Raw genomic sequence first — 111,872 nt, forward strand, 5'->3', positions numbered from 1 at the left:
CCCTATCTCTGTGCCGGCGATGTGGCGATTATCGATCCCAGCGACCGCGAGCCTGCACCGGGCGAACTATTCGTCATCGACTGGCAGAGTGGAGCTTCCGCCATCGTGGAGACGTGGAGCCAGAACATGAAAGTCGGTTGCGGACTGGCGGGCTAGATGATCGACACGGTTTGCTGGAAGGTCGCCCGGGCGAACCGCGCTCGATCGGCGGATGACGTGCTGCGCCGCCTGCGAGCCGGTCAGCCCGTGGGTTGGGTCGACGGCCCCTATCCAACCGAGGGGCCGCACGCAGGCGCGCTCAACCGCAAGCTGCGTGGAAAGATCGTCGGCATCCTTCAAGCCGCCGACGCCGAACCGCTACGCCAGATCGGGAAGGCGGCATGATGGCAAGCCGTCCCATATCCCCCGAGCAGATGCTAGCCGCGATCCCCAGCCTGCCGCGCCCGATGCTCGCCCGCCTTGTCGACCAGATGATTGACCGCCTGGACGAAATGGACGGCGATGCCGACGACGAGGATAACGGCGACGCCGAGCACATAGACGAGCGCGAGCCAGACGAGGAGTGTGGACTAGTCGCCGGCTTACCCATTCCATCAGCACTTGACCGGCAAACTGCTGACTCGATCCCCGCGGGCTGGCGCTTGTCGATCAGCACACGAACGGCATTGCTGGAGATTATGCGGGGCTGACAGGCGCAGCTTGCGGTTCGTCTGCGACCATTCCTTGACCGTCAGGGCGCGATTCAAATCATGCATGGAGTTGGCTCCGTAAAAAGAGCCGACTCCAATACGCATATTTGACTCGTCGTCATCAAGCGAATTGCTCGGGTAAAAGCAACGCGCGCGCGCGAGCGCGGCTTAGATCGCCGAACTTTCTTAGGTCATCGCCGACTGTGCCGGACGACTGTTCTCCGCCGGCTTAGCGCGGCCAGCCTTCGACCGACGTTCGGATGTACGGGAGCGGTGGCACCGGATCGGGCAAGCGCAACTTATTCGCGCCGCGATAGGTGTGGACGGTCGCCTCTTCAAACATCTGATGAGCAACATCGGCGAGGTAGATGGCCCAAGCGAGAAGGGCCGGCAGATCGATCGCGAAGGCGAGGCGATCGTTTCGGAGGTTTAGCACCGCCAGCCCCTTCGCCGTCACCGACAGGTAGCCATGCACCAGCGCGTGCCGATCGGGCTCCAGATCAGGCATGGCAGACTCGACCCGCTGTAATTGAACGTCGGCCCGGCTGCCGTCGACAGGGATAAGCTTGCGCAGGGCCTTCAGCTTGCCTGAGGTCGTCGCGCTATAGACCTTGTCAGACCGCATCTCTTTCCCGGCTTCTAACGCCTTGTGGAACCATAGCTTTGCCAGCACCGTCTCCGCCGCGCCCCAGGCGACGACGATCCTGCCTATCGTCTGGTACATCTCGGCCACACGCGGCCCATCGGCTAGGGATAGGTGATAAAAACGGGCATACGGATCATCGCCATTCACAGCATTCACCGCAGCGGCCGTCCATTGCGCTTAAGCGGGACCACGCCCCCGCCGGCACCGAGCAGTTTGTCGCGCTCAATCACGGCCTTCTCGCCATACACGGATCGTAGGTAAGCATCAGGTAGCCTACAGGTGCCAACCTCGATTAACCCCTCGCAAGCCTTCATAAACTCGCGGTGCCGACGATCTTGAATGCTCTTGCTCAAACCTTGCTCGACAGACTCCCAGTAGCGCTGCTGACGATAGACAATTTCATTCGAGGCATTGCTCATCATGCACTGGCGAATGATTCGCTCGGTCTTCGTCAGCTTGGGCTTTGCGGTCATGAAGGGAGAATGCTGTGCGGCTTGCTTTAGCGCAAGGCGGTTACGGTTTACGCTAGCGAAGAGAGCCGTAGGCTAATGGCATCAGTCGGCTCTTTCAAAGGGACTGACCCATTTGCATTTGACGAGGATCGTTTGAATCACGGTAGGCGTTTGTCGCACCTGCGACGTATGCACTAATCCCCCGATCCGGGGAAAATGAACCGACGAAAAGCGTCGGAACCAGCCGGCTCAGACTTTTTCGGAAAACGCCAATAAATGCCACGGAGGGTTTCCGCCCGTTCTGGCGCTAGGATGGTCCAGCTTTGGGCCATAGTCGCGACATGGCTCAAATTTGCGCCATGGTGGCGCGAACTGACTGCCGACGAATTTCGTACGCAGTCGGCCGGGGACGCTTCACCCTCCGCCTTCGGACGAATAGCGTACGAAGGGCGTTCAAATTCCGGACACCCTTGGTTTGCCGCACAGCGCAGCGAACCGACACTCTAACTTAAACTTAGGGTATCCGTATGACACGGACACCAGCGGCTCGATCTTACCAAGGATCAGCGGGGCCATACCCGGCGCACCAAAGCGGGGGAGCGGGAAACGCGCGCCCTCCGCGAACCACGTCCAGTCCTGTAAACCCCCTCTATTTTACTGAGCGTCCGCTACTCGCTTGCTACTTCAGCAAACCTCGCACCCCGACAAATCCCGACTTTCCGATGGTTCGACGCTCCGTAAATCGCCCGTATTTTATTGGCACCTGCACGGTGTTCCGCCGGTGTATCAGCACCACGGCCGGCTTGGTTTCCCGCAGGTTATAAAAACCGGACGCCGCCAAGGGTGCGTATCGGGCGCCCCCCTTTTTTACCGTGCCGCAGAACAACGGGCGCCCCGCCGCATATACATCACGCGCGCGCAGGCGTGTTACGCTCCGTAAATTACGGCCCTCCCGCAGCGGCAGGGATTGCCATCATGGCAATACCCCTCAGTCCGGCCACCGCTCCTGCGCGATCCGCGCTGCCCGCTCCATCAGCGCCGGGTCTAGCTCGATCGCCGCCACCAGCACTTTGAACGCCTTGGACGGCTTGGCCCGCGCCTGCTCCTGATCCTTCACCATGCCGAACGTCAGACCGAAGCGTGCGGCGAAGGCAGGTTGCTCGATCCGCAGCCGGCGAAAGCGAAGCCGGAACAGGTCACGGGCGACCCCCTGTTTCCCAAAGTCAGAATCGAACACCATCAGAACCTCCCCCAGCTTGCTGCCGCCAGACCTATTGTCGCTATTGTCCCTATTGTCAGGGCCTCCGTAGGTCCGTCCCAATCCCCCGATATATATAAATAAATACCCTTTTTTAGGGTATGTCGCGAGGGCCGAGGCAGGGAGAGATTGAGCGCGCGACCCCGTGACAATAGCGACAATAGGGACAATAGCCCTGTCATCGCCCCACCTCCCACAGCATCACCGGCGCAGCGAACGGGGTATTAGGACGGCCCCAGCGTTCGAGGTAATAGACCGCATCGTCAGCGGTGAATGCGCGGTGATCGTCCATCAGCACGACGGTGCGCCCGGCCAGCCACACGGCGAGTGAAAGCCACTCGTCGCTACCGTTGCGCCCGATCCCGAAGAGATCCGCCTCCGACCAGCCCAACGCGAGCGCCGTTGCGACCCAACCGTCTGATGCCAGGCGCTGCGCATCCTGCACCACGCATCGCCATTCCGCAGGATCGGCACGACGCGGCGGGGTTCGAGCTGCCAAGGATCGCAGCCCCGCCGCCAGTGCGGACGGAATCGCACCGGTAGGGGCGAAAGGCGGCGGCACGGGTTCCGCCAGCGCCGCCGCTGCCATCTCACGCCAGCTAGCCATTCAGCCCTCCATGAACGGCGGGGTTGACGAGATAGTCCTTTTTCTGCCGCCCCGGCGCATCGCCCTGCCGGCTTGGCGCCTCCCGCAGCCACCCCGCATCCATCAGCGCCTCAAGCGCCGCATCCACGTCTTGGCTCGTCTTCAGCGTCGGGAGCTTGCTGTTGCGCTGCACGTCGTTGCGCGCGTTGATCCGCTCCAGCTTGCCTTTGAGGATGAACCGGGCGAGCGCCGCCGCGTCCTTTTCGACCGGCGGCAAGGCGGCATCACCGAAGACCCGCCGGGCGTGTGGCTTCAGGAAGTCGTCAATCAGCCGCAGCGCGTTGACGATCGATCGCACCGACACGCTTTGCGGCTCGCGTCCGGCGCCGTCAGCCCAGCCGAGAAATTCCAGAACGATTGACAGCCGCAGCGCCAGACCGCGGGCTTTGCCGGCCCACGAGGCATAGAGCCCAGCACTCTCCCGAACGTCGGCATCGTTTTCGTCAATCCACGCCGTGAAAATCTCCACCGCTTCTGGATCAAGCGGGATGATAACTTGCTCAGACAGCGGCCGGTGCAACTGGTGCAGCCGGCGGTAGATGCTATCAAGCCGCCCCATATCCGCCACACTGCGAGGACGGGTGAACGGGATCGCCTCCGGCCACACCCACAGAAAGCGAGCAATCAGGCCATCGTCGGACGTCCCAAGCAGCGAGTCCCGCAGCTTCTCGGGCTGGATGCCCCCAAGAACGCTGACGCCGTTGAACGGCACCTGTAACGGCTTGGTGTTGCTCTTGCGATCGACGGTGAAGGAACGTCCGCCATAGGCTTCAAGCCAGAACGACCGACCACCAGAATTGTACCGCTCGAACCCCTCAAGCCATCCTGCCAGCTCGTCGCGGAGATTGAGGACGCCGTTGACGTTCGCAGCCAGAACCGCGGCCATTTCTTCGGGCGTAATGTCCATCGTTACGAGGCGCTTGCGCTCGGGCGTATCGGGTGTCTCTGCGGCGTCGGGCATGTCAGGCGTGGCGACACAATCCCGCGTCGCCTGCTTCACCTTTTCCTCCCACTGCTTGCGCTCGGCCTTCGCTCGCTCAGCGACTGCGGCGAAGCTCATCAGCGTCGCCTTGTGCTGCTCGGCTAGCTCATCCTCCATCGCGCGGAGTGGGAACCTCGCGGCATCGATGCCCGGCGACTTGTTAGACGATGGATCGCCCACCACCGCAGCCCAAAGGATGCAGGGTTGTTCGAACTGCTCCCACGCCCGCACCCACCGCTTACCACCGATCAGCGACGCGGCGACGGCAAACATACTGGTCGCGACGTATTCGACCGGCGCACCAGCACCCGCCGCCAGATCGGCAACGAGCGGCCACAGATCGCCCAGCACGTCGTTCGGGAACGGGACGGCTGGCGCGAGGTTCGCCTTGGTAACGGACATATCCGGCTTGCCCCACGCGGGCGGGCTATCAGCCCCCCCGTTCAGCGGAACCGGCGCGAATGGGCGGGCGTCAGCGGCCAGCGCTGCAAAAGAACGAGCGTTCATGCCGCCACCCCCATAAGGCTTTCGTTCCAGTCCTTGGCGCCGTCGTCAGGATAGATAATCCGGGCGGTTCGACCCGACGCGACGACAGCGGTTGCGGCGTTCTCGGCATGCCGCCGGCCTTCCGCATCTGCATCGCCGCCGATCACGACGCTCTCCACCAGCGGCGGGAGTTGCATGCCTGCAAGGTTGCCCTCGCCAGCCCCGGCCCAGGCACTCGGCGCGCCCATTTCCATCAGCGACAGCGCATCCTCTACGCTGCCACTCAGGACCATATCGCGCGCCAGTGCGGGGCCGAGGTGGATCGCGCCGCAACGCAGGTTGCCCAGCGAGAACTTGACCTTGCCGTCCGCCGCTGCGGCCTTGCGCCCATCGTCACGCAGGAACGTGCGCTGGATCCCCGCAGGCTCCCCATCAGCGCCCGACACGAGCGCCACCATGGCGGGCAACAGGACGCGCCCGTTCGCTTCGGCCACCCCGCTTTCCTTGGGCGGCTTGAGGCGCGCAAACCGCAGCGACGACGGCAGATCGATCGTGATCCCGCGCCGCCGTAGATATGCCTCCGCTGGCGTCCCATCGATCGCGATAGCCGACCGCCACAGGTCTAGCGCATAGGCGTTGTCCCGTTCGGCCTTGGCCGTGACCTTGGGCGCCTCGACCACGGGCAGGCTGCCGCCGCACAGATGCTCGGCTGCTTTCCGCATCGACAGCGAATAGTAGCGCTGCACGAAGTCGAGAACGTCGCCGGTGGCCGCGCAGCCGAAGCAATGCCACCGCTTGCCGTCTGCAAATACGTAGAACGAGGGCGTCCGATCTTTGTGGAAGGGGCAGCAGCCGACCAGCTCGCCTTGCTTGGGGCGTAGGTGCATGACCGCACCCGCAACCGTTCCGACCGGATGCGCTTGCCGGATCGCCTGCACATCTAGGAGGGCCATCAAAACTCTCCCTCGTCAGAGCGCAGCCGCGCCGTAACGCCGTCACGATCGGCCAGGGCATCGGGGCAAATCTGCACGTCGCACCCGCCGTTGTACTCGTCGCGGTTCAGCGCGAACGCGGTGGTGATGGCGTCAACGCCGTTCGCGAAGGGGCCGGAAAAGTTTCCCCAGCTATTCCCCGACGCGCTTTCGTGCCCGACTTGGAAGCCGGTCGCTTTGGTGCCCATCACGCAGACGGTGCCGTTGTACGGACGCGCCGGCGGGGCCGGACGCAGCGGAGTGATAGACGCGCTCATCGTCCATCTCCCCGGTCGTAAGGCTCGCGAAAATCGCTGCTCCGTGGCGAGGTGTCCCGTGGCGCATCGCGGGTATGGTCGAAGCGGCGCGGCTGCATGCCGTGGGCATGGATGGCGAGAATCTGGCCGGTCCGCTTGGCGGTATCGACTGCGATGCGAGCAGCGTCGGCATACGGGCGCGCAGTGGCGATGCGATCATGGAAGCATACCCTCCCGTCCCGCAGCGCCCGGCGCACGACGCACCACCGCGGCCCTTCGACCTGTCGCAACACGACGATTATCGCGGGCGCGCTCATGACGCACCTCCCTTCGCCGCTCGATCCATCAAACAAGCTGCGGCATCGGTGGCTTCGCGTTCCCGGCGGGCCATCTCGACCATCATGCCGCCGATCCCGACCAGCAGGGAGGCATGCTTAAGAGAAATGCGCCCGCGCAGATCAGCCATAGCCTGAGCGAGTTGCTGGGCGTACGTGAGCCAGAGGCCCGACGTCTCCCATTCCGGCGGCAAGCTGACCTCATCGGTCATGAGCATCAGAAACTCGCCAGCTTCAGGCGTGACATAGCCGTTCATGCCTGCCCCTCCTGTCGGTCGAGGTGGCAGACACGCCAGACGATAGCGTTGCGGCCCGACACGTTCGGCCGACGCACGCCAGTATCGCGGATGACGCGCCGATCCTTCAGGGCAGTAAATCTCGGTTGCAGCGAATACCGTGGATATTCCGCCACAGCGCACGTCTCATCGACGGTAAGCCCCGCCGGGTACTGCGCGAGGACGTTCAAGACTACTCGTTCCAGACGAGCTGTCTCAGGCAGGATGGCCGCATAGGCGGCACTGCTGGTAGGCTGGTGACAATGGGTCATGCTTCGCCTCCATCGGCGAGAGGGGGGAAGCCAGCGCGGTTGAGCAGAGTGCCCAGCCAGTCGGCTTGCTTGTCGGTAAGCGGCGTCGGATCGACCACGAGTTGACCGAGGAAAGACCCGGCCTTGCGCGTGAAGGTGCCGCCGCTGTTCAGCAGGGCCAGCGCCGCAGCGCGGGGCGACAAGAAGGGATCAGCCATTGCCGCCTCCCGTCGTGTCGATCAGCGCCCACCCCTTGTAGAGCTTCAGCCCACGGGCATAGCCGCGCGCCTCCGGGTAGCTGTCATAGCCCTTGCTGTAGGGCGCCGCCTCGTCGTCAGGGGTGACGGTTACGCCAAAGCCCTTGGCCGTCGCGGCGATGGTTATGGTGCGTTCCACGGGAGCCGTCATGCGACACCCCCGAACAGCGCGTTACCGCCGTCAGCGCCCCAGATCAGGGGGGCGAGCATTGCCGCCTGCGCACCCGTCACGCCATAGCGTGCAAGGCATTGCAGTTGGAGCGGCGGAATAGTATCTGTGCAGTCGCTGAGGTGTTGTAGTTTCTGGAGGGGCTGGACCGCCACAGTCCGGCCCTTCCGCTTATTAGGCGTCCGCGCCCGCGCCGAGGTTGCCAGCATGGATCACGCGGCCTCGCCACGAGCGAAGGCTTGGCATTCCGCATAGTCATAATGACGGCGCCCACCGATCAACCAAGATCGCGGGCCAATGCCCATCACCGCCCAATTTGCCAGCGTCTTCGGCGTCTTGTTCAGCACGATGCTTGCGCCTTTGCGGTCAATCGCACCGTCTGGCCGAACCACGACCTTGAGCTTTGACACCCGGCAAATTTCGGGTTCGACTGCCTGCGTCTGCATATCAACCTCCGTGTATCGTCTATCAGACGAAACCCGAATTAGCCCGAAGGAACCCTATTGCCAAGGGGTTTTGTCGCGCCTATCAAACACGGGAACAATCGGGAAGGTTACACGATGCCGACTATTCGAAAGCCGAAGGCGGGTGGGCGTCCCACCGATGGTGCCGAGGCGAAGCGCCACGTCGTGAGTTGCAGGGTGACGCCGGACGTAATGGCGAAGCTGGACGCGGCAATTGCCGAGAACGGGCGTTCCCTCGCTCAAGAGGTCGAGGCGCGCTTGAGCGGATTTTTCAAATTGGAAGAGCTGTTCGGTGAGCCCCGCCGCCTGATCTTCATGACTTACCTCGCCGATCGCATCCGGCAGGCAGAGGAAAAGTGGGGAAGAGACTTCCAACGCGACCCAGCGACATGGGCTGTGGCTGCCGCCGCCGTGAATGACGTGATGCAATCGGCCTACCCCGGTGGCGCGTCGAAGTCGCACACGCTTCGGCTGATGCTCGCAGAAGCTGAGAAAGCCGAGGCGGAGGAAGCGAGCCGCGGCGATGGCGCTTAAATTCGCCCGCCTCACCCGGCCTGCTATCCGCGCCCTCGCGATCGGCGAGAAGCTGGCAGAACACGGCATCACCGCCGAGCGGCAGAGCAACGGCGACGTTCGCTACACCGTCAACATCATGGTCGATGGCCAGCGCATCCATCGCGTTGTCGGGCGGGAGAGCGAAGGCGTTACCCGCGAGCAGGCTGAGCGCGCCATTGAGACGTTCAGGACCAAGGCGAGGGAAGGTCGGCTAGACCTCCCAACCGGACGCAAGAACCACCGCAGCTTTGCCGAGGCGGCGACCGAATACCTCCAGCGCATGGAGGAGACCGGCGGCAAGAACATGAAGGCCAAGCGCTATCATGTGGCCGAGGTTCTAAAGCCCTACTTCGGCACGCACCGTGCCGACCGGGTTTCGTCCTTCCTCGTGCAGCACTTCGTCCGCGATCGGCTGGCGTCAGGACTGAAACAGGCCACCGTCAACCGCGAGCTTGCGACCCTCTCACATATGTTTCGCCGCATGGCGAAGTGGGGGTGGATCAAAGCCGAGACTGTCCCGGAGATCGAGAAGGGCGACGAGCCGCGCAAGCTGATCGTTGTGCTGTCTGACGAGAACGCCGCCAAGCTGATGAAAGCGGCGGTCGCGGATCAGGATGGCCTGTTATGGCTGTTCGTCGCGTTCGGCCTCAACACCGCCATGCGGCACAGCGAGATACTGCGCGTGCGATTCGACCAGATCGACTTTGACAGCCGGCGCATCTTCATCCCCCAGGCCAAGGCGGGCGAACGCGAACAGCCCATCACGCCAGCACTGGCCGAAATGCTAAAGAAGCAACGCGCCATGGTCAGCGACTCGGACGGCTATATCTTCCCCAGCAAGCGGGCGAAGGCGAAGCACCCCCACAGACTCAGCATGGCCGACCAGTTCCAACGGGCTGTCGTGCGCGCGGGCTTATTGCCGAAGAAGGTAACGCCACACGTCATGCGGCATACGGCCATCACGCGTCTGGTGAGGGCAGGGGTCGACTTGCCCACCATTCAGCGCATCAGCGGGCATAAGACGCTCGCGATGGTGCTGCGCTATGTGCACATCCACGGGCAGCACATTGATGACGCGATTGCCGCGATCGACAGCGCATTTTCTGACGCGATTACACCGGAATTACACACGGGGCCTTTGGACGGGGTGGCAAGCCCCGCCAAGATTGTAGGTATTTCCGCTGCTAAACGAAGGGCTTAGCAGGGATGGTGCGGACGGCGGGACTCGAACCCGCACTCCATAGGAAGCCGATTTTAAGTCGGCTGCGTCTACCGGTTTCGCCACGTCCGCACACAGAGGCACGACAAGCGCACGTGGGTGCGGGCGTCAAGTCACGACCGACATTTCATCGCCGTGCGGAGCGACGATAGCCCGCCGGACGATGATGTCATGCCGAGCGTCACACGTTGAGACGGGCGCGCATTTCCTTGCCGGGCTTGAAATAGGGGACGCGCTTGGCGTCGACATCGACGGTTTCGCCGGTGCGCGGATTGCGACCGACGCGGGCATCGCGGGCGCGGGTCGAAAAGGCGCCGAAGCCGCGCAGTTCGACGCGGCCGTTCGCGGCAAGCCGCAGCGTGATCTCATCGAAGAAAGTGCTCACGATCGCCTCGACGTCGTGGCTCGTCAGCTCAGGGTTGAGATCGCAGAGTTTTTGAACGAGTTCAGATCGGATCACGGTACGGGCTCCCCCCGGCGCCAGGTTGCGGAGATTGATGAAGATCAATGCCCACGACGTATAGGGCCGCAACGAAGCCGATCCAATGAAAAATATGTCAGGTCAGGACATTTCTGCCCCGACCTGACACATGGGTAAGCGTTGCTTACTTCTTTTCGGCGTCCGAGCGGGCCTTCAGCGCCTCGCCCAGAATGTTGCCGAGCGTCGCGCCCGAATCGGACGAGCCGTACTGAGCAACCGCCTGCTTCTCTTCGGCGATCTGCATCGCCTTGATCGAGAAGGTGGGCTTCTTCGAACGATCGAAGCCGGTGACCATCGCGTCGAACTTCTGGCCGACCTGGAAACGCTCCGGACGCTGTTCGTCACGGTCGCGGCCGAGATCGGTGCGCTTGATGAAGCCGGTCGCGCCATCGTCGCCCTGCTGCACTTCGAGGCCCGCATCGCGGACTTCGAGGACGGTGACGGTGACGATCGCGTTCTTGTTCAGACGGTCGCCCGCTGCCGCGATGCCGCCGGCCGCCGGGCCGCCGCGCTCGAGCTGCTTCATGCCGAGGCTGATGCGCTCCTTCTCGGCGTCGATGTCCAGAACGATCGCCTGAACGGTCTCGCCCTTGCGGTGCAGGTTGAGGGCATCCTCACCCGACACGCCCCAGGCGATGTCCGACATGTGGACCATGCCGTCGACGTCGTTGTCCAGGCCGATGAACAGGCCGAACTCGGTGGCGTTCTTGACTTCGCCCTCGACGGTCGAACCGATCGGATGGGCGGCGGCGAACGCTTCCCACGGATTGTTCTGCGCCTGCTTGAGGCCGAGGCTGATGCGACGCTTGTCCTCGTCGACCTCGAGCACCACGACATCGACTTCCTGCGAGGTCGAGACGATCTTGCCCGGATGGACGTTCTTCTTGGTCCAGGACATTTCCGAAACGTGGACCAGGCCTTCGATGCCCGGCTCCAGCTCGACGAACGCACCATATTCGGTGATGTTCGTGACGCGGCCCGACAGCTTGGCGCCGACCGGATACTTCGCGCTCGCGCCATCCCACGGATCGGACTCGAGCTGCTTCATGCCGAGGCTGATGCGCTGCGTGTCCTTGTTGATGCGGATGATCTGCACCTTCACGGTGTCGCCGATCGCGATCATCTCCGACGGATGATTGACGCGCTTGTAGCTGAGGTCGGTGACGTGCAGCAGGCCGTCGATGCCGCCCAGGTCGACGAACGCACCGTAATCGGTGATGTTCTTGACGACGCCGTCGATGATCTGGCCTTCCGCCAGGCTCTGGATCAGGCCCGAACGCTGCTCGGCGCGGGTTTCTTCCAAAACGGCGCGACGCGACACGACGATGTTGCCGCGCTTGCGGTCCATCTTCAGGATCTGGAACGGCTGGGGGATGTCCATCAGCGGCGTGACGTCACGCACCGGACGGATATCGACCTGCGAACCCGGCAGGAACGCGACGGCGCCCGACAGGTCGACGGTGAAGCCGCCCTTGACGCGGCCGAAGATCACGCCCTCGACGCGGGCGGTCTTGCTGAACTCCAGCTCCAGCTTGTCCCAGGCGGCTTCGCGGCGCGCGCGGTCGCGGCTGAGCATCGCTTCGCCATGCATGTTCTCGACGCGGTCGACATAGACTTCGACTTCGTCACCGACCTTCAGATCGGCCTTCTGGCCCGGTGCGGCGAATTCGCGCAGCGGCACGCGGCCTTCCGACTTCAGACCGACGTCGATGACGGCCATGTCGTTTTCGATCGCGGTGACGGTGCCGTGAACGACACGGCCCTCGAAGCTGTCGGCACCGCCGAACATGTCATCGAGCATCGCGGCGAAATCGTCGCGGGTGGGTTGGGGCTGGGTAGCCATAGGGTTAGAGTGTCCTCGAGTTATTCTGTTTCCGGCCAAGCGGTTGGGTCCGCTGGTCTTGGCTGAAAACGCCGCGGCGACCCCATGCCGGTCGCGGCATCCATCGGGCGGGCGCTAAGCGGAGGAATGCGATGCGCTGAATGCGAAAAGGGCGCGGTCCGCCAAGCGGGCGCGCCGTCCCCCGCCGAACACCTGCTCGCCGGACCGGCGCGCCATAGGGGAAATGCGGGCTTTTGGCAAGGCGCAGCGGGGGCGGGGCGGGCGGGGTGGCCGCGAATCGCCGTTCGGGGGCGCGAGGGCCCGCGGAAGTGGACGAAGTGGATGGTACGTAATCGTCGGAAACCAGGGGTCCGCAGCGCCCGGCCGGGAGCGGCGGGGCGAGGGGCGGGCGGGTCATGGGGAGGGTGTAGCAGAAACGGGGGGTGTGGGACAGGTGGCAACACAGAAGGGACTGACTGGAATGGGTCCTAATTGTATTTGAGCGCCCGCTCCTCGCAGAGCTTGACGAAGCGATCTGCGGAGTCTTTCAACGACCGCTCGATACCAAGAGAAATGTTGCGTCGGTAAGCCGATTCCGAAAAATGGTGGATCGTGACGGAATAGGTCGACCGGTTGCACTGTGAGTAGCCAGGATCGTTGCGCGGCGTGGTGACGATAGACCAGCGTGCAACCATCGATGCTATTCCCGGACGGCCGTGGGCAATGGCATCGGTGATGCTGAAGAACCATCCCGGCCGCTTGTTGAAAACCATGCCTGCATTCATGAATTCTCGTTCAGAGCTTCGCAATGAGAAGCGTCCACCGGACCATATGTCGGCGTGGAAGGCACAATCCGATCGATCCGATCGATGCCACCAAAGGTCGTCGAAGTTGTTGACCAAGACACGGTGGGCATGATGACGTTTGCAGGGGACGAGCCTCTCCGTCCGCAACTCCCATTGGTTCTCTGCTGAGGGGAAATTCAATTGATCCTCCACCCGATACGATTGGCGAACGGTGCAATTCGACGGTCGTGCGATGCGGCATTCGACTTGATGGTAGCGAATATGCGTTTTCACGGCATTAATCGCCGTCGATGCCGCGGATCGCTGGTCTAGCCCCGGCCAGCGCGATCGCATTTGCCGCTTCTTCCGCGATCATCAGCGCCGCAGCGGCGCAGTCGCGGATGTCGGACTATCGCCGCCAATTTGCGCCTGTGTAACTGTCCCGTCGCAAACGGTCCATAATGGACCCAGCGGGCCAATAAGGTCGTCTGGGGAACATCATGACATCCAAATTCATCCGCGTCGCCGGGGTCGGTGGCGCGTGCCTGATGCTCGTCGCACCGCAACTGGTGCTGGCGCAAACGGCCGGAACGATCGCTGCCGAGGACAAGGCGGGCGAGGACATCATCGTGTCGGGCAAGAAGCTGCTGACCGCGGGGATCGAGATCGTCGATGCGCCCAAGGCGCGCGCGATCGTGACGCGGGACTATATCGAACATACCGTTCCGGGGCAGTCGATCTTCAATGCGATCAACATGGTGCCGGGCGTCAATTACGTCGCGGGCGATCCCTATGGCGGCAACGGCGGCAGTATCCGTATCCGCGGGTTCGATGCGTCGCGCATCGCCTTCAGCTTCGACGGTCTGCCGCTGAACGATGCCGGCAATTACGCCATCTATTCGAGCCAGCAGATCGATCCCGAACTGGTGCAGACGGTCAACGTCAGCTTCGGGTCGACTGACGTCGATACGCCCACCGCCAGCGCTTCCGGCGGCACGGTCAACTATCGCACGATCATGCCGACCGAACAGGTGAGCGCGACCGCGGTCTATTCGCACGGCCGCGGCAACATGAACCGCGTGTTCGGCCTCATCAACACCGGCGACCTCAACGCCAGCGGTACGCGGGCCTGGGTGTCGGCAAGCCACCAGAGCTACGCCCTCTTTCCCTATTCGATCGTGCGCAAGAGCCAGTACAATGCGCGCCTCTATCAGCCGCTGGGGTCGGGCAAGGACTTCCTGTCGCTGGCCGGCTTCTTCTACCAGCATCGCAACATGGGCTTTGGCGGGCCGTCGGTTGCCACGGTCAACACGATCCTGGGCGGCGTGCTGCCGATCGCCACCGCGACCACCGCGACGCCGGTGCGCGTCGACCTGACCCGCGCGCAATATGACCGCGTGCTGGGCGCGGCGACGACGTTCACCAACACGGCAGACTGCACGCTCGCCTCCGCGACGCCCGGCAAGGGCACGGTGCAGGACGACCGGTCGCTGTGCACCAACACGCGTCAGGTCGGGATCAACCCGGTCGACACCGGCAATGCCCGCTTCAACAGCCTATTCACGCTGTCGGACCGGCTGACCTTCACGCTGGACGGCGGCTATAGCTACACGATGGCCAATGGCGGCGGCTCGACCGTGTTCGCCGAGAGCGACGCCAATGCTGGCGCGCGCGGCGTGTCGCGTAACCAGATCGGCCGTATCGGTGCAGGCATCGCGGCGGGGCGCGACCTGAACGGCGATGGCGACATGCTCGACTATGTCCGCGTCTTCTACCCCTCCAACACGCAGACGCACCGGCTGATCGCGATCGCGGGCCTGCGGTACGATATCGATGCCGCCAACCTGCTGCGGCTCGCCTATACCTGGGATCGCGCACGGACCGCGCAGACGGGCGAGGCGGCGTATCTGGGCGTCAACGGCTATCCGACCGCCGACTTCGGCGGACGCGACGGATCGGTCGCGGTGCGCGATGCGGCGGGCAACGTGCTGAACAAGCGCAACCGCCTGACCTATTCGATCCTGCACCAGCTGTCGGGCGAATATCGCGGCCGGCCTTTCTCGGACGATCTGTCGATCACGCTGGGCCTGCGGGCGGCCTTCTTCCGCCGCAATATGAGCAACGCCTGCTACACGATCCCGGGCAGCAGCAACGAGGCCTATTGCACCTCGCAGAGCGCGCAGCAGGTCGCGGCGGACAGCCGCGGCGCGACGTTCGGCGCGCCGTACGTGGGGCGCATCCGCGAATATCACGCCTTCCTGCCCAATGCCGGCCTGGTCTGGCAGATGACGCCGACGACGAGCCTGTACGCAAGCTACAACCGCGGCTTCTCGGCGCCGACCACGGACATCTACGCCTATGACGACAAGGTCATCTCGCTGAAGGATCAGGAGGCGGTGCCCGAGCGCGCGGACTCCTACGATGCGGGCCTGCGCTATTCGCGCGGTATCGTGCAGGCGCAGCTTGGCGGCTGGTACATCCGCTACGACAACCGCATCGTCAGCACGACGGTGCCGCTCGACGGCGGCGGCACCATCAGCGCCAGCCGCAACGTCGGCCGGGTCGACAGCAAGGGGATCGATGCGACGCTGATCGTCAACCCGACGCGCTGGCTGTCGCTGTACGGCTTCGGATCGTATCTGAAGGCCGAGCTGAAGGAGAATATCCTGAACGCCGCGACGGGCGCGGTGCTGATCGCCACCAAGGGCAAGTCGCTGGTCGACACGCCGAACTGGCAATACGGCGGCCGCGCGCAGGTGACGCTGCCGCACGTCGTGATGGGGGCGGCGGCCAAGCACGTCGGTGATCGCTTCATCACCGACGAGAATGACGCCATTTCGGCGGGGTATACGCTGGTCGATCTGGATGCGCAGGCGAAGCTGGATTGGGCCGGCCTGCCCAAGACCTATCTGCAGATCAACGTCACCAACCTGCTCGACACGCGCTATTACAGCAATGTCGGGACGGCGGCGCGGATCCGGGATGGCGGCTGGGTCAATTTCGGCAACGGGCGCACGGTCGTCGCCAGCCTGCACTTCGAGTTCTGAGCGGGCGTGCGGCGGATCGGCGGGGCGTTATGCCCGGCCGGCCCGCCGCGCCTCGACCAGTGCGATTGCCTTGGCCACGCTCGCCTCGATGGTGAGCGCGCTCGTATCGAGCAGGGCAGCATCGGCGGCCATCGTCAGCGGGGCGGTGGAGCGGGCGCTGTCGCGGGCGTCGCGGGCGCGGATGTCGGCGAGGACCTTGTCGAAGGACACGTCGCTGCCGTGGCTCTGCAATTCGCGGTGCCGGCGTTGGGCGCGGACCTGGGGGGTGGCTTTCACGAACAATTTGGCGTCGGCGTCGGGGGCGATGACGGTGCCGATGTCGCGGCCGTCGAGCACGGCGCCGCCGGGCTGGCGGGCGAAGCGCTTCTGGCGCTGGAGCAAGGCTGCGCGGACGAGTGGGTGGGCAGAGACGATCGAGGCGAGCTGGCCGATCGCGTCCTGGCGCAGCGCGGGGTCGTCGAGCAGGCTTTCGTCGAAATTGCAGGCAGCGACGGCGTCGGCTTCGATCGCCGGGTCCAACTCCATCCGCTGCACGGTCAGCGCGACGGCGCGGTAGAGCAGGCCGGTGTCGAGATGCGGCAGGCCATAATGGCGGGCGAGCGCCTTGGCGATCGTGCCCTTGCCGCTCGCGGCGGGTCCGTCGACGGCGATGATCATGCGTTGAGCCATTGCGGGGCGGCGCCAAGGCGCTTGGCGGTGTCGACGAAAGCCGGGTAGCTGGTCGCGATCGGCGCGGCGTCGTCGATGCGGACGGGGCGGGTGCTGTGCATGCCGGCGACCGCCATGCTCATCGCGATGCGGTGGTCGAGCAGCGAGGCGACGCGGTCGGCGCCGGTGCCGGGCAGGGGCTCGCCGTCGCGGCCCTCGATCGACAGGCCATCCTCGTGCTCGGTGACGCTAACGCCGGCGAGGCCGAGCGCGGCGGCCATGGCGGCGATGCGATCCGATTCCTTGACGCGCAGTTCGTGGGCGCCGCGGGCGATCGTCGTGCCTTTCGCGAAGGCGGCGGCGACGAACAGGATGGGATATTCGTCGATCATGCTAGGGGCGAGATCGGCCGGGACTTCGATCGCCGACAGGCTCGCGTGGCGGACGCGCAGGTCGGCGACGCGCTCGCCGCCGATCTCGCGGCCATCGACCTCGTCGATCGATGCGCCCATCAGGCGCAGCGCGGTCAGTAGACCGGTACGCGTCGGGTTCATCAGCACGTTGCGGATCGTCACGTCCGATCCCGGCACGATCGACGCCGCGACCATCCAGAAGCCGGCGGACGAGGGATCGCCGGGGACGGTGATGTCCTGCGGCTTCAGCTCGGCCTCGCCGTGGATCGCGATCAGCTTGCCCTCGGGCGTGTCCTCGACCGTCAGCGTCGCGCCGAAGCCGCGCAGCATCCGCTCGCTATGGTCGCGCGTCGGTACGGGCTCGATGACGCGGGTGATGCCGGGGGTGTTGAGGCCGGCGAGCAGCACCGCCGACTTCACCTGCGCCGAGGCGACGGGCAGCGTATAGGTTATCGGCACTGCCGGGCAGGCGCCGCTCATGGTGAGCGGCAGGCGCGTGCCCGGGCTGGTCATGAAATCGGCCCCCATCTGCGCCAGCGGCTCGGTGACGCGTGCCATCGGCCGCTTCGACAGGCTGGCGTCGCCGACGAAGGTCGCGGTGATCGGATGGCTGGCGACGAGGCCCATCAGCAGCCGGGTCGAGGTGCCCGAATTGCCCATGTCGAGCGCGGTCTGCGGCTGGAGCAGCCCGCCGACGCCGACGCCGTGGACCGTCCAGATGCCGTCGTCGCTGCGATCGCTGCGCGCGCCCATCGCGCGCATCGCGGCGGCGGTGGCGAGCACGTCCTCGCCCTCCAACAGGCCCTGGATGCGGCTCTCGCCGACCGCGAGGCTGGAGAACATCAGCGAGCGGTGGCTGATCGACTTGTCGCCGGGCACGGCGACGGTGCCGCGCAGGGGCCCTGCGGCGGCGATGGAGAGCGGGCGGGGAGGGGAGGCGTTCGACATGGCTGGCCGCGGGCTTTGACAGTCCCCTTGCGCTATGGCAAGGCGCGCTCCACCTCGGGCCAAGGGCGACCTTTGGCTCGCGAAACCCATTTCCGAAAGGTATCAGACGGCATGGTCAAGCCGGAGTGGGGCACGAAGCGTACGTGCCCGAAATGCGCGACGCGCTTCTACGACCTCGAAAAGGACGATCCCGTCACCTGCATCAACTGCGGCACGACGTGGAATCCGGAGCCGATCCTGAAGTCCAAGCAGCCGCTGCCGTTCGAGCAGATCAAGCCCGATTCGAAGGAAGCGGACAGCGATCTCGAGGGTGAGGACGAGGATCTGGAAGCACTGGGCGAGGAGGAAGAACCCTCGGCCGACGACGAGGTGGACCTCGGCGGCGACGACGACCTCGGCGTGGAAGCGCCGACCGAAGACGACGATCACTAAGTTTTGAAACGCGCCGAGGCGCGTTTCGCGGTTCCGGCCCGCTAACCTTCCCGGCCACCCACAAAGTATCCTTGATGGGTGGCCGGGAGGGGGAGCGGGCCGGAACCGCCGCAAATTCGCTCTTCCGCGAATTTCAAACATAATTGTGGATAAGTGCATGGCAGGCGCAAATCGGCGCTTGCCATGCCAGGGCGCCCCGGTTAGTGGGGCGCCTCCCGGAACGATGGGGCCGTAGCTCAGCTGGGAGAGCGCTGCAATGGCATTGCAGAGGTCAGGGGTTCGATCCCCCTCGGCTCCACCATCCGTTCCGAAGAGGCTGACAAGCCTGCTAAATTTTCCCGATAATCCTGCTGCCTGAGCGACCGTTACGAGTGTAGCAGGACGTGGGCTGTCGCGCCCTTGCCCGAGCCTAAGCGAGGTTGAGCGAGGCTTCGTTGACCTGGGCGATTTCGAGCAGGACGTCGGAGGTCTGGCGCGACAATTCGCGCACTTCATCGGCCAGGACGGCAAAGCCGCGGCCATGGTCGCCAAGGCGGGCGGCTTCGATCCGGGCATTGAAGGCGAGGACGCGGGTGTCGGCGGCGATCTTCGTCACCGTGGCGAGCATGGCATGCGCGCGGCGCGTCAGGGCTGCGCGCTCGTCGACGACGCGCTGCATCGAGCGTTCGTAAGTGACGTCGACATAGGTCAGCACGGCGCCGCCCCCACATCCGGGCGTGAAGATGATCTCGAAAACCTGCCCATCGTCGAAATGGTGGTCCAGCGTCTGGCGCTCGCCCCGCTTGAGCCAGATACGGTGGTTGTCGAGCACGCGGGCGACGCGATCGCTCGACCAGCCGACGGCCCGGCCGATCTGCGCAAGATAGTCGCCCAGCATCGTGCCGACGGGCAGATTGGCCGGCTCCAGACCGAAGATCGCGCTGACCTGAGGATTGATGAGGCGGATACGCTCGTCGGCGCCGTATACGACCATGCCGTGGCGCATATGCGCCATGACGGTGGCAAGCTGCTTCGCGGCATCGCCGGTGGGCGTCACGCTGGCGTCCGGTTGAGACGGATGGGCAGGAACGGAATCGAGCGGAGCCATATCGTCCGATCTTTAGGCGGTTGGGAGCGGTATCGCGAGGACGATCTTCGGCGGCGGGCGATGCGCCTCGGGGTGATCCGGTGGCGCTGGATTCGCGGCGCGACCTTGGGCACATTCGGGCGGCCGCGCGGATCAGGCGTGCGGTGAAGCAGGAGGGGAATTCATGACGATTGTCCGCATGGCGTTGTGCGCCGCGCTGTTGGGGTGTGCCGGGGTCGCCGCTGCGCAGGAGGCGAAGGCGCCGCTCGTCAATCCGGAGGCGGGGGTGCCCGTCTTTGCCGGCGACATCACGGATCGGCCCTATCAGGTGATCGGCGAGGTGAAGGCCGGGGTGCGCAAGGCGACGGTGTTCAGCAAGGCGTCGTCCGAAGCGAAAATCTATCGCGAGCTGTGGGAGCGGGCGAAGAAGATGGGCGCCGATGCAGTCATCAACGCCAAATATGGCGAGGCGCACGTGACGGCGATTAGCTGGGGCAAGACGAATGCCACGGGTACGGCGGTGAAGTTTATCGACGCGGGGAAATAGGCGCGCGCGGTTCGGCGCGGCGTTTGTCCGGCAGGGATACTCGCGGGTTGAACCGGTCTCGTCATTGCGAGCATAGCGAAGCCATCCAGAGCCGGACCAAGACGCCCTGGATGGCTTCGCTATGCTCGCAATGACGGATGAGGCTGGGAGGGCGCGGCTGGAGCCTCTGGCCGTCCCCGTGGTGACGAGTGGACCCCGGAACGAGTCCGGGGTGACGGGGGATTGGGGGCGAGCGAGCGTTACTTCGCCGCGACGCGCCAGATCGTGTTGCCGACGTCGTCGGCGACCAGCAGCGCGCCGGTGCGATCGGATTCCAGGCCCACCGGGCGGCCGCGGGCTTTGCCGTCGGCGTTGAGGAAGCCGGTCAGCACGTCCTGCGGCTTGACGCCATCGACGGGGAAGCCGCGCGCCGCGAAGGGCACGAAGACGACCTTATAGCCCGATACCGGCTTGCGGTTCCACGAGCCATGCTCGCCGATCAGCGCGCCCTGCGCGTAGCGGTCGCCGAGCTTCATGCCGTTGGCGAAGGCGAGGCCGAGGGCGGCGACGTGCGGCCCGAGCGCGTAATCGGGGCGCTTCGAATATTGCTGCAGGTCCGGGCGCTGCGGATCGACGCGATTGTCGGGGTAGCCGCCCCAATAGAACCACGGCCAGCCGAACTGGTCGCCGAGCTCGACCTGCGTCAAATAATCGGGCGCGAGGTCGGAGCCGAGCATGTCGCGTTCGTTGACGACGGTCCACAGCTGCTGATTGTAGGGGCTGATCGCCATGCCCTGCGGATTGCGCAGGCCGGATGCGTAGATGCGGAACGTCTTCTGGTCGGGATAGACCTGCAGGATGTTGGCGCGGAATTTCTCCGCCTCCAGCCCCTTTTCGGCGATGTTCGAGGCCGAGCCGACGCCGACGAACAGCGTCTTGCCGTCCGGTGCCGCGATCAGCGTGCGCGCCCAATGGTTGCCGCCGCCGTTCAGCTTGACGACCAGTTCGGGCTTGGCGGTGATCTGCGTCGCGCCGTCGGCATAAGGCACGCGGACGAGCGCGTCGGTGTTGGCGATGTAGAGCTGTCCATTGAGCAGCGCCATGCCGGTCGGGGAGTTCAGCCCGGTCATGAAGACATGCCGTTCCTCGGCAACGCCATCGCCGTTCGCATCGCGCAGCAGCGTGATGCGATTGGCAGAGGGCACGCCCGCGCCCGCCTTGTTGAGCAGGCGGCCCATGACCCAGGCTTCGATCCCGCCACCGTCGCGGGGCGGCGAATTGGTTTCGGCGACCAGCACGTCGCCGTTGGGCAGGCGATACAGCCAACGCGGATGGTCGAGGCCGCGCGCGAAGGCCTTCACCGTCAGGCCCGCGGCGGGGGTGGGCGTTTCATTGCCCTGCCAGCCGACGACGTCGGCGACCTTGACGGTGGGCAGCGTCTGGTCGCGCGGTTCGGTGATGGCGGGGCGCTTGCCGGCGACCTGATCGACCGACAGCTTCGCCGTATCCGGCCAGGCAAGATAGACGACGACCGCCACGGCGATGACGGCGATGAGCGCGGCGACGCGCAGGACGTGCTTCAGCATGGCACTACGATAAGAGGAGCGGGGCTGGCGGGGAAGGGGGCAGCGGCGCGTTGCCTGTCGAAGGGCGTGTTCCCACACGGGCGGCGGCCGCCCGCGGCCACCCGTACTTCGACAGGCTCAGCACGAGCGGGCCGAGGACGTTCCTAAATCTCAGACACCTACGAAAAAAGACCGCCGGTGCGAGAGGGGATCGCACCGGCGGTCCGTCATCCCGGCCGGAAGGGTCGCTCCTTCCTGGTGGCCGGGACGAACCGTATGTCTCAGGCCGGCGAACCGACCAGCAGGTCGTAGCGGTCGGCGTTCATCACCTTGGTCCACGCCTTCACGAAGTGATCGGCGAACATCGGCGCGGCATCGCTGCACGCATAGACTTCTGCGATCGCCCGCAGCTGCGAATTGGAGCCGAACACCAGGTCGGTGCGCGAGGCGGTCCACTTCTGTTCGTGCGTGTGGCGATCGGTGCCGACGAATTCCTCGTCGCTGTCATCGCTAACCTGCTTCCACGCAGTGCCCATGTCGAGCAGGTTCACGAAGAAGTCGTTGGTCAGCTGACCCGGCCGGTCGGTGAAGACGCCATGCTGGCCCGCTTTGGGATGGTTGGTGCCGAGGACGCGGAGGCCCGCCACCAGCACCGCCATCTCGGGCGCCGACAGGCCGAGCAACTGCGCCCGGTCGATCATCAGCTCCTCGGTCGGCACGTTATACTTGACCTGCAGATAGTTGCGGAAGGCGTCGGCCTTCGGCTCCAGCACGTCGAAGCTTTCGGCGTCGGTCTGCTCGGCCGAAGCGTCGGTGCGGCCGGGCGCGAAGGGCACCGCGATCGCGTGGCCCGCGGCCTTGGCCGCCGCCTCGATTCCCACCGAACCGCCGAGCACGATCAGGTCGGCGATCGAGACCTTCTTGTCGCCCTTGCCATCGAAGTCGGCCTTGATGCCCTCATAGACGCCGAGCACCTTGGAGAGCTGTTCGGGGTTGTTGACCTCCCAGTCCTTCTGGGGCGCCAGGCGGATGCGGCCACCATTGGCGCCGCCGCGATGGTCCGATCCGCGCCACGTCGATGCCGACGCCCAGGCGGTCGTGACCAGCTCGGCAATCGACAGGCCGGAATTGGCGATCGCGGTCTTGAGGTCGGCGACGTCGCCGTCGTCGATCTGCGGATAGTCCGCGACCGGGATCGGATCCTGCCAGATCAGCTCTTCCTGCGGCACTTCCGGGCCGATCAGGCGGATCTTCGGCCCCATGTCGCGGTGCGTCAGCTTGTACCAGGCGCGCGCCCAGACGTCGGCGAAGTAAGCCGGGTCCGCACGGAATTTCTGGCAGATCGCATTGTACGACGGGTCGACCTTCAACGCCATGTCGGCGGTGGTCATCATCGTCGGCACGCGCTTGCCCGCAGTGTGCGCGGCCGGCGCCAGCGTCTCATCGGGATCGCCCACGGGGTGCCATTGATGCGCACCGGCGGGGCTCTTGGTCAGCTCATACTCATGGTCGAAGAGCATGTCGAAATAGCTCATGTCCCACGTCGTCGGCGTCGGCGTCCACGCGCCTTCGATGCCGCTGGTGATCGTGTGATCGCCCATGCCGCTTTCGTGCGTCGAGGCCCAGCCGAGGCCCTGCGAGGCGATGTCCGCGCCTTCCGGCTCGACGCCGACCAGCTTCGGATCGCCCGCGCCATGCGCTTTGCCGAAGGTATGGCCGCCGGCGGTGAGCGCGACGGTTTCCTCGTCGTTCATGCCCATGCGGGCGAAGGTCTCACGCATGTCGCGCGCCGAACCCTGCGGCATCGGGCAGCCGCCGGGGCCTTCGGGATTGACGTAGATGAGGCCCATCTGGATCGCGGCGAGCGGATTTTCGAGCGCGCGGCCCTCCTGCTCCTCGATCCGGGTCTGGCCGAGCCATTCCTCCTCGGTGCCCCAATAAACGTCCTTTTCGGGCTCGAACACGTCCTCGCGGCCGCCGGAGAAGCCGAAGGTCGGGCCACCCATCGATTCGATCGCGACATTGCCCGCCAGGATGAACAGGTCCGCCCAGCTCAATTTGCGGCCGTACTTCTGCTTGATCGGCCACAGCAGGCGGCGCGCCTTGTCGAGGTTGCCGTTATCGGGCCACGAGTTGAGCGGGGCAAAGCGCTGCTGGCCCGCCGACGAGCCGCCGCGGCCGTCACCGGTGCGATAGGTGCCGGCGGAATGCCAGGCCATGCGGATGAAGAAGGGGCCGTAGTGACCGTAGTCGGCCGGCCACCAGGGCTGGCTGTCGGTCATCAGCGCGGTGAGGTCGCGCTTCAGCTGGTCATAGTCGAGCGTCAGGAATTCGGAGCGATAGTCGAAGTCGTCGCCCATCGGATTGCCGCTGACGCCCTTCTGATGAAGGATGTCGACCGACAGCGCCTCGGGCCACCAGTCGCGCGAGGTGCGGCCCAGCAGGCTGCGTAGCGCGGCGGGCTTCTTGTTCGGGTCGCTGAGTGGGCTGCCTTCGGTGATCGCGTCCATGTCCTGCTCTCCCTCAAAACGCTACGTCCGCTGCGGGCATGAACGCCGCCGCAGCGATGCTGTTGCCAAGGGATATCGCAGTCCGTCTGATCGGGATAACGCTTAATCGCGAAGGCTGTGATCGGCCGAGGCGATCAGTGGGTCCCTCGTCCATCGTCACCCCGGATCAAGTCCGGGGTGACGGGAGTAGGGGCGGATCGACGTTCGGCGCGGGGCAAATCCTCCCCCGCCAGGGGAGGTGGCGCCGCCGCAAGGCGGTGACGGAGGGGGCGGACGGGAACGTCCCCAGTAACGAGGCGCTACCCTTACCTCCCCCTCCGTCATGCCTGCGGCATGCCACCTCCCCCTGGCGGGGGAGTACTGAAGCTCGTCTATCGACCGTTACGCCTCGTCCGCTGCCCGCAGACCCGGCAGGCGTCGGACGCGGTCGGCGACCCATTTGCCGGGGTTGCGCAGCGGGCGGTCGAAGCGGATGCGCAGGACGATGCGGGTGCCGCTCGCCTCGTTCCAGACTTCGTGGTCGTAGGTGTCGTCGAATACCAAGGTCTCGCCCTCCGACCAGCGGACGACGCGATCGCCGACGCGCATGCGGACGTCGCCGTCGCGCGGCACGACGAGGCCGAGGTGGCAGGTGATCAGCCCCTTGGTGGCACCGCGCCGGATCGCGTGATGCGCGCCCGGCGGCAGGATGGCGAGCGCGGCGCTGTCGAGGCCGGGGATGGTCGAAACGATGCGATGCGTCTGCGGGCAGGGGGCGTGGGTGTCGCCGTCGCGTCTCCACAGCGTCACGGTGCGGTCGGCGGGGATCGCGTCGCCCGACAGCGCGCTCATCGCTTCGTCGCGGATCGTGCGCCAGTGATCGCGGAGCAAGGCGGTCCAGGCGAACTGGCGCATGTCGAGCACCGGATCGGTGGCGACCAGCGACGAGGCGGCGATCACGCGATCGATCCGGCGGCGCAGGCCCGCAGGCAGGTCGAGCCCACGCAGCAGGCCCTGCGGCTGTGGCTGCGTCGGGGGAGTCGGGGCCGGGGCGCCCGAATCCCGCCACATTGCCGATGCCGTCCTGGTCGTCGCGATCGTCATGCCCCTGCCGTCGTCATCCTGGCGTACGCGCGGCCATGATGCCGTATGCGCCGCTCATCCTGATTGTTTTGCGGGGCTTGGGTATCGGCATACCGGGGCCAAATCATGACCGAAACATGGAGCGTCGGCACAGATGGTGTCCTCGCTGGCGGCGCCCGTCGTGCCACGCTACAGCAGGGGCCATGGCGTATCTTTCCCGCGCATTCGCGCCCGTACTCGTCCTCGCTCTGGCCACCGGTGGCATCGCCCAGGTCAAGGCGCCCCGCTCCGCAGTGGCGGCCCAGGCGGCCCCCGCGGTCAAGGTCGATCCGACCGCCTGGCTCTACAAGGGCAGCGACCTGCCGCACGATCCGGCCTGGGTGTTCGGCACCCTGCCCAACGGCCTGCGCTATGCCGTGCGCAAGAACGGGGTGCCGCCGGGCCAGGTGTCGATCCGCGTACGGATCGACGCCGGGTCGCTCAACGAGAAAGACAGCGAGCGCGGCTACGCCCATTTCATCGAGCACCTGTCGTTCCGCGGATCGGAATATGTGCCCGATGGCGAGGCGAAGCGGGTGTGGCAGCGGTTTGGCGCGACCTTCGGGTCGGACAGCAACGCCTCGACCACGCCGACGCAGACGCTCTACAAGCTCGATCTGCCATCCGCGACCGAGCAGACGGTCGATGAAAGCCTGAAGATCCTGTCGGGCATGATGGAACAGCCGACGCTGACCGATGCGGCGGTCTCCGCCGAACGGCCGATCGTGCTGGCCGAGCGCCGCGAACAGCCGGGGCCGCAGGTGAAGTTGCAGGAGGCGATGAGCAAATTATTCTTCGCCGGCCAGCCGCTCGCCGAACGGTCGCCGATCGGGACGCTCCAGACTTTGGAGGCGGCGAATGGAGCGAGCGTGAAGGCGTTCCACGATCGCTGGTATCGGCCCGAAAACGCGGTCGTGATCATCTCGGGCGACATGGACCCGGCGACGCTCGGTCGGATGGTGACGCAGCATTTCGCCGGCTGGAAAGGCAATGGCCCGGCGACGCCCGCACCCGATTTCGGCAAGCCGTCGCCCAACGAGCCGACCTCTGCCGTGATGGTCGAACCGGGCATGCCGCCGCTCGTCATGATGGGCGTCGTGCGGCCGTGGCAGTACAATGACGACACGAAGATCTTCAATCAGAAGCGGATGGTCGACACGATCGCGGCACGCGTCATCAGCCGCCGGCTGGAGCGGCGTGCGCGCGCGGGCGCCAGCTTCGTGCAGGCGGGCGTCGACCTCGACGACCGGTCGCGCTCAGCGAACATGACGACCGTCATGATCCTGCCCGTCGGCGATCAGTGGGAACAGGCGTTGAAGGACGTGCGCGCGGTGATCGCCGACGCGCAGAAGACGCCACCGACGCAGGCCGAGATCGACCGCGAATATGCCGATTACGAGGTCGCGATCCGCAACGGCGTGGAGACCGCGCAGGTCGAGGCGAGCGCCAAGCAGGCCGACGACATGGCCGGCGCGCTCGACATCCGCGAAACCGTGACCGCACCCGCCAACAGCTATGCCATCCTGACCGACGCCAAGGCGAAGGGCATGTTCAACCCCGCCGATGTGCTCGCCTCGACGAAGAAAATCTTCGCCGGCGTCGCGACGCGCGCGCTGGTCAACACGCGCACCGCCGAGAAGGGCGCGGCGGAAAAGCTGGCGGCGGCGCTGAAGGCCGACGTGTCGACGCTGACGATCAAGCGCGCATCGCAGGCGGCGGTCGATTTCAGCAAGCTGCCCGCGCTGGGCAAGCCCGGTACGGTCCTGTCGCGGACGCAGATCGCCGGGCTGCCATCGGAAAAGGTGGTGTTTTCGAACGGCGTGCGGCTGCTGACCTTCGCCAATCCCGACGATACGGGGCGCGTGTTCGTGCGCGTGCGCTTCGGGCGCGGCTACAATGCCTTGCCCGCGAGCAAGCCGAGCCCCGCCTGGGCGGGCGACCTTGCGCTGATGGAAAGCGGCATCGGCACCCTCAGCCAGGACGACCTCGATCAGCTGACCGCGGGGCGGCAACTCGGCCTAGACTTCGGGATCGACGACGATGCCTTTTCGATCGCGACGCTGAGCAGCCCCAAGGATTATGCCGACGAACTGACGCTGGCGGCGGCGAAGCTCGCCTATCCGCGCTGGGATGCGGCGCCGGTCGCGCGGGCGAAGTCGTCGGCGCTGACCGCGATCCCCGGCTATGATTCGTCGGCCGACGGCGTGCTGTCGCGCGACCTCGAAGGGCTGTTGCACGATGGCGACCAGCGCTGGCTGACGCCGAGTGCCAAGACGGTGTCGTCGCTGACGCCGGAGCAGTTCAAGGCGTTCTGGGCGCCGCTGCTCGCCAGCGGTCCGATCGAGGTCGACGTGTTCGGCCAGATCAACCCGGACGAGGCGATCGCCGCGGTGGCCAAGAGCTTCGGCGCGCTGCCACCGCGCGTGGACAGCTCGACCGCGCCGCCGCCGGTGCGCTTCCCCGCGCATGTCGCGAGCCCCGTGCTGCGCTATCACAACGGTCCCGACAATCAGGCGAGCGCGGTCATCGCCTGGCCGACCGGCGCGGGTCTGACCGACATCGCCGAGGCGCGGCGGCTGGACGTGCTGGCGCAGGTGTTCAGCGACCGCCTGTTCGAACAGATGCGCCAGGCGGAGGGCGCGAGCTACAGCCCCGGCGTCGCGAGCAGCTGGCCCCGCGGCCTGCCCGGCGGCGGCCGCCTGATGGCGGTGAGCCAGGTCGCGCCCGCCAACGTGCCGCTGTTCTTCAGCCTCGCCCGCAAGATTGCCGCGGACCTCGCCAAGACGCCGGTCACCGCCGACGAGCTCGAACGCGTGAAGGGGCCGCTACAGCAAAGCTACGCCCGTGCCGCGACCAGCAGCCTGTTCTGGCTGCGCGAAATGTCGGGCGGCACGTTCGACGAACGCCGCATCGACGCGGTCCGCCGCCTGGGCCGCGACTTCGGCGAAGTGACGCCGCAGGTATTGCAGGCGACGGCGGCGAAATATCTGGTGCCGGAGAAGGACTGGACGCTTGCGGTGCTGCCGCGGAAGAAGTGAGGGGGCGGGGACGCGAGCGCGCCGTGACCTCCCCCTCCGTCAGCTACGCTGCCACCTCCCCCTGGCGGGGGAGGAATGGCTGAAAAGTCCTCCCTCGCTTTAGCGGGGGAGGGGGACCGCCCGCGTCAGCGGGTGGTGGAGGGGGCGTTTCCGCGCGCGTTCAGCTCGGGGAGGATGAGCCGCATCACCGCATCGAGATCGCGGAGTATGTCGGTGGCCGGGATGCGCAGGGTCATGACGCCCTGTTCGGCGAGCCACGCGTCTCGCCTCGCGTCGCGTTCGGGGCGGTCGCCGCGGTCATGTGCTTCGCCGTCGACTTCGATTACCAGCCGGGCTTTCGCGCAGTAGAAGTCGAGGACGTATGGAGCGGCGGGGACCTGCTTCCGTATGCGGAGCGGAAGTTTGCGGAGTTCGCGCCAGAGCAGGATCTCGGGGAGGGTGAGGTTCGCCTCAGTGCCTTTGCGTCGGCGAGGTTTCGTTTGGTGCCGCCGAGCTTCATCCTGACCTCCCCCTCCGTCAGCTGCGCTGCCACCTCCCCCTGGCGGGGGAGGAATTGCAACTAAGTCCTCCCCCGCCAGGGGAGGTGGCACGCCGCAGGCGTGTCGGAGGGGGAGGTCAGCGGTGCGCCTGCGACCGAGAATTAGCCTCGCTCCCCCCCTTTTACGCTCACCCCTTGTACAACGCATCCAGTCGTTCGCCGTACACGCCGCGGATCACGTGGCGGCGGATCTTCAGGCTGGGGGTCAGCTGTTCGTTTTCGATCGCGAAGGGTTCGTCCGCCAGGATGAAGCGGCGGATGCGTTCGGTGACGGACAGGTCCTTGTTCACGCGTTCCACGGCATGGCCGATCGCGGTGCGATATTCGCTGTTTTCCGCAAGGCGCGCTGCCTTGCAGGCGGTGCCGTTCGCCGCGCACCATTCCTGCGTCCATTCGGGGTCGGGCACGATCACCGCCACCATATAGGGGCGGCGGTCGCCGGCGATCATCGCCTGGACGATCTCAGGCTGCAGCGTCAGCATGCCCTCGACCTTCTGCGGCGCGACATTCTCGCCCTTGTCGTTGATGATCAGGTCTTTCTTGCGGTCGGTGATCTTGATCCGGCCGGCCGCGTCGATCTCGCCGATGTCGCCCGTGTGCAGCCAGCCGTCGCGCAGCACGCGCGCGGTTTCCGCCTCGTTGCGCCAATAGCCGTGCATGACCAGCTCGCCGCGCACCAGGATTTCGCCGTCGGGCGCGATCACCACCTCGGTCGCCTCGAGCGGCGGGCCGACCGTGTCGACCTTCACGCCCACGCGCGGCCGGTTGCACGAGATCACCGGCGCCGCCTCGGTCTGGCCATAGCCCTGCAGGAAGGTGAGGCCGAGGCTCTGGAAGAACAACCCGACCTCCGGCGTCAGCGGCGCGCCGCCCGACACCATCGCCTTCATCCGCCCGCCGAAGCGCTTGGCGATCTTGGGCTTGAACAGCGTATCGACCAACAGCTTGGTCGGCCGGTCGGTGAGCGAGAGCCGCCCCGCGCTCTGCTTCGCGCCGATCTCCAGCGCCTTGTCGAACAGCCAGGCGGACATGCCGCCCTTCTTCTCGATCGCCTTGCTGATCCGCGTGCGCAGCACTTCGAACAGGCGCGGCACGACGAACATGATCGTCGGGCGCACTTCCTCGATATTGGCGGCGAGCTTGTCGAGGCCCTCGGCGTAATAGATCTGGCCGCCCAGCCCGATCGGGAAATGCTGCCCGCCGGTATGCTCATAGGCGTGGGAGAGCGGCAGGAACGACAGGAACACCTCGTCGTCCCAGCCGAAATCCTCGGAGATCAGCGCGGCGCAGCCGTTCACATTGTGCAGCAGCGCGCCATGGTGCTGCATCACGCCGCGCGGCGCGCCGCCGGTGCCGCTGGTGTAGATGATGCAGGCCAGGTCGTTGCGCTGGAAATCCGCCTCCGCCGCGACGCGCACGGGATCGGCGGGATGATCCGCGATCAGCCGGTGCCAGTCGTGAAAATCGATGCTGGTCGACGGCGCGCGCATCGGGTCGATGCCGATCACCGTCTGCCCCTGGTTCGATCGCAGCACCGCGGGCATCAGCGTCCGGGCGAGCTTTTCGGTCGATACGATGATCGCGCAGGCGCCCGAATTTTCGATGATGTGCGCATGGTCGCGCTCGGTGTTGGTCGTGTAGGTCGGCACGGTGACGCAGCCCGCCGCCATGATGGCAAGGTCGCTGATGCACCATTCCGGCCGGTTCTCGGCGACCAGCATCACCCGGTCGCCGCGCTTCATGCCGATCGCCTTCAGGCCGGCGGCAAGGCTCGACACCTGCCGCGCCGCTTCTGCCCAGCTCGTGGCGACCCATTGGCCGTCGCGCTTCGCCCACAGGAAGGGGGAGTCACCCTTTTCCGCCGCGCGCGTGAAGAACATGGTGACGAGATTGGGGAAGTGTTCGAGGGTGCGCATGGCTCTCTCCTGCATGCCGGCGGCGCGTGTGGATCCCGCGCCTGCCGTAACGTCCGTGACGCGCTTTTTATTCCGAGGGGCGATTGGCGACGGGGGCCATGGGCAGCGGTTTGGTAACGCGGCCCGTCTCGTCGATCGCGGCGCCCTCGCTGCGCGGATCGGCGGCCCCGACCCAGCGGTTGCCCTTCCATTCGATCGCGTTGGCCTTGAGGCCCAGCGGGGCGATCTGCGTCCGTTCGCCGAGCTTGGCGAGCGCGGGCTGGAGCGCTTCGGCGGGCGTGCCCTTTTCCAGCGTCGCGACGGGGCCGGGTGCGTAGACGAGGCCGAGGCGGATCGCGTCCTCCGCCGACAGATTCCAGTCGAGCACGCCGATCAGCGCCTTGGCGATCTGCGCGATGATCGTCGATCCGCCCGCCGCGCCGAGCGCAAGGCGCACCTTGCCCTGCGCGTCATAAACGATCGTCGGCGCCATCGAGCTGCGCGGGCGCTTTCCGCCCTCGACCCGGTTGGCGACCAGATAGCCTGCATCCACGGGCACGATGTCGAAATCGGTCAGTTCGTTGTTCAGCATCGTGCCGTCGACCATCAGCCCCGATCCGAACGGCCCTTCGATCGTGGTCGTCACCTCGACGACATTGCCGTCACGATCGGCAACGGCGAGGTCGGTGGTGCCGGGCACCTCGCTGACCGGCGCCGCGGTGCGCGGCGGCGCGCCCGGCGGCGTGCCGGCACTGACCGTCGCCATCGTCGTGCTGGGCGAAATCAGCGCAGACCGCTGTGCGATATAGGCGGGATCGAGCATGCCCGTGATCGGCACGCGCACGAAATCGGGATCGCCGACGTACATGTTGCGGTCGGCATAGGCGAGGCGCGAGCTTTCGGCGAACAGATGCCAGGCCACCGGGCTGGCCGGGCCGAGCTTGCCCATGTCGAACCGTTCCAGCTGCTTCAGGATCATCAGCACGGTGATCCCGCCCGACGAGGGCGGGCCCATGCCGCAGATCTTGTAGGTGCGATACGGCACGCACAGGTTCGGGCGCGGCTTCGCTTCGTAATTGGCGATGTCGCCGGTGGTCATCTGCGACGGGTTGCGCGCGGCACCGTTGACCGTCGCGACGAGCTTTTGCGCCTGCGGACCGACGTAGAAGCTGTCCGGGCCGAGCTTGGCGATCCGTTCGAGCAGCGCCGCCTGCGCCGGATTGCGGATCAGGCCGTCGGTGCCGGGCGTGAAGGTGGCGCTGCCCTGCGGCGTCAGGTCGCCGCCAAACGAGCGGACCGCATTGTTGAAGCGCGGCGAGGGCTGGAATCCCTGCTTGGCCAGCCGGATCGCGGGCGCGAACAGCCGCGCCCATGGCAGCTTGCCGCCGTTGCGATGCGCCAACGCCATACCGCGCAGCGCACCCGGAACGCCGACGCTGCGGCCGCCGGGGACGGCATCGGCATGCGACAGCGGCGTGCCGTCGGCGGCGTAGAACCAGCGCGGGGTGGCGGCGTGCGGTGCGGTTTCGCGCGCGTCGATCGTGTCGATCTGGCCGGTGCGGGCGGCGTGGCGCACCCAGAAGCTGCCTCCGCCCAGGCCAGAGCTTTGCGGCTCGACGACGTTCAGCGCCAGCATCGTGGCGATCGCCGCATCGGTGGCGCTGCCGCCAGCCTTCAGCATCTCGACGCCCGCCGCCGCCGCACGCGGATCGGCGGCGCTGACCATGCCAGGTACTTTAGCGGGCACCGTCGCTCCGGGCGCTTTGGGGCCGGCCGGGGTCTTCGCCGGTGCCGCAAGGGCGGGCAGCGGCAGCGATAGGAGGGCGAGCGTCAGGGCAAGTCTGGTCATCGCGGCGAAACCTAACGCCTCGCCGCGTCAGGGCAAGCCGTTACGCCCCTACGGCATCCGTGACGCTGGCGAAGCCATCGCGGGCAAGGCGTGCGTCGAGATCGGTCAGGATGCGGCGGGCGAGGCCGGGTCCTGCGAAGACCAGCGCCGAATAGAGCTGCACGAACGATGAGCCTGCCCGGATGCGCGCATAAGCTTCCGCGCCGCTATCGATGCCGCCTGCCGCGATCAGCGCGATGCCGCCGCCACTGGCGGATCGCACATCGGCGAGGCGCTGGCGGGCGAGCGTGGCAAGCGGCGCGCCCGACAGGCCGCCGGTTTCGCCGGCATGCGGGCTGCGCAGCGGTGGGCGCGAGACGGTAGTGTTGCCCATGATGATCGCATCGATCCGCCGCTCGATCGCCGCACGGACGATGCCATCGATCGCGGCCGCATCGAGATCGGGCGCGACCTTCAGGAACAGCGGCGTGCTGCCCCGCGCCTCGGTACAGGCGGCGAGCAGCTCGTCCAGCGCTGCGCCATGCTGCAGGTCGCGCAGGCCCGGCGTGTTGGGCGAGGAGATGTTGATCGTGACATAATCGGCGAGGGGGGCCGCGGCGGTGACGCCGGTGACGTAATCGGCGATGCGATCGGTCGCGTCCTTGTTGGCGCCGACATTGATGCCGAGCCGGCCGGAGCGCCGTTTTGCGGCACGGGCATTGGCGAGGCCCGCGTCCAGGCCACCGTTGTTGAACCCCATCCGGTTGATGACCGCGCGATCCGCGACCAGCCGAAACAGCCGCGGTTTGGCGTTGCCGGCCTGGGGCAGGGGGGTCAGCGTCCCCATCTCCACCGCGCCGAAGCCCATCGCAAACAGCCCGTCAACCGCCACGCCATCCTTGTCGAGGCCCGCCGCGACGCCAAGCGGATTGGCGAAGCGGAGAGCGCCGATCTGCGTCGCGAGTCGCGGGTTTGAGGTGGGAGCCACGACGGGCAGTTTTCCGCGTGCCGCCAAGGCCTTCAACGTCAACCCATGCGCGCGCTCGGCGTCGAGAGTGAACAGCAGCGGGCGCAGGGTCTGATACATGGTGCCGCCCATCGCATTGGGGAGGGCGAAGGTCAAAGCGGTCCGCTTCCGCTTCGTCGCTCCCTCCCTGATCCTCTCCTTCGTCATCCCGGCGAAAGCCGGGATCCATGGACACGATGCCTTCCGCGGCTTCTGCCCAACATCAGCGTCCCGCATCCATGGATCCCGGCGTTCGCCGGGATGACGAGGGGGCGCGCACGGTGGCCACACCCCATCCGTCATTCCCGCGAAGGCGGGAATCCATAACCGCTACCGGTGCGGCCCCAGCGAATACCTGCGCGTCTGGATTCCCGCCTCCGCGGGAATGACGCAGCGAGGGGCGCCCCCCGTGCGAAATTCGCGCCCCTTCCGCACCGCATGCACCCAAACGCCACACCCCGCTTGACCCCGCCACACAAACCCCTATCTGGCAATCGGATCGAATTGATCCGATTTGCGAGCCGTTCTCAACAACCGGCGCGCGACAAGCAGTTCGGAGCCATGCGCCTTTCCAGCCTCGCCGATTATGCGGTCGTGATGATGTCCGCCGCCGCGCGCCATTGCGGTGCGGCGGGCCGGCTCAACGCGACGCTGCTCGCCGAGGAAACCGGCGTGCCGCTGCCCACCGCGCAGAAGCTCGTCAGCCGCCTGTCCTCCGCCGGCCTGATCGAAAGCACGCGCGGCACTGGCGGCGGCTTTCGCCTGTCGCGCCCGCCCTCCGCGATCAGCCTCGCCGACATCGTCGAGGCGGTCGAGGGCCCGATCCAGCTGACCTCCTGCGTCGAAGGCAGCCGCCACGACTGCGCGATCGAAGGCGCGTGCCAGGTCCGCCCGCACTGGGGCATCGTCAACGAAGCCGTCCGCGGCGCGCTCGCCGGTGTTAGCCTCGCCCATCTCTCCCGCGCGCCGGTCGCCGCCGCCGCGCCCCGCATTCCTGTACAGGTGTAACCCATGGCCACCAAGAACGCCGAAGCCTATGCGGCCGTCTCGAAGACCTACGAATGGGGCTTCACCTCTGACATCGAACAGGACTTCGCGCCCAAGGGGCTGAGCGAAGACACCGTCCGCTACATCAGCGCCAAGAAGGACGAGCCCGAATGGATGCTCGACTGGCGCCTGAAGGCCTTCCGCCTGTGGCAGACGCTGGAGGCGCCGGACTGGGCCAAGCTCAACGTCCCCCCGATCGATTACCAGGACGCCTATTATTACGCCGAGCCCAAGGCGAAGCCGAAGCTCGGCAGCCTCGACGAGGTCGATCCCGAAATCCTGCGCGTCTACGAAAAGCTCGGCATCCCGCTGGAGGAGCAGAAGATGCTCGCCGGCGTCGAGGATGGCAGCGAGCCCAAGCGCCGCGTCGCGGTGGATGCGGTGTTCGACAGCGTGTCGGTGGCGACGACGTTCCGCAAGGAACTGGAAGCGGCGGGCGTCATCTTCCGCTCGATCAGCGAAGCGATCCGCGAATATCCCGAGCTGGTAAAGAAGTGGCTCGGCAAGGTCGTGCCGCAGCGCGACAACTACTTCGCGACGCTCAACAGCGCGGTCTTCAGCGACGGCACCTTCGTCTACATCCCGGAGGGCGTGCGCTGCCCGATGGAGCTGTCGACCTATTTCCGCATCAACGCCGAAAACACCGGCCAGTTCGAACGCACGCTGATCGTCGCCGACAAGGGGTCGTACGTCTCGTATCTGGAGGGCTGTACCGCCCCGATGCGCGATGAGAACCAGCTGCACGCGGCGGTCGTCGAACTCGTCGCGATGGACGATGCCGAGATCAAATATTCGACCGTCCAGAATTGGTATCCGGGCGACGAGGACGGCAAGGGCGGCATCTACAATTTCGTCACCAAGCGCGCGCTCTGCCAGGGCAAGAACAGCAAGGTGTCGTGGACGCAGGTCGAAACCGGCAGTGCGATCACCTGGAAGTATCCCTCCTGCGTGCTGGCAGGCGATGGGTCTGTCGGCGAATTCTACTCGGTCGCGGTGACGAACAATCGCCAGCAGGCCGACACCGGCACCAAGATGATCCACCTTGGCAAGAACACCAAATCGACCATCGTGTCGAAGGGGATCAGCGCCGGTCGCTCCGACAACACCTACCGCGGGCTGGTGCGCGTCGCGCCGACCGCGGAGAACGTCCGCAACTTCACCCAGTGCGACAGCCTGTTGCTCGGCGACCGGTGCGGCGCGCACACCGTACCGTACATCGAGGTCAAGAACCCCAGCGCGCAGATCGAGCATGAGGCGACGACGTCGAAGATCAGCGAGGACCAGCTCTTCTACGCGATGAGCCGCGGCCTGGATCAGGAAGCGGCGGTCGCGCTGATCGTCAACGGCTTCGCCCGCGAAGTGCTGCAACAGCTGCCGATGGAGTTCGCGGTCGAAGCGCAGAAGCTGTTGGGGATTTCGCTGGAAGGCTCCGTCGGATGACCCAAGTACCCCGTCATGCCGGACTTGTTCCGGCATCCACCGTGCCACAAGGGGGCGCTGCCCGAGTGGAGGAGTGGACCCCGGAACAAGTCCGGGGTGACGGTGGCGTGTTGTGCTGCGGCGGACTTAGCGAGTGACGATTGCCGGCTGGTCAGGCTTGGCGGTGGCAATTGCGGTTAGCTTGGTGAGCACGCTGGCAATCGTTTTCTCGTTCCTGTTTTTCGTTATCCATCTTTCAAAGAAGAAGCGTTCCCGCTGATGCTGAAAATCGAAAACCTCCACGCCGAGATCGACGGCAAGCCGATCCTCAAGGGCCTCAGCCTCACCGTCAACGCGGGCGAGATCCATGCGATCATGGGTCCGAACGGCGCGGGCAAATCGACGCTCGGCTACGTCCTCGGCGGCCGTCCCGGCTATGAGGTGACCGAGGGATCGATCACCTTCGACGGTCAGGACCTGCTCGAGCTCGAGCCCAACGAGCGCGGCGCCGCCGGCTTGTTCCTCGGCTTCCAGTATCCGGTCGAAATCCCCGGCGTCAGCAACGTCCAGTTCTTGCGCGAGGCATTGAACGCCCAGCGCGCGACGCGTGACGAAAAGCCGCTGTCGGGCGCCGAATTCCTGAAGCTCGCCCGCGCGCAGGCCGCCAGCCTCGAAATGGATGCCGAGATGCTCAAGCGCCCGGTCAACGTCGGCTTTTCGGGCGGCGAGAAGAAGCGCAACGAGATGGTGCAGATGGGCATCGTCGACCCCAAGTTCGCAATCCTCGACGAGACCGACTCGGGCCTCGACATCGATGCGCTGCGCATCGTCGGCGACGGCATCAACCGTATCATGCGCAAGGCCGACAAGGCGGTGCTGCTGATCACCCACTACCAGCGCCTGCTCGACTACGTGCAGCCCGACCACGTCCATGTGCTGGCGGATGGACGCATCGTCCGTTCGGGCGGGCCGGAACTTGCGCTGGAGCTGGAAAAGGAAGGCTATGCGGGGGTGATCGCGTGATGGTCGTCCCAAAGTCCTCCCTCGCGAAGCGGGGGAGGGGGACCGTTCGCGCAGCGAATGGTGGAGGGGGCGTCTCCGCATACGTGAGCCTCGCCGCATCCTCCCCCTTCGTCACGGTTGCGCCGCGCCACCTCCCCCTGGCGGGAAGGGACTGGAAGCCGAGCGCCGCAGGCATCACCTCGCTCCCTCTTCGCGTCTTCGCGTTGTCGCGCGATCAAAAGAGCCTCGCCGCATGACCGACGTCCTCGACCTTCCCACCACCCGCGACGAGGCGTTTCGCTGGGCCGACATGCCCGCGCTGCAGGCCGCGCGCACGCTGTCCGCGACGACGGCAGCGATCCCGCAACCGATCCTGGCCGACGCCATTCGGCTGGTGTTCGTGGACGGCGATCTGGTCGATCAGCCTGCCGGGTTCGACATCGCGCCCACGACGCTCGCCAGCGACCACCCGCTCGCCCGCCATGCGGCGGGGCAGGGGCTTGGGGTGACGCTCGCGCCCCAGAGCGTCACCCGCCTCGAGATCGTACGCGCTAATGCGGGCGGTGACGGCCACACCCCGCTCAGCATCACGCTTGGCGAAGACGCCGTTCTCACGCTGGTCGAAACCTATACCGGCGCCGGCTGGACCAACACGCTGACCCGGTTCGATCTGGGCAAGGGCGCCCGCGTCATGCGTGCGGTGCGGATCGTGCAGGACGCCGGCTTCGTCTCGACCCGCGACGAGGTGGCCATCGCCGAAGCTGCCAGCTTCGTCAGCGTCGCATTGGGCGCCACCGCTGCCGGCACCCGCCTCGACGCCGCGCTAACGCTGAACGGCGACGGCGCCTATGCCGAACTCGGCGGCGCGCTGCTGACCCGTGACGAGCAGCGCCAGGAATGCGCGGTCCGCGTCCGCCACGCCCACCCCAACGGTCAGTCACACCAGCTGTGGCGCGCGGTCGCCGCCGATCGCTCGACGGTCAGCCTCGCCGCCGCGGTCGAGGTCGCACGCGATGCGCAGAAGACCGACGGCGAACAGTCGCTGCGCGGCCTGCTGCTGCAACGCACCGCGACGGTGAACCTGAAGCCCGAGCTCGAAATCTTCGCCGACGACGTGAAGTGCGCGCACGGCGCCACGGTCGGCGAACTCGACGCGCGCGCTCTCTTCTACATGCAGAGCCGCGGCATCCCCGCGGCGCGGGCGAAGGCGTTGCTGACCCGCGCGTTCGTGGCGGATGCGCTCGACCGGATCGCGGATGAGCAAGTGCGCGAGATGTTCGCAGCCGACGCCGATGTCTGGCTGGATAAAGCCCTCTCCCATCGGGAAAGGGAGGGGACCCGCCCGGCGCAGCCGGGTGGGGAGGGTGAGGGCGGCGCATGATCGACGCTGCCCACTGCCCTCACCCTTCCGCCGCTTTGCGGCTCCCTCCCTCTCCCGCCGGGAGAGGGCGTTTTGAAGGGTTACGTACCCTCCACTTCGTCCACTTCCGCGCGTGCGGAGCTGTCGCATGACCGCCACCGAAGCCCCTCTCGACCGGCTCGCGGACTTTCCCGCGATCCCCGTCGGCTGGGCGTATCTCGACACCGCCGCCACCGCGCAGAAGCCGCAACCTGTGCTCGACGCGATCGCGCGCGCCTATGGCGAGACCTATGCGACCGTCCACCGCGGCGTGTACCAGCGCTCCGCCGACATGACGCTGGCCTATGAGGCGGCGCGCCAGAAGGTCGCGCGCTTCATCGGCGCGACGACCCCCGACGAGATCGTCTTCGTCCGTGGCGCGACCGAAGGGATCAACCTCGTCGCGCAATGCTGGGCGGCGACGCAACTCAAGGCCGGCGACCGCATCCTGCTGTCGATGCTGGAGCATCACAGCAACATCGTACCCTGGCAGATGGTCGCCGAACGCGTCGGCGCCGCGATCGACGTGCTGCCGCTGACGGACGACCATCGCATCGACCTCGACGCGATGGAGCGCATGCTGACGCCGCAGCACAAGCTGGTCGCGTTGGCGCATGTCTCCAACGTCCTCGGCTCGGTGCTCGACGCCAAGCGCGCGACGGACCTCGCGCACGCCGTGGGTGCGAAAATCCTGCTCGACGGCTGCCAGGCGGTGCCGCGCGTCGCGGTCGATGTCGCTGCGATCGGCTGCGACTTCTATGTCTTCTCCGGTCACAAGCTCTACGGCCCGACCGGGATCGGCGTGCTGTGGGGCAAGGGCGATTTGCTCGCCGCTATGCAGCCCTATCAGGGTGGCGGATCGATGATCGATCGCGTTACCTTCGCCAAGACGACCTATGCGCCCCCGCCGGGCCGATTCGAGGCAGGCACCCCGCATATCGTCGGCGCGCTCGGCCTCGCCGCCGCGATCGATTACGTCGAGGGCATCGGCCTCGCCGCGATCCACGCGCACGAAACCGCATTGGTCCGCGACGCGCGCGCGGCGCTGTCGTCGCTCAACTCTGTCCGGCTGTTCGGGCCGGAGGACAGCGCCGGCATCGTCAGTTTTGCGGTCCAGGGGGTGCATCCGCACGACGTCGGCACCATCTTGGACGAAGGCCGCGTGGCGATCCGCGCCGGCCACCATTGTGCGCAGCCGTTGATGGAGGCGCTGGGCGTCGACGCGACCGCGCGGGCGAGCTTCGCGGTCTATAACGGCCCGCAGGATATCGAGGCGCTGGTGAAGGGCGTCGAACGCGTAACGAGGATATTCGGATGAGCGATACGATCCGTATCGAAGAGGTGGACGCGGTAGAAACGCCGCCGCGCGCGCGCGTCGAAGACGCTGTCGAGCCGCGCCAGCGCGACTATCTGTCGGGCTTCCTCCAGCAGAAGCCGCAGGGCGATGCGCCCGGCGAGCCCGGCGGCGCGCTGTACGAAGGCGTGATCGACGCGCTGAAGGAAATCTACGATCCCGAAATCCCGGTCAACATCTACGACCTCGGCCTGATCTACGGCGTCGAGGTGACGGCCGAAGGGCAGGCGGTGGTGACGATGACGCTCACCACGCCGCATTGCCCGGTCGCGGAGTCGATGCCGGCCGAGGTCGAGATGCGCGTCGCCGCGGTGCCGGGTATCGCCTTCGCCGACGTGAACCTCGTCTGGGATCCGCCGTGGGATCCGCAGAAGATGTCCGACGAGGCGAAACTCGAATTGGGGATGCTGTGATGGCCACCACGCTCCGTCAGCGCCCGGCGCCGCTGATCCTCACCCCATCGGCGGATGCGCGCATCGCCGACCTGATGGCGCGCGCGCCCGACGGCGCGATCGGCGTCAAGCTGTCGACGCCGCGCCGTGGCTGCTCGGGCCTCGCCTATTCGGTCGACTACGTCACCGAAGCCAAGCCCTTCGACGAGCGGATTGAGACGCCCGGCGGTACGCTGTTCGTCGATGGCGGGTCGATCCTGTACCTCGTCGGATCGACGATGGACTGGGTGGAGGACGATTTCACCGCCGGCTTCGTCTTCAACAACCCTAACGCGAAGGGCGCGTGCGGCTGCGGCGAGAGCTTCACCGTCTGAGGCGCCACCCCGGGGGCGGCGCCTCCTGGGGCTTCAGGCGCGGTTGGCGGCGCTGAGCACCGCGCGGACCGAGGCGGTGGCGATATCGGTATCAAGGCCGACGCCGAACACGGTCCGCCCGTCGGCGGTGCGGCATTCGACATAGGCCGCGGCCTGCGCATCGGCGCCATGGCCGATGGCATGCTCGCTGTAATCGACCACGTCGAGGTCAGGCCCCGTCGTCTCGCCGAGCGCCGCGATGACGCCGGAAATCAGGCCATTGCCGCGGCCGGAGATCGAGCGTTCCTCGCCATCCACCGCGACACGGCCGACGAACAGCCGATCCCCGGCACTGCCGCGCTCCTCGTAATCGCGCAGCACGAACCGGTCGCCTTCGCGGGGCAGATAAGTCGCTTCGAACCGGCCCCAGATGTCGGCGGCGCCGAGTTCGCGGCTGGTTTCGTCGGCCAGCGCCTGAACATGGCGGCTGAAATCGGCCTGGAGGCGCTTGGGCAGCTTCAGCCCCTTGTCCTGTTCGATCACCCAGGCGACGCCGCCCTTGCCGGACTGCGAATTGACGCGGATCACCGCTTCGTAGCTGCGGCCAAGGTCGGCGGGGTCGATCGGCAGATAGGGGACTTCCCACGCCTCGTCGTTCTGCTGTTCGCGGGCCGCAAAGCCCTTCTTGATCGCGTCCTGATGGCTACCCGAAAAGGCGGTGAACACCAGCTCGCCAGCATAGGGGGTGCGGGGATGGACGGGAATGCGCGTCGCATATTCCACCGTCTTCACGATGGCATCGATGTCCGACAGGTCGAGCCGCGGGTCGACACCCTGCGTGTACATATTGAGCGCGACGGTCACCAGATCGCAATTGCCGGTGCGCTCGCCATTGCCGAGCAGGCAGCCTTCGACGCGATCGGCGCCGGCCATCAGCCCCAGCTCCGCTGCGGCGACGCCGGTGCCGCGATCGTTGTGGGTGTGGAGCGAGATCACCACCGCGTCGCGGTTCGGAATGTTGCGGCCGAACCATTCGATCTGGTCGGCGTAGACGTTGGGCGTCGCGCACTCGACGGTGGCGGGCAGGTTGAAGATGATCGGCTTGTCGGCGGTGGGTCGCAGGACGTCCATCACCGCGGCGCACACCTCGACCGAGAAATCGAGTTCGGCGGTCGAAAAGGTTTCGGGGCTGTATTCGAACCGCCAGTCGGTGTCGGGGCGCTTGGCGGCCTCGTCACGCAGCACCTTCGCGCCTTCGATCGCGATCCGCTTCACCTCGTCGCGGGTCATGCCGAACACGATCTTGCGCCACGCCGGCGAGACGGCGTTGTAGAGGTGAACGATCGCCTGCTTCGCGCCGTCCAGCGACGCGAAGCTCGTTTCGATCAGGTCGCGGCGCGACTGCGTGAGCACCTGCACGAACACGTCGTCGGGGATGCGATCGGTCTTCACCAGGCCGCTGATGAAGTCGAACTCGGTCGCACCGGCGCTCGGGAAGCCGACCTCGATTTCCTTGAGGCCGACCTTCACCAGCAGGTCGAAGAAGCGCGTCTTCTTTTCCGCGTCCATCGGGTCGATCAGCGCCTGGTTGCCGTCGCGCAGGTCGGTCGACAGCCAGCGCGGCGCCTGGGTGATCACCCGCGACGGCCACTGCCGGTCGGCGAGGTCGATGGTGGGGAAGGGGCGGTATTTGGTCGAAGGATCGCGAAGCATGGGGAGTCCCGTCGTCGGCCGCGCGCTGCTGGCGCGGCAAGGTGGCGCTGAAGCGTTATCCGGCCCTTAGGGGAGCATGCATGAGCAGTGGCCGCCCCTAAGGGCGGGTAAGTCGCAGGGTGGCGGCGGCGCTCATCATCACGGCTGCGTCATGACGGAGCGCGGCAGCTTTGTCCACCCGCCAAACGGGTGGTGCGTGCGGAAAAGTTTCAGGCCATCCCGCGCGCACGACCATTTTATTGCGCGGTGAAGGCGGCGTTGATGTCGAGCTTCACGTCGTCGGCGACGACGGGGAGCGCATAGCCGAGGCCGAAATCGCTGCGCTTGATCATCGCGGTGCCGCGGAAGCCGAAGTTTAGCTTCTTGCTCATCGGGTTGGTGCCCGCACCGACGAAGGTCGCATCGATCGTCACCGGCTTGGTGACGTTCTTGATCGTCAGGTTGCCGGTGATCTTCGCGCGATCGCCGTTGGCGACGACCGAGGTCGAAACGAAGCGCGCGGTCGGATAGGTGGCGGCGTCGAAGAAGTCCTTCGATTCCAGATGATGATTGAACTGTTCCGACGTGGTCGACAGCTTGTTGATCGCGAACGTGACGTCGAGCTTCGCCGCGGCGGGGCGCTTGGGATCGATGGTCAGCGAGCCGCCTTCCGCACCAAACTGGCCGGACAGCATACTGAAGCCCATGTGGTTGAGCGTCCACGTCACCTGCGTGTGCGCGGGATCGACGGCATAGGTGCCAGCGGTCACGGCGGCGGCGTTCGGCGAGCCGGGCAGGCCGGCGGGGGCCTGCGCGATGGCGGGCACGGCGGCAGCGGCCAGGACGGCGGCGAGGATCAGGCGCATGTGGTGGGTCTCCCTGGGAACAATCGTTCCGGGTTTGACCATAACGCCGCGCAGGGGGAAAGTGCCGGTTCGGAAACGGTCGGTTGCGCGCTTGGCTGTCGTAGTCCTCCCCGCCAGGGGGAGGTGGCACGGCGAAGCCGTGACGGAGGGGGAGGGAAGCGACACGCCTCGGCTGGACGGGCGGCGCCGTCCTCCCCCTCCACCATTCGGCTGGCGCCGAACGGTCCCCCTCCCCCTGGCGGGGGAGGATTTACAGGATCGCTTAGTTCTTCGCCTTGTCGACCAGCTTGTTGGCGCCGATCCAGGGCATCATGGCGCGCAGTTCGGTGCCGACCTTTTCGATCGGATGCGCGGCGGCCTGCTTGCGGCTGGCCTTCAGCTCGGGCTGGCCGGCGCGGTTGTCGAGGACGAAGTTTTTGACGAAGCGGCCCGACTGGATGTCGGCGAGCACGCGCTTCATTTCCTTCTTCGTCTCTTCGGTGATGATCCGCGGGCCGGTGACGATGTCGCCATATTCGGCGGTGTTGCTGATCGAATAGCGCATGTTGGCGATGCCGCCTTCATACAGCAGGTCGACGATCAGCTTGGTTTCGTGGAGGCATTCGAAATAGGCCATTTCGGGGGCGTAGCCCGCCTCGGTCAGCGTTTCGAAGCCCGCCTGGATCAGGTGGGTGATGCCGCCGCACAGCACGGCCTGCTCGCCGAACAGGTCGGTTTCGCATTCCTCGCGGAAGTTGGTTTCGATGATGCCCGAGCGACCGCCGCCGACGCCCGAGGCATAAGCGAGCGCGACGTCATGCGCATTGCCGCTGGCGTCCTGATGGATCGCGATCAGGCAGGGCACGCCGCCACCGCGGACGTATTCGCTGCGCACGGTATGGCCCGGGCCCTTGGGCGCGATCATGATGACGTCGATGTCCGCGGGCGGCTCGATCAGGCCGAAATGCACGTTGAGGCCGTGCGCGAAGGCGAGCGCCGCGCCGGGCTTCATATTGCCCTTGAGGTCCGCGTCCCAGATCGCCGCCTGATGCTCGTCGGGCGCCAGGATCATGACGATGTCGGCCCATGCCGCCGCTTCCTTGTTCGACAGCACCTTGAAGCCGGCGTCGATCGCCTTCTTGGCGGTCGCCGATCCTTCGCGCAGCGCGATCGCCACGTCCTTGACGCCGCTGTCGCGCAGGTTCTGCGCATGGGCGTGGCCCTGCGACCCATAGCCGACGATGGCGATCTTCTTGTCGGTGATGAGGTTCAGATCGGCGTCGCGATCGTAATAGACCTTCATTGTACTTCCTTTCGTCACCCCGGCCGTGAGCCGGGGTCCCGCTGTTGTCCCGCCAGTTGAAGAAGCGGGACCCCGGATCACGTCCGGGGTGACGGGAGGGTTGTAGGGAACGGGTGGTAAAACTTACGCCGCCTCTTTGCCGCGGGCGATGGCGACGATACCGGTGCGGGCGACCTCGATCAGGCCGACTTCGCCCATCAGCTCGACGAACTTGTCGATCTTCTCGATCGATCCCGTCACCTCGAACACGAAGCTGGTCGTCGTCGCATCGACCACACGGGCGCGGTACACGTCGGCGAGGCGCAGCGCCTCGATCCGGTGATCGCCGCTACCCGCGACCTTCACCAGCGCGAGCTCGCGTTCGACGTGCGCGCCCTGCGCGGTGAGGTCGGTCACCTTGTGGACGGGCACCAGCCGATCAAGCTGGGCGATGATCTGTTCCATCGTGGCCGGCGAGGCGCTGGTAACGATGGTGATGCGGCTGACCGTCTTGTCGGCGGTGATCTCGCTGACCGTCAGGCTTTCGATATTATAGCCGCGTGCGGTGAACAGGCCGGCGATCCGCGCGAGGATGCCCGGTTCGTTGTCGACGATGACCGCCAGCGTGTGGCGTTCGGTGGCTTCGGTCTTGATGTGCAAGTCAAATTCCTCCCCGGAACGGGGAGGGGGACCGCTCGCGTAGCGAGTGGTGGAGGGGGCCCTCCACCGGCGCCATCGCTTGCCGCACTCCCCCTCCACCATGCTCCGCATGGTCCCCCTCCCCGTGCCGGGGAGGAATAAAGGGTCAAACCAGCGCTTTCGCCTCGTCGTCCATCGTGCCGCTGACCTCATTGGCCTGCAGGATCATGTCGGTGTGCGCGGCGCCGCTCGGGATCATCGGGAAGCAATTGGCGAGCTTCGCGACGCGGCAGTCGACGATCACCGGGCCGTCGTGGTCGAGCATCGCCTGAATGCCGTCCTCCAGCTGGTCGCGGCGGTCGATCAAGATGCCCTTCCAGCCGTATGCCTCACCCAGTTTCACGAAATCGGGCAGGCTGTCCGAATAGCTTTCGGCATAGCGGCTTTCATAGGTCAGTTCCTGCCACTGGCGAACCATGCCCATATATTCGTTGTTGAGGATGAAGATCTTGACCGGCAGGCGATATTGCGTCGCCGTCGCCAGCTCCTGGATATTCATTTGGATGCTGGCTTCGCCCGCGATGTCGATGACCAAGGCATTGGGGTTGCCGAGCTGCGCGCCGATCGCGGCGGGAAGGCCATAGCCCATCGTACCGAGGCCGCCGCTGGTCAGCCACTTGTTGGGCTTTTCGAAGCCGAAATGCTGTGCCGCCCACATCTGATGCTGGCCAACCTCGGTCGTGATGATCGGATTGCGCGCGTGTGTCGCCTCCCACAAGACGCGGATCGCGCGCTGCGGCATGATGTCGCTGGCGGTTTCAGGGAAGTCGAGACAGCCGACCGCGCGCCAGCCGGCGATACGGCGCCACCAGTCGGTGGTGTCGGGCTTCGGATGCTGACGCGCCTTCCAGATGCGGACCATGTCTTCCATCGCATGGCCGGCGTCGGCGATGACGGCGAGGTCGACGCGGACGTTCTTGTTCACGCTCGACCGATCGATATCGATATGGACCTTGCGGCTGTTCGGGCTGAACGCGTCGAGGCGGCCGGTGACGCGGTCGTCGAAGCGGCTGCCGATCGCGATCACCAGATCGGCCTGGTTCATCGCCATGTTCGCCTCGTAGGTCCCATGCATGCCGAGCATGCCGAGGAACTGCTGCGACGAGGCGGGGAAGGCGCCGAGACCCATCAGCGTCGAGGTGACCGGCGCGCCCGAGATGCGGGCGAGCTCGATCAGCAGCTGCGACGCCGCCGGACCCGAATTGATGACGCCGCCACCGGTGTAGAGAATCGGGCGCTCGGCGGCAGCGAGCATGTCGACGACCTGCTCGATCTCGCTCTGCGGCGCCTTGACGCGCGGACGATACGTCTTGTGCTGGATCGGGCCGGGCTTGGTGTAGCGCGCGGTCGCGACCTGGACGTCCTTGGGGATATCGACGACGACGGGGCCGGGGCGGCCGCTGGTCGCGATATGGAACGCCTCGTGGATCGTCGGGCCCAGCTTCGCCGGGTCCTTCACCAGATAATTGTGCTTGGTGCAGTGACGCGTGATACCGACCGTGTCGGCTTCCTGGAACGCATCGGTGCCGATCAGCCCGGTCGGAACCTGGCCGGTGATGACGACCATCGGGATCGAATCGAGCAAAGCATCGGTGATGCCGGTGACCGCGTTGGTCGCGCCGGGGCCGGAGGTGACGAGGACGACACCGGGCTTGCCGGTCGAGCGGGCATAGCCCTCCGCCGCATGCGTCGCCGCCTGTTCGTGGCGGACGAGGATGTGCTTGATCCGCGTGCCGTTGGCGTTCGCCCGGAACATCGCGTCATAGATCGGCAAGACCGCCCCGCCGGGGTAGCCGAACACGACCTCCACGCCGAGATCGCACAGCGCCTCGACCAGGATGTCTGCTCCGCTCTTTTCGCCCACGGTTCGTCTCCACCAGAATTGCGTTTGGTGCGGCGCGGGTAGCCGGACGGGCCAGGGGGGTCAACCCTTTTCTATAATAAACTTGCTATGGCGACATCGATTTCATTCGATTCTGTCGCGATGTGCCATTCTTCGGGCGGTTGATGGCGAAACCACGTATATTGCCGCTTCGCGTAGCGCAGTGTGTCGAGTTGGACCTGCGCCAGTGCGGCGTCGCGCGAGACGGCATCGCGCAGATATTCGCCGATCGGCGGCACGCCGATCGCGCGACGGATCGGCGCGTCGGCGGGCAGGTCTTTACGGGCGAGCAGCGTGGCGACTTCCTCGATGGCGCCGTTGGCGAACATCGTCGCGCAGCGGGCGTCGATCCGGTCGAACAGCGACGAACGGTCGGGGAGCAGGATCGCGGCGGCGAGCCGGATGCGGTCGCCGATACCGCCGACCCGCTGCGCCTGCCAATGCGCGAGCGGCCGGCCGGTCGCGCGCACCACTTCCAGTGCGCGTGCCACCCGCGTGGTGTCGGCGGGGGCGAGGCGGGCGGCGGCGGCGGGGTCTTCCTGTGACAGGAGACGATGCGCCTCGGCCACCGGCAGGCCGCGCACGTCGGCGCGGATAGCGGGGTCGATCGGCGGCACGGGCGCGATACCGTCGAGCAACGTGCGCATGTACAGGCCGGTGCCGCCGACCAGGATGGGCAGGCGGCCCTCGGCGTGGACCGCGTCGATCGCGGCGCGCGCCTCGTCCGCCCAGCGCGCGGCGGAATAGTGCGCGTCGGCACCATCGACATGACCGAACAGGCGATGCGGCACGCGCGCCTCTTCCGCCGCATCGGGGCGGGCGGTGAGGATTCGGAGGTCGGCGTAGACCTGGCTCGCGTCGGCATTGATGACGACGCCGTCGTGGCGCTCGGCGATCCGGATCGCCGCAGCGGACTTGCCGCTGGCGGTCGGCCCTGCGATGAGCGCGACGCTCGGTTTGGGGTGGGAGACGGACATGTTCACGGCGACGCTCATAGGCGAAGCGCTGACGCGAGGCGACCTTTCGGCCGCAGTCGACCGGCTGGCGGCGGCGGGATGCGCGCCAGGCGCGGCGGCGTGGCTGGACGAGGGCGTCGCGGCGGATGTCCCGTTCGCTCGCGATGCGGCAGCGGGGCGCGGGGCGCTGGAGGGCGCGTTCGCCGCCACCGACGTCATCGTTCAACCGACCGCGTCGCGGCGGAAAGCGCTGCTCGTCGCCGACATGGATTCGACGATGATCACCGTCGAATGCATCGACGAACTCGCGGACTATGCCGGGATCAAGGCGGAGGTGTCCGCCGTCACCGAGGCGGCGATGCGCGGCGAGCTCGACTTCGAAGGGGCGCTGGACGCCCGCGTCGCGCTGCTAAAGGGCCTGAGCGAAGACGTGATCGCGCAATGCCTTGCCGAGCGGGTGACGATCATGCCGGGTGCCAAGGCGCTGGTGCGGACGATGCGCGCGCACCGCGGGCATGCGGTGCTGGTGTCGGGCGGCTTCACGCGGTTCGCCGAGCCTGTGGCGGCGGAGATCGGCTTCGACCGGGCGATTGCCAACGTGTTGCTGATCGAGGACGGCCGGCTGACGGGCACCGTCGCCAAGCCGATCGTGGGGTCGGCGACCAAGGAGGAGACGCTGCGTGCCGCGATTGTGGCGCGGGGGATGGACCCGGCGCTGAGCCTAGCGGTGGGGGACGGCGCGAACGATCTCGCGATGATCGGCGCGGCGGGGCTGGGCGTGGCCTATCACGCCAAGCCGATCGTCGCCGCCGCGGCCGCGGCGCGGGTGGATCATGGGGATTTGAGCGCGTTGCTCTACGCGCAGGGCTATGCGCGCAGGGATTGGGTGGCGTAGGCGCGTCAAATCCACTTCCGTCACCCCGGACTCGTCCGGGGTGACGGGGAGGGCAGGCGGCCCGAACCTTGCCGACGTTAGGGCGCCACCACCACGCAGGACACGCCTGATGCCGCGCATGCCTTTTGCGCCGCGGCCTTGTTGGCGAAGCCGCTGGCTTGCAGCCGGATCACGTTGCCCGCCTTCGCGTAGACGGGCTGCGCGCCACCCAGCTTGCCGCGGACGCGCGCCCATTGCGTGCTGGCATTCGCCTGGGTGCTGAACGCGCCGAGCTGGATCTTCCACGATCCGCCCATGGCGGCGGGGGTAGCAGCGGCGGCAGGCGCTTTGCGGATCGGTTCATGCGGTGCGATCCGGTCGTTGACCGGGCGATCGGGCGAGCGCTGGTGCGGCGGGATGACGTCCTCCGGCTTGCGCGGCGGCGTCTTGGCGGGACGGGGCGTTTCGACCGTGCGGGAGGGCGGCACGCTGGTCGTCGCCACGGCAGTGTTGCGCTGGGCGGCAGGCGGCGCATTGCGCAACTCGTCGCGATACCGCTGCGCCAGCGCCGTGCCGCGCTCGCGGTCGGCCGGGGTGATGTACTGGTCCATCTGCGCCAGCGTTTCCGACGCGGCCTTCAGACCGGCCTGCGAGGCGAGCGTCATCAGCGCATAAGCGCGCGGATAGTCGCGCGGCACGCCGTCACCGTTGAACAGCATCGTGCCCAGCACCAGCTGCCCGCGCGGCTCGCCGCGGGCGACCGACTTTTCCAGCCACGGTGCAGCCTCGGCCTTGCGACCCGACTGGAACAGCGCGAGCCCGTAATTGTCCTGCGCCTGATAATGGCCCTGGAGCGCCGCCTTGCGGAACCAGCTTTCCGCAAGCGCCGGATCGACCGGCACGCCGCGGCCGAGTTTATACGCCTGGCCGAGGTTGAACTGCGCATCGGCGTCGCCCGCCACCGCCGGCCCGCGCCATTGGGCCACCGCACCGTCGTAATCGCCGCGACCCCAGGCGTCGACGCCCGCCTTGACGCTCTGCGCGCCCGCCGGCGTGGCGAGCGCCATGCCCGCCGCCAGCGCCGCGCGTGCGAGTCCACCGAAGTTCCGCATTCCGCTGCCCTTTTTGATCTCGTGTCGCCGCCACCATGCCCCGCCAGACCGCGCAAGGCAAAGTGGGATCGCCGCACATCGTCCCATTAACCGGTTCTTAGCCTCGATCTGACAGGTATCGCGACAGATTTGGACGGTTCGAAGGGAAGCTATGCGCGTCCTCGCGGTGGCATCGCAAAAGGGTGGGTCGGGCAAGACGACCTTGTCGGGGCATCTCGCCGTGCAGGCGCAGATGGCCGGCAATGGTCCCGTCGTGCTGATCGACATCGACCCGCAGGGTAGCCTGTCCGAATGGTGGAACGAGCGGACCGCCGACTTTCCCGCCTTCGCGCAGACCACGGTCGCGCGGTTACAGGCCGACCTGGAAGTCTTGCGGCAGCAGGGATTCAAGCTGGCGCTGATCGATACGCCGCCGGCGATCACCATGGCGATCCAGAGCGTCATCGCCGTCGTCGAGCTCGTCGTCGTGCCGACGCGGCCCAGCCCGCACGATCTGCGCGCCGTGGGCGCGACCGTTGATCTGTGCGAGCGGGCGGGCAAGCCGGTGGTGTTCGTCATCAATGGCGCGACGCCGCATGCCCGGATCACCAGCGAGGCCGCGATCGCGCTGTCGCAGCACGGCACCGTCGCCCCCACCACCATTCACCAGCGCACCGATTTCGCGGCATCGATGATCGATGGTCGAACCGTGATGGAGGTCGACCCGGACGGACGATCCGCGGCAGAGATCACGGAATTGTGGACGTTTGTCGCCGACCGGCTGGAGAAGAATTTCCGCCGGACCGTGTTCAGCGTGCCGAATGCGTCGGGCCATGCCGGTTTCGGCGCGCGTCCGGCGGGTGGTGGCTTCGGTCGCCGGGTGATCGGGGGCTGATCGCGTGACCGCATCGTCCAAGCCGATGGCCGCCTTGTCGTCCGGCCTGCTCGCCCGCAAGGGACGGGCGCGGCCGGCGATGCGCAGCGGCGCGCTGATGAGCTTTCCCCCCAGCCAGAGCGATGACCTCGGCTGGAACGACATGGGGGCGGCAGACAGCGTTCCACCCGTGCTCGTTCAGCGCGACCTGCTGGCGGCGCAAATCGGCCGACCTGCCGCGGTGGCCGAGGTCTCGCTCGCGGCAGCCCAGCGCATCCGGCGCGAGACGCCAACCGAAGGGCAGACGGCGTTCACGCTGCGCATCGATGCCGATCGGCATCTGCGGCTGCGGCTGGCCAGCGCCATCACCGATCGATCCGCACAGGATCTGCTGACCGACGCCCTCGACGCGCTGCTCGTCGCGGTGCCCGAGGTCGATACGCTCGTCGCGCAATTGTCGCGCGCAAGGACTCGGCCATGACCCGGCCGCACCGCACCAGGGTCGCGAAACACTGGGGGTTTATCCGATGACACCGCGTCTCATCCTGTCGCTCGGCCTGTCCGCGCTCGTGCTCGGCGGCACGATGGTCGGCTGTACCGCGACCGGCAATCACCTCGCCAAGGCGAGCGACCGCGCGGCGGCGCGTACCGCCAAGGCGGCGCACCGCGACGCCGAAAAGGCCGCGCGCGCGCTGGCGACGCGGGACCCGTCCGCGGTGGCCTATGCCGAAAGCGCGGTATCGCAGGCGCCGCGCGACGCGGGCTATCGCATGCTGCTCGGCCAGGGCTATCTGCAGGCAGGGCGCTTCGCGTCCGCGCGCGACACCTTTGCCGATGTCGTCGACCTGATGCCGGGCAACGGCAAGGCCGCGCTCAACCTCGCGCTCGCGCAGATCGCGACGGGCGACTGGTCCGCGGCGCGGGCGACGCTGGATGCCCATGCCAAGGATATCCCCGCCGCCGACCTGGGCCTTGCCACGGCGCTGGCCGGCAATCCGGCGGGCGCGATCACGATCCTCGACGCTGCGGCACGCGCGCCGGGCGCAACCGCGAAGATCCGCCAGAACCTCGCGCTGAGCTACGCGCTCGCCGGGCGCTGGGACATGGCGCGGATCGCCGCGGCGGCGGATATGTCGTCCGCCGATCTTGACGCGCGCATGGAGCAATGGGCCGCCTTCACCCAGCCGAAGGGCGCGCCGGATCAAGTCGCGAGCCTGCTCGGCGTGCGGCCGGTTGCCGATGCGGGCCGGCCGGTGGCGCTGGCGCTCAACGCGCCGACGCCGGTGACGCCGATGCCGGACGCGCCGGTGCAGACGGCCGCGGTCGAGACGCCTACGCCGGTTGCCGCTGAGGCGCCCGCACCGGCGGTTCAATTCGCAAAGGTCGACCTCCCACCGCAGCAGGATGCGGTGCAGCCAGCGCCGACGATGCTGATCCGCGCGGACGCCACCCCCGCCAAGCTGGCGCTTGCCGGCAGTGGTCAGCGCCATGTGGTACAGGACGTGCCTGCGGCGACGCCGCTCGCCCGATCCGCGCCGGCCGGCGACTGGTTCGTCCAACTAGGTGCGTTCAGCAACCCGGCGGTGGCCCGGTCTGGCTGGGCCAATGCGACGCGCCGTTTCGCCTCGCTGTCCGGTCATCAGCCGACGGGCGCGCGCTTCGCCGCCGAACAGGGGGCGCTGTACCGCCTGTCGGTGGGCGGCTTTACCCGCGATGCGGCGGTGCAGATGTGCCGCGCCTATCGCGCCAAGGGCGGCGCCTGCTTCGTCCGCCGCGAGGCGGGGGACCGTATCGCGCAATGGCTCCGGACGCCGGTGCAACTGGCGTCGCGCTGACGAGCAAGCGGAGCGCGGGTCGCCTAGGCGATCTCGCGTCCGCCCTTCCACACGCGGAGCACCCGGCCCTGTACGGGCAGGCCGTCGAAGGGTGTGTTGCCTTCGGAGGCGAAGGCGGTGCCATCGACCTGCCACGGCGTTTCCGGATCGAACAGCATCAGGTCCGCCGGCTGCCCGGCGGCGAGCGTGCCCGTCTCCAGTCCCAGCACGCGCGCAGGGTTGACCGACAGCATCGCCAGCAGCCGTTCGAGCGGCAACAGCCCGTCGCGTACCAGCATGAGCCCCAGCGGCAACAACGTCTCCGCACCCGCCATGCCGGCCGCCGAATCGACGAAGGGGAGGCGCTTGGCCTCCGGGCCGTGCGGATCGTGGCCCGAGCACAGCACGTCGATGGTGCCGTCCGCGATCGCGGCGCGGGCGGCCTGCCGGTCGCTCTCGCTACGCAGCGGCGGGGAGACATGGGCGTAGGTACGGAAATCGCTCATCGCGATATCCGACAGATGCAGATGGGCGGGCGTGATGCCGCAGGTGACGCGGACCCCGCGGCGCTTGGCGGCGCGGATCAGGTCGAACGCCGCAGCGGTGGTCGCCTGCCGGATGTGCAGCCGGGCGCCGGTTTCCTCCGCCAGCATCAGGTCGCGCGCGACGGCCAAGGCTTCGGCGATCGCGGGGGCGGCGGGCAGGCCGTGCCGCGTCGCCGTCTCGCCATCGGTCGCGACGGCGCCCGCGGTCAATGCGCCATCCTCCGCATGGGCAACGACGGCGATGTCGAGGTCACGTGCGTAGGCGAGGACGCGCAGCATCACGCCCGAATCGGCGATCCAGCCGCGACCCGTGCCAACCGCACGCGCGCCCGCGGAGGCGCAGATCGCCATTTCCGCCATCTCTGCCCCGGCCAGGCCGCGCGTTGCCGCGGCGATGGGGTGAATCCACAGGTCGGGCTTGCCGATCAGCGCGGCGCGCTGGACGATGCCGGGATCGTCCAGCACTGGATTGCCATCCGGCATCAGCGCGACGCGGACGATGCCGCCTGCCCGGAAGGCGGCGCGATCGATGCGGAATACGCCGAGGTCGACGATGCCGGGGCTCAGCATCTTGCCGCCGCAATCGACGATCGTCGCATCGGCGGGCACGTCGATCGTGCCGCTGGCGACGATCGCGCCGTCGCGGACCAGCAGGCTGCGGTCGCGGACGCCGCCGGTGGGGCAGGCGAGGCGGGCGTTGGTGAAGGCAATCACGCTCATGCCCAGCCCTCCACCTTGCGTGCGCGGCGGGTGAGAACATCGAGGCAGGCCATGCGCACCGCCACCCCCATCTCCACCTGTTCCGTAATCGCCGATTGCGGCCCGTCCGCGACGCTCGAATCGATCTCGACACCGCGGTTCATCGGGCCGGGGTGCATGACCAACGGGTCGGGCAGCCGGGCGATTCGCTCCGGCGTCAGGCCGTAGCGGAGCCGATATTCGCGGCTCGATGGAATGTAATCGCCCGCCATCCGCTCGTTCTGCACGCGCAGCATCATGACGACGTCGGCGCCGACCAGCGCCTTGTCGAAATCGGTGAAGGGGGTGACGCCCATCCGCTCGATCGCCTTGGGCATCAGCGTCGAGGGTGCGCAGACGCGGACCTCTGCGGCGAGCGCGGTGAGCGCGAGGATGTTCGATCGCGCGACGCGGCTGTGCAGCACGTCGCCGCAGATCACCACGCGCTGGCCGGCTATGCTCCCGCGGCGGCGGCGGATGGTGAGCGCGTCGAGCAGCGCCTGCGTCGGATGTTCGTGGCGACCGTCGCCGGCGTTGAGCACCGGGCAGTCGACCTTGTCCGCGATCAGCCGCACCGCTCCGCTCGCCATGTGGCGGATGACGATCACGTCGGCACGCATGGCGTTCAGCGTCTGGGCGGTGTCGATCAGCGTTTCGCCCTTCTTCACGCTCGATTGCGCGGCGTGCATGTTGACGACGTCCGCGCCCAGGCGCTTGCCCGCGATTTCGAAGCTGAGCAGCGTGCGCGTGCTGTTTTCGAAGAAGGCGTTGATCTGCGTCAGGCCGTCGAGCCGTTTGTCCGGCGCCGCATGGTTGCGGTTTGCGGCGATCCACGTTTCCGCTTCGTCGAGCAGAAAGGCGATCTCATGCGGCTGAAGGCCGTCGATACCGGTCAGGTGCCGGTGCGGGAAAACGGCGCCGCCCGGAAGCTGGGCGGCGGGGCTGTGATCGGAGGCATGCATCAAGTCGCCCGGTTAGCGGGCGCGCGGGGCAGGAGCAACCGGGAAGGGCCGGGGTCGCATCATCACGATAGCCCGCCGCCATGGGCTAGAGCCGGATGACATGAGATAGAACCGGTCGTGCTGAGCTTGTCGAAGCACAGGTGCCCGCATGTGCCGACCTCGCCCGTGGCGCCCCGCCCTTCGACAGGCTCAGGGCGAACGGAGAAGGGGGATGAACGCCATGTCATCATGCACTGGCCGCGAACCGGGCGGCAGACGGCAGGCAAAAAAATAGCGGCCCGAAGACCGCTATTTCCCAACCGAAGTTGTCACAGCAACTTAGTTGCTGTCGGCCTTGCCGCTGTTGTCGTCAGCGACGACGACGATGCCAGCAGCCACGGCAGCGACCGCCAGAACGGCGATCAGGATGCCGCCACCGGCCAGCTCGTTCTTCTTGCCCGACACCGAACCGGTGCGGACCGACTTGGCGACCGACAGGCTCGCCGCCGGGTTCGCCGGAGCGGCAACCGCCGGAGCAACAGCCATCGTCGCGGCCGCAGCGGCCATCAGATACTTCCCAAGACGCATAAAAACTCCCTCTTCATGTTCGTCACGGTCGCCCTGCCATAAACAGGTAAACAAGACAACCACTCACGCCGGCCGTTTACGCTCGCGGACAGCATTTCATACGACACCGGATGATGCCGTCTCCGCGGTCATAGCAGGGGTCGGTCCGGCATGAACCCCCCCATATGCCGCGCCAACAACGCCTGACCGGGCCAGAGTATCCCTTCAGCCCGTCAGCCGACCTGCACGGTCCAGCGCTCGGTGCCCTCCAGTCCCAGCGCGGTCAGTCGGCCGGTCTGGTAGGCGCCCGTATCGACGCCGATGCGATAGCCCTGCACGTCGAGGTCTTCGCTGATCGTGTGGCCGTGGACGATCACCTTTTGCAGCGGGCCGTTGTGATCGAGGAACGGTTTGCGAATCCAGCGCAGGTCGGCGCTGCGCTGGGCCGCCAGATCGGTATCCGGGCGGACGCCGGCGTGGACGAAGGCATAATCGCCGATGACGATCAGGTCTTCGAATCGCTCGACGAACGCCTGATGCTCGGCTGGCACATGGCGCTGCATCGCCTGATGCAGTTCGTCATAGTCCATTCGGTCATACTCGGTGGAATCGACGCCATAGCTCAGGATCGTCTCGCGCCCGCCGATGCGGCAGAACATGCGCAGCGCCTTGGGATCGCCCTTCAGCGCGTCGAGGAACACCTCTTCGTGATTGCCGAGCAGGAACCGGGTGGCGGGGCGGTCCGCGGCCAGGCGATACAGGCGCTCGATGACGCCTGCCGACGCCGGGCCGCGATCGACCAGATCGCCGAGGAAGATCAGCGTCGTTTGCGCGCGCCCACGCGCCGCGTCGTCCGCGTCGATCGCGGTGAGCAGGCGGCTTAGCTGGTCGTCACAGCCATGGATATCGCCCACCGCATAGACGCGTTCGCCATCGGGGATCGCAGGGGTGGGAGCGGCCGCCGCGCGGCGCCCCTGAAGCAACTTTTTGAGCATGAAATCCCGTCAGTCGAGCAGGCAGGGCAGATAGGGCGCCGCACCGGTGGCGGCAACACCCTGAACCGCGCCTGACGGGCAGGCGTCAACCCGCGAGGCGGAGCGCGTCGCGCGGCGATCGGGGGGCTGGCTGGTCCGGCCAGATGCCGCGCGTGTCGAGCACCAGCTTGTCGGCGCGCTCCTCCAGCGGCACCGATCGGAACACGTCATGGTCGACCAGCACGATCATGATCGGGCAGGCGTCGATGGCCGCGTCGATGTCGATCAGCGTCGCGCCATGGGCTTCCAGCGCGGGCGGCAGGCGGTCGGCATAGGGCTCGACGATCTTTACACGCGCACCGAACCGTTCGCTGAGCGCCTGCGCGACGCGGAGCGCCGGGCTCTCGCGGAAGTCGTCGATATTCGCCTTGAATGCGAGGCCCAGGCACGCGACCGGCGCGCCGGGATGCGCCTCGATCAGCGCGGCAGCCTGGGCGATGACGTGGTCGGTCTTGCCGTCGTTCACCAGTCGGGCGGTGCGGATCAGCGGCGTGTTGGCGGGATCGGCATGGACCAGGAACCAGGGATCGACCGCGATGCAATGGCCGCCGACACCGGGGCCGGGTTGCAGGATATTGACGCGCGGATGGCGGTTGGCGAGGCGGATCACCTCCCACACGTCGACGCCCATCGTATCTGCGACGAGGCTCAGTTCGTTGGCGAAGGCGATGTTGACGTCGCGGAAGGCGTTTTCGGTGAGCTTCGTCATCTCCGCCGCGCGGGCATTGGTGGTGACGCACGCTCCGCGGACGAAGCGGCGGTAGAAGGTCAGCGCCTTGCGCGCGCAGCGTGGGGTGATGCCGCCGATCACGCGATCGTTGTCGATCAGCTCGACGAGGATGCGGCCGGGCAGCACGCGTTCCGGGCAATAAGCGATGGCGACGTCGGCGGCTTCGCCGGCGCGGCCGGGCACGCGCAGATCGGGGCGTAATTGGGCGAGCAGGTCGCGGACCCGCTCGGTCGTGCCGACTGGCGACGTCGATTCGAGGATCACCGTATCGCCCGCCTTCAGCACGGCGGCGATTGTCGTTGCTGCGTCGAGCACGAAGCGGATGTCGGGCGCGTGATCGTCTGCGAAGGGCGTCGGCACCGCGATGACGAAGACGTCCGCCGGCTCGATCGTCAGCGAGGCGCGCAGCGATCCACGTGGAACCACGCCCGAGACGAGGCCGTCCAAGTCGACCTCCTCGATATGCACGCGGCCCGAATTGACCGTCTCGACCACCGATGGTGTGACGTCGACGCCCAGCACGCGCGCGCCGGTGCGCGCGATCACGGCGGCAGTGGGCAGCCCGATATAGCCCAGCCCCAGGACGACGACCTTCAATTCAGAGTCCGAAACCATCGGCGACGATCCTTGCGATCCGGCTGCTGGCATGACCGTCGCCGAACGGATTGTGGGCGCGGGCCATGGCGGTATAGGCCGCCTTGTCGTCGAGAAGGGTGAACACTTCGGAAACGATGCGCGCTTCGTCGGTGCCGACGAGCCGTGCGGTGCCCGCTGCGACCCCTTCCGGCCGCTCGGTCGTGTCGCGCATCACCAGCACGGGCTTGCCGAGTGCCGGTGCTTCCTCCTGCACGCCGCCCGAGTCGGTCAATGCGATCGTGCAGGCGTCGAGCGCGCGGATGAAATGCGGATAATCGAGCGGCGCGATCCGCGCGACGTTCGGGGCGGCCGGCAAAACGGCGTCCATGACGGCCGCGACATTGGGATTGGGGTGCATCGGGAAGAGCACGGCCACGTCCAGCCGTGCCGCGATCCGCGCGATCGCCCGCCCGATCGCCGCCATGCCGTCGCCGAAATTCTCGCGGCGATGCGTCGTGACCAACACGATCCGCTTGCCGGCGAAGCACGCGAGCAGGGGGGCGAGATCGCTGGCGAGGTCCGGCTGTTCGGCGATGCGTGCGCGGGTCCAGTGCAGCGCGTCGATCACGGTGTTGCCCGTGACATGGACGCCCTCCGTCACATTCTCGCGCGCCAAAGCGGCCGCCGCAGTCTCGGTCGGTGCGAAGTGCAGGTCGGCGATCGGCGCGACGATGCGGCGGTTCACCTCTTCGGGCCAGGGATGATAGATGTCGCCGGAGCGTAGCCCTGCTTCGACGTGCGCGACGGGAATCTTGCGATAATAGGCCGCCAACGCCCCCACCATGGCGGTCGCGGTGTCGCCCTGGACGATGACGCGGTTGGGGGCGACGCGATCCATCACCTCGCCCAGCGCGGTCAGGAGGCGCGCGGTCAGCCGGTCGAGCGACTGGCCCGGCTCCATGAGGTCGAGGTCGACATCCGGGGTGAGGCCTGCGATCGCCAGCACCTGATCGAGCAAGCCCCGGTGTTGCGCGGTCACGCAGGTGACGACGTCCATACCATCGACCTGTTGCAGCGCCCGGACGACCGGGAACAACTTGATCGCTTCCGGGCGGGTGCCGAAGATGACCAAAGTTCGGGGGCGGCTTGTCGTAGTCATTGCCGAAGGTTAGTGCGGCGCCCGTTAATAAGCGAGTAAACGTTGGCGCCGCTTTTCTGCGGCGTCATGCCGAATTTAGGGGCACTGATGACGATCAAGCGCGTACGCAAGGCGATTTTCCCGGTCGCAGGCCTCGGCACCCGGTTCCTGCCGGCGACCAAGGCGATGCCGAAGGAGATGCTGACGGTCGTCGACAAGCCACTGATCCAATATGCCGTGGACGAGGCGCTCGAGGCGGGAATCGAGCAGATCATCTTCGTCACCGGCCGCGGCAAGCACGCGCTCGAAGATCATTTCGACATCGCCTACGAACTGGAAGATACGATGCGTGCGCGGGGCAAGAGCCTCGAGATCGTCGATGGCACGCGCATGAAACCGGGCAGCCCGGTCTATATCCGCCAGCAGGAGCCGCTGGGCCTCGGTCACGCCGTCTGGTGCGCGCGCGAGATCGTCGGCAACGAGCCGTTCGCGGTTTTGCTGCCCGACGAATTGATGGTCGGTACGCCGGGCTTCGTCGCACAGATGGTCGCGGCCTATGACAAGGTCGGCGGCAATATCGTCGGTGCATTGGAAGTCGCCGACAGCGAGACGGACAAATATGGCATCATCTCACCGGGCAAGGTCGACGGGCGGCTGACCGAGGTCACGGCGCTGGTCGAAAAACCGGAGAAGGGCACCGCGCCGTCGAACCTGATGATCCCCGGGCGCTACATCCTGCAGCCCGAAGTGATGCGCATCCTGGAGCGCCAGGAAAAGGGTGCGGGGGGCGAGATCCAGCTGACCGACGCCATGGCGCAGCTGATCGGCCAGCAGCCGTTCCACGGCTTCACCTTCGATGGCGCACGCTACGATTGCGGCGACAAGGCGGGCTACATCCAGGCGAACCTGGCGCTCGCGCTGGCGCGGCCGGACATCGGCCCGGCGGTGCGCAGTTTCGCGCAGACGCTGCTCGGCTGATCCGTCAGCCGCCGCAGGTGCGGCAGCCGGGGTCCTTGGGCAGCAGCAGGGTGCGGAAGCGCAGGTCGAGCGTGTCGGCGAGCAGGAGCTTGCCGGCCGCGTCCGCGCCAAAGGGGTGTAGCGCGCGCAGCACCTCAAGCGCCGCCAAGCTGCCGATCATGCCGGCCATCGGCCCCAACACGCCGTCCTCGGAACAACTGACGCCCGTGCGTTCGGGATCGTCGCCGACGAAACAGCGATAACAGGGCTTGTCCGCTTCCCAACCCCGGAACACGCCGAGCTGTCCGTCGAACTGGCCGATTGCCGCCGACACCAGCGGCACGCGTGCGGCATAAGCGGCGTCCGCCACGGCCAGCCGCGTCGCGAAATTGTCGCAGCCGTCCAGAACGACATGTGCATCCGCGAGCAGGGGGGCGATCGAGGTGGCATCGATCCGCTGGCACACCGCATGCGCCTCGACATGCGGGTTGAGCCGCCGGGCGGCGGCGACGGCGGTCTCGGCTTTCCGATGCCCGATGTCTCCGGTCGTGTAGATCGTCTGGCGTTGCAGGTTGGACAGATCGACCGAATCGTCGTCGACGATCGTGAGCGTGCCGATCCCGGCGGCGGCGAGATATTGGATCGCGGGCGAGCCGATCCCTCCCGCGCCGATCACCAGCACGTGCGCCTGTTTCCAGCGCTGCTGACCCGCGCCCCCCACGTCCTTCAGGATGATGTGGCGGGCGTAGCGGGTGAGTTCGGCGTCCGACAGGATCACGCGCAGCGGCTCGACCGGCGCGTCATTGCGGCCATGAAAAGGTCAGGCTGGTGCGATACCAGTTGCCGGGATCGACCGTGCCGACAGGCGTGCCGCTGCGCATCATGCTCGACACGAGGCCGGCAGAATATTGCTCGACCGATGGGCAACCGATGGCGCGGGGGACGATGCGTCGCGGCTGGGACGCCGCGGAGAACAAGACCGCGAGATCGACCTTGAGCGTCCAGCCGGCGGCCGTCTGGATCGCGGCGGTGCATCGGCCGGCCTGCACCTCGCTCCGCACGAACGCGGACAGGGTCATGCCATCATCGACAGCCCGGGCGAAGGGCAGCGGTCGCAAGGTGCTCCAATCCTGCGGCGGCATCGGTGCGGGCGATGCCACGGCAAGCTGCGCTGCAAGGAACCATGCGATCATCATCGTCCGGTGGACCCGAATCCTCCGCTACCCCGCGCAGTATCCTCCAAAATTTCAACACTTTCCAGTGCCGCGCGCTGGACGGGGGCGGGCACGATCTGAGCGATCCGGTCGCCGCGTGCGATCGGGAACGGCGCGTCGCCCAGATTGATCAGGATCACCTTCACCTCGCCGCGATAATCGCTGTCGATCGTCCCCGGCGTGTTGAGGCAGGTGATGCCGTGTTTCAGGGCAAGCCCCGAGCGCGGACGCACCTGGACCTCGAAGCCATCGGGAATGGCGAAGGCGAAGCCGGTTGCGACCGCCGCCCGCGCGCCAGGCGCCAGGGTCAATGCCTCGGCCGCGACGACGTCCATGCCCGCGGCGCCATCGGTGGCATAAGCGGGCAGGGGCAGGCCTTCGCCATGGGGCAGGCGCTGGATGCGGATGGTCATGGCGGTCATGGCATCGCTCTTAGCGCCCCGGCGCGGGGCTTGTCGAATGTGGTACGATCAGCCGTTATGGACGATGGCCAGCTTGTTGCCCGTCGGATCGCGCAGATAGGCCGCATACCAATGGGGACAGTAATGATCGCGATGGCCGGGTGCGCCCTCATCCTGCGCGCCGTGCGCCATCGCCGCTGCGTGAAAGGCGTCGACCTCGTCGCGCGTCCGTGCGCCGAACGCCATCATCGTGCCGTTGCCCGCGGTTGCCGGCGCTCCGTCGAACGGCTTGCAGATCCACAGCGTCAGGCCGTCGCCGCTGACGCCCGCGGAATAGCCGCGCCAATCGGGAAAGCTGGCATGCGCCGACCAGCCGATCGTCGCCAACACGGCATCGTAGAAAGCATGCGCCACATCGGTATCGGCAGCGCCCAGCGTCACGTACGGATTCATGTTTTGTCTCCCCTTGTGTCAGGGGAGAGGCTATCAACGAATCGGAACGTATCAAGAACACATAAGCGCATCGGCGATGCGGTCTGCGATCCGGAGTGCGACCGCGTCCTTGCCCATCCGTTCCCATGATTCGACGCCCTGGGCCGTCACCAGATGCACGGTATTGGCGTCGCCGCCGAACACGTCGCCCGACACGTCGTTGGCGACGATCCAGTCGGCCCCCTTGCGATCGCGCTTGGCGCGGGCGTGGTCGATCACCTGTTCGGTCTCTGCCGCGAAGCCGACGACGAGACGGGGGCGGTTCGGCCCTTGCGCCACCGTGGCGAGGATATCGACGTTCTCGGTCAGGGTGAGCGCAGGCGGGGCCTTGCCCTTCTTGACCTTTTGCGGCGCGGCCTCGACCCGCCAGTCGGCGACCGCGGCGACCATGACGGCCGCATCCGTGGGGAGGGCGGCCTGCACCGCGTCCGCCATATCCTGTGCCGACACCACGTCGACGCGGCGGACGCCCTCCGGCGTGGCGAGCTCAACGGGGCCCGCCACCAGCGTCACTTCGGCTCCCAGTGCCGCAAGCGCGCCGGCGATGGCGAAGCCTTGCTTCCCGGACGAACGGTTGGCGATGTAGCGCACCGGATCGATCGCCTCATGCGTCGGTCCCGCGGTGACGAGGATATGGCGCCCGGAAAGGCGCGTGTCGGCCGGGGCGAGCGCGCGGTCGATGGCGGCGGCGATCGCTTCGGGTTCGGGCAGGCGACCGGGGCCATATTCGCCGCAGGCCATCGTGCCTTCGTCGGGTTCAAGCACCGTGATGCCGTCGCGGCGTAACTGCGCGACGTTGCGCGACGTGGCGGGATGCTGCCACATCCTCACGTTCATCGCTGGAGCGGTGAGAACGGGCGTGTCGGTCGCGAGCAGGAGCGTGGTTGCAAGATCGTCGGCGATCCCGGCCGCCATGCGCGCGATCAGGTCGGCGGTGGCGGGGGCCACGACGATCAGGTCGGCCTGACGGCTGAGCTGGATATGGCCCATCTCCGCCTCGTCCTTCAGGTCCCACAGGCTGGTGTAGACCTGATCCTCGCTAAGCGCCGCCAGCGTCATCGGCGTAACGAAATGGCTCGCGCCCTCGGTCATCACGCAGCGCACCGCATAGCCACGCTTCCTGAGCAGGCGGATCAGCTCGCACGCCTTGTACGCGGCGATGCCGCCGCCGACGATCAGCAGGACACGTTTCATCGCACGATCCTTTTCACCGTGATCCGTCGCCGGTCGAACACCGCGCTCGACAGGTCCCGCAGCGCATCCGGCACGAAGACGAGGCCGACGAGCAGTAGTGGCGCGATCAGCAGGCCCCAATAGAAGGTGTCGAGCCGGCCGAAGACGCTCAGCACCAGCGCATAGCCGCTGAGCAGGACGACGATCCGCAGGCCCAGCCCCGTATGCCACGCCGCCCAGCCGAACAGCGACAGGCCGACGAGGGGGGCCGCCAGCCACATCGGCAACAGCGCCAGCCCCGTCGACAGCGTCATCGTCCGCACGAAGAAGCCGAAGCCGAGTTGTCCCGACCATCCCTGCGACACGGGATCGAGCGGGCGGATGAAGGCGGCGACGGCATGCGCATGGAGGGCCAGGACCGCGGCGAGCAGCACGCAGGCGATGGCCCAGCCGATCGCCTCACGCCCGCGTCCCTCGACTAGCGCCATCGCTAGCATGACGATGAGGTACAGCCCCGCCGTCTCGCGGATCACCGCGGCGGCAAGCCCGATGGCGATGGCGGGCAGCGGATCGCGGCTGCGGTAGAGCGCGAGCGACAGCGCCAGGAGCAGGCCGGCCCAGATTTCATGGAAGGCGGACAGGCTCGGCTGGACGAAGGGGATGAGCCCCCCAGCGAGCAGCATCATCGCGACGATCCGCGGCGGCAGGCGTGTGAACACGCCGCGCAGCCGCACCCACCAGGCGACGACGACGGTCGCCGCCAGCAGATCGAGCAGCACCAGTACAAGAGGTCCGGGCAGGGCGGCCTCCACGGCGGCGAGCGTCGGCAGTCGCACAGTGACGAAGGGCCGCAGCGGATAGTCGCCCGCGCGCATCGCATCGATCGCGGCCGGATAATAGGACGCACCGTGGCGCACCGCCTCGACGATGCCGTCGTACAAGGCGATGTCGGTCTGGCCGTCGGTGGCCCGCGCGCCATCGGCCGCCGCAGCCGGGACCGGCGTCGCGAACACCAGCAACGTCGCGAGAAGCAGCCCGACGAGCGCCACTACCACCAACCAGGAATCGCGCACGTTCAGCCCGGCAAAGCGCGACGGGCGCGCGATCCAGCGCGGGACGAGCGGCCGGCGCAGCATCGGCGTCAGTGCAGCACCAGCCACGTCGCCGCCACGCTGGCGCAGGCGGTCAGCACGGCGACCGCGGCATAGCGCCAGCCGCCGCCGATGCGCACGACCTCGATCTCGCGCAGCGGGGGGGCGGGGGGCTCGCCGCCGGGGGCAGGGTAGCGCGCCTCGATGCGGCGGATCAGTTCTGGCAGGCCGGCGATGGTACGCACGTCCTGGATCAGGCGATCCGCGATCGCGGCTTCGGGGCCCAATTCGGTGCGGATCCATTCGCGCACGAACGGCGCGGCCGATTCCCACAGATTGATATCGGGGTCGAGGCTGGTCGCCACGCCCTCCACCATCACCATCGTCTTCTGAAGCAGAAGCAGGTGCGGCTGCGTCACCATGTCGAAATCGCGGGTGATGCTGAACAGGCCGTCGAGCATCATGCCGATCGACATGTCCTTCACCGGCAGGCCGCGCATCGGTTCGCCCACGGCGCGCAGCGCGGTCGCGAACTCGGCGACATTGTGGTGCGCGGGGACATAGCCGGCCTCGAAATGGATTTCGGCGACGCGTTTGTAATTGCCGGTGATCAGGCCGTAGAGAATCTCCGCCAGCCACACGCGGGCGCGCCGGTCGATCCGGCCCATGATGCCGAAATCGATCGCGGCGATCTTGTCGCCGGGCAGGGCGAACAGATTGCCCTGATGCATGTCGGCGTGGAAGAAACCCTCGGCGATCGCCTGGCGCAGGAACGCCTGCACCAAGGTGTTGGCGAGCTTCTTCACGTCATAGCCGGCGTCGATCAGCGCCTGACGGTTCGACAGCTTGATGCCGTCGATCCATTCCATCGTCAGCACGCGCGTGGACGAGCGCTGCCAGTCGATTGCGGGGACGACGAAGTCCGGTTCCGCGGTCATCGCCTCGGCGAGTTCGGAGGCGGAGGCGGCTTCGCGCTGGAAGTTGAGTTCGCGCAGCGTCCAGCGGCGGAAATTCTCGACCGTCAGGCGGGGGCGCAGGCGCTTGGCCTCGCCGCCGAGCCCTTCGAGCTGTGCGGCGGCCCATTGATAGGTGTCGATGGCGCGGGTGAAATCGGCCTCGACGCCCGGTCGCAGCACCTTCACCGCGACCTGCCGGCCATCGGTGGTGATCGCGCGATGGACCTGTGCGATCGACGCGGCGCCGACGGGGGTTTCGTCGATCTGGGCGAAGACGGCGCTCGGCGGACGGCCGAGACTGGCCTCCATCGCGGCGCAGATCGTCTCGAAGGGGACGGGGGGCAGCTGATCCTGCAGGCGCAGCAGGTCGTTGGCCGCGACGTCGCCGACGAGGTCCGGCCGGGTCGCGAGTGTCTGGCCGAGCTTGATCGCGGCGGGGCCGATCGCCTGGAAGGCATCGGCGTAGCGCGGCGTGGCCGGCACGCGCGCGCCGAAGCGCGCGACGCGGGCGAGGCGGCGGACGGGGGCAGGCGTGTTGCGGTCCTGCTCGATCCCGCGCAGCGCGCCGTGGCGCGCCAGGATGCGGCCCCACTTCAGCAGTCGCCAGATATGGACGACGGAGGTCGTCACGCGAGCGCCCCTCCCGCCCGGGAGGAGCATGGCCGGTGCGCCATCAGATCTTCCAGCCCGAATGGATCGCGACGAGGCCGCCCATGATCGGCTCCACCTTCGTCCGGACGAAGCCCGCGTCGGCGATCATGCCCTTGAACGTCGGCATGTCGGGGAAGCGGCGTATCGATTCGATCAGATAGCGATAGCTGTCGGCATCCTGCGCCAGCAGCTGGCCGAGCTTGGGCACCAGTTTGTGCGAATAGCCGTCGTATACTTCCTTGAACCCCGGCCAGGTCGTGGTCGAGAATTCGAGGCAGAAGAAGCGGCCGCCGCGGCGCAGCACGCGATGCGCCTCGCGCAACGCCTTGGGGATATCGGTGACGTTCCGGATACCGAAGGCGATGGTGTAGGCGTCGAAGAATGTGTCGGGGAAGGTCAGCGTCTCGGCATTCGCCTCGGTCCACACGAGGCTGTCGAGCCCGCGCTTGGCCGCGCGTTCCATGCCGACCGCGAGCATGTCGGGGTTGATGTCCGCGACCGTCACCGACGCGCCCGATTCCGCAATGCGGAACGCGATGTCGCCGGTGCCGCCTGCCATGTCGAGCACCTGCTCGCCCTCGCGCGGTTGCAGCCGGCGGACGAAGCGGTCCTTCCACAGCCGGTGCATGCCCCCCGACATGGCGTCGTTCATCAGGTCGTAGTTCTTGGCGACGCTGGAAAAGACGCCGCCGACGCGAGCGGTTTTTTCGTCCGGCGCGACATCTTCGTAGCCGAAGGAGACGGTTCCGGTGGGGGCGGTATCGGTCATGGCACCCGCCCTAGCCGTGGCTTGTGGCGGGAGCAAACGCTACCTAGCTTTGGCGGCGTGCCAGAGCTTCCCGAAGTCGAAACCACCGTTCGCGGGCTGACCCCCGTGCTCGCCGGCCAGCGCCTGACCCATGTCGAGCCGCGCCGTGCCGATCTGCGCAAGGCGATCCCCGTCGACCTGCGCCAGCGGCTGACGGGCGCGATGGTGACGGCGCTGGGCCGGCGGGCCAAATACGGGCTGATCGACACCGATCGCGGCGATACCCTGATCTTCCACCTCGGCATGTCGGGGCGCTGGCGCGTCGACCCGGCCGAGCGACTCGCGCACGACCATCTGCTGATCGAGACGGGCGAGGGGCGCAGCCTGGCGCTCAACGACGCGCGGCGATTCGGTTTCCTCGATCTGTGGGAGACGGCGGCGATCGACGCGTATCCGCCCTTTGCGGCGATGGGGCCGGAGCCGCTGGGGGAGGGATTTACCGGCGCGTATCTGCACGATGCGTTGCAGGGCCGCGCGGCGCCGATCAAGGCGATGCTGCTCGACCAGCGGATCGTGGCAGGCCTCGGCAACATCTATGTGTGCGAAGCGCTGCACGTCGCCCGGATTTCGCCGACGCGGCCGGCGGGGCAGATTTCAGCGAAGCGACTCGAGGCGCTGGCGGTGGCGGTACGCGACGTGTTGCTCGCGGCGATCGAGGCCGGCGGATCGACGCTGCGCGACTATGCCCGGCCGGATGGCGAGCTGGGGTATTTCTCCAAGCAATTTCTGGTCTATGGCCGCGAGGGGGAACCGTGCGCATGCGGCGGGACGGTGCAGCGCCGGGTGGATAGCGGGCGGTCGACCTTTTATTGTCCCAAGTGTCAGAGGGGGTAGGGCTTGGCTTTCCGCATGGGCCCTGCATTCGTCATTCCCGCGCAGGCGGGAATCCAGAGACGCTACCCTTTCGGTTTCCCCTCCGACGTTAGAGGTTATGGATCCCCCCCCCCTTCGCGGGGATGACGACCGAGCGCCGGGATGACGAAAGAGGGGCGAAACGGTTGACCCCGCCTCCCGCAATCGCTAAGGGCGCTGCCTTCGAGACGGCATAGGGTGTTCCCGGCGCCTCTTTTACACTGACCACATTACTCGCAAGGACGTACCGAATGGCGAATACGCCGCAAGCCAAGAAGCGCATCCGTCGCAACGCACGCCGCGCCGAAATCAACGGCAACCGCGTCGGCCGCATCCGGACCTTCGTCAAGAAGGTCGAGTCGGCGCTTGCTTCGGGCGACAAGGCTGCGGCGACGACGGCGCTGTCGGCCGTTCAGCCGGAGCTGGCCCGTGGCGTCGCCAAGGGCGTGCTGCACAAGAACACCGCGAGCCGCAAGTTCGCGCGTCTGACCAAGGCCGTGACCGCGCTCGCCTGAGCCGTCCTTCACGTCCGCAAATCAGCCCGTCGGGACCGTCCCGGCGGGCTTTTTTGATGCCCAAAATGGATGGGTTTGGAACGAAAAGTGAAAGGCAGGACTCACCGCGATTCGTGCCTCGAGTCCGTCGCCCCCGCGGGTCTGGCGGCGTGCATTAATGTCATAATATCAATGACTTATAAGATTTCCGAACGCATTTCCGCGGGCGGAGGGCTGTCAATCCTCTTTATTTCAGGAATGTGACCTGCGGGGGGCTTGATCGACTCGGTGGAGGCTTCATAACTCGCCTTCACCGCGGCGCCGTTCTGGGCCAGCGGGGACTTGAACAGCGTGGGCATGCCGAACGGCCGGTGGTCGTAAGGGGGATCTGTCTGTCTGAACTACAGCCACTGGGGTGACACGCGTCGCTTCCGGTAACGAAGGGGCGTGCGTTGAACGATCGGCAGGTAGCGGCGGTGACGGAGAGCGAGGCGCAACGCGCCTGGGCGCGCGTCCGCAGCAACCTGCGCGAATCGGCCGGTGCGCGGTTGTTCGAACAGTGGCTGAAGCCGATGGAGCTGATCGAGGACGGTGATCCCGACGCGATCCGCCTCGCGCTGCCATCCGCCTTCATGACCAACTGGGTCCGCAACCATTATGCGGACCGGCTGATGCTGGAATTCCGTGCGCTGTTGCCCGGCGTGCGCAGCGTGTCGATCGAGACGCGTGTGGCGGCCCCGGCGGTGAAGCTGGTTGCCGAGGCGCCTGCGACCCCCGCGCCGCAGCCCGCCGCGGTGCTGCCGTTCATGCAGCCGGCCCCCGCCGTCGTGGCCAGCGATGCACCGCGTGCCGAACGGCCGCCGCTCGACCCGCGCTTCACCTTCGATCGCTTCGTCGTCGATGCGGCGAATCGCGTCGCGTTCAATGCCGCGCGCGCGCTGGCCGAACCGGGCGTGCCGCGGTTCAGCCCGCTGTTCCTCCATTCGGGGACGGGGCAGGGCAAGACCCACCTGATGCACGCGATCGGCCATGCGTTTCTGGCGCAGCATCCGGACGCGACGGTGCTGTGCATGTCGGCCGAACGCTTCATGTTCGATTTCGTCAGCGCGCTGCGCGCGCGCGACACACACGCCTTCAAGCAGCGTCTGCGCAGCGCCGATCTGCTGCTGATCGACGACCTGCAGTTCATTGCCGGCAAGGATTCGACGCAGGAAGAATTCTTCCACACGATCAACGAGATCATGGGGGCGGGGCGCCGCCTCGTCATCTCCGCCGATCGCTGCCCGCAGGCGCTGGACGGCGTTGAGGCGCGGATCATCAGCCGCATGTCGGTCGGCCTCGTCGCCGATATCAAGGCGCCCGACCTCACGTTGCGCCGTGCCATACTGGACAGGAAACTCGCAGACCTGCCCGAGGCAAAGGTTCCCGCAGAGGTGCTCGACCTGCTGGCCGCGCGCATCCACGCCAACATCCGCGAGCTGGAAGGCGCGCTGAACCGCGTGATTGCTTATGCGCAGCTGACCGGCGACCGTATCGACCTGGATTTCGCGCTGACGACGCTGGGCGACGTGCTGCGCGGGGCGCAGCGGCGGGTGACGATCGACGAGATTCAGAAGCTCGTCAGCCAGCATTTCGAGCTGAAGCCGCTCGATCTGGTGTCGGCGCGCCGCAGCCGCGCCGTCGCCCGTCCGCGGCAGATCGCCATGTATCTGGCCAAGCGCCTGACGACGCGCTCGCTGCCCGAGATCGGCCGCAAGTTCGGTGGGCGCGACCATTCGACCGTCATCCACGCGGTGCGCAAGATCGAGGAATTGCGCGATCAGGACCGCGATATCGATGCGGCGGTGCGGACGCTGATGCGGGAACTGGAAGCGTAGGTTCTCCCCTCCCTGGACGGGAGGGGCCGGGGGTGGGTGGCCGCTTGCGCTACCGCCGTAAGGATCGCGGCGTAGACGCCGTCGAGGTTATCCAGCACATCGCCGTTCCAGAAGCGGAGGATCATCCAGCCGTGCACCGCGAGGTAGGTTGAAGCCGCAGCCTTCTGCGGCGGATCGAAATGACCGCGCAAACAGGATTGGTTCGTCATTGCGAGCGCAGCGAAGCAATCCAGGGCGTCTTGGTTCGGCTCTGGATTGCTTCGCTGCGCTCGCAATGACGCGCAGCTAGCGCGCGGTGATCTCAAAGCATCAGGCCCATGGCTTCCTGCGCCTGCCGCAACACCGGCGCGGCGAGGTCGCGTGCCTTTTCCGCACCCGTGTTGAGGATCGCGTCGATCGCGCTGCGGTCGTCGAGCAGGCGGACCATCTCGTTGCGGATGGGCCCGAGCTTCGCGACGGCGAGATCGGCGAGGTCGGGCTTAAACGCGCCGAAGCCCTTACCCGCATAGTCGCCGAGCACGTCCTGCGGCGTGCGATCGGCGAGCGCGGCGAAGATCGTCAGCAGGTTGCGCGCTTCGGGTCGCTCCGCCAGTTCCTCGACGGTGGCGGGCAGCAGGTCGGGGTCGGTCTTCGCCTTGCGGAACTTGTCGGCGATCGTCTCGTCGCTGTCGATCAGCTTGACGACCGACTGTTCGGACGGGTTCGACTTGGACATCTTCGCCGACGCATCGCGCAGGCTCATGATCCGCGGTGCCGCGGCGCTGACCAAGGGTTCGGGCAGCGTGAACAGGTCGACGCCGTAATCGGTGTTAAACTTGGTCGCGATGTCGCGCGCCAGCTCCAGATGCTGCTTTTGGTCCTCGCCGACGGGCACGTGCGTGGCGTTATAGAGCAGCACGTCCGCGGCCATCAGCACCGGATAATCGTACAGGCCGACGCTGGCGCCTTCGCGGTTCTTGCCGGCCTTGTCCTTGAACTGCGTCATGCGGTTGAGCCAGCCGACGCGCGCGACGTTGTTCAGCAGCCAGCTGAGTTCGCTGTGCGCGGGCACGCGCGCCTGATTGAACAGGATCGAGCGATCGGGATCGATGCCGGCGGCGATCATCGTCGCGGTCATTTCGATCGTGTTCGCGCGCAGCTGATCGGGCGCGATAAATTCGGTCAGGCCGTGCAGGTCGGCGATGAAATAGAGCGTCTCGCCGCCCTCCGCCTGGATCGCATCCTGCATCGCGACCCACTGCTTCACCGCGCCGAGGTAATTGCCGAGGTGGAGGTTGCCGGTGGGCTTGATACCGGACACCACTCTTTTCGAGAGGGGGCGCTGAGCGGACATGGACGAACCTTAGGACTGGGAACGGAGAAGCTGGCGGATGTCGCGCGGCTTGAGGGCGCCGGTCGCGAACACCGCGGCGGCATAGACGAGTGCGCCGGTGCCGACCAGCACCGCCATCGCCGCCCAGCGGATCAGGCTGGCGCCGGTGCTGTAGGGCTGGAACAGATCGTTAAGGAAGTACATCACCGCGCCCATCGCGAGGGCCGCGGCGAGCAGACGCGGCGCGCGGCGCTTGAGTTGCGCGTCGACGACGAACTGGCCGCGCTTGACGAGCGTGCGATACAGGAGCGCGACGTTGACCGTGCTGGCGATCGCGGTGGCGAGCGGCGGCCCCATATGCTGGAGCGGCACGATCAGCGCGAGGTTGAGCGCCAGGTTCACCCCCATCGAGATTGTCGCGTAGCGGACCGGCGTCTTGGTGTCGGAGCGCGCATAATAGCCGGGCGTCAGCACCTTCACGAGGATGTAGGATGGCAGGCCGATCGAAAAGGCGGCGAGCGCCTGCGCGGTGAAATGCGTATCGGTCGCATCGAACTTGCCATGCTGGAACAGCGCCGCGGCGATCGGCGCGCCGCAGACGACCAGCGCGACCGTGGCGGGCAGGGTGAGCAGCAGCGCAAGCTCCATGCCGCGGTTCTGCGTCGTCATCGCCGCCGCATCCTCGCCGCGACCGAGCAGACGCGAGATGGTCGGCAGCAACACGGTGCCAAGGCCGATGCCGATGAGACCGAGCGGCAATTGGTTCAGCCGGTCGGCGGCGTAGATGTACGAGACGGAGCCGGACGGCAGCAGGCGCGCGGCAAGCGCGGTCGACACAACCAGGTTGATCTGCACCGCGCCCGCACCGGCGGCGGCTGGACCGATCAGCGCCATCAAACGCTTCACATCGGGGCCCAGGCGGGGCAGCTTCAGGCGCAGCGTCACGCCCGCCCGGCGGCAGGCATACCACAGCCACAGCAATTGTAGCGCTCCCGAGACGGTGACCGCGATCGCCTGATTGCGCGCGGTCATCAGCGGCAGATCGTCATGGAAGAACAGCAGCGCGGCGATCAGCGTCGCGTTGAGCAGGATCGGCGCCGCCGCATTCACCCAGAAGCGGTGCAGCGAGTTGAGGATGCCACCGAGCAGCGACACCAGGCTGATGAACAGCAGATAGGGAAAGGTGAGGCGCGCGAGCTGGACGGCGAAATCGAATTGCTTCGGATCGACGCCGTTGAACCCGCCCGACAGCGTGTAGGTGACGGGCCACGCCGCCACTTCCATCACCGCGGTCATGACGATCAGGACCGGCAGCAGGATCGACAGCGCATCCTCGGCAAAGGCGATGCCGTGCGCCAGGCCGCTGCCTTCCTTAGCCTTGTCACCCTCGGCCACCTTGCGGTTGAACATCGGGATGAACGCGGCGGAAAACGCGCCCTCGGCGAAGAGCGCGCGGAACAAATTGGGCAAGCGGAACGCGATCATGAACGCGTCCGAGGCGAAACCTGCGCCCACGAAGCGAAAGAACAGCGAATCGCGGAGCAGCCCAAGCACGCGGCTGGCCAGCGTCAGCCCGCCGACCGAGCCGAGCGCCTTGGTAAGGTTCATGGCGCCCGGCCCCGTCGATCAGAAATCAGGCGTGGCCGACGTCGCCGACCGAGAAGGCGCCATTCTGCTCCGCCTGCGCGAGGTAGAGCTGGCCGAAGTCGATCGGCTCGAGCAGCAGCGGCGGGAAGCCGCCGTCGCGCACGCAATCGGCCAGGACGCGGCGCGCGAAGGGGAAGAGCAGGCGCGGTGCTTCGCCCAGCAGGAACGGCTGGATCGCATCGGCCGGCACGTTGCGCAGGCCGAACAGGCCGGCATAGGTCAGGTCGACGATGAACGCGGTCTGGCCCTCGGCCTCTGCCTTCACGTCGATCTTGAGCAGGACTTCATGGACTTCCTCGCCGACCTGCGCGGTGCCGATGTTGAACTGCACGTCAATCGCGGGCGGGTTCGGGTTCTGGAAGATCGCCGGCGCGTTCGGGTTCTCGAACGAAAGATCCTTGACGTATTGCGAGATCAGGCCCGCCGCGGGTGCGGTGTCTTCGCCATTGCCGGTCGGCTGCGTGTCGATCGTGGTGCCGTTGTCCTGGTCGGCCATGGAGACAATCCTTCGCGAGAAAAAGCGGTGAAGAAGCAGCGAGGCCGTGGGACCGAAGCGGCCCCTCGCACGTTCGATGCCGATGGCGCCCGCGCCTAGCAGCGCCGGTGGACTGTTTCAACGGCGGTAAAGGCCGCGGAGACGGATCGATGCTGTGGTTTGAAACGTAACGGCTTTCGGCCTATGTATCGGTCAAGATCGGAGGCACGGTGTTCTACGTAGTACTTCTCGCAATGGTGGCGGCGTTTCTGGCGCTGCGCCTGTACAGCGTGCTCGGCAAGCGCACCGGCCACGAACAGCAGCCGTTGCCTCGCGCCGCTGACGATCGCGCGACGGCGGCCGCGCCCGTGGTCGCCCGCCCGGTGGACGCCGCGGCAGACACGCGCGAGCCGGTCGGCCGCAACATCGAGCCGCAGGCCGAGGCGGGGTTGCGCGCGATCATCGGCGCGGAGCCCGGTTTCGACGTGCAGCAATTCCTGGGCGGCGCGCAGGCGGCGTATCGCATGACGCTGGAGGCATTCTGGTCCGGCGACGAAGCGAGCCTGTCCGAACTGGCCCAGCCCGACGTGGCGCATGCCTTTGGCGAGGCAATCGCGGCGCGCCGTGACGCAGGGGAGACGCTGGAGAACCGCCTGATCTCGATCGAACGGGCGGTCATCACCGATGCGGCGCTCGACGGCCGTGAAGGCCGGATCACGGTGCGCTTCGACGCGGATATCGCTGCGGTGACGCGCGATGCGGAGGGACAGGTGGTCGCCGGGTCGCTGACCGATGCGGTCGAGACGCACGACCTGTGGACCTTCTCGCGGACGCTGAAGAGCCGCGATCCCAATTGGAAGCTCGCCGACACCGACGAGGTGTGAGCGTCGTACGCCACACGGTGCCGGCTGCGCGACGGAACGGCGTCGGCACAGCCGCATCACCCTTGCCCCAGACACGCCGCTTCGGCACAGCCATAGGTCGTTGCCCCGCGCAGGGCGGGCGGACAATCGGGGTTTTCGTATGAACGGGCATCGCGCCTTGGCCGGCGTTACGCTGGCTCTCGCCCTCAGTGCGTGTGGCGGGCGCATCGTGCCAGTGGATGGCGGCTATGCCCCGCCGCCGACGACGAAGCGGCCACTGCAACCGTCGGTCACGCCGCCGCGTCGGGGCGGTAGCGGAGGCCAGGCCAACGTCATTGCGAGCGGGCGCAGCTTCGACGGTCGCATCCAGCCGTCGACGCCGTTGCTCGCGACACCGGTGACGGTCGATCCGACGGCCACCACGGCCGCGACCGCAGGCGTCACGCCGGGACCGGCGATCGACACGCTGCCGATCACCGAGGCGCAGGCGGAGGCGGCCCGTCAGGCGTTCCTGACCAGCTGCCCCGGCCTGATGCGCCGCACCGATGCCTCCGGCCTGACGCGCGGCACCGATTGGCAGCCGGCCTGTGCCGCGGCGGCGACCGTGCCGCGCGGCGGGGCACGACAGTTCTTCGCCGCCTATTTCGAGGCGGTGCAGGTCGGCGACGGCAGGGCCTTCGCCACCGGATATTACGAGCCCGAAATCGCGGCGTCGCGGGAGCGGCGCGCCGGTTATGAGGTGCCGATCTACGCCCGGCCCGACGATTTGATCGATGTCGACCTCGGCCAGTTCAGCGATGCGCTGAAGGGCAAGAAGGTTCGCGGGCGGGTGCAGGGCAGTGCCCTGGTGCCCTATTACGACCGCGCGGCGATCGATCGCGGGGCGTTGCAGGGCAAGGCGCCGGTGCTCGCCTGGGGCGCGGACGAGGCGGCGGTGTTCTTCCTGCAGATCCAGGGGTCGGGTCGGCTGCGGCTGCCGAACGGTGAGGTCATGCGGGTCGGCTACGATACGCAGAACGGCCGCGACTATACGGGGATCGGCGCGCTGATGAAGGCGCGCGGGCTTCTCCAGCCCGGCCAGACGTCGATGCAGGGCATCGTCGCCTGGCTGCGCGCGCACCCCGAGCAGGGCCGGGCGATCATGGAGGAGAATAAGAGCTTCGTCTTCTTCCGCGAGCTCGACACGCCGCCGGTGGGCGCGATGGGCTATGTGGTCAACGGCGGGGTCAGCGCGGCTGCGGACGTGAAATATGTGCCGCTGGGCGCGCCCGTCTTCCTGTCGATGGATCGACAGGACGCGAGCGGCCTGTGGGTGGCGCAGGACACGGGGGGTGCGATCAAGGGCAGCAACCGGTTCGACACCTATTGGGGTGCAGGGCCGGTGGCGGAGGCGACCGCGGGTGGCATGGCGGCGCGGGGCACGGCGTTCCTGCTGCTGCCCCGCGGTACGCTCGCGCGTTTCCAGAGCACCTCGTTCGGAACGACGGTCGGTGCGCCAACTCAACCCTGACGAAGCCGACCTGTGGGCGCGGGTGATGGCGACGGTGAAGCCGTTGCGCGGCGTCGTGGCAGCGGCGCGGCCGGCGGCCCCAACCCCCGTCGCACCGACCAAGGCGACGAAACCGTCGAAGGCGCTGACCCGCGCGCTCGGTCCGGCGCCGGCACCAGTGGCGCGCATGGTCGCCCCGCCCGCGCCGCCGCGGCAGAACACGCTGGACGGTGGCTGGGACAAAAGGCTGTCGCGCGGGATCGTCATCCCCGACAGCTCGATCGACCTGCACGGGCATAGCCTGTCGTCGGCGCATGCGTTGCTCGACGATGGCCTTGCCCGCGCCATCGCGCGCGGCGACCGCGTGCTGCTGCTCGTGACCGGCAAGCCGCCGCGTCCCGAGAGCGAGCGCCCGCACGCCCGCGGCGCGATCCGCGCGGCGATTGCCGACTGGCTCGCCGCGTCGCGCCATGCCGATGCCATCGCGGCGGTGCGGGGGGCGCATCCGCGGCACGGCGGGCAAGGCGCGCTCTACATCGTGCTGCGGCGCGGGCGGTAGGGTCAGCGCAGCAGGATCAGCGCCGCGCCGCAGAGGATCGCGCCGATCGCCGCGACGCGGTGCGCCGTCACGGGTTCGCGTAGCCAGAACACGCCGATCAACAGCGCCGTCCCCATGCCCGTCTCGCGCAGCGCGGCGAGCGGGGCGGTGGGGCCGCGGGCGAAGGCGGCGAGCGCAAGACCATAGGTGCCGATCGACAGCGCGCCGGCGATCGCGCCGGGCCCCCATTGTCGCCGCATGTCGGTAAAGACCGCGCCGCGTGTCATCACCGCGAACTGGGCGACGATCATCGGACCCATCAGCACGAAGTCCCAGACGATGAAGCTCGCCACCGTCGGCGCGGCGCGGACGCCGTGCGCGTCGGCGACGGTATAGGCCGCGGTGCAGCAGCCGCAGATCGCCGCCCAGCCCAGCGCCCGGCGCGACAGATGGCGGCCGATCGACAGGATCAGGATGCCGCCAGCGACGATCGCGATGCCGGCGATCTGCGCAGCGTTGGCCCGTTCGTGGAGCAGCGCGACCGAGACGATCGCGGTCAGCGGTGGGGCGAGGCCGCGCATGATGGGGTAAGCGGCGGAGAAATCAGCCAGTTCGTAGGTGCGCACGACAGCCAGCAGGTAGAGCGCATGGATCGCGGTGCTCGCGACCAGCCAGCCCCAGGCGCCGTGCGGCAGCGGCACGACCAGCAGGCCGGGCAGCAGGATCAGCGCGGCGGTGCCGTCGATCGTCGCGCGGCCCGCCATCTTGTTCTTGCCGCTCTTGATGACGGCGTTGACGACCGCGTGGAGCGAGCCCGACGCGATCATCATCGCCGCCGCGACAAGCGGTAGCGTCATGCCGCGCGCGTGATGATGTCGGCGTAGATGGTGGTGAGCGTTTCGAGGTCGGCGATGGCGACGGCTTCGTCGACCTGGTGCATCGTCGCGTTGAGCAGGCCGAATTCGACCGTCGGGCAGAGTTTCGACAGGAAGCGCGCGTCGGACGTGCCGCCGGAGGTGGAGAGTTCGGGGACGAGGCCCGTCTGCGCCTCGATCGCGGCACTGACCATCGCGGTCCAGGGCCCGGGCGGAGTGAGGAACGCCTCGCCCGACGCCTTGCCGGTGACGATCGCGGCGGGGGCGTGGGTGTGGACGACGGCGCGGACGCGGTCGATGAGGTCGGCCCCGCGTTGTTCGTCGTTGAAGCGGATGTTGAGGCGCGCGGTGGCCTTCGCCGGGATGACGTTGTGTGCGGGATTGCCGATCGCGATGTTGGTGATCTCGAGGTTCGACGGCTGGAACCAGGCATTGCCCTGGTCGAGCGCCATATCCTCCAGCGCGGCGAGCGCGCGGGCAAGCTTGCCGGCGGGATTGTCGGCGAGGTGCGGGTAGGCGACGTGGCCCTGCCGGCCCGGCACCTCGATCCAGATGTTGACCGACCCGCGGCGGCCGATCTTCACCATGTCGCCGAGCTGGCGGACCGAGGTGGGCTCACCCACGAGGCAGAGGTCGGGCGTGATGCCGAGCGCGGCCAGCCGTTCGATCAGCACGGGCGTGCCGTAGGTCGCCGGGCCCTCCTCGTCGCCGGTGATCAGCAGGCTGAGTGTCGGGCCACTCGCGCGCGCTGCCGCGGCGACGAAGGCGGCGACCGCGCCTTTCATATCGACCGCGCCGCGGCCGTAGAGCAGGGGCCCGCGGATATCGCCGGACCAAGGGGAGCCCTGCCACCCGTCGCCGGGCGGCACGACGTCGACGTGGCCGGCAAAGGCGAGATGCGCGCCCGTGCCTTCCCGCAGCGCGATCAGGTTTTCGACCGGACCGTCGGGCGCGTCGCCGGTGACGACGCGGTCGATCGTGAAGCCGATCGGGGCGAGCGCCGCCTCCAGCACGTCGAACACCGCGCCGCGCGCGGGGGTGACGCTGTCGGCGCGGAGCAGCGCCTGGGTCAGCGCGACGACGTCGAGGGGCGCCCTCACGCGGTGGGCTGCTCGAACTGTTCGATGACCCAGTCTTCCTCCTGCGCGGCAGCGATCCAGTCCTGCATCCAGGGGTGCTGGACGACCGCGTCGATGTACGCAGCGGCGAAGCGCGCGATGGGGAGCTGGTAGGAGATGATGCGCGTGCAGACGGGGGCGAACATGATATCCGCCGCGCCGAAATCGCCGAACAGGAAGGCGCCGTCGCTGCCGAAGCGGGCGCGGGCCTGCGCCCACAATTCCACGATGCGCTTGAGATCGACGATGACGTCCTCGTCGGGGCGCTTGGCCGGGAAGACCTGGCGGATGTTCATCGGGTGCTTGCGGCGCAATGCGACGAAGCTCGCGTGCATTTCCGCCGCCATCGAGCGGGCCATGGCGCGTGCCGCCTCATCGGCGGGCCAGAAGCGGTCGCGCCCGACCTTGTCGGCGAGATAGTCGACGATGGCGAGACTGTCCCACACCACCGCGTCGCCGTCCCACAGGATCGGCACCTTGCCCGACGAGGGCGCGAATTCGGCGCCTTCGCGGCGGCGATCCCATTCGGCGTCGTACAGCGGCACGACGACCTCTTCGAAGGGAAGGCCGGATTGCTTGGCGGCGAGCCAGCCACGGAGCGACCAGCTGGAATAGGCCTTGTTGCCGATGATGAGCTTCATGGGGCTGGGTTAGCCGCGGGGTGGGGCGAGGTCCAGCGGGGCGAGGGGGTGGGAGATGGACAACATGGGCAGCTTGGCGGAAACGATCGGGGGCGATCGTTTCGGTTTGTGTGGCGATGGGGTGGGGAGGGGGTGGGGGATCATCGGCCCGTGGGGTTGGGTGGGCGCGGGGGTGTAGAACAGGGGGGGGATTTGGTTTGGGTGCAGGGGTTCGCGAGGGTTTTGATCCAACAAGGTTGGGAACGATCTCGCCGTCTGCTTCCCTTCGTCACCCCGGACTTGATCCGGGGTCCCGCTTTTAGACGTCGCAGAAGAAGCGGCATCCCGGCTCGAGGCCGGGATGACGGGATTCTTGGGGGGCGTTGGTGGCCTCACTCACCGCGTCACCCCGGACTTGGTCCCGGGTCCACTCTGCGGCGAGGGGAGTGGCTTGTGCTTCTTGCCGTCCCCTTGCGGCCCGGTGGACCCCGGAACGAGTCCGGGGTGACGGGTGGGTGGGGAGGGCGGTCGCCTCTTACCCGATCGCTTCGATCACCGCGGCGCGGAGTTCGGGGATGCCCATGCCGCCTTCGCTAGAGGTCGCGAGGATGTCGGGGTGCGCCGCCGGGCGCTTGCGGGCTTCGGTGGCGGTGCGGTCCATGACGTCGGCGAGTTCGGTCGCCTTCACCTTGTCAGCCTTGGTCAGGACGAGGCGGTAGCTGACGGCGGCCTTGTCGAGCATTTCGAGGATGTCGCGGTCGACGTCCTTGATGCCGTGGCGCGAATCGATCAGCACCAAGGCGCGCTTCAGCGTGTCGCGGCCGCGCAGGAAGTCGTTGACGAGGAAGCGCCATTTCTTGACGACATCCTTGGGCGCCTTGGCGAAGCCGTAGCCCGGCATGTCGACCAGCCGAAAGGCCAATGGCGACCCGACATCGAAGAAGTTCAGCTCCTGCGTCCGCCCCGGCGTGTTCGACGTGCGCGCCAGGCCGTTGCGCCCGGTGAGCGCGTTGAGCAGCGACGACTTGCCGACGTTCGAACGGCCGGCGAACGCGACCTCCGGCACCACGGGCGCGGGCAGATGTTCGAGGCTGGGCGCCGACTTCAGGAAGCCGACCGGCCCCGCAAAGGTCTTGCGCGCCGCCTCGAGCATGTCGGGCGTGAAGCCTTCATGCTCGGGCGCTACGATGTCATCGCTCACTTGGCCGCCGCGATCTTGAGGTCGGGGTGGCGGGCGTAGAGGATACGCTGCTGCAGGATCGCGAGGAAGTTGGACGCGATCCAGTAGACCTGCAGGCCGACCGGATAGCTGGCCATCACGAACATCAGCACCCAGGGGATCACCGCAAACACCTGCTTCTGCGTGTCGTCCATCGGCGCCGGATTCAGCTTGAACTGGAAGTACATCGAGATGCCGAGGATGATCGGCACGACGCCGATCGCGATCAGGTGCGGGGGCGTGAAGTGCAGGTAGCCGAAGAGGTTGACCGGGGTCAGCGGATCGGGCGCGGACAGATCCTTGATCCAGGCGACGAACGGCTGGTGCCGCATTTCGATCGTCAGCATCAGCACCTTGTACAGCGCGTAGAAGATCGGAATCTGGATCAGCGTCGGCACGCAACCGGCGACAGGATTGACCTTTTCCGTCTTGTAGAGGCCCATGACCTCCTGCTGCATGCGCGGCTTGTCGTCCTTGTAGCGTTCCTGCAGCGCCTTCATCTTGGGCTGGAGCGCGCGCATCTTGGCCATGCTGGCGAACTGGCGCTGCGCGATCGGGAACATCAGGCCACGGATCGTGACCGTCAGCAGGATGATCGCGACGCCGAAGTTGCCGACCATGCGGAACAGCCAGTCGAGATAGGTGAAGATCGGCTTTTCGAGGATTTCGAACCAGCCCCAGTCGATCGCCTTGTCGAGCTTGGTGACACCCTGGTCGTTTTCGTAATGCTGGAGCGCCTTCACTTCCTTGGCACCCGCGAAGAAGCGCGTCGTCTGCGTGATCGCGCGGCCCGGCGGCAACAGCTTGGGCGCGAAGGCGTAATCGGCCTGATAGGCAGTGTTGGCGCCGGCGCGGAACTGGCCGTCGAACTGCGCCTGCTGATCGGGGATCAGCGCAGTCAGCCAATATTTGTCGGTGAAGCCCAGCCAGCCGCCGGTGGTGGCGAACTTTTCGGGTGCCTTGTCGAGGTCCTTGAACTTGACGCCATAATCGGCGCCGCCGTTGTGGACCGACATCGGACCGGTGTGGATTTGCCACGTGCCGGGGTCCTTCGACACGCCGACGCGGTTGACATAGCCATAGGGGGCGACGGGCACCGGCGCGGCGCCGGCGTTCTGCACCGTCTGCTTGACGGTGAACATATATTGATCGTCGACCGACAGTTCGATCGCGAAGCGTTGGCCGCTGGCGTTGGTCGCGGTGAGCGTCACCGGCTTGCCCGGCGCGAGGATCGGCGACGAGGCGGTCCAGACGGCATCGCCCGCGGGCGGCTTCAGCCCGTCGTCGCGCCAGCTGAAGCCGGCGAAATAGGCCTCCGGCGCGCCGCTCGGCGAGAGCAGGCGGATCGGGGGCGAGTTCGCGGCGATCGTTTCCTTGTACTTGACCAGTACGAGGTCATCGATGCGCGCGCCCTTCAGGTTGATCGACCCCTGCAGCGTCGGGGTCTGGATGCGGACGCGCGGGGAATCGCCCAGCACCGCCTGGCGGCTGCGGATCGCGGCGGGCGCGTCGGCGGTTGGATCGGCGGTCTTCGCGGTCACCGGCACCGACTTGCCGTTGACGATCTTCGTCACCGGCGGGTTCGACACGGGGAAGAATTTGCCCTGGATCAGCGGCCACGCGAAAAGGATCAGGGCCGCGATCACCGCGAACAGGACGAAATTCTGGCGTTCTTTGTTCAAGGTCTTGCCCCGTCTTGGCTCAAGGGACCGGGTCGGGTCCGTGCCCGCCCCATGGATGGCAGCGCGCGATCCGCTTCACCGCCAGCCAGCCCCCTTTGACCGCGCCATAGCGGCGAAGTGCCGTGATTGCATAGGCCGAACAGGAGGGTTGGTAGCGGCAGCTGGGCGGCAGGATCAGCGATGGGCCGAGTTGCCAACCGCGCGCGATCAGGATGAGAAGGCGCGCGATCACCGTTTCGGCTTTCGGGGGCCGCGCGGTCGCGAGGGCGAATCCTCGCCGCGCGCGATCTTGCCCAGCGCTTTTGCGAATTCGGCCTTCAGCAGCGCATGGTCGCGCTCTATCCCGCCGTCCCGGCCGATCAGAACGTGGTCGGCGCCGCGGATGCCGCCCGCGGGCAACAGCTCGCGCGCCAACGCCCGCAACCGCCGTTTCATGCGGTTCCGGACGACGGCGTTGCCGATCTTCTTGGTGACGGTGAAGCCCACGCCCATGGCGGGGTCACCATCCTTGCGATCGTGCACCAGCAGGACGAATCCCGGCATCGGCGCACGCCGCCCCGCATTCGCCGCGAGAAATTCGCTGCGACGCGAAAGAGTGCGGATGCCGGCAGGCGTGCCGACATCCACGGGCGTGCTTACGCCGACAGCTTCTTGCGGCCGCGCGCGCGGCGCGCACGGATCACCGCACGACCGCCGACGGTCGCCATCCGCGAGCGGAAGCCGTGGCGACGCGCACGCACCAGGTTGCTCGGCTGAAAGGTCCGCTTCATGATTCATCCCTCGGATACGTCGAAATAGAAAAGGGCCACCCCGAAGAGGCGGCCGTGATAGGGCGCGCTTAACCAGCAGGCGCGGCGAAGTCAATGCGGTGACGGGGGCTGCGGTGGGAGAGGGGACCCTCATGATGCGCGATGTGGCGCTTGTGTGTTACATCTACAAGACGCGCTCAAGAGATGGCGCGCGATCGATCCGAAATGGTCATTCCCCGTTGCGCGAAAGCGGCTATGACCGGTTCCCGGGGGGGAGGGACATGACGGCGATCGTGCGGACGGTGGCGTATCTGGGGCTGGAGGCGCGCGGCGTCGAGGTGCAGGTGCAGCTGATCGCGGGCCTGCCCGCCTTCAATGTCGTGGGCCTGGGCGACAAGGCGGTGGCGGAAAGCCGCGAGCGGGTGCGCGGCGCGATCGCGGCGATGGGGCTGGCGCTGCCGCCCAAGCGGATCGTCGTCAACCTGTCGCCCGCCGACCTGCCCAAGGAAGGCGCGCATTTCGACCTGCCGATCGCGCTGGCGCTGCTCGGCGCGATGGGCGTCGTCGATGTCGAGGCGCTGGCTGAGTATCTCGTCGTCGGCGAACTGGGACTCGACGGACGGATCGCGCCATCGCCCGGCGTGCTGCTCGCCGCGCTGCATGCGGGCGCCGAGGGGCTGGGGCTGATCTGTCCCGCGGCGCAGGGGAGCGAGGCGGCTTGGGCGGGATCGGTCGAGGCGCTGGCCGCGCCCGACCTGTTGGCGCTGATCAACCATTTCAAAGGCCATGGCCTGCTGAGCGCGCCCGTGCCGGGCGAGGTCGAACCATCGGGCCACGGGCCGGACCTCAGGCAGGTGAAGGGGCAGGAGGTCGCCAAGCGCGCGTTGGAGATCGCCGCGGCGGGTGGGCACAATCTGCTGATGGTCGGGCCACCGGGTGCGGGCAAATCGCTGATGGCGTCGTGCCTGCCCGGCATCCTGCCGCCGCTCGACGCCGCCGAGGCGCTGGAGGTGTCGATGGTCCAGTCCGTCGCGGGGACGCTGGCGGGCGGGCGGCTGACGCGCAACCGGCCGTTCCGCAGCCCGCATCACAGCGCATCGATGGCGGCGCTGACCGGCGGCGGGCTGAAGGTGAAGCCGGGTGAGGTGAGCCTCGCGCATCTCGGCGTGCTGTTCCTCGACGAGCTGCCGGAGTTCCAGCGCGCGGTGCTCGATTCGCTGCGCCAGCCGCTGGAAGCGGGGGTGGTCAGCGTCGCGCGCGCCAATGCGCACGTTACTTTTCCGGCGCGGGTGCAGCTGGTCGCAGCGATGAACCCGTGCCGGTGCGGGCATCTGGGCGATGCCAGCCTCGCCTGCGCCCGCGCACCGAAGTGCGCGGCGGATTATCAGGCGAAGGTGTCGGGCCCGCTGCTCGACCGAATCGACCTGCATGTCGAGGTCGCCGCGGTCAGCGCCGCCGACCTCGTCCTGCCGCCGCCCGAGGAAGGATCGGCCGAGGTCGCCGCGCGCGTCGCGACCGCCCGCGCGATCCAGAGCGCACGCTATGCGGGGGAGACGCCGCGGACGAACGCCGAGGCGGACGGCACATTGCTCGACGCGGTCGCAACGCCTGACGATGCCGGCCGCCGCCTACTCGCGCAGGCCGCCGAAGCGACCCGCATGTCGGCGCGTGGCTACACCCGTGTGCTACGCGTTGCGCGGACCATCGCCGATCTGGCCGGCGCGCACGACGTGGGGCGCGTCCATGTTGCCGAGGCGTTGAGCTATCGAAGACGCGCGCCGACGGCCTGATGCGCTTTCTTGCTGCGGTGAGCCGCGATGCCCTTGCGGTGCGCGGCATGACCCGCTACGCGCCCTGTCTTCGCTGCCCCTGTGGCGAAATTGGTAGACGCATTCGACTCAAAATCGAACGCCGCAAGGCATGCTGGTTCGAGTCCGGCCAGGGGCACCACCGCTTCCCAATCCCCTAAGTACTGAAACGGCTTAGGCGGATTTGGGGTCTGGTTCCGAGCCGCGGTTGGACATTCTCCATTTCAGAAGCACGGCAATCGCGATGCCCGCCGTACACATCTTGCGCATGCGGCTGCGTGCCCCGTGCGCGCGGTTCGTGTCGTGTCGGATGACGCCTTTTACGGTTGCGTTAGCGTGACGGATGGCCCGCGCGCTTTGGATGCGAGGTCGCGTTTGAACACCAACTCGCGCGTCTTCTGCCGGTGACGGCGAATGTCAGCGCGACGGCGACGCGCCCGATCTGATGTCCATTCTGAACATGATGAACCAAAAATTATACAATCGGGACCTAAGCCCTGGCCAACGAAGCAAGACATGGCGGGAAATATGCGAGCGTTACGATCTTTGGCGACGATGATCAGCATTCGGGGCGCCATTGCGGTTGCCGTCTTCGTCTGCCTGGGATCGGCGACGACGGGTGTGCTGATCGACCGGGCGGCGCGGGAACGCGCGTCGGAGACCGGTCTGATCGTGGCGAAGCAGATCGCATCCAGCGCGGAGGGCGAATTCGAACGTCCCATCGGGCTGGTCCATTCGGCGCTCGTCGCGATGCAGTCGATGCGCCAGCAAGGGGTGGTGGATCGCGACGCGCATATCGAATTGCTGCGGTCGGAGGTGCGTGGCAACCCGCAGATCTTCGGCATGTCGACCGGCTGGGAACCTGGCGCGTTCGACAATCGCGATGCGGCCTTTGTCGACAGCAAGGCATCGGACAAGACGGGCCGGTTCCTGCCCTATCTGTATCGGGCGGGCGACCGCGTGTCGCTGGAGCCGCTCAAGGATTACGCCAAGGAAGGGCCGGGCGACTATTATCTGATGCCGATGCGCGCGCGGCACACCGTGCTGATCGAGCCCTATATCTATGCGGTCGAAGGCCATGACGTGCTGATGACGACGATCGCGGAACCGATCATGGAGCAGGGCAAGCCGATCGGGATCGTGACCGCCGACATCGCGCTGAGCGCCTTGCGCGATCGGCTGGACAAGGTGGTCGTCCCGTTCGGCGGGACGGCGACCGTCGTCACCGACAAGGGCACCTTCGTCTACAATCGCAATGCGGCGCTGCTGGGCAAGCCCGCGCCGGCCAGCATGGGCAGCATCGGCCGGACGTCGGACCCGGCGCTGGGCGACGTGCTGCGCATCGAGACGCCGATCCACTTCAAGGGCATCAAGGGCGCATGGTTCGTCAGGGTCGACCTGCCGATGAGCGCGGTGATGGCGGATGCACGCCAGGCGGAACTGACGCTGCTGATCGCGGCGATCGCGATCATCGGCGGGCTGATCATCGTGCTGCGGCGGACGGCGAACCGGATCGTCGGCGAACCGCTGGATGCGATCGCTGGCGAGATGAACGAACTGGCCAACGGCAATCTGGAGGAGCCGCCGGTCCGCGCCATCGTGTCGTCCGAAATCGATCGGATGGCCAAGGCGGTGGCGGTGTTCCGGGCGAACGCCATCGCGCAGCGCCGGTCGGAACAGGATCAGGCATTCGTTGTGTCCACGCTGGGCGCCCATCTGAAGAAGGTCGCGGCGGGGGATCTCACCGCGCAGATCGATCAGCCGTTCAACGGGGATTACGATCGGGTACGCGTCGACTTTAACGCCGCCATCGACAAGCTCGGCACGACGCTGTCCGCGGTCGCGAGCAATGCGGTGGAGGTGCGGACGGGCTCGGGCGAGATCAGCACCGCCTCGGACGACCTGTCGCGCCGGACCGAGCAGCAGGCCGCGAGCCTGGAGGAAACCGCGGCGGCGATGGACGAGATCACCTCGCAGGTCCGCACCACCGCGGCGGCGGCGCGCGAGACCAACAGCGTCGTCGAGGCGGCCCGCGCGGACGTGACGCTGAGCGATACGGTCGTCGGGCGGGCGGTGATCGCGATGAGCGATATCGAGAAATCGTCCGACGAGATCGCCGAGATCATCAGCGTGATCGACGGCATCGCGTTCCAGACCAACCTGCTGGCGCTGAATGCCGGGGTGGAAGCCGCCCGCGCAGGCGAGGCCGGCAAGGGGTTCGCGGTGGTGGCGAGCGAGGTGCGCGCGCTGGCCCAGCGATCGGCGGATGCGGCGGGCGACGTCAAGGCGCGGATCACCACGAGCACGGCGCAGGTCGGCACCGGCGTGGATGCGGTCGGCGAGATGCGCAAGGTGCTCGATCGCCTGACCGGGCGGATCATCGAGATCAGCCGTCTGGCCAGCGAGATCGCGACGGCGGCCGAGCAGCAGGCGATGGGCCTGTCGCAGATCAACATCGCGGTGAGCGAGATGGACGCCACGACGCAGCAGAATGCCGCGATGGTGGAGGAAGCGACCGCCGCGGCGCGCAGCCTGGCCGGGCAGGCCGATGAGCTGGGCGAGCTGATCGCGCACTTCCGGTTGGCCCATGGCGGCTATGCGGCAGCAGGGGCCGCGCGCTCCTCGGTTCCATTGCGTCTCGCCAGCTGAACCGCTGCCTGGGACGGCGGAGGCCCGGCCGGGCCTTCGCTTCCCATCATCCGATCCGACGACCACGGCAGCCGGTACGGCGGCCGGTTGCGCACCCATCGCGCCGTCGCTGGCGACGCGAGGAGAGCCGCGCGCCGGCGCGCCATCCGGCTGCCCCTGCCTTGTGAAACGAGCGATGAAGACGATCCATTTCCTCAGCCTGTGCGCCAGCACGGCACTGATCGCGCCGGCGCCGGCGCTCGCGCAAGCCGCTGACGGTGTCGGCGCGCTGCAGACGTCGAAACCGCTGGCGCGGGTGCCAGATGCCGATCCGGTGGCGCCCGACGCACCGGCGGACACGCTATCGTCGCGCGAGCATTCGGCGATCACCTATGCGTTGCAGGTCGAAGGGAGCATCGCGGTCGATCCCGTCCATCCGGCGAACGGCGTGAACTTCGGACAGGAATTTGCCGACCGCGCGAACCGCCCCTTGCTCAACCAGATACTGGGAACGATCGCGCGCCCGGTTGCCGGTGGTCCGCGGGTGGACGTGGGCTTCAACCTGCAGGGGCTGTTCGGGACCGACGCGCGCTATTCACCGACCATCGGCCTGTTCGATCGGACGTTCACCGGCCGCTATCAGTTCATCCTGACGCAGGCCAATGTCGTGGTCCACACGCCGGTGCTGACGCCGGGCGGCGTCGATTTCAAACTGGGGCTGTCGCCGGGGCTCATGGGATATGAAGGGCTCGATCCCTCTACGCGCCCGTTCTATACCTTGTCCTACGTCACCAATTACCTGCTGGCGTTCCAGACGGTGGGGGCGATCGCGACGGTGCATGTCAGCCCCCAGCTGGATGTCATCGCCGGCATCGATGCGGGGAACGAGGTGGTTCCCGGCAGGTCGGACAACAACGGCGCCGCAGCGGGTTATCTGGGGGTCAGCCTGAGCCATCTGGCCGGCGATCGCCTGACGGTCCTCGCGATGACGCGCTTCGGACCGGAAAATTCGCGTCTGGCCCTGCCCAATGCGAACCGGGCGATGCGCTGGTGGAACGACGTCACGGCGACCTACAAGATCGACGACCGCACGACGGTGGCGGGGGAGGCGAATTACCTGCGCGACGACGGGCTGAACGCGGAGGCCTATGGCGCGACGGCCTATGTCCTGCACACGATCAACCCGCAATGGTCGGCCAATCTGCGCGTCGATGCGTTGCGCGATCCGCAGGGGGCGTTCGTCGTCACATACGGGTCCGACACCGCGTTCGCCGACGCGATCCGTGGCGTGCCGGCGCTGATCTACACCGCGCCGCCGACGACCTATGGCGCGGTGACCGCCGGCGTCTCGTACCGCCCCGCGGCGCTCAACAGCCGCCGTGTCGCGGTGACGGTTCGACCGGAAATCCGCTACGATCGATCCCTGAACGGGACGCGCCCCTATGATGGCGGGACCCGACGCGGTCAGTGGCTTGCCAGCGCGGACCTGATCGTCGGCTTCTGACGCTTGCGACGCGGCGACGCGGGGGGCATCGGTTCGCGCGGCGCCGGATGCCCGCTGCCAGGTCCGTCAGGCAACATGCTCACCAGTTGCGGCGGTAGCCGATCGTCAGCGTGGCGCCGTTGGCGGGCACGCGGCTGCTGTTGAGGTTGCTGCGCAGCAGCTGGCTGTAGACCGGAAAATACTGGGTTTTGAACAGGTTCTCGATCCCCGCCGTGATCGTGTCCCGTTCGGTCGGGCGCCAGCGGCTGGTCAGGTCGAATACGGCATATTGTTCGACCTTGCGCCGGCCGAAGCTCTGCACGCCGTTCAGCCGATAGTCGCGGTCGCCCGACAGCAGCCCCTGAAAGCGGATGTCGATCCGGTCGACGGGTGTGACCTCGACATAGGCGGTGACCTTGAGCGGGGGGATGCGATAGCCGGTCATCGGGCGCGACGCGGCGGCATTGGCGGGGCGTTCGCGGCCGCGGATCCAGGTCGCGGTCGCGCCGGCCCGGACGCGGTCGGTCGGGTCGCCGACGTCGAGCGATCCCTCGATACCGCGGATGCGCTCGGCGGTGCGCACCAGGATCAGGCCGTTGTTGAGGCTCTGCACATCGCCCAGTTCGGACGTGGTGCGGAATGCGGACGCGGTCATGCGCGCGCGACCGAACCGGCCGCGCCAGCCGACCTCATAGCTGTCGATGCGGACCGGCTGCAGGTCGGAATTGCGGATGTTGAAGCCGAGGTTCGCGTTGCGCAATTGCAGCCCGATATCGGGCAATTGGAAGCCTTGTGAAAAGGTCGCGAAAAAATCCTGGCCCGCGACCGGGGTCACCGTCGCGCTGCCGTTGAAGGTCCAGGCGCCATAGGAAATGGTGCCGCCGGGGATCGTGCCCGGCCGTGCCGCACGCGATTGCGAGAGCGGGACGAAGGCATCGAAGCGGGCGCGGGCGCGGTCGTAGCGGGCGCCCCCTTCGATCGCGAGCCAGTCGGCGAATCGGTGCTGCGCCTGGACGAAGCCGCCATAGGTCAGCGTCGTCAATTTCGGCATGTAGAGGAGCGTCGCAATCCGGTTGAACACCAGACCCCGGCTCGCATCATACGCAACGGGGTCGAACACATCGAGCGGCATGTCGCTCTGTTCATGGGTAAGGTCGCCGCCCCAGGTGAGCGAGCTGCGCTCCCCCAGCGGTGTCTCGATCGTCAGCCGGCCGCCGAAGACCCGGCTGTTCTGCGTCACCTGATCGACGTTGCGCCCGCGCGTCGCGATGCCGCGCGCATCGAACGGCGTGTAGCGCGAGAAGAAGTCGCGGTAATAGCCGAGCGCGGTCAGCCGGCTGCCGAGGACGTCGCGCGCGGCGAGGTTGGCCGTCACCACCGTGCTGTAGAGCTGGTTCTGGTTGGCGAGCTGGATCCCGCGCAGGGGGCGGGCAGCGGCTGTGCCGGCGGGCAGGCGGTCGACCGCGGGGTCGGATACGAAATCGGTATGCTGATCGGCGCGATAATGGCTGGCGGACAGCTGGACATAGGCTCCGCCGAGGCGCAGCCCGGCTTTGCCGCCGACGTTCCACACGTTGCTGTCGAACAGGTCGCCCTGGCTGGGTTCGGGCGCGCGGCGATTGCCGTTACCGTTGAACCCGCCGCCTATCCGCTGATAGCCGCCGTTGACGATGAAATCGAAGCTGCCCGCCGAGCCCGAGACGAATTGCTGCACCCGGCCACCCAGACTGTCCGTCGTCAGGTTGGAGAGCGATCCGGTGCCCGCCAGCACCGTTTCCGCCCGGAGTGGCCCGCCGGCGGGGCGGGTGTTGATCGAAATGATGCCCCCGGTCGCCCCGCTGCCGTACATCGCACTGCTACCGCGCAGCACCTGCACCTGCGCGATGTCGGAGGGTTCGAGGGCGATGAGGCCGCGGGCGCTGTCGCGGTTCGTGTTGTACGGCACGCCATCGACCAGGATCAGCGCGCCGCGCCCGCGCAGCGTCTGGCCGAAATCGGTGATCGTGCGACTGGAATCGGCGAGGCCCGGCACGGTCTTGGCAAGGATGGTCGCCAGCGTATCGGATGCCGAGCGGGCGAGTTCGATCTGGCTCTGATCGATCGTGGTCACCTGATGGCCCGACGCGACGATATCGCTGCGCGACCGCTGTGCCGTGACCACGATGTCGTCGACATTGGCCTCATCCTGTCGAGGCGGAGCGGTTTGCGCGGTCGCGGCCGTCGTTCCCAACAGCGCACCCACGATGGTCAAATACAGATACTTCATTACCGCCCCCAATTGACTACGATTCGCAATAGCAACATCAAAAGGTGAGTCAAATATGGACGGGAGGGGGCGGCCGCTCGGGTGCCGGAGCGCAGCCTCGTTCAGGGGTTGAGGGGTTTGCTACGGCAAATCGACACGGAGGATGGCGCTCCTACCGCGACCTTGGGCGCCGGCGTCGCAACCGACGCGGTGCGCGGCGCGCGGGTTTCGGCGGAGGACGGCGCGGGGATTCGGACGCGGCCTCCGACGCACGCCGGAAACGGCGCCACATCGTCTTCAGCCATTGGGTCAGCCTGTCCATGGCCCCGGCGATACGCGAGCAGAGCCTGAAATCTGCTGAACCCCTTCGTCAACCCAGGTTCAGCCTTTGCACCATCCGTCGGTCCCTACCGTGCCTCTGCACCATTTCCTCACGCGGGGGCCGCGCGGCGACGGTTGCTCCGGCGCGGATGTGCGCCTAAGGTCCGGCCGCTTTCTCCCCCATGCGATAGGACCCCATGAGCCCCGCGCCGCGCTACAAACGCATCTTGTTGAAATTGTCCGGCGAAGTGCTGATGGGGGAGGGCGGTGGCCTGTCGATCGACCCCACCGTCACCGCGCGCGTCGCCGAGGAAATCGCCGACGTGAAGGCACAGGGCTATGAGCTGTGCATCGTCGTCGGCGGCGGCAACATCTTCCGCGGCATTTCCGGTGCGGCGCGCGGCATGGAACGCGCGACCGGCGACTATATGGGCATGCTCGCGACCGTCATGAACGCGCTCGCGGTCCAGAACGCGCTGGAGCAGATCGGCGTCGAGACGCGCGTGCAGTCGGCGATCCCGATGTCGTCGGTGTGCGAACCCTTCATCCGCCGCCGCGCGATGCGACACCTGGAAAAGGGACGGATCGTGATCTTCGCTGCCGGCGTCGGATCGCCGTTCTTCACCACCGACTCGGGCGCGGCGCTGCGCGCGGCCGAGATGAATTGCGACGCGCTGTTCAAGGGCACCAGCGTCGATGGCGTCTACAACGCCGACCCCAAGAAGGATACGAGCGCCACGCGGTTCGCGACCGTCAGTTACGACACGGTGCTCGCCCAGAATCTCAAGGTCATGGATGCCAGCGCCGTCGCGCTGTGCCGTGATTCGAACATTCCGATCGTCGTCTTCAACATCCGCGAACACGGCAATTTCGCCGCGGTGCTGCGCGGTGAGGGCGTCTCGACGGTCGTGCAGAAGGAAGTGGAGTAACCCATGGCTGCCTATGACAAGTCCGATCTCGAGCGCCGCATGGCGGGTGCCGTCGAAGCGCTGAAGCACGACTTGGCCGGTCTGCGCACCGGCCGTGCGTCGACCGCGCTGCTCGATCCCGTCACCGTAGAGGTGTATGGCAGCCACATGCCGCTGACGCAGGTCGCCACCGTCTCCGTGCCGGAGCCGCGCATGATCTCGGTCCAGGTGTGGGACAAGTCGAACGTCGGGCCGGTGGAAAAGGCGATCCGCTCGGCGGGCCTGGGCCTCAACCCGATCAACGACGGCCAGACGCTGCGCCTGCCGATCCCCGACCTGACCGAAGAGCGCCGCAAGGAACTCGCCAAGCTCGCCGGCAAGTACGCCGAGGGCGCGCGCATCGCGGTGCGCAACGTCCGCCGCGACGGCATGGACAACCTCAAGACCGACGAGAAGAAGGGCGTGTTCAGCGAAGACGAGCGCAAACGCCACGAAACCGAGGTGCAGAAGCTGACCGACGCGACGATCGCCGATGTCGATGCGGCGGCGGCGGCGAAGGAAAAGGAAATCCTGGGTAAGTGACCAAGGTTCCGTTCGCCCTGAGCTTGTCGAAGGGCGTGTCCCGAGCGCATCGTTTGCGGCACGTGCTCCGACAGGGTCAGCACGAACGGGGGTCTGTATGAGCAGCGCACCCCTCCTCTCGGCGGTTCCGAATGCAGGCCTCGTGCCGCGCCATGTTGCGATCATCATGGATGGCAACGGCCGCTGGGCGAAGGCCCGGCACCTGCCGCGCGTCGCCGGGCACAAGGCGGGGGTGGAGGCGGTGCGCCGCGTCACCCGCGCCGCGCGCGCGATGGGGATCGAGGCGCTGACACTCTATGCGTTCAGCTCGGAAAACTGGCGCCGGCCTGAGGAAGAGGTGGGCGCGCTGATGGGCCTGCTGCGGCTGTTCATCCGCAGCGACCTTGCCGAGCTGGTCGAAGAGAATGTTCGGCTGCGCATCATCGGCGACTATCGCCGGTTCGCGCCCGATCTCGTCGCCCTGGTCGACGATGCGGTCGCCAAGACCGCGGGCAACACCGGCCCGGTGCTGGTGATTGCCCTCAATTACGGATCGCAGGCCGAACTGGTCGCGGCGGCGCAGACACTGGCGGCGCGTGCGGCGGCGGGAGAGATCGACCCTGCATCGATCACGCCCGAGCATATCGAGGCGGAGTTGCAGACTGCGGACCTGCCGCCGCTCGACCTCGTCATCCGATCGTCGGGCGAGCAACGGCTGTCGAATTTCCTGCTGTGGCAGGCGGCCTATGCCGAGCTGCTGTTCGTCGAGACCCTGTGGCCCGATTTCAACGGCGACACGCTGGCCGATGCGGTGACCGCATTCGGGCAGCGCCAGCGGCGTTACGGCGGCCTGTGAGCGACGCCGCCCCGGGCAAGCGCCCGTCGGACCTGGCCGTGCGTGCGGTGACCGGCGTCGGCATGATCGCCGTCGCGCTGGTCGCGCTGGCGTTCGGCGGCTTTGCGCTCTGGCTGCTCGCCGCGGTGATCGGCGTGTTCATGATGGCCGAATGGAGCGAGCTGAACGGCGCGCCGCCGCAGACCAAGCGGCTGGGCCAATATGTCCTGTTCGTACCGCTGGCGATCATGTGCCCGATCGCGGCCGGTCCCAATTTCTTCGCGCTCGGGCTGTTGGCCGGCGCCTTCTTCTTCCTCGGCATCGTCACGCGGCGCCCGGCGCTGGCGCTCGGCGTCCTCTATTGCGGCCTGCCGATCTATGCGCTGCTGCTGATCCGGCATGAGCCCGATGGCCTGCGCAACGCCTTGTGGGCGCTGAGCCTCGTCTGGGCGACCGATATCGGCGCCTATTTCGCCGGACGGACGATCGGCGGGCCGAAGCTGGCGCCTGCGATCAGCCCCAACAAGACCTGGGCAGGGCTGATCGGCGGGATCGTCGCGGCGACCGTGCTCGCGCTCGTGATGAGCCGCGTCTATCTGCTGCCGGTACGCTTCGTGGCGGCGACGCCGGTGCTCGCGATCCTGGCGCAGGCGGGCGACCTGTATGAAAGCCATCTGAAGCGCCGCGCGGGCGTGAAGGATTCGGGTAGCGTCATTCCGGGCCATGGCGGCGTGCTCGACCGGCTGGATGGCGTGGTGCCGGTGCTGCCGATCGCGGCGCTGCTCGTCGTGGTGCCGCTGGGATTTCCTGCATGAAGACCGTCACCATTTTGGGCGCCACCGGATCGGTGGGCACGTCGACGCTCGATCTGGTCGAGCGCGAGCCGGACCGGTTCCGCGTCCGTGCGCTGACCGCCAATTGCGATGTCGCCAACCTTGCCGCGGCTGCGATCCGCACGAAGGCGGAGATCGCGGTCGTCGCGGACGAAAGCTGCCTGCCCGAGCTACGCACCGCGCTGGCGGGCACGGGCACGCAAGCCGCGGGCGGGCGGCAGGCGATCTGCGACGCTGCGGCGGGCGCGGACTGGACGATGGGCGCCATCGTCGGCTGTGCCGGCCTGGAGCCGGTGATGGCGGCGATCGGGCACGGCGGCACCGTCGTCATCGCCAACAAGGAGCCGTTGGTGTCGGCGGGCGAGGTGATCCTCGCCGCCGCCGCGGCGTCCGGCGCGACGCTGCTGCCCGCGGACAGCGAGCATAATGCGATCCACCAATGTTTCGATTTCGCGCGGCCCGAGCGGGTGCGGCGGATCATCCTGACCGCCAGCGGCGGGCCGTTCCGCGACTGGTCGCTGGAGCGGATGGCGGACGTGACGGTCGAACAGGCGGTCGCGCATCCCAATTGGTCGATGGGCGCGAAGATCAGTGTCGACAGCGCGACGATGATGAACAAGGGCCTCGAGCTGATCGAGGCGGCACGGCTGTTCCCGGTCGACAACGACCGGATCGAGGTGGTGATGCACCGCCAGTCGGTGATCCATTCGATGGTCGATTATGTCGACGGGTCGATGCTCGCGCAGCTGGGCCCCAGCGACATGCGCGTGCCGATCGCGCATACGCTCGCCTGGCCCGACCGGATGGCGACGCCGATGGAGCCGCTGGACCTCGTGAAGATCGGCCGGCTCGATTTCGAGGCGTGCGATCCGGTGCGCTTTCCTGCGCTGGCACTAGCGCGCGCGGCGCTGGAGGCGGGCGGTGCGCGCCCGGCGATCCTCAACGCGGCCAACGAGGTGGCGGTCGCGGCCTTTCTGGCGCGACGGATCGGCTTCCTCGAAATTGCCGCAATCGTCGCCGATACGCTGGAGCGTTACGACCCGCAGGCGCCCGCCACGGTGGAATCGGTCCTGGCGGTCGATGCCGAGGCACGGCGGATAGCGGACGAGCAGGTTCGGGGCCGAAGCACGGGCCGGACTGGGGGGCGTGTAGAGGTTCACGCGTGAAGGATTGCGCAGCTTGATCCAGTCCCCCGGTATCCTGATGGCGGTCCTCGCCTTTCTGTGCGCCATCGGGCCGCTCGTGTTCATTCATGAGATGGGCCATTATCTCGCCGGCCGCGTCTTCGGCGTGAAGGCGGAGGCGTTTTCGATCGGCTTCGGGCGCGAGATTGCGGGCTTCACCGATTCCCGTGGCACGCGCTGGAAATTCGGCTGGCTGCCGCTGGGCGGCTATGTCCGCTTCGCCGGCGACATGAACCCCGCGAGCCAGCCCGATGCGGCATGGCTGTCGCTGCCCGCCGACGAGCGGATGCGCACCTTCCAGGCCAAGCCCCTGTGGCAGCGCGCGATCATCGTCGCGGCGGGGCCGGCGGTGAACCTGATCCTGGCGGTGCTGATCCTCGCCGGCTTCGCCTATAGCTATGGCGTCGATCGCACCCCCGCCGTCGTCGGTGCGGTGGTGGAGGGCGGCGCGGCGGCGAAGGCGGGCCTGCGCGCGGGCGACCGGATCGTCGCGCTCGACGGCCGCGGGGTCGACACCTTCTCCGACCTCGCGCGCTACGCGCTGATCCGGCCGGGCCAGCAGGTCACGGTGACGGTGGCGCGCGCCGGCCGTGATATCGAGACGCCGCTGACGATCGGCACGGTCCATCAGCGTGACCGGTTCGGCAACGAATATCGCATCGGCCGGCTGGGCTTGCAGAGCGGCGATCCCGTGCTCGCCCCCGTCAGCCTTGCCGAGGCGCCGATCGCCGGCGTGCGCATGACGGGCGAGATCATCGGCGGCACGCTGGAAACGATCGGCCAGATCATCAGCGGCCGCCGCTCGATCGACGAACTGGGCGGGCCGATCCGCATCGCCAAAATCTCTGGCGAGCAGATGGCGCTGGGCGTTTCGGCCTTCGTCTGGCTGGTCGCGATGCTCTCCATCAATCTGGGGTTCATCAACCTGCTGCCAGTGCCGATGCTGGATGGCGGACACCTCTTCTTCTACGCGATCGAAGCGGTGCGGCGTCGTCCCCTCGAACCTCAGGTACAGGAATGGGCATTTCGCGGCGGATTGGCTGCGGTATTGGCGTTGATGCTGATCGTCACGTTCAACGATTTGGGCGCGGTTGGTCTGTGGCAGCGGTTGGCCGGGTTGATCGGCTGACCGGGTTGGGGCAGGGCGTTGCGCTGCGGTTCCCGACGTTACGTGGGTATCCTGACGTTTTTGGGGTGGGTTGAGTGACAGCGATGACAAGTTCCAAGTTCGCCGGCCTGGGTGCCGCGCTGCTCGCCGGCACCATGCTGTCGGGTGTGCCCGCCATGGCGCAGACGGCGGCCGCGCCGGCCCAGGCGCCGGCCCAAGCGCCGGCAACGACACCCGCGACCGGCGCACAGGCGGCAACGGCGCCCGCCGCCACGCCGGCGCCCGTGCGCACGATCAAGTCGCTGCGCGTCGAAGGATCGCAGCGCATCGAGCCAGAAACGGTGCTGTCGTACACCAAGCTGCGCGTCGGCATTCCGTACACCGCGGAAACGCTGGACCAGGCGCTGAAGGACCTGCAGGCATCGGATCTGTTCGTCCAATATCAGATCGAGGGCGTCGAGACCGGCGACATCGTGCTGAAGGTGCGCGAGAACCCGATCATCAACCGCGTGATCCTGGAAGGTAACAAGGCGCTGAAAAGCGACAAGATTACCAAGGAAATCAAGCTCGCGCCGCGTCAGATCTTCACCCGCACCGCGGTGCGGCAGGACGTCAGCCGCATCCTGGAACTGTATCGCCGCCAGGGTCGATTCGCCGCGGTCGTCAATCCGAAGATGGTCAACCTCGACCAGAATCGCGTCGACGTGGTGTTCGAGATCAACGAAGGGCCGAAGTCCAAGGTCCGCCAGATCAACATCATCGGCAACGAGGTGTTCAGCGACGGCAAGCTGCGCGGCGAGATGGCGACGAAGGAATCGCGCTGGTTCCGCCTGCTGTCGTCCAACACGTCCTATGATCAGGATCGCCTGAACTACGACCAGCAGAAGCTGCGTCAATTCTATCTGACGCAGGGCTATGCCGATTTCCGCGTCACCAGCGCGGTCGCCGAGCTGACGCCCGACAAGCGTGACTTCATCATCACCTATGTCGTCGAAGAGGGTAAGCGCTACAAGTTCGGCGATATCACCGTCGACAGCGAAATCCGCGACTTCGACAACAAGAAGCTTGCCGCGTCGCTGCCGGTCAAGAAGGGCGACTGGTACAACGCCAAGCTGGTCGAGGATTCGATCGATCAGCTGAGCCAGTCGGCCGGCCTGTTCGGCTATGCCTTCACCGACGTGCAGCCGGATTACAGCCGCGATCCCGAAACGCTGACGATGGGGATGAACTTCCACATCGGCCAGGCGCAGCGCACCTATGTCGAGCGGATCGACATCAACGGCAATACGCAGACGCAGGACAAGGTCGTGCGCCGCGAAATCCGTCTGGCGGAAGGCGATGCGTTCAACAGCTTCCAGGTGAAGCGCAGCCAGGATCGCATCAACAGCCTGGGATTCTTCCAGGACAAGATGGAGATCAAGCAGAACCCCGGTTCCGCACCCGATCGCGTCGTCCTGGAAACGACGCTCGAAGAACGCAGCACCGGCGAATTGCAGCTGTCGGTCGGCTATTCCAGCCTCGAACGCTTCATCATCCAGGCGAACATCACGCAGAACAACTTCCGCGGCAAGGGCCAAGTGCTGCGCGCGGGCGTGAACTATTCGACCTATTCGAAGTCGGTCGAACTGGGCTTCACCGAGCCGTATCTGTTCGACAAGAACGTCGCGATCGGCGTCGACGTGTTCCGCCGCGACTTCAACTCGTTCAACTATATCGGCACGCAGCGTCAGACGACCTATTCGCAGGTGTCGACCGGTTTCCAGGTCCGCGCGGGCGTGCCGCTGACCGAATATTGGTCGCTCGCCGGCCGCTATGGCCTGTCCTACGATCAGGTCGGTCTTGATTCGGCGACCTATTTCACCAACGGCGTCTGCGATCCGCTGAAGGCGGGCCGTTACCTCTGCGAAGCGATCGGCAACCGCTGGACGTCGACCGTCGGCTATTCGCTGATCTACGACAGCCTCAACAGCCGCCTGCGTCCGACCGCGGGCCAGCGCTTCGCCTTCAACCAGGACTTCGCGGGCCTGGGCGGTGACGTGAAGTATATCCGTACGCGCCTCGAAGGCTCGAAGTTCTGGAACGTCGGCAGCGGCTTCATCGGCTCGATCGTCGGCGAGGGCGGCTATATCCACTCGCTGGAAAAGAGCCGCGGCCCCGGCATCGACAGCGTCCGCATCACCGATCGCTTCTATCTCGGCGAACCGCAGTTCCGCGGCTTCGACATCCGTGGCGTCGGTCCGCGCGTGCAGCGTCAGGCCTATACGACGGACGCGAACGGCAAGCAGATCCTCGTCACCGATCGCGACCAGATCGTCGACGACGCGCTGGGCGGCCGTGCCTATTACCTCGTCCGCGCCGAGCTGGAGATTCCGTTGGGCTCCGGCGCGCGCGAACTGGGCCTGCGTCCGTCGGTCTACGTCCAGGCGGGCAGCCTGTGGGGCCTGACCAAGCCGCTGCCGACCGCGAGCTTCCCGACGATCACCGATTCGGCGGGCAACGTGACGGTGCTGCCCATCCAGCGGCTGCTGACCGACTCGGCGGGCCGCCAGCTCTATTACAACACCTACACGCCGGACGGCGCGACCGCGCCGGCGCTGCGTGCGACGACCTGTTCGATCGGCTATTCGGCGGTTGCGGGCGGCGCATGTTCGGGCAGCGAGACGAACACGATCGCATTCGATCAGGCGATCTCGCCGTTCAAGGAAACCTATTACGGCAGCAGCCCGACGCCGCGCGTCAGCATCGGCATCGGCGTCAACTGGACGTCGCCGTTCGGCCCGCTGCGTATCGACCTCGCCAAGGCGCTCGTCACCCAGAAGGGCGACGATCCCAAGCTCATTACCTTCAACGTAGGGACGCAGTTCTAATGAAGACGATTACCAAGACGTGCGCCGTGGCGATCGCCTCGGCTTCGGTCGCCCTGCTCGCCGGTGGCGCCTCGGCGCAGACCGCCGGCATCGCCACGGCGCAGCCCGACGCGGCGATCTTCAGCGCGAAGGCGTTCGAAACCGCCAACACGCAGATCGGCACGACCTACAAGGCGCAGCTGGATCAGGCCGCTGCGGCGCAGAACGCGCTGAACACGAAGCTGCGCGGCATCCTCGACGCCAACAAGGACGGCCAGATCAGCCAGGCGGAAGCCGCCGCGGCCGAATCGAACCCGACGATCGCCAAGCAGGTGCGCGATGCCCAGGCTGCCGCGCAGCCCGGCATCGAAGCCGCGCAGAACCCCGCGATCAAGGCGCAGGCCTATGCGCTGGAACAGATCGTCGCCAAGTATGACCCGGCGCTGCGCGCGGTCGTGACGGCGAAGAAGATCAACCTGGTGCTGTCGCCGAACGCGATCCAGTACGCGCCGCCGGCGACCGACATCACGCGCGACATCATCGCCGAGATCGATCGCACGACGCCGACCGTCTCGATCACGCCGCCAGCTAACTGGCAGCCGCAGCAGCAGACCGTCGAGCTGCTGCAGCAGTATCGCCAGATCGTCTACGCGAACGCCCAGCGCCGCCAGCAGGCGGGTGCTCCGGCTCCGGCCGCTGCGCCGGCCGCCGGCACCCCGCAGGGCCGCTAAGGACCCGCGTCGGTGAGCGAAGACGCACAGACCATGGGGCCGCTCGATATCGGGCGGGTCATGGCGGCGCTGCCGCATCGCTACCCGATGCTGCTGGTCGACCGGGTCGAGGAGATCGTCCTCGACCGGTCGATCGCGGCAATCAAGGCGGTGACGATCAACGAAGGCTTCTTCCAGGGGCATTTCCCCGGTCGTCCGATCATGCCGGGCGTGCTGATCGTCGAGGCGCTGGCGCAGGCGGCGGGCGTGCTCGCGGTCGAAAGCCTGGGCCTCGCCGGATCGGGCAAGCTCGTCTATTTCATGGCGATCGAGGGCGCGAAGTTCAGGAAGCCCGTCGAGCCCGGCGTGCTGCTGCGCCTGGAGGTCGAATTCGTCCAGAAGCGCTCCAGCGTCTGCAAGTTCGCAGGTGTTGCGAAGGTTGACGGGCAAGTCGTTGCAGAGGCTAACTTTACTGCGATGATCGCCGATCCGCCCAAGGCGTAACGCGTGTGACTTTCGCTGACTTTTGACTTTTCGGCGGCGCTCCGTTACGGGCGCCGCTTCCCTTTCAGGCTGGTCGGAACCAGCCGCATACGGAGCGTGTGACGTGAAGAAAGATACCCACCCCGACTACCACATGATCAAGGTCCAGATGACGGACGGCACCGTGTTCGAAACCCGCTCCACCTGGGGCAAGGAAGGCGACACGATGCAGCTCGACATCGATCCGCTGGCGCACCCCGCCTGGACCGGTGGCCGTGGTCAGCTGCTCGACGCGGGCGGCCAGGTCGCACGCTTCAACAAGCGCTTCGGTGGCGGTCTCACGCTCCGCAAGAACTGATTGGATCGTTGACTCGGCGTTAACCATCGACGCGATACTCTTGATCGATGTTTGCCGCCGAGTTCGAACCTGCAGAACCCAATGGCCGGCGCCGCTCTCCGCGTGCGCCGGTTTCGTTGGATGCGCATATCGGCAAGGCCGCTCGCACCTTGTGCAAGGTGGTCGATCTCTCGATCCACGGCGTTCGCCTGCAAACCTATTCCGCGCTGGCCAAGGGCAGCACGATCTGGCTGACCTTGCCCGAAGCGGGCACGATCGCGGCCGACGTGATGTGGTCCGACGATTATCTCGCCGGCTGCCAGTTCAAGAAGCCGTTGGAAATCGACGTCTTCGACAGATTGCTCACGCAGAATCGCTGACTGCGCTATGACGGACGCGTAAAGCGTCTTGCTGCGATGCAGCATCAGCGATTATGGATGCGAGGATGAACCAGCCCTCTGCGCCGACCGGACCGGTGCCGACGATGTTCGAAGCCATCGTCCGGCAGATGACCGTCACCGCCACCTACAACAAGGGTGCGGTCACGATCGCCCCCCACATCCTCTACACACGGCACGGCGAGATCTACGTCGATGCGACCACGGTCGAGCGCGACGGCAAGCCGCCGCGCGAGGAGAAGCTGGGGACGTTCAAGCTCGACGGCCTGGGCGATCCGACGCTGACCACGAACACCTTCCGCCCGAGTGCGCTGTTCGAGCCCGAGGCGGAGAAATATGTCGGCGTGACGCTGATGGCGGTGGAGCTGGGGTAAGGCTCGGCACGCTTACGGCTTCCGCAAACTCCCCCCGTCACCCCGGACTTGTTCCGGGGTCCACTCTGCGGCGAGGGGGATGGTTTGAGTCTCCTGCCGCCCCCTAGCGGCCCGGTGGACCCCGGAACGAGTCCGGGGTGACGGAAGACGGGCGGGGGCGCACTGTCACCAGCGCGCCCCGTTACCTCAGCGGCAGCGGACCTGCGACTGGTTCTGGTCGATCGCCTTGCCAGCGAGCGCACCGGCCGCGCCGCCGAGCAGGGTGCCGACGATGCGGCTACGGCCGCCATCGATCACATTGCCCAGAATGCCGCCCGCGGCGCCGCCGATGACGAGCCCGGTCGTGCCATCGCTACGCTTGCAATAATAACGGCCGTCATTGCCGGCATAGACACGCTCGTCCGCGCTCAGCACGCGCTCGCGATAATTGTCGCCGCTGCGATAATAACGCGACGGATCGTAGCCGTTCTCGTCGCGATCGCCGGGGTAGCTATTGTTGTTGTAATAGTTTGCAGCCGGTGCCTCGCGATAGCCGCCGGTCCCGGTGTAGCCGCCGCGCGACGCGCGATAGCGATCCACTTCGGCGCGATAGCGGGCGAGTTCGGCGTCGAATCGCTGCTGCGCGGCGGTGAAGCGCGCCTCGTCCTGTGCCGACTGGGCGACGACCGGAGTGGCGGCGGTGAGCGCGGCGGCCGCGGCAGCGGCGAGGGACAGCGACTTGAGCATGGCGATCGTCCTGAGCTTCTTAGTCCGTTGATTCGGAACCGTAACGGCCATACGCGGAACCTACCCTGCCGGTTCCTGAACGGATGGTAGGCGGCGTATCGGCGAGCCGCGGTTGCCGGACGACGCCAAGGTGGGATCGGCCGCCTCAGTCCGTCGCCTCAGTCCGTCGCTGTGCTCGCAATGACGAGGAGGGTGGCCCTCGGGCGGGGGCGCTCCGATCACCCGATCGTGACGAAGCTGTCCATCACCCGCTTGCGGCCGGCGGCTTCGAAGTCGATCTCCAGCTTGTTGCCTTCGATCTCGGCAATCGCGCCATAGCCGAATTTCTGGTGGAAGACGCGCATGCCGACGCTGAGGTCGCTGCGCCCCTTGTTGCCGATGCTGACCGCGCTCGCCCGGCTTTCGACGATCCGCGTCGGCTGGGTGGTGAAGCCGGAGCCGGAGCCCGCCGCGCGCTGCCAGCCCGGGCCGCGGCCGGTGCCGCGCGCGACATTGGCGAAGGGATCGGCGCGCTCGCTCCAATTGGCGCGCCACAGGCTTTCGCCGCCCGACATGGTCGTGTCGCTGTCGGTATGTTCGGGCGGCAACTCGCCGACGAAGCGGCTCGGGATGCTGGAGGTCCACTGGCCGTAGATGCGGCGGTTGGCGGCGTGGAGGATCGTCGCGCGGCGGCGCGCACGCGTGATCGCGACATAGGCGAGGCGGCGCTCCTCCTCCAGGCTGCGCGTGCCGCCTTCGTCGATCGCGCGTTGCGAGGGGAACAGGCCTTCTTCCCAGCCGACGAGGAACACGGTGTCGAATTCGAGCCCCTTGGCGGCGTGGATCGTCATGATCGTCACCTCGGGCGCCTGCACTGCGCCTTCCTTGTCCATGACGAGGCTGACGTGTTCTAGGAACGCGCCGAGCGATTCATATTCCTCCATCGCGCGGACGAGTTCGGACAGGTTTTCGAGCCGCCCGGATGCCTCGACCGACTTTTCGGCCTGCCACATCGCGGTATAGCCCGATTCGTCGAGCATCTGCCGCGCGAGTTCGGCATGCGGCAGGTCGCGTGCCCGGTCGCGCCAGCGCGCGATGTCGCCGACGAAATTGCCGAGCGCGCGGCGCGCCTGCGGGGTCAGTTCGTCGGTGTCGAGGATGCGCGCGGCGGCAATGGTGAGCGGCACGCCCTCTGCGCGGGCGAGTTGATGGATCTTGGCGATCGCCTTGTCGCCAAGGCCGCGCTTGGGGACGTTGACGATGCGTTCGAAGGCCAGATCGTCCGAAGGCTGGTTGACGATGCGCAGATAGGCGAGCGCGTCGCGGATTTCGGCGCGTTCGTAGAAGCGATAGCCGCCGACGATGCGGTACGGCATGCCGATCGAGATGAAGCGGTCTTCGAACTCGCGCGTCTGGTGCTGTGCGCGGACGAGGATCGCGATATGATCGAGCGGGGTGCCGTTCCGCTGCGCGGCCTCAATCTCGTCGCTGACCCGGCGGGCTTCTTCGGGGCCGTCCCACACCCCCAGCACGCGCACCTTCTCGCCCACATCGAGTTCGGTCCACAGCGTCTTGCCGAGCCGACCGCCGTTATGCGCGATGACGCCCGATGCGGCGCCGAGGATATGCGGCGTCGACCGGTAATTCTGTTCGAGGCGGATCACCTTGGCGCCGGGAAAATCCTTCTCGAACTTCAAGATGTTTTCGACCTGTGCGCCGCGCCACGAATAGATGGACTGATCGTCGTCGCCGACGCAGGCGATGTTCTTGCGCGTCTGCGCCAGCAGCCGCAGCCACAGATACTGGACGATGTTGGTGTCCTGATATTCGTCCACCATGATGTATTTGAAGCGGTCCTGATAAGTCCGCAGCACGTCGGCATGCGTCTTCAGGATGGTGAGCATGTGGAGCAGCAGGTCGCCGAAGTCGCAGGCGTTCACGCTGCGCAGCCGCGCCTGATATTGCGCGTACAGCTCGCCACCGCGCCCGTTGGCGTAGCGTTCGCTTTCGCCGGCATCGATATCGGCGGGGACCAGGCCCCTGTTTTTCCAATCGTCGATCAGGCCGGCGAGGCTGCGCGCGGGGAAGCGCTTTTCGTCGATGTCCGCGGCGACGATCAGCTGCTTGAGCAACCGCAACTGATCGTCGGTATCGAGGATGGTGAAGTTCGACTGCAATCCGACCAGCTCGGCATGACGGCGGAGCATCTTGGCGCCGATCGCGTGGAAGGTGCCGAGCCACGGCATGCCCTCCACCGCGTCGCCGACCATCCGGCCGACGCGCTCGCGCATCTCGCGCGCGGCCTTGTTGGTGAAGGTGACGGCGAGGATCTCCGACGGCCACGCCTTGCGCGTCCACAGCAGATGCGCGAGCCGCGCGGTCAGCGCCGCGGTCTTGCCCGTACCGGCGCCGGCCAGCATCAGCACCGGGCCTTCGGTGGTGAGCACTGCGTCGCGCTGCGGCGGGTTCAACCCCTTGAGATACGGCGGATCCTGCAGGGCGGCGGGGGAGGCGGTGTCGGTCACCGGCGAACAGGTAGGGAACGGCGCTTGGCTCGGCAAGCTGCGAGCGCGGCAAGCCCGGAAAAATCGGGGCAGCCACCGGTGCGGCCGCCCCGTAGTTCAGGGAGCACCAGTCGACAGAAAGGCGACCGATACATCGCGACCCACAGGGGGAGGGGAGCCGCGGTGGCACCTCGCTAGCGGCGGAATGTTGCGAAGGGATGGCAACTTTGTTGCCAGATGCCTTTGTTTGGGGGTTAGAAAGGCGGCATGAGCCAATTCCCCGCCGCCAAAGTCCCGGACGCCGCCGTCACGCCAGCCTCGCCGCGCCGGATCCTGACCGCGAGTCTGGTCGGTACGGCCGTGGAATTCTACGATTTCTACATTTACGCCACCGCCGCGGCGCTGGTGTTTCCGGCGCTGTTCTTTCCGGGGGAAAGTGCATCGGCGCGGCAGATGATGAGCTTCGCGAGCTTTGCCGTGGCCTTCTTCGCGCGGCCGATCGGTGCGGCGGTGTTCGGGCATTTCGGCGACCGGATCGGGCGCAAGTCGACCCTGGTCGCCAGCCTGTTGCTGATGGGCGGATCGACGGTCGCGATCGCCTTCCTGCCGACCTATAAACAATTCGGCATCTGGGCGCCGCTGCTGTTGTGCCTGATGCGGTTGGGGCAGGGGCTGGGGCTGGGCGGCGAATGGGGCGGCGCGGCGCTGCTTGCGGTCGAGAATGCACCGCCGCATCGGCGCAACACCTGGGGCATGTTCCCCCCGCTGGGGGCGCCGGTCGGCTTCATCCTGGCGAACGGATTGTTCCTGCTGCTGGGGCTGGTGCTGAGCGACGGGCAGTTCCGCGCCTGGGGGTGGCGCCTGCCGTTCCTGGTGAGCGCAGTGCTGGTCGCGCTCGGCCTTTGGATCCGGCTGAAGCTGACCGAGACGCCCGCCTTCGTCGAAGCGGCCAAGGCCGAAGCGCTGCCCAAGGTGCCGCTCGCGACGCTGTTCGCCGGTCATGGTCGCGCGCTGCTGGCCGGCACCGGCGGGGTGGTGGCGTGCTTCGCGCTCTTCTATCTCGCGACCGCCTTTACGCTCAGCTACGGCACGACGACGCTGGGCTATGACAAGACGGCGCTGCTCGGCGTCGAGCTGGTCGCGATCCTGTTTCTGGCCGCAGGCGTGATTGTCGCGAGCGTGCTGGCGGACCGGACGGGGGCGGAGCGGATGCTGGTGATCGGCTTTCTGGGCTGCATCGTCGCCGGCGCGCTGATGGGGCCGATGCTGGGCGCCGGATCGCTGGTCGTGGTGTTCGCGTGGCTGGCCTTCGCACTGTTCGTGATGGGCTTTGCCTATGGCCCGCTCGGCGGCTGGCTGCCGACGCTGTTTCCGGCGGGCGTGCGCTACACCGGTGTGTCGATGACGTTCAACGTCGGCGGCATTCTGGGCGGGGCGCTCGCGCCGATCGCGGCGCAGGCGCTGGCCGCGCGGGGGCTGTGGTGGATCGGCCTGTATCTGGTCGCGGCGGGCATCGTGAGCCTCGCCGGCCTTGCGCTGTTGCCGCGGGTCATCACCGCCGACTGAACCAGCGCGGCCAGCGCGACACGCTGCGTTTCGGGACGTCGGCCTCGGAATAGCCGGTCGCATTGAGCAGGAAGCTGGCGAGCAGCAACGCCTGGTTGCGGCTCAGCACCAGCCGCGTCGTCGCGATCTGCTGATTGTCGAGCGCCTGTGCGGATGGCGTCGTCTGCACCTCCAGCTCGATGCCCTTGGGCAAGGGGTGATGCACCCATCCGACCACCGCCTGCGGCCCCGACCGCCGCGGGGCATCGTAATGGTGGGGAATGAACTGCGTCGCCATGGCTCCCTCCTGTTGCGATCAGGCGGCCCGCAACAGTGTCACACGGGCCTTCCCATGCACGCGGCTGGTGTCGATGGCGAACCCGGCGACCTCGACCGCCTCGTCGCGTGCGGTCTCTATGCTGACCCAGGTCGCGGCGTTCGTCCAGCCCAGCCGCGCCAATTTATCCAAGGCTACCAAGCCTGCGCCGGTGCCGTAGGGCGGGTCCATCATGATGAGGTCGAGCGGCGCGCGCGCCGGCCCCAGCGCCATCACCGATCCACTGCGCACGTCGCCGCGCGTGCCGAGCTTGGCGAGGTTCGCCTTCAGCGCATCCAGCGCCGCGCCGTCCTGTTCGACGAACAGGCACGATGCCGCGCCACGCGACAGCGCCTCGATCCCCAGCGCGCCCGATCCGGCGAACAGATCGGCGACGGCGAGCCCTTCGAAGCTGCCGAGGCGGCTGGTGAGCATCGAGAACAACGCCTCGCGTGTGCGGTCGGCGGTGGGGCGCGTCGCATCACCCTTGGGCGCGACGAGTGGACGCCCGCGCCACTGGCCGGCGATCACCCTCACGAGCGGCCTCCGCGCGGTCCGCCCTTCGGCCCGCCCTTGAAGCCACCGCTGGGCGGACGCCCGCCCGATGGGCGCGGCGAGCCGCCGCCTGCGGGGCCGCCGCGCGTCGGGGCGTCGCCGCGGGGATGACGCTGGCCGGTGCGGGATGCGCCGGGCTTGCCTTGGCCGACACGGGGAGCGCCGGAGCGGTTGCGGTCGCCGCTGCGATCGGCGCCGCGTTCATCCTGACGCTCCCACGGCTTCATCGCCGAGCCGCCGGTGGGGACGTTGGCCTTGCCGTCGCGGGCGTCGTCGCGTGCGCGCGCGTCGGTTCGGGTCCGCGTGCGGGCGCCGCGATCGGTCGTCGCGGGGGTGCGGAAGCCGGGGCGGGGCGCTTCGCCCGTGGCGGGCGCGCGCGGGTTCGCCGTGCGGGCGGGGGCGGGACGGTCCGCGCTGCCTTCGGGACGCGGGCGCGATCGTGTCGGGCGCTCGTCTGGCGTGGTCGGCCGTACGGTTGCCGGCCGCTCCATGCCGCGCTCGGCGCCGCGGCGCGTGCGAGTGGTGCGATCGACGCTGGGCGCGGTGCGGAAGCCGGCACGGGGGGCGGCCGCGATCGGCTCGTCCGGCGCGCCGCCCTTCAGCGTCTTGCGGAAGCCGACGATCTCATGCTGCTTCACCTCGCCGATCCCGCCGACCGGCAGGTCGCCGAGCACGAACGGGCCGTAGCGGGTGCGGATCAGGCGGCTGACCTGCAGCCCCAGATGTTCGAGGACGCGGCGCACCTCGCGGTTCTTGCCTTCGGTGATCGTGATCTCGATCCATACGTTGGCGCCGGTGCGCCGCTCGATATTGGCGTCGATCGAGCCGTAGCGAATGCCCTCGATCTCGACGCCCTCGGCCAGCTCCTCGAGCTGCTGCTGCGTGACGTTGCCATAGGCGCGCGCGCGATAGCTGCGCTCGACACCGGTCGCGGGCAGCTCCAGCTGCCGCTTGAAGCCGCCGTCGGTGGTCAGCAGCAGCAGCCCCTCGGTATTGAGGTCGAGCCGCCCAACGGGCACCAGCCGCGGCAGGTCGTGGGGCAGGCGATCGTAGATCGTCGGCCGCCCCTTGGGGTCGCGTTCGGTGACCAGCAGCCCGGTCGGCTTGTGATACAGGAACAACCGCGTCGGTTCGGGTGAGCCGACGGGCTGGCCATCGACGGTCACGCCGCGCAGCGACGTCAGCACGGTGGCGGGCGTGTCGAGTACCTTGCCGTCGAGCGCGACGCGCCCTTCGGCGATCATCCGTTCGATCTCGCGACGGCTGGCGACGCCCGCGCGGGCCAGCAGTTTCGCGATCCGGTCGCCGGGCGTCTTGCCCGCGGCGGCAGGGGTGCGGGGGTCTTTGGGGTCGGCCATCGTCGCCCCATACGCGCAATTGTGCCGCGCGTGAAAAAATTTGCGTCACTTGCCGCCAGATGCGCGTTAACCGAATCGGGCGTGACATGGGATAACGCCGTCAACCAAGGGGCATAGCGGCATATGTTGTTCGGGCGGAAGAAGCGGCTGATCGAACGGCTGCTGGTGGTCGAGGACGAGCCACTCATCGCCTTCGATACCGAACATATTCTGCGCGAGGCGGGCTATACGATCATTGCGACGGTAGACCGCGTGGCAGAGGCGGTGTCGGTGCTGGAATCGGGCGAGGCGCTCGACCTGGTGCTGGTCGACGTCAATCTGGCGGACGGATCGGGGCTGGACGTCGCGCGCAGTGCCCGTGCCGCCGCGGTGCCGGTGCTGTTCGTCACCGGTCGCTTCCCGCCCGAGGCGGAGGCGCTGGCGACCGGGCGCCTGGTCAAACCCTATCAGCAACGCGACCTGATCGGATCGATCGAGGCGATCGACGCCGCGCTCGCCGGCAAGCGCCCGCGCAAGCTGCCCACGGGCTTCGCATTGTTCGCCGCACCGCCGGGGGAAGCGCCCGCCGCGTAATCCCGCTGGTCGGCGGCGAATAAGCCGTTAGTGTTGCCGCCATGTTGACCGGCAACAATCTCTACTTCCTCATCGTCGCGGCCTTCGCCGCACTCGTCGTCGCGATCATGCGCCGCTCCCCGGCAATCCGGGCACGGCTGACGCCGCTGGCGCCCTATGCGGAACGCGGGCCGATCGCGGTATTCTTCATGGGCATTTCGTCCGGCCTCGCCTTTACGATGATCGGCGCGACGCTGACGACGCGGCTGAAGCAGGACGGGCTGGACAAGGCGACGATCACCGCCTTCACGCTGGGCTTCCTCGTCTACAATCTGAAGCCGCTGTGGGCCTGGATGGTCGACGGGGTCCGGCTGCCGCTGATCGGCGCACTGGGGCAGCGCGTATCGTGGATCCTGCTGGCGGGCGTGATGGTGATCGCGGCGGTCACCAATCTGGCACTGGTTGATCCGGCGGCGAATTTGCAGGCGACGATCATCGCGGTCGTGCTGGTCGGCTTTGCCGGCGCGACCTACGACATCGTCATCGACGCCTATCGTATCGAGACGCTGGAGCCCGAACAGATGGGCGTCGGATCGGGCATGACGCAATATGGCTGGAAGATCGGGTCGGTGCTGGCCGGATCGCTGGCGTTGGTGATCGCGGCGCGATCGAACTGGCATGTCGCCTATCTCGCCTGCGTGCTGTTCGCGCTGCCGGCGATGATCGTCGCGCTGACCCGCGGCGAGCCGGCGCGGCGGCGCGAGCCGGCGCAGCGGCGCGGGCTTGCCGAGGTGCAAGCGTCGATCGTCGGGCCGTTCCTGGAATTCTTCCGCCGCCACGGCGCGTGGCTGATCCTCGCGTTCATCCTGCTCCACAAGATCGGCGATACGCTGGGGCAGCAGGCGCTGCGTCTGCTGCTCGACGACCTGGGCTTCACCAATGACGAGATTGCGCTGTACGACGTGGTCATCGGCTTCTGGGCGTTCTGGATCGGTCTGGCGCTCGGCGGCGTGCTGTATGCGCGGCTGGGCCTGAAGCGATCGGTGATGCTCAGCCTGATCCTGATGATGGTGTCCAACGCCAGCTTCGCGCTGCTCGCGGCATCGGGGCATTCGAACCTCGGCCTCGCGGGCGCGATGGCGTTCGAGAATATGGCGAGCGGCATCGGCGGCGTCACCGTCGTCGCCTATTTCTCGGCGCTCTGCGACCTGCGCTTCACCGCGTCGCAATATGCGTTGATCTCCGCGGCGGCGAGTATCGTCGGCCGTATCCTGACCGCGACGACGACGGGGCAATTGGTCGACCGCTTCGGCTATGTCGCCTTCTATTGGGGCACGACCTTTGCCGCGCTGCCCGGTGTGCTGCTGTTCTGGTGGATGAGCCGGTCGGGCCTGATCGACCGTTCGATGGGCAGCGCCGGCACGGCGGGCGAGGGCGACGTGCGCGAAGCGCCGAAGGACTGACGCGTCAGAAGGCGTTGCGGTGGACCAGCACCCGTAGCGTCATCAGGATGATGCGCAGGTCGCGGAACAGCGTCCAGCCGCGCAGATAGGCCAGGTCGTGGTCGACGCGGCCGTGTAGATCGTCGGCATGTTCCGTGGCGCCGCGATAGCCGCGAACCTGTGCCAGGCCGGTGATGCCGGGCTTGATGGCGTGCCGCTGCCAATAGCGGGGCTCGACGTCCCAGAACAACCGGTCGCCCGCCAGGCTGCCGAGCGCGTGGGGACGCGGACCGACGATGCTCATCTCACCGCGCAGCACGTTGAGTACCTGCGGCAGCTCGTCGATGCTGGTCGCACGAATGAACCGCCCGACGCGGGTGACGCGCGGGTCGCCGCGCTGGGTCGACCGATCGCCTGCCAGATCGGCGCCATCGACGCGCATGCTGCGGAACTTGAGGACGTGGAACAGCCGGTTGCCGCGCCCGACGCGCGGCTGGCGGAACAGCACCGGCCCGCGGCTGTCGAGCTTGATCGCCAGCGCGGTGAGGAACAGGATCGGGGAGAGCAGCACCAATGCGCCCCCCGCGACCGCCAGGTCGAAGGCGCGCTTGAGCAGGCGGCTGCGCGTGTCGAGCGGCCCCAGCGACACGACCGCGCTGGGCATGTCGGCAAGGTGCGAGAGGCGGACAGGCGCCAGGCTCTGCCATTCGGGCAGCAGCACCTCGCCTTGGACGTTGGCACCGCGGAGCAGCCGCGCCCAGGCCTCGCGTCGGTCCGCCGCGCAGGCGACGATGACGCGCTCGGCGTCGGCAGTCCGTTCGCTGAACGTCGCCAGGATATGGTGGGGCAGCGCAGGTGCCGTGATGTCGATGCCGGTCATGTCGATCGCCGGCAGCCGCGCGATCGATGGATCGTGCAGCGCAGCGGGCTGGATGCCGTCGATGACGACCATGGTGGCGATATGCCAGCCGCCGGTATGCGCTTCGGCGAGTTCGTGGAGGGCCCAGCGTCCCGCCACCATCAGCGCGGCGGCGATTACGACGCCAGCCAGCAGCAGGCGGAACGACACGTCGACTTCGGCATGCAAGTAGGACACCAGCAGCAGCGCCGTTCCCGTCGCGGTCAGCAGCGCCGTCACTGCATCCCGCGTCGTCCGCCGCCAGTTCTGGAAGAACCGGCCGCTGTACGGCTTTCGCTGCAGCACGATGCCGAAATAGATCGGCAACAGCACGGCGAGATCGTTGACCACCCAGACGTCGAGCGCGTCGTTCAACGTCACCGCGCCGGCCAGGGTGAAGGACGCCAGCAGCGCGGTGAGATCGAGTGCGATCAGCGCCGCATAGATGCCAAGGCGAAATCCGCGCCCGGCGATCGTGCCGCTGGCCGCGTCGGGCCGCACCGAAGCGGCCTGGGTCACTCGGCCGCCGCCGGCAACTCCGTCCGCGGCGAGACGGGGGGCAGGCCCGCACCATGCG

At 67.2% G+C, this 111,872-nt stretch carries 112 protein-coding genes and 3 tRNA genes (2 of these 115 running past the window's edge); 47 read left to right on the forward strand and 68 right to left on the reverse strand.

Annotated elements, in window-relative coordinates; genetic code table 11:
* The 3 genes in view from GGR47_RS05275 to GGR47_RS05285 are tightly spaced (each overlapping or abutting the next) and all read left to right on the forward strand, a layout consistent with a single transcriptional unit that may run on beyond the window.
* A protein-coding gene (locus GGR47_RS05275) for a S24/S26 family peptidase (protein ID WP_147035440.1) crosses the window boundary here: on the forward strand, positions 1-156 show its 3' portion. The gene continues 108 nt to the left of window position 1, outside the view; only the last 156 of its 264 coding nucleotides appear in the window; the start codon falls outside the window, past its left edge; the stop codon is at positions 154-156.
* On the forward strand, positions 157-384 hold the full coding sequence (locus GGR47_RS05280) for a hypothetical protein (RefSeq protein ID WP_147035438.1): 228 nt from the start codon (positions 157-159) through the stop codon (positions 382-384).
* Positions 381-689, forward strand: coding sequence for a hypothetical protein (locus GGR47_RS05285; protein WP_147035436.1), 309 nt, complete (start codon positions 381-383; stop codon positions 687-689). Before GGR47_RS05280 ends, GGR47_RS05285 begins: the two co-directional genes overlap by 4 nt.
* Before the next feature lie 229 nt (positions 690-918).
* On the opposite strand, the gene GGR47_RS05290 is transcribed toward GGR47_RS05285, so the two are convergent.
* From GGR47_RS05290 to GGR47_RS05345, 12 genes are all read right to left on the reverse strand, one after another.
* Positions 919-1,422, reverse strand: coding sequence for a hypothetical protein (locus tag GGR47_RS05290; RefSeq protein WP_147035435.1), 504 nt, complete (start codon positions 1,420-1,422; stop codon positions 919-921).
* A 65-nt stretch (positions 1,423-1,487) separates the two neighbouring features.
* Positions 1,488-1,808, reverse strand: coding sequence for a hypothetical protein (locus tag GGR47_RS05295; protein WP_147035433.1), 321 nt, complete (start codon positions 1,806-1,808; stop codon positions 1,488-1,490).
* A 967-nt stretch (positions 1,809-2,775) separates the two neighbouring features.
* Positions 2,776-3,027, reverse strand: coding sequence for a helix-turn-helix domain-containing protein (locus GGR47_RS05300; protein ID WP_147035431.1), 252 nt, complete (start codon positions 3,025-3,027; stop codon positions 2,776-2,778).
* A gap of 196 nt (positions 3,028-3,223) precedes the next feature.
* Positions 3,224-3,652: a hypothetical protein gene (locus GGR47_RS05305; RefSeq protein WP_147035429.1), complete on the reverse strand. Its 429-nt coding sequence runs from the start codon at positions 3,650-3,652 to the stop codon at positions 3,224-3,226.
* Positions 3,645-5,075 carry a DUF3987 domain-containing protein gene (locus GGR47_RS05310; protein ID WP_167509708.1) on the reverse strand — a complete coding sequence of 477 codons (1,431 nt, stop codon included), beginning with the start codon at positions 5,073-5,075 and terminating at the stop codon, positions 3,645-3,647. Before GGR47_RS05310 ends, GGR47_RS05305 begins: the two co-directional genes overlap by 8 nt.
* Positions 5,076-5,176: 101 nt before the next feature.
* Positions 5,177-6,097, reverse strand: coding sequence for a DUF7146 domain-containing protein (locus GGR47_RS05315; RefSeq protein ID WP_244304973.1), 921 nt, complete (start codon positions 6,095-6,097; stop codon positions 5,177-5,179).
* 14 nt (positions 6,098-6,111) lie between these two features.
* Entirely contained in the window at positions 6,112-6,408 is a 297-nt protein-coding gene (locus tag GGR47_RS05320) for a hypothetical protein (RefSeq protein WP_147035424.1), read from the reverse strand.
* Positions 6,405-6,704, reverse strand: coding sequence for a hypothetical protein (locus GGR47_RS05325; RefSeq protein WP_147035422.1), 300 nt, complete (start codon positions 6,702-6,704; stop codon positions 6,405-6,407). The genes GGR47_RS05320 and GGR47_RS05325 overlap by 4 nt, the downstream gene beginning before the upstream one ends.
* On the reverse strand, positions 6,701-6,979 hold the full coding sequence (locus GGR47_RS05330; RefSeq protein ID WP_147035420.1) for a hypothetical protein: 279 nt from the start codon (positions 6,977-6,979) through the stop codon (positions 6,701-6,703). The genes GGR47_RS05325 and GGR47_RS05330 overlap by 4 nt, the downstream gene beginning before the upstream one ends.
* A 286-nt stretch (positions 6,980-7,265) precedes the next feature.
* On the reverse strand, positions 7,266-7,466 hold the full coding sequence (locus GGR47_RS05335; protein WP_147035419.1) for a hypothetical protein: 201 nt from the start codon (positions 7,464-7,466) through the stop codon (positions 7,266-7,268).
* On the reverse strand, positions 7,459-7,644 hold the full coding sequence (locus tag GGR47_RS05340; RefSeq protein ID WP_183949447.1) for a hypothetical protein: 186 nt from the start codon (positions 7,642-7,644) through the stop codon (positions 7,459-7,461). The genes GGR47_RS05335 and GGR47_RS05340 overlap by 8 nt, the downstream gene beginning before the upstream one ends.
* Before the next feature lie 242 nt (positions 7,645-7,886).
* Complete coding sequence (locus GGR47_RS05345) at positions 7,887-8,120, reverse strand: DNA-binding protein (RefSeq protein ID WP_147035416.1); 234 nt, start codon at positions 8,118-8,120, stop codon at positions 7,887-7,889.
* Between the two features lie 210 nt (positions 8,121-8,330).
* Here GGR47_RS05345 and GGR47_RS05350 point away from each other — a divergent pair, with 210 nt between their 5' ends.
* Together GGR47_RS05350 and GGR47_RS05355 are read left to right on the forward strand one after the other, a co-directional pair.
* The gene (locus tag GGR47_RS05350) at positions 8,331-8,672 is read left to right on the forward strand and encodes a hypothetical protein (protein WP_147035415.1); all 342 of its coding nucleotides are present in this window, start codon (positions 8,331-8,333) and stop codon (positions 8,670-8,672) included.
* Positions 8,662-9,894 (forward strand): tyrosine-type recombinase/integrase, encoded by a 1,233-nt coding sequence (locus tag GGR47_RS05355; protein WP_147035414.1) that lies wholly within the window; start codon positions 8,662-8,664, stop codon positions 9,892-9,894. Before GGR47_RS05350 ends, GGR47_RS05355 begins: the two co-directional genes overlap by 11 nt.
* Before the next feature lie 6 nt (positions 9,895-9,900).
* Here GGR47_RS05355 and GGR47_RS05360 read toward each other — a convergent pair.
* The 4 genes from GGR47_RS05360 to GGR47_RS05375 all read right to left on the reverse strand — a co-directional run bounded on the left by GGR47_RS05360 (position 9,901) and on the right by GGR47_RS05375 (position 13,354).
* Positions 9,901-9,984, reverse strand: a tRNA-Leu gene (locus GGR47_RS05360).
* Between the two features lie 109 nt (positions 9,985-10,093).
* The gene (locus GGR47_RS05365; RefSeq protein WP_024310504.1) at positions 10,094-10,372 is read right to left on the reverse strand and encodes an integration host factor subunit beta; all 279 of its coding nucleotides are present in this window, start codon (positions 10,370-10,372) and stop codon (positions 10,094-10,096) included.
* 145 nt (positions 10,373-10,517) lie between these two features.
* A complete protein-coding gene (gene rpsA / locus GGR47_RS05370; RefSeq protein WP_020486448.1) occupies positions 10,518-12,236 on the reverse strand; it encodes a 30S ribosomal protein S1 in 1,719 nt (572 codons plus the stop codon).
* A gap of 467 nt (positions 12,237-12,703) precedes the next feature.
* The gene (locus GGR47_RS05375) at positions 12,704-13,354 is read right to left on the reverse strand and encodes a hypothetical protein (RefSeq protein WP_147037422.1); all 651 of its coding nucleotides are present in this window, start codon (positions 13,352-13,354) and stop codon (positions 12,704-12,706) included.
* Positions 13,355-13,500: 146 nt separating this feature from the next.
* Here GGR47_RS05375 and GGR47_RS05380 point away from each other — a divergent pair, with 146 nt between their 5' ends.
* Entirely contained in the window at positions 13,501-16,047 is a 2,547-nt protein-coding gene (locus tag GGR47_RS05380; protein WP_147037421.1) for a TonB-dependent receptor, read from the forward strand.
* A 27-nt stretch (positions 16,048-16,074) separates the two neighbouring features.
* Here GGR47_RS05380 and cmk read toward each other — a convergent pair whose 3' ends face one another.
* The gene (gene cmk, locus GGR47_RS05385) at positions 16,075-16,704 is read right to left on the reverse strand and encodes a (d)CMP kinase (RefSeq protein ID WP_147036526.1); all 630 of its coding nucleotides are present in this window, start codon (positions 16,702-16,704) and stop codon (positions 16,075-16,077) included.
* Positions 16,701-18,056 carry a 3-phosphoshikimate 1-carboxyvinyltransferase gene (aroA, locus tag GGR47_RS05390; protein WP_147036527.1) on the reverse strand — a complete coding sequence of 452 codons (1,356 nt, stop codon included), beginning with the start codon at positions 18,054-18,056 and terminating at the stop codon, positions 16,701-16,703. Before aroA ends, cmk begins: the two co-directional genes overlap by 4 nt.
* Before the next feature lie 111 nt (positions 18,057-18,167).
* Between aroA and GGR47_RS05395 the strand changes: the two genes are divergently transcribed.
* Both GGR47_RS05395 and GGR47_RS05400 read left to right on the forward strand, forming a co-directional pair.
* Entirely contained in the window at positions 18,168-18,488 is a 321-nt protein-coding gene (locus GGR47_RS05395; protein WP_017978348.1) for a TIGR02300 family protein, read from the forward strand.
* 225 nt (positions 18,489-18,713) lie between these two features.
* Positions 18,714-18,789, forward strand: a tRNA-Ala gene (locus GGR47_RS05400).
* 108 nt (positions 18,790-18,897) lie between these two features.
* Here the strand turns inward: GGR47_RS05400 and GGR47_RS19265 are convergent.
* Entirely contained in the window at positions 18,898-19,575 is a 678-nt protein-coding gene (locus GGR47_RS19265) for a methyl-accepting chemotaxis protein (RefSeq protein ID WP_147036528.1), read from the reverse strand.
* Between the two features lie 178 nt (positions 19,576-19,753).
* Here GGR47_RS19265 and GGR47_RS05410 point away from each other — a divergent pair, with 178 nt between their 5' ends.
* Positions 19,754-20,101 carry a heavy metal-binding domain-containing protein gene (locus GGR47_RS05410; RefSeq protein ID WP_147036538.1) on the forward strand — a complete coding sequence of 116 codons (348 nt, stop codon included), beginning with the start codon at positions 19,754-19,756 and terminating at the stop codon, positions 20,099-20,101.
* 239 nt (positions 20,102-20,340) lie between these two features.
* Here GGR47_RS05410 and GGR47_RS05415 read toward each other — a convergent pair whose 3' ends face one another.
* From GGR47_RS05415 to GGR47_RS05425, 3 genes are all read right to left on the reverse strand, one after another.
* Positions 20,341-21,666: a PQQ-dependent sugar dehydrogenase gene (locus GGR47_RS05415; protein ID WP_147036529.1), complete on the reverse strand. Its 1,326-nt coding sequence runs from the start codon at positions 21,664-21,666 to the stop codon at positions 20,341-20,343.
* 260 nt (positions 21,667-21,926) lie between these two features.
* Positions 21,927-24,155: a catalase/peroxidase HPI gene (gene katG / locus GGR47_RS05420; RefSeq protein WP_147036530.1), complete on the reverse strand. Its 2,229-nt coding sequence runs from the start codon at positions 24,153-24,155 to the stop codon at positions 21,927-21,929.
* Between the two features lie 381 nt (positions 24,156-24,536).
* On the reverse strand, positions 24,537-25,238 hold the full coding sequence (locus tag GGR47_RS05425; RefSeq protein WP_147036531.1) for an aspartyl/asparaginyl beta-hydroxylase domain-containing protein: 702 nt from the start codon (positions 25,236-25,238) through the stop codon (positions 24,537-24,539).
* A gap of 182 nt (positions 25,239-25,420) precedes the next feature.
* Between GGR47_RS05425 and GGR47_RS05430 the strand changes: the two genes are divergently transcribed.
* Positions 25,421-28,294: a M16 family metallopeptidase gene (locus tag GGR47_RS05430; protein WP_147036532.1), complete on the forward strand. Its 2,874-nt coding sequence runs from the start codon at positions 25,421-25,423 to the stop codon at positions 28,292-28,294.
* 125 nt (positions 28,295-28,419) lie between these two features.
* Here the strand turns inward: GGR47_RS05430 and GGR47_RS19325 are convergent, their stop codons facing one another.
* From GGR47_RS19325 to GGR47_RS05450, 4 genes are all read right to left on the reverse strand, one after another.
* Positions 28,420-28,980, reverse strand: coding sequence for an endonuclease domain-containing protein (locus GGR47_RS19325; RefSeq protein WP_147036533.1), 561 nt, complete (start codon positions 28,978-28,980; stop codon positions 28,420-28,422).
* Positions 28,961-30,748, reverse strand: a complete 1,788-nt coding sequence (locus tag GGR47_RS05440) for an AMP-dependent synthetase/ligase (RefSeq protein ID WP_147036534.1) — start codon at positions 30,746-30,748, stop codon at positions 28,961-28,963. The genes GGR47_RS19325 and GGR47_RS05440 overlap by 20 nt, the downstream gene beginning before the upstream one ends.
* A gap of 67 nt (positions 30,749-30,815) precedes the next feature.
* Entirely contained in the window at positions 30,816-32,576 is a 1,761-nt protein-coding gene (gene ggt / locus GGR47_RS05445) for a gamma-glutamyltransferase (protein ID WP_371859739.1), read from the reverse strand.
* 40 nt (positions 32,577-32,616) lie between these two features.
* Positions 32,617-33,654, reverse strand: a complete 1,038-nt coding sequence (locus tag GGR47_RS05450) for a quinone-dependent dihydroorotate dehydrogenase (RefSeq protein WP_147036540.1) — start codon at positions 33,652-33,654, stop codon at positions 32,617-32,619.
* A gap of 468 nt (positions 33,655-34,122) precedes the next feature.
* Here GGR47_RS05450 and GGR47_RS05455 point away from each other — a divergent pair, with 468 nt between their 5' ends.
* The 7 genes from GGR47_RS05455 to GGR47_RS05485 all read left to right on the forward strand — a co-directional run bounded on the left by GGR47_RS05455 (position 34,123) and on the right by GGR47_RS05485 (position 40,548).
* Positions 34,123-34,569: an SUF system Fe-S cluster assembly regulator gene (locus tag GGR47_RS05455; RefSeq protein ID WP_147036535.1), complete on the forward strand. Its 447-nt coding sequence runs from the start codon at positions 34,123-34,125 to the stop codon at positions 34,567-34,569.
* Positions 34,570-34,572: 3 nt separating this feature from the next.
* Positions 34,573-36,048: a Fe-S cluster assembly protein SufB gene (gene sufB, locus GGR47_RS05460; RefSeq protein ID WP_147036536.1), complete on the forward strand. Its 1,476-nt coding sequence runs from the start codon at positions 34,573-34,575 to the stop codon at positions 36,046-36,048.
* Positions 36,049-36,306: 258 nt separating this feature from the next.
* Positions 36,307-37,050 (forward strand): Fe-S cluster assembly ATPase SufC, encoded by a 744-nt coding sequence (gene sufC / locus GGR47_RS05465; RefSeq protein WP_147036537.1) that lies wholly within the window; start codon positions 36,307-36,309, stop codon positions 37,048-37,050.
* A 232-nt stretch (positions 37,051-37,282) separates the two neighbouring features.
* The gene (locus GGR47_RS05470) at positions 37,283-38,410 is read left to right on the forward strand and encodes a SufB/SufD family protein (protein ID WP_183949448.1); all 1,128 of its coding nucleotides are present in this window, start codon (positions 37,283-37,285) and stop codon (positions 38,408-38,410) included.
* A 127-nt stretch (positions 38,411-38,537) separates the two neighbouring features.
* Entirely contained in the window at positions 38,538-39,746 is a 1,209-nt protein-coding gene (locus tag GGR47_RS05475) for an aminotransferase class V-fold PLP-dependent enzyme (RefSeq protein ID WP_147037315.1), read from the forward strand.
* A complete protein-coding gene (locus GGR47_RS05480) occupies positions 39,743-40,195 on the forward strand; it encodes an SUF system Fe-S cluster assembly protein (RefSeq protein ID WP_063688548.1) in 453 nt (150 codons plus the stop codon). Before GGR47_RS05475 ends, GGR47_RS05480 begins: the two co-directional genes overlap by 4 nt.
* Positions 40,195-40,548: a HesB/IscA family protein gene (locus GGR47_RS05485; RefSeq protein WP_017978364.1), complete on the forward strand. Its 354-nt coding sequence runs from the start codon at positions 40,195-40,197 to the stop codon at positions 40,546-40,548. Before GGR47_RS05480 ends, GGR47_RS05485 begins: the two co-directional genes overlap by 1 nt.
* Positions 40,549-40,581: 33 nt before the next feature.
* On the opposite strand, the gene leuA is transcribed toward GGR47_RS05485, so the two are convergent.
* The 6 genes from leuA to miaA all read right to left on the reverse strand — a co-directional run bounded on the left by leuA (position 40,582) and on the right by miaA (position 47,904).
* On the reverse strand, positions 40,582-42,240 hold the full coding sequence (leuA, locus tag GGR47_RS05490) for a 2-isopropylmalate synthase (RefSeq protein WP_147037314.1): 1,659 nt from the start codon (positions 42,238-42,240) through the stop codon (positions 40,582-40,584).
* Positions 42,241-42,476: 236 nt separating this feature from the next.
* On the reverse strand, positions 42,477-43,085 hold the full coding sequence (locus GGR47_RS05495) for a YceI family protein (protein ID WP_147037313.1): 609 nt from the start codon (positions 43,083-43,085) through the stop codon (positions 42,477-42,479).
* A 262-nt stretch (positions 43,086-43,347) separates the two neighbouring features.
* A complete protein-coding gene (ilvC, locus tag GGR47_RS05500) occupies positions 43,348-44,367 on the reverse strand; it encodes a ketol-acid reductoisomerase (protein ID WP_017978367.1) in 1,020 nt (339 codons plus the stop codon).
* A gap of 123 nt (positions 44,368-44,490) precedes the next feature.
* A complete protein-coding gene (gene ilvN / locus GGR47_RS05505; RefSeq protein ID WP_017978368.1) occupies positions 44,491-45,006 on the reverse strand; it encodes an acetolactate synthase small subunit in 516 nt (171 codons plus the stop codon).
* A gap of 145 nt (positions 45,007-45,151) precedes the next feature.
* On the reverse strand, positions 45,152-46,909 hold the full coding sequence (gene ilvB, locus GGR47_RS05510; protein WP_147035983.1) for a biosynthetic-type acetolactate synthase large subunit: 1,758 nt from the start codon (positions 46,907-46,909) through the stop codon (positions 45,152-45,154).
* A 71-nt stretch (positions 46,910-46,980) separates the two neighbouring features.
* Positions 46,981-47,904: a tRNA (adenosine(37)-N6)-dimethylallyltransferase MiaA gene (gene miaA / locus GGR47_RS05515; protein ID WP_147035990.1), complete on the reverse strand. Its 924-nt coding sequence runs from the start codon at positions 47,902-47,904 to the stop codon at positions 46,981-46,983.
* Here miaA and serB point away from each other — a divergent pair.
* Positions 47,903-48,778: a phosphoserine phosphatase SerB gene (gene serB / locus GGR47_RS05520; RefSeq protein WP_147035982.1), complete on the forward strand. Its 876-nt coding sequence runs from the start codon at positions 47,903-47,905 to the stop codon at positions 48,776-48,778. The two genes, miaA and serB, sit on opposite strands and share 2 nt — an antisense overlap.
* A gap of 77 nt (positions 48,779-48,855) precedes the next feature.
* On the opposite strand, the gene GGR47_RS05525 is transcribed toward serB, so the two are convergent.
* Positions 48,856-49,869, reverse strand: coding sequence for an SPOR domain-containing protein (locus tag GGR47_RS05525; RefSeq protein WP_147035981.1), 1,014 nt, complete (start codon positions 49,867-49,869; stop codon positions 48,856-48,858).
* Positions 49,870-50,020: 151 nt separating this feature from the next.
* Between GGR47_RS05525 and GGR47_RS05530 the strand changes: the two genes are divergently transcribed.
* From GGR47_RS05530 to GGR47_RS05540, 3 genes are read left to right on the forward strand one after another with little or no spacing between them, the layout of a single operon-like run.
* Positions 50,021-50,743, forward strand: coding sequence for a ParA family protein (locus GGR47_RS05530; RefSeq protein WP_043059038.1), 723 nt, complete (start codon positions 50,021-50,023; stop codon positions 50,741-50,743).
* A 25-nt stretch (positions 50,744-50,768) separates the two neighbouring features.
* Complete coding sequence (locus GGR47_RS05535) at positions 50,769-51,203, forward strand: hypothetical protein (protein WP_147035989.1); 435 nt, start codon at positions 50,769-50,771, stop codon at positions 51,201-51,203.
* A 46-nt stretch (positions 51,204-51,249) separates the two neighbouring features.
* Positions 51,250-52,557, forward strand: a complete 1,308-nt coding sequence (locus GGR47_RS05540; protein ID WP_147035980.1) for an SPOR domain-containing protein — start codon at positions 51,250-51,252, stop codon at positions 52,555-52,557.
* Positions 52,558-52,580: 23 nt separating this feature from the next.
* On the opposite strand, the gene GGR47_RS05545 is transcribed toward GGR47_RS05540, so the two are convergent.
* From GGR47_RS05545 to wecB, 6 genes are all read right to left on the reverse strand, one after another.
* Positions 52,581-53,801, reverse strand: a complete 1,221-nt coding sequence (locus GGR47_RS05545; RefSeq protein ID WP_147035979.1) for a dihydroorotase — start codon at positions 53,799-53,801, stop codon at positions 52,581-52,583.
* Positions 53,798-54,781 carry an aspartate carbamoyltransferase catalytic subunit gene (locus GGR47_RS05550; protein WP_147035988.1) on the reverse strand — a complete coding sequence of 328 codons (984 nt, stop codon included), beginning with the start codon at positions 54,779-54,781 and terminating at the stop codon, positions 53,798-53,800. Before GGR47_RS05550 ends, GGR47_RS05545 begins: the two co-directional genes overlap by 4 nt.
* A gap of 318 nt (positions 54,782-55,099) precedes the next feature.
* Positions 55,100-55,327, reverse strand: a complete 228-nt coding sequence (locus tag GGR47_RS05555; RefSeq protein ID WP_017978378.1) for a hypothetical protein — start codon at positions 55,325-55,327, stop codon at positions 55,100-55,102.
* 233 nt (positions 55,328-55,560) lie between these two features.
* Positions 55,561-56,322 (reverse strand): metallophosphoesterase family protein, encoded by a 762-nt coding sequence (locus GGR47_RS05560; protein WP_147035978.1) that lies wholly within the window; start codon positions 56,320-56,322, stop codon positions 55,561-55,563.
* 85 nt (positions 56,323-56,407) lie between these two features.
* Complete coding sequence (wecC, locus tag GGR47_RS05565; protein WP_147035977.1) at positions 56,408-57,706, reverse strand: UDP-N-acetyl-D-mannosamine dehydrogenase; 1,299 nt, start codon at positions 57,704-57,706, stop codon at positions 56,408-56,410.
* Positions 57,690-58,826: a non-hydrolyzing UDP-N-acetylglucosamine 2-epimerase gene (gene wecB / locus GGR47_RS05570; protein WP_183949449.1), complete on the reverse strand. Its 1,137-nt coding sequence runs from the start codon at positions 58,824-58,826 to the stop codon at positions 57,690-57,692. The genes wecC and wecB overlap by 17 nt, the downstream gene beginning before the upstream one ends.
* A gap of 87 nt (positions 58,827-58,913) precedes the next feature.
* Between wecB and galU the strand changes: the two genes are divergently transcribed.
* Positions 58,914-59,783, forward strand: a complete 870-nt coding sequence (galU, locus tag GGR47_RS05575; protein WP_147035976.1) for a UTP--glucose-1-phosphate uridylyltransferase GalU — start codon at positions 58,914-58,916, stop codon at positions 59,781-59,783.
* 4 nt (positions 59,784-59,787) lie between these two features.
* On the opposite strand, the gene GGR47_RS05580 is transcribed toward galU, so the two are convergent.
* Genes GGR47_RS05580 through GGR47_RS05615 form a run of 8 tightly spaced genes read right to left on the reverse strand, consistent with a single transcriptional unit; the run spans position 59,788 to position 66,509 of the window.
* Positions 59,788-60,540: a HesA/MoeB/ThiF family protein gene (locus GGR47_RS05580; protein ID WP_147035975.1), complete on the reverse strand. Its 753-nt coding sequence runs from the start codon at positions 60,538-60,540 to the stop codon at positions 59,788-59,790.
* A gap of 22 nt (positions 60,541-60,562) precedes the next feature.
* Positions 60,563-60,958: a hypothetical protein gene (locus GGR47_RS05585; protein ID WP_017978384.1), complete on the reverse strand. Its 396-nt coding sequence runs from the start codon at positions 60,956-60,958 to the stop codon at positions 60,563-60,565.
* Entirely contained in the window at positions 60,955-61,398 is a 444-nt protein-coding gene (gene dut / locus GGR47_RS05590) for a dUTP diphosphatase (protein WP_147035974.1), read from the reverse strand. Before dut ends, GGR47_RS05585 begins: the two co-directional genes overlap by 4 nt.
* Positions 61,399-61,446: 48 nt before the next feature.
* A complete protein-coding gene (locus GGR47_RS05595) occupies positions 61,447-61,830 on the reverse strand; it encodes a VOC family protein (RefSeq protein ID WP_147035973.1) in 384 nt (127 codons plus the stop codon).
* 51 nt (positions 61,831-61,881) lie between these two features.
* Complete coding sequence (gene coaBC, locus GGR47_RS05600) at positions 61,882-63,063, reverse strand: bifunctional phosphopantothenoylcysteine decarboxylase/phosphopantothenate--cysteine ligase CoaBC (RefSeq protein WP_147035972.1); 1,182 nt, start codon at positions 63,061-63,063, stop codon at positions 61,882-61,884.
* Positions 63,060-64,202 carry a hypothetical protein gene (locus GGR47_RS05605; protein WP_307724546.1) on the reverse strand — a complete coding sequence of 381 codons (1,143 nt, stop codon included), beginning with the start codon at positions 64,200-64,202 and terminating at the stop codon, positions 63,060-63,062. Before GGR47_RS05605 ends, coaBC begins: the two co-directional genes overlap by 4 nt.
* A complete protein-coding gene (ubiB, locus tag GGR47_RS05610) occupies positions 64,184-65,719 on the reverse strand; it encodes a 2-polyprenylphenol 6-hydroxylase (protein ID WP_147035971.1) in 1,536 nt (511 codons plus the stop codon). The genes GGR47_RS05605 and ubiB overlap by 19 nt, the downstream gene beginning before the upstream one ends.
* Positions 65,720-65,762: 43 nt before the next feature.
* Positions 65,763-66,509, reverse strand: a complete 747-nt coding sequence (locus GGR47_RS05615) for a class I SAM-dependent methyltransferase (RefSeq protein ID WP_147035970.1) — start codon at positions 66,507-66,509, stop codon at positions 65,763-65,765.
* A 57-nt stretch (positions 66,510-66,566) separates the two neighbouring features.
* On the opposite strand from GGR47_RS05615, the gene mutM reads away from it, so the two are divergent.
* Positions 66,567-67,382, forward strand: coding sequence for a bifunctional DNA-formamidopyrimidine glycosylase/DNA-(apurinic or apyrimidinic site) lyase (mutM, locus tag GGR47_RS05620; protein ID WP_147035969.1), 816 nt, complete (start codon positions 66,567-66,569; stop codon positions 67,380-67,382).
* Positions 67,383-67,651: 269 nt separating this feature from the next.
* Positions 67,652-67,915 (forward strand): 30S ribosomal protein S20, encoded by a 264-nt coding sequence (gene rpsT, locus GGR47_RS05625; protein WP_017978392.1) that lies wholly within the window; start codon positions 67,652-67,654, stop codon positions 67,913-67,915.
* Positions 67,916-68,091: 176 nt separating this feature from the next.
* On the opposite strand, the gene GGR47_RS05630 is transcribed toward rpsT, so the two are convergent.
* Positions 68,092-68,253: a hypothetical protein gene (locus GGR47_RS05630; RefSeq protein WP_165800844.1), complete on the reverse strand. Its 162-nt coding sequence runs from the start codon at positions 68,251-68,253 to the stop codon at positions 68,092-68,094.
* A gap of 93 nt (positions 68,254-68,346) precedes the next feature.
* On the opposite strand from GGR47_RS05630, the gene dnaA reads away from it, so the two are divergent.
* Positions 68,347-69,771, forward strand: coding sequence for a chromosomal replication initiator protein DnaA (gene dnaA / locus GGR47_RS05635; protein ID WP_147035968.1), 1,425 nt, complete (start codon positions 68,347-68,349; stop codon positions 69,769-69,771).
* Here dnaA and GGR47_RS05640 read toward each other — a convergent pair.
* The 4 genes from GGR47_RS05640 to secB form a co-directional block, all read right to left on the reverse strand.
* Positions 69,714-69,980, reverse strand: a complete 267-nt coding sequence (locus GGR47_RS05640; RefSeq protein ID WP_147035967.1) for a DUF559 domain-containing protein — start codon at positions 69,978-69,980, stop codon at positions 69,714-69,716. The genes dnaA and GGR47_RS05640 overlap by 58 nt on opposite strands.
* Before the next feature lie 92 nt (positions 69,981-70,072).
* Entirely contained in the window at positions 70,073-71,104 is a 1,032-nt protein-coding gene (trpS, locus tag GGR47_RS05645; protein ID WP_147035966.1) for a tryptophan--tRNA ligase, read from the reverse strand.
* A gap of 9 nt (positions 71,105-71,113) precedes the next feature.
* The gene (murJ, locus tag GGR47_RS05650; protein ID WP_147035965.1) at positions 71,114-72,691 is read right to left on the reverse strand and encodes a murein biosynthesis integral membrane protein MurJ; all 1,578 of its coding nucleotides are present in this window, start codon (positions 72,689-72,691) and stop codon (positions 71,114-71,116) included.
* Positions 72,692-72,716: 25 nt separating this feature from the next.
* Positions 72,717-73,226, reverse strand: coding sequence for a protein-export chaperone SecB (gene secB / locus GGR47_RS05655; protein WP_043059051.1), 510 nt, complete (start codon positions 73,224-73,226; stop codon positions 72,717-72,719).
* Positions 73,227-73,435: 209 nt separating this feature from the next.
* Between secB and GGR47_RS05660 the strand changes: the two genes are divergently transcribed.
* From GGR47_RS05660 to GGR47_RS05670, 3 genes are all read left to right on the forward strand, one after another.
* On the forward strand, positions 73,436-74,089 hold the full coding sequence (locus GGR47_RS05660; RefSeq protein WP_147035964.1) for a Tim44/TimA family putative adaptor protein: 654 nt from the start codon (positions 73,436-73,438) through the stop codon (positions 74,087-74,089).
* A gap of 139 nt (positions 74,090-74,228) precedes the next feature.
* The gene (gene mltA, locus GGR47_RS05665) at positions 74,229-75,578 is read left to right on the forward strand and encodes a murein transglycosylase A (RefSeq protein WP_221204589.1); all 1,350 of its coding nucleotides are present in this window, start codon (positions 74,229-74,231) and stop codon (positions 75,576-75,578) included.
* A 25-nt stretch (positions 75,579-75,603) separates the two neighbouring features.
* The gene (locus GGR47_RS05670) at positions 75,604-76,116 is read left to right on the forward strand and encodes a Smr/MutS family protein (RefSeq protein WP_183949468.1); all 513 of its coding nucleotides are present in this window, start codon (positions 75,604-75,606) and stop codon (positions 76,114-76,116) included.
* Between the two features lie 2 nt (positions 76,117-76,118).
* Here GGR47_RS05670 and GGR47_RS05675 read toward each other — a convergent pair whose 3' ends face one another.
* From GGR47_RS05675 to rpmH, 8 genes are all read right to left on the reverse strand, one after another.
* Positions 76,119-76,952, reverse strand: a complete 834-nt coding sequence (locus tag GGR47_RS05675; protein ID WP_147037020.1) for a DMT family transporter — start codon at positions 76,950-76,952, stop codon at positions 76,119-76,121.
* The gene (gene dapE, locus GGR47_RS05680; RefSeq protein WP_147037021.1) at positions 76,949-78,070 is read right to left on the reverse strand and encodes a succinyl-diaminopimelate desuccinylase; all 1,122 of its coding nucleotides are present in this window, start codon (positions 78,068-78,070) and stop codon (positions 76,949-76,951) included. Before dapE ends, GGR47_RS05675 begins: the two co-directional genes overlap by 4 nt.
* Positions 78,067-78,729, reverse strand: a complete 663-nt coding sequence (locus GGR47_RS05685; RefSeq protein ID WP_147037022.1) for a glutathione S-transferase family protein — start codon at positions 78,727-78,729, stop codon at positions 78,067-78,069. Before GGR47_RS05685 ends, dapE begins: the two co-directional genes overlap by 4 nt.
* A gap of 514 nt (positions 78,730-79,243) precedes the next feature.
* Complete coding sequence (yihA, locus tag GGR47_RS05690; protein ID WP_147037027.1) at positions 79,244-79,861, reverse strand: ribosome biogenesis GTP-binding protein YihA/YsxC; 618 nt, start codon at positions 79,859-79,861, stop codon at positions 79,244-79,246.
* Between the two features lie 44 nt (positions 79,862-79,905).
* Complete coding sequence (gene yidC, locus GGR47_RS05695) at positions 79,906-81,609, reverse strand: membrane protein insertase YidC (RefSeq protein ID WP_147037023.1); 1,704 nt, start codon at positions 81,607-81,609, stop codon at positions 79,906-79,908.
* Positions 81,610-81,628: 19 nt separating this feature from the next.
* Positions 81,629-81,841, reverse strand: a complete 213-nt coding sequence (gene yidD / locus GGR47_RS05700; protein WP_017978408.1) for a membrane protein insertion efficiency factor YidD — start codon at positions 81,839-81,841, stop codon at positions 81,629-81,631.
* Positions 81,838-82,236: a ribonuclease P protein component gene (gene rnpA / locus GGR47_RS05705; protein WP_017978409.1), complete on the reverse strand. Its 399-nt coding sequence runs from the start codon at positions 82,234-82,236 to the stop codon at positions 81,838-81,840. Before rnpA ends, yidD begins: the two co-directional genes overlap by 4 nt.
* Before the next feature lie 8 nt (positions 82,237-82,244).
* On the reverse strand, positions 82,245-82,379 hold the full coding sequence (rpmH, locus tag GGR47_RS05710; protein WP_017978410.1) for a 50S ribosomal protein L34: 135 nt from the start codon (positions 82,377-82,379) through the stop codon (positions 82,245-82,247).
* 260 nt (positions 82,380-82,639) lie between these two features.
* Between rpmH and GGR47_RS05715 the strand changes: the two genes are divergently transcribed.
* The 4 genes from GGR47_RS05715 (at position 82,640) to GGR47_RS05730 (ending at position 88,298) form a co-directional block, all read left to right on the forward strand.
* Positions 82,640-84,148, forward strand: a complete 1,509-nt coding sequence (locus GGR47_RS05715) for a YifB family Mg chelatase-like AAA ATPase (protein WP_147037024.1) — start codon at positions 82,640-82,642, stop codon at positions 84,146-84,148.
* Positions 84,149-84,223: 75 nt separating this feature from the next.
* Positions 84,224-84,308 (forward strand) — tRNA-Leu (locus GGR47_RS05720).
* 413 nt (positions 84,309-84,721) lie between these two features.
* Positions 84,722-86,815 (forward strand): methyl-accepting chemotaxis protein, encoded by a 2,094-nt coding sequence (locus tag GGR47_RS05725; RefSeq protein WP_244305236.1) that lies wholly within the window; start codon positions 84,722-84,724, stop codon positions 86,813-86,815.
* 175 nt (positions 86,816-86,990) lie between these two features.
* The gene (locus tag GGR47_RS05730) at positions 86,991-88,298 is read left to right on the forward strand and encodes an outer membrane beta-barrel protein (RefSeq protein WP_147037026.1); all 1,308 of its coding nucleotides are present in this window, start codon (positions 86,991-86,993) and stop codon (positions 88,296-88,298) included.
* Positions 88,299-88,377: 79 nt separating this feature from the next.
* On the opposite strand, the gene GGR47_RS05735 is transcribed toward GGR47_RS05730, so the two are convergent.
* Positions 88,378-90,543: a TonB-dependent receptor gene (locus GGR47_RS05735; protein ID WP_183949450.1), complete on the reverse strand. Its 2,166-nt coding sequence runs from the start codon at positions 90,541-90,543 to the stop codon at positions 88,378-88,380.
* A 497-nt stretch (positions 90,544-91,040) separates the two neighbouring features.
* On the opposite strand from GGR47_RS05735, the gene pyrH reads away from it, so the two are divergent.
* The 12 genes from pyrH (at position 91,041) to GGR47_RS05795 (ending at position 101,420) form a co-directional block, all read left to right on the forward strand.
* On the forward strand, positions 91,041-91,772 hold the full coding sequence (pyrH, locus tag GGR47_RS05740) for a UMP kinase (RefSeq protein WP_017978415.1): 732 nt from the start codon (positions 91,041-91,043) through the stop codon (positions 91,770-91,772).
* 3 nt (positions 91,773-91,775) lie between these two features.
* On the forward strand, positions 91,776-92,333 hold the full coding sequence (frr, locus tag GGR47_RS05745; RefSeq protein ID WP_017978416.1) for a ribosome recycling factor: 558 nt from the start codon (positions 91,776-91,778) through the stop codon (positions 92,331-92,333).
* Positions 92,334-92,430: 97 nt separating this feature from the next.
* A complete protein-coding gene (locus tag GGR47_RS05750; RefSeq protein WP_147036994.1) occupies positions 92,431-93,168 on the forward strand; it encodes an isoprenyl transferase in 738 nt (245 codons plus the stop codon).
* A complete protein-coding gene (locus GGR47_RS05755) occupies positions 93,165-93,962 on the forward strand; it encodes a phosphatidate cytidylyltransferase (RefSeq protein ID WP_063688669.1) in 798 nt (265 codons plus the stop codon). The genes GGR47_RS05750 and GGR47_RS05755 overlap by 4 nt, the downstream gene beginning before the upstream one ends.
* Positions 93,959-95,146 (forward strand): 1-deoxy-D-xylulose-5-phosphate reductoisomerase, encoded by a 1,188-nt coding sequence (locus tag GGR47_RS05760; protein WP_147036993.1) that lies wholly within the window; start codon positions 93,959-93,961, stop codon positions 95,144-95,146. The genes GGR47_RS05755 and GGR47_RS05760 overlap by 4 nt, the downstream gene beginning before the upstream one ends.
* A 13-nt stretch (positions 95,147-95,159) precedes the next feature.
* Positions 95,160-96,293 carry a M50 family metallopeptidase gene (locus GGR47_RS05765; protein WP_183949451.1) on the forward strand — a complete coding sequence of 378 codons (1,134 nt, stop codon included), beginning with the start codon at positions 95,160-95,162 and terminating at the stop codon, positions 96,291-96,293.
* An 83-nt stretch (positions 96,294-96,376) separates the two neighbouring features.
* Positions 96,377-99,139 carry an outer membrane protein assembly factor BamA gene (bamA, locus tag GGR47_RS05770; protein WP_147036992.1) on the forward strand — a complete coding sequence of 921 codons (2,763 nt, stop codon included), beginning with the start codon at positions 96,377-96,379 and terminating at the stop codon, positions 99,137-99,139.
* Positions 99,139-99,849 carry an OmpH family outer membrane protein gene (locus tag GGR47_RS05775; protein WP_063688678.1) on the forward strand — a complete coding sequence of 237 codons (711 nt, stop codon included), beginning with the start codon at positions 99,139-99,141 and terminating at the stop codon, positions 99,847-99,849. Before bamA ends, GGR47_RS05775 begins: the two co-directional genes overlap by 1 nt.
* A gap of 33 nt (positions 99,850-99,882) precedes the next feature.
* The gene (fabZ, locus tag GGR47_RS05780) at positions 99,883-100,332 is read left to right on the forward strand and encodes a 3-hydroxyacyl-ACP dehydratase FabZ (protein ID WP_063688681.1); all 450 of its coding nucleotides are present in this window, start codon (positions 99,883-99,885) and stop codon (positions 100,330-100,332) included.
* Between the two features lie 103 nt (positions 100,333-100,435).
* Complete coding sequence (gene rpmE / locus GGR47_RS05785) at positions 100,436-100,669, forward strand: 50S ribosomal protein L31 (protein WP_024310513.1); 234 nt, start codon at positions 100,436-100,438, stop codon at positions 100,667-100,669.
* Between the two features lie 47 nt (positions 100,670-100,716).
* Positions 100,717-101,028: a PilZ domain-containing protein gene (locus GGR47_RS05790; RefSeq protein ID WP_147036991.1), complete on the forward strand. Its 312-nt coding sequence runs from the start codon at positions 100,717-100,719 to the stop codon at positions 101,026-101,028.
* A 65-nt stretch (positions 101,029-101,093) separates the two neighbouring features.
* Complete coding sequence (locus GGR47_RS05795) at positions 101,094-101,420, forward strand: WYL domain-containing protein (protein WP_147036990.1); 327 nt, start codon at positions 101,094-101,096, stop codon at positions 101,418-101,420.
* Positions 101,421-101,606: 186 nt separating this feature from the next.
* Here GGR47_RS05795 and GGR47_RS05800 read toward each other — a convergent pair whose 3' ends face one another.
* Both GGR47_RS05800 and GGR47_RS05805 read right to left on the reverse strand, forming a co-directional pair.
* Positions 101,607-102,146 carry a glycine zipper 2TM domain-containing protein gene (locus GGR47_RS05800; protein WP_017978427.1) on the reverse strand — a complete coding sequence of 180 codons (540 nt, stop codon included), beginning with the start codon at positions 102,144-102,146 and terminating at the stop codon, positions 101,607-101,609.
* Positions 102,147-102,364: 218 nt separating this feature from the next.
* Entirely contained in the window at positions 102,365-104,650 is a 2,286-nt protein-coding gene (locus tag GGR47_RS05805) for an ATP-dependent helicase (protein WP_147037324.1), read from the reverse strand.
* 246 nt (positions 104,651-104,896) lie between these two features.
* Here GGR47_RS05805 and GGR47_RS05810 point away from each other — a divergent pair, with 246 nt between their 5' ends.
* Positions 104,897-106,195, forward strand: a complete 1,299-nt coding sequence (locus GGR47_RS05810; RefSeq protein ID WP_147037323.1) for an MFS transporter — start codon at positions 104,897-104,899, stop codon at positions 106,193-106,195.
* Here GGR47_RS05810 and GGR47_RS05815 read toward each other — a convergent pair.
* Genes GGR47_RS05815 through GGR47_RS05825 form a run of 3 tightly spaced genes read right to left on the reverse strand, consistent with a single transcriptional unit; the run spans position 106,182 to position 108,403 of the window.
* Positions 106,182-106,472, reverse strand: a complete 291-nt coding sequence (locus tag GGR47_RS05815) for a hypothetical protein (protein WP_147037322.1) — start codon at positions 106,470-106,472, stop codon at positions 106,182-106,184. The genes GGR47_RS05810 and GGR47_RS05815 overlap by 14 nt on opposite strands.
* An 18-nt stretch (positions 106,473-106,490) precedes the next feature.
* Positions 106,491-107,027 (reverse strand): 16S rRNA (guanine(966)-N(2))-methyltransferase RsmD, encoded by a 537-nt coding sequence (gene rsmD / locus GGR47_RS05820; protein ID WP_024310514.1) that lies wholly within the window; start codon positions 107,025-107,027, stop codon positions 106,491-106,493.
* The gene (locus GGR47_RS05825; RefSeq protein ID WP_183949452.1) at positions 107,024-108,403 is read right to left on the reverse strand and encodes a pseudouridine synthase; all 1,380 of its coding nucleotides are present in this window, start codon (positions 108,401-108,403) and stop codon (positions 107,024-107,026) included. The genes rsmD and GGR47_RS05825 overlap by 4 nt, the downstream gene beginning before the upstream one ends.
* Before the next feature lie 123 nt (positions 108,404-108,526).
* On the opposite strand from GGR47_RS05825, the gene GGR47_RS05830 reads away from it, so the two are divergent.
* Together GGR47_RS05830 and GGR47_RS05835 are read left to right on the forward strand one after the other, a co-directional pair.
* The gene (locus GGR47_RS05830) at positions 108,527-108,976 is read left to right on the forward strand and encodes a response regulator (RefSeq protein ID WP_147036795.1); all 450 of its coding nucleotides are present in this window, start codon (positions 108,527-108,529) and stop codon (positions 108,974-108,976) included.
* A gap of 41 nt (positions 108,977-109,017) precedes the next feature.
* Entirely contained in the window at positions 109,018-110,418 is a 1,401-nt protein-coding gene (locus GGR47_RS05835) for an AmpG family muropeptide MFS transporter (protein WP_147036796.1), read from the forward strand.
* A 4-nt stretch (positions 110,419-110,422) separates the two neighbouring features.
* Here GGR47_RS05835 and GGR47_RS05840 read toward each other — a convergent pair whose 3' ends face one another.
* Together GGR47_RS05840 and GGR47_RS05845 are read right to left on the reverse strand one after the other, a co-directional pair.
* On the reverse strand, positions 110,423-111,814 hold the full coding sequence (locus GGR47_RS05840) for an exopolysaccharide biosynthesis polyprenyl glycosylphosphotransferase (protein ID WP_147036797.1): 1,392 nt from the start codon (positions 111,812-111,814) through the stop codon (positions 110,423-110,425).
* A protein-coding gene (locus GGR47_RS05845) for a serine aminopeptidase domain-containing protein (protein ID WP_244305175.1) crosses the window boundary here: on the reverse strand, positions 111,811-111,872 show its 3' portion. It continues 1,711 nt past the right edge of the window; only the last 62 of its 1,773 coding nucleotides appear in the window; its start codon lies off the right edge, out of view; it ends in the stop codon at positions 111,811-111,813. Before GGR47_RS05845 ends, GGR47_RS05840 begins: the two co-directional genes overlap by 4 nt.

This window comes from Sphingomonas aquatilis (assembly GCF_014196115.1).
Lineage (GTDB): Bacteria > Pseudomonadota > Alphaproteobacteria > Sphingomonadales > Sphingomonadaceae > Sphingomonas > Sphingomonas aquatilis.

What these genes read in the sequence shown, in the direction of transcription:
- GGR47_RS05380 (WP_147037421.1), top strand. Translation starts at nt 13,501, where the DNA reads ATGACATCCAAATTCATCCGCGTCGCCGGGGTCGGTGGCGCGTGCCTG.
- GGR47_RS05320 (WP_147035424.1), bottom strand. Translation starts at nt 6,408, where the DNA reads ATGAGCGCGTCTATCACTCCGCTGCGTCCGGCCCCGCCGGCGCGTCCG.
- ilvC (WP_017978367.1), bottom strand. Translation starts at nt 44,367, where the DNA reads ATGAAGGTCTATTACGATCGCGACGCCGATCTGAACCTCATCACCGAC.
- GGR47_RS05685 (WP_147037022.1), bottom strand. Translation starts at nt 78,729, where the DNA reads ATGAAGCTCATCATCGGCAACAAGGCCTATTCCAGCTGGTCGCTCCGT.
- GGR47_RS05815 (WP_147037322.1), bottom strand. Translation starts at nt 106,472, where the DNA reads ATGGCGACGCAGTTCATTCCCCACCATTACGATGCCCCGCGGCGGTCG.
- GGR47_RS05495 (WP_147037313.1), bottom strand. Translation starts at nt 43,085, where the DNA reads ATGCGCCTGATCCTCGCCGCCGTCCTGGCCGCTGCCGCCGTGCCCGCC.
- GGR47_RS05310 (WP_167509708.1), bottom strand. Translation starts at nt 5,075, where the DNA reads ATGTCCGTTACCAAGGCGAACCTCGCGCCAGCCGTCCCGTTCCCGAAC.
- GGR47_RS05615 (WP_147035970.1), bottom strand. Translation starts at nt 66,509, where the DNA reads ATGACCGATACCGCCCCCACCGGAACCGTCTCCTTCGGCTACGAAGAT.
- serB (WP_147035982.1), top strand. Translation starts at nt 47,903, where the DNA reads ATGTTCACGGCGACGCTCATAGGCGAAGCGCTGACGCGAGGCGACCTT.
- GGR47_RS05630 (WP_165800844.1), bottom strand. Translation starts at nt 68,253, where the DNA reads ATGCCCACGCTGTTCAAGTCCCCGCTGGCCCAGAACGGCGCCGCGGTG.
- wecC (WP_147035977.1), bottom strand. Translation starts at nt 57,706, where the DNA reads ATGGTTTCGGACTCTGAATTGAAGGTCGTCGTCCTGGGGCTGGGCTAT.
- GGR47_RS05640 (WP_147035967.1), bottom strand. Translation starts at nt 69,980, where the DNA reads ATGACGAACCAATCCTGTTTGCGCGGTCATTTCGATCCGCCGCAGAAG.
- GGR47_RS05300 (WP_147035431.1), bottom strand. Translation starts at nt 3,027, where the DNA reads ATGGTGTTCGATTCTGACTTTGGGAAACAGGGGGTCGCCCGTGACCTG.
- GGR47_RS05675 (WP_147037020.1), bottom strand. Translation starts at nt 76,952, where the DNA reads ATGACGCTACCGCTTGTCGCGGCGGCGATGATGATCGCGTCGGGCTCG.
- GGR47_RS19325 (WP_147036533.1), bottom strand. Translation starts at nt 28,980, where the DNA reads ATGCGTTGTACAAGGGGTGAGCGTAAAAGGGGGGGAGCGAGGCTAATT.
- GGR47_RS05830 (WP_147036795.1), top strand. Translation starts at nt 108,527, where the DNA reads ATGTTGTTCGGGCGGAAGAAGCGGCTGATCGAACGGCTGCTGGTGGTC.
- GGR47_RS05480 (WP_063688548.1), top strand. Translation starts at nt 39,743, where the DNA reads ATGAGCGATACGATCCGTATCGAAGAGGTGGACGCGGTAGAAACGCCG.
- GGR47_RS05470 (WP_183949448.1), top strand. Translation starts at nt 37,283, where the DNA reads ATGACCGACGTCCTCGACCTTCCCACCACCCGCGACGAGGCGTTTCGC.
- GGR47_RS05715 (WP_147037024.1), top strand. Translation starts at nt 82,640, where the DNA reads ATGACGGCGATCGTGCGGACGGTGGCGTATCTGGGGCTGGAGGCGCGC.
- GGR47_RS05550 (WP_147035988.1), bottom strand. Translation starts at nt 54,781, where the DNA reads ATGCATGCCTCCGATCACAGCCCCGCCGCCCAGCTTCCGGGCGGCGCC.
- GGR47_RS05585 (WP_017978384.1), bottom strand. Translation starts at nt 60,958, where the DNA reads ATGATGATCGCATGGTTCCTTGCAGCGCAGCTTGCCGTGGCATCGCCC.
- rpsA (WP_020486448.1), bottom strand. Translation starts at nt 12,236, where the DNA reads ATGGCTACCCAGCCCCAACCCACCCGCGACGATTTCGCCGCGATGCTC.
- cmk (WP_147036526.1), bottom strand. Translation starts at nt 16,704, where the DNA reads ATGATCATCGCCGTCGACGGACCCGCCGCGAGCGGCAAGGGCACGATC.
- GGR47_RS05810 (WP_147037323.1), top strand. Translation starts at nt 104,897, where the DNA reads ATGAGCCAATTCCCCGCCGCCAAAGTCCCGGACGCCGCCGTCACGCCA.
- galU (WP_147035976.1), top strand. Translation starts at nt 58,914, where the DNA reads ATGACGATCAAGCGCGTACGCAAGGCGATTTTCCCGGTCGCAGGCCTC.
- leuA (WP_147037314.1), bottom strand. Translation starts at nt 42,240, where the DNA reads ATGCTTCGCGATCCTTCGACCAAATACCGCCCCTTCCCCACCATCGAC.
- GGR47_RS05485 (WP_017978364.1), top strand. Translation starts at nt 40,195, where the DNA reads ATGGCCACCACGCTCCGTCAGCGCCCGGCGCCGCTGATCCTCACCCCA.
- frr (WP_017978416.1), top strand. Translation starts at nt 91,776, where the DNA reads ATGGCTGCCTATGACAAGTCCGATCTCGAGCGCCGCATGGCGGGTGCC.
- trpS (WP_147035966.1), bottom strand. Translation starts at nt 71,104, where the DNA reads ATGTCCGCTCAGCGCCCCCTCTCGAAAAGAGTGGTGTCCGGTATCAAG.
- GGR47_RS05350 (WP_147035415.1), top strand. Translation starts at nt 8,331, where the DNA reads ATGGCGAAGCTGGACGCGGCAATTGCCGAGAACGGGCGTTCCCTCGCT.
- secB (WP_043059051.1), bottom strand. Translation starts at nt 73,226, where the DNA reads ATGGCCGACCAGGACAACGGCACCACGATCGACACGCAGCCGACCGGC.
- GGR47_RS05450 (WP_147036540.1), bottom strand. Translation starts at nt 33,654, where the DNA reads ATGGGCGGCACCATGTATCAGACCCTGCGCCCGCTGCTGTTCACTCTC.
- GGR47_RS05430 (WP_147036532.1), top strand. Translation starts at nt 25,421, where the DNA reads ATGGCGTATCTTTCCCGCGCATTCGCGCCCGTACTCGTCCTCGCTCTG.
- murJ (WP_147035965.1), bottom strand. Translation starts at nt 72,691, where the DNA reads ATGAACCTTACCAAGGCGCTCGGCTCGGTCGGCGGGCTGACGCTGGCC.
- GGR47_RS05285 (WP_147035436.1), top strand. Translation starts at nt 381, where the DNA reads ATGATGGCAAGCCGTCCCATATCCCCCGAGCAGATGCTAGCCGCGATC.
- GGR47_RS05415 (WP_147036529.1), bottom strand. Translation starts at nt 21,666, where the DNA reads ATGCTGAAGCACGTCCTGCGCGTCGCCGCGCTCATCGCCGTCATCGCC.
- katG (WP_147036530.1), bottom strand. Translation starts at nt 24,155, where the DNA reads ATGGACGCGATCACCGAAGGCAGCCCACTCAGCGACCCGAACAAGAAG.
- GGR47_RS05425 (WP_147036531.1), bottom strand. Translation starts at nt 25,238, where the DNA reads ATGACGATCGCGACGACCAGGACGGCATCGGCAATGTGGCGGGATTCG.
- GGR47_RS05330 (WP_147035420.1), bottom strand. Translation starts at nt 6,979, where the DNA reads ATGAACGGCTATGTCACGCCTGAAGCTGGCGAGTTTCTGATGCTCATG.
- GGR47_RS05530 (WP_043059038.1), top strand. Translation starts at nt 50,021, where the DNA reads ATGCGCGTCCTCGCGGTGGCATCGCAAAAGGGTGGGTCGGGCAAGACG.
- sufC (WP_147036537.1), top strand. Translation starts at nt 36,307, where the DNA reads ATGCTGAAAATCGAAAACCTCCACGCCGAGATCGACGGCAAGCCGATC.
- GGR47_RS05595 (WP_147035973.1), bottom strand. Translation starts at nt 61,830, where the DNA reads ATGAATCCGTACGTGACGCTGGGCGCTGCCGATACCGATGTGGCGCAT.
- GGR47_RS05795 (WP_147036990.1), top strand. Translation starts at nt 101,094, where the DNA reads ATGAACCAGCCCTCTGCGCCGACCGGACCGGTGCCGACGATGTTCGAA.
- pyrH (WP_017978415.1), top strand. Translation starts at nt 91,041, where the DNA reads ATGAGCCCCGCGCCGCGCTACAAACGCATCTTGTTGAAATTGTCCGGC.
- GGR47_RS05455 (WP_147036535.1), top strand. Translation starts at nt 34,123, where the DNA reads ATGCGCCTTTCCAGCCTCGCCGATTATGCGGTCGTGATGATGTCCGCC.
- GGR47_RS05800 (WP_017978427.1), bottom strand. Translation starts at nt 102,146, where the DNA reads ATGCTCAAGTCGCTGTCCCTCGCCGCTGCCGCGGCCGCCGCGCTCACC.
- coaBC (WP_147035972.1), bottom strand. Translation starts at nt 63,063, where the DNA reads ATGAAACGTGTCCTGCTGATCGTCGGCGGCGGCATCGCCGCGTACAAG.
- sufB (WP_147036536.1), top strand. Translation starts at nt 34,573, where the DNA reads ATGGCCACCAAGAACGCCGAAGCCTATGCGGCCGTCTCGAAGACCTAC.
- miaA (WP_147035990.1), bottom strand. Translation starts at nt 47,904, where the DNA reads ATGTCCGTCTCCCACCCCAAACCGAGCGTCGCGCTCATCGCAGGGCCG.
- GGR47_RS05560 (WP_147035978.1), bottom strand. Translation starts at nt 56,322, where the DNA reads ATGCTCAAAAAGTTGCTTCAGGGGCGCCGCGCGGCGGCCGCTCCCACC.
- GGR47_RS05670 (WP_183949468.1), top strand. Translation starts at nt 75,604, where the DNA reads ATGGCGACGGTGAAGCCGTTGCGCGGCGTCGTGGCAGCGGCGCGGCCG.
- GGR47_RS05475 (WP_147037315.1), top strand. Translation starts at nt 38,538, where the DNA reads ATGACCGCCACCGAAGCCCCTCTCGACCGGCTCGCGGACTTTCCCGCG.
- wecB (WP_183949449.1), bottom strand. Translation starts at nt 58,826, where the DNA reads ATGACTACGACAAGCCGCCCCCGAACTTTGGTCATCTTCGGCACCCGC.
- GGR47_RS05555 (WP_017978378.1), bottom strand. Translation starts at nt 55,327, where the DNA reads ATGGCCGCTGCGGCCGCGACGATGGCTGTTGCTCCGGCGGTTGCCGCT.
- fabZ (WP_063688681.1), top strand. Translation starts at nt 99,883, where the DNA reads ATGGGGCCGCTCGATATCGGGCGGGTCATGGCGGCGCTGCCGCATCGC.
- GGR47_RS05525 (WP_147035981.1), bottom strand. Translation starts at nt 49,869, where the DNA reads ATGCGGAACTTCGGTGGACTCGCACGCGCGGCGCTGGCGGCGGGCATG.
- GGR47_RS05375 (WP_147037422.1), bottom strand. Translation starts at nt 13,354, where the DNA reads ATGCGATCGCGCTGGCCGGGGCTAGACCAGCGATCCGCGGCATCGACG.
- GGR47_RS05730 (WP_147037026.1), top strand. Translation starts at nt 86,991, where the DNA reads ATGAAGACGATCCATTTCCTCAGCCTGTGCGCCAGCACGGCACTGATC.
- GGR47_RS05335 (WP_147035419.1), bottom strand. Translation starts at nt 7,466, where the DNA reads ATGGCTGATCCCTTCTTGTCGCCCCGCGCTGCGGCGCTGGCCCTGCTG.
- GGR47_RS05835 (WP_147036796.1), top strand. Translation starts at nt 109,018, where the DNA reads ATGTTGACCGGCAACAATCTCTACTTCCTCATCGTCGCGGCCTTCGCC.
- GGR47_RS05545 (WP_147035979.1), bottom strand. Translation starts at nt 53,801, where the DNA reads ATGAGCGTGATTGCCTTCACCAACGCCCGCCTCGCCTGCCCCACCGGC.
- ggt (WP_371859739.1), bottom strand. Translation starts at nt 32,576, where the DNA reads ATGACCAGACTTGCCCTGACGCTCGCCCTCCTATCGCTGCCGCTGCCC.
- GGR47_RS05295 (WP_147035433.1), bottom strand. Translation starts at nt 1,808, where the DNA reads ATGACCGCAAAGCCCAAGCTGACGAAGACCGAGCGAATCATTCGCCAG.
- GGR47_RS05760 (WP_147036993.1), top strand. Translation starts at nt 93,959, where the DNA reads ATGAAGACCGTCACCATTTTGGGCGCCACCGGATCGGTGGGCACGTCG.
- GGR47_RS05395 (WP_017978348.1), top strand. Translation starts at nt 18,168, where the DNA reads ATGGTCAAGCCGGAGTGGGGCACGAAGCGTACGTGCCCGAAATGCGCG.
- GGR47_RS05735 (WP_183949450.1), bottom strand. Translation starts at nt 90,543, where the DNA reads ATGAAGTATCTGTATTTGACCATCGTGGGTGCGCTGTTGGGAACGACG.
- aroA (WP_147036527.1), bottom strand. Translation starts at nt 18,056, where the DNA reads ATGTCGAACGCCTCCCCTCCCCGCCCGCTCTCCATCGCCGCCGCAGGG.
- yihA (WP_147037027.1), bottom strand. Translation starts at nt 79,861, where the DNA reads ATGCTCGAGGCGGCGCGCAAGACCTTTGCGGGGCCGGTCGGCTTCCTG.
- GGR47_RS05440 (WP_147036534.1), bottom strand. Translation starts at nt 30,748, where the DNA reads ATGCGCACCCTCGAACACTTCCCCAATCTCGTCACCATGTTCTTCACG.
- mltA (WP_221204589.1), top strand. Translation starts at nt 74,229, where the DNA reads ATGAACGGGCATCGCGCCTTGGCCGGCGTTACGCTGGCTCTCGCCCTC.
- GGR47_RS05540 (WP_147035980.1), top strand. Translation starts at nt 51,250, where the DNA reads ATGACACCGCGTCTCATCCTGTCGCTCGGCCTGTCCGCGCTCGTGCTC.
- bamA (WP_147036992.1), top strand. Translation starts at nt 96,377, where the DNA reads ATGACAAGTTCCAAGTTCGCCGGCCTGGGTGCCGCGCTGCTCGCCGGC.
- GGR47_RS05825 (WP_183949452.1), bottom strand. Translation starts at nt 108,403, where the DNA reads ATGGCCGACCCCAAAGACCCCCGCACCCCTGCCGCCGCGGGCAAGACG.
- GGR47_RS05345 (WP_147035416.1), bottom strand. Translation starts at nt 8,120, where the DNA reads ATGCAGACGCAGGCAGTCGAACCCGAAATTTGCCGGGTGTCAAAGCTC.
- GGR47_RS05775 (WP_063688678.1), top strand. Translation starts at nt 99,139, where the DNA reads ATGAAGACGATTACCAAGACGTGCGCCGTGGCGATCGCCTCGGCTTCG.
- GGR47_RS05790 (WP_147036991.1), top strand. Translation starts at nt 100,717, where the DNA reads ATGTTTGCCGCCGAGTTCGAACCTGCAGAACCCAATGGCCGGCGCCGC.
- GGR47_RS05325 (WP_147035422.1), bottom strand. Translation starts at nt 6,704, where the DNA reads ATGAGCGCGCCCGCGATAATCGTCGTGTTGCGACAGGTCGAAGGGCCG.
- rpsT (WP_017978392.1), top strand. Translation starts at nt 67,652, where the DNA reads ATGGCGAATACGCCGCAAGCCAAGAAGCGCATCCGTCGCAACGCACGC.
- dut (WP_147035974.1), bottom strand. Translation starts at nt 61,398, where the DNA reads ATGACCGCCATGACCATCCGCATCCAGCGCCTGCCCCATGGCGAAGGC.
- GGR47_RS05410 (WP_147036538.1), top strand. Translation starts at nt 19,754, where the DNA reads ATGGCGTTGTGCGCCGCGCTGTTGGGGTGTGCCGGGGTCGCCGCTGCG.
- rpmH (WP_017978410.1), bottom strand. Translation starts at nt 82,379, where the DNA reads ATGAAGCGGACCTTTCAGCCGAGCAACCTGGTGCGTGCGCGTCGCCAC.
- GGR47_RS19265 (WP_147036528.1), bottom strand. Translation starts at nt 19,575, where the DNA reads ATGGCTCCGCTCGATTCCGTTCCTGCCCATCCGTCTCAACCGGACGCC.
- GGR47_RS05725 (WP_244305236.1), top strand. Translation starts at nt 84,722, where the DNA reads ATGATCAGCATTCGGGGCGCCATTGCGGTTGCCGTCTTCGTCTGCCTG.
- GGR47_RS05535 (WP_147035989.1), top strand. Translation starts at nt 50,769, where the DNA reads ATGGCCGCCTTGTCGTCCGGCCTGCTCGCCCGCAAGGGACGGGCGCGG.
- GGR47_RS05305 (WP_147035429.1), bottom strand. Translation starts at nt 3,652, where the DNA reads ATGGCTAGCTGGCGTGAGATGGCAGCGGCGGCGCTGGCGGAACCCGTG.
- GGR47_RS05750 (WP_147036994.1), top strand. Translation starts at nt 92,431, where the DNA reads ATGAGCAGCGCACCCCTCCTCTCGGCGGTTCCGAATGCAGGCCTCGTG.
- GGR47_RS05355 (WP_147035414.1), top strand. Translation starts at nt 8,662, where the DNA reads ATGGCGCTTAAATTCGCCCGCCTCACCCGGCCTGCTATCCGCGCCCTC.
- GGR47_RS05280 (WP_147035438.1), top strand. Translation starts at nt 157, where the DNA reads ATGATCGACACGGTTTGCTGGAAGGTCGCCCGGGCGAACCGCGCTCGA.